The sequence below is a fragment of the Micromonospora sp. NPDC047756 genome (assembly GCF_055587245.1).
The window spans coordinates 188,066-299,747 of record NZ_JBVJGQ010000010.1 but is presented as its reverse complement, the minus strand read 5'-3'; the positions used below and the strand labels follow the sequence as shown (position 1 = coordinate 299,747).

Here is a 111,682-nt window from a genome sequence, read left to right as displayed (position 1 = left end):
CCCCGGCCTCCTGCAATGCGCCGAGGTCCCGTTCGATGGTCCGGCTGCTCACCTCGAAGCGCGCGGCCAGCCAGCGGGCGCTGCGCGGCCGTGGTGACACCGCCCGCAGCTCCTCGACCAGCGCGTAGAGGCGATCGGTGCGGTTCATGCCCGGCACGCTACGACCGAGGTACGACGCCCGCGGTGCCTGACCGCCGACGCGAGCGGCCCACCGGCCACAGATCTTGGACACTTTCCGTCACGAGATGACGGAAAGTGTCCAAGATCTGCACGCCCACCCACGGACGCCCACCCACGGACGCCCACCCACGGACGCCCGCCACGGACGCCCACCCACGGACGCTCCGCCACGGAGGACCGGCGGGTCACGCACGACCAGCCATGCACGGCGGAACGCGGGCGGACCGCCCGCGTGGTGACGCCGAGGGCGACTGTCAGGCGATGCAGGCGCAGACGATCAGCGCGGCCCCGAAGTGGGTGGCGGCGCTGACCCGGGCAGCCGGGTGCGGTTCGGGCGAGCAGATGACCTCGCCGAGCTTGCCGGGGGTGAGCAGGTCCAGCACCACGAAGGCCAGCGCCATGATCGCCAAACCGACCAGTCCGAAGACCACGGTGGAGGCGAGCCCCTTGCCGAAGTCGCTGTAGCTGGTCAGGATCGCGGTGAAGACGATTCCGGCGATGCCGAGCTGGTTGGCGGCGAGCAGCAACCCCGCGTTGGAGTTGCGCTCGACCCAGATCAGGTCTCGCAGCCGGCCCGGGGTGAGCAGGTCGACGAGCCCGAAGCCGGCGGCCATCAGGCCGACGCCGACGAGCCCGAACACGACGCTCTGCCAGGCACCGCTGAACAGATCCTCCAGCACCGACTTGCCTCCCGACTCTCCGCCCGGAGGGGTACCGGCGCGGTGATCGAGACGATAGCGGCAGCGCGCAACGGCGTCAGCCCCTGCGTCTACAGGGCCAGGTAGCGCTGCCGCTCGTACGGGGTGACCTCACGGCGGTACTGCTCCCACTCGGCCCGCTTGTTGCGCAGGAAGAAGTCGAAGACGTGCTCGCCGAGCACCTCGGCGACCAGCTCGGACTCCGCCATGACGTCGATCGCCTCGGCGAGGTTCTCCGGCAGCGCCTCGTAGCCCATGGCCCGCCGCTCGGCGCTGGTCAGCGACCAGACGTCGTCCTCGGCGCCCGGTGGCAGCTCGTACCCCTCTTCGATGCCCTTGAGGCCGGCGCCGAGCAGCACCGCGAAGGCGAGGTACGGGTTGGTCGCCGAGTCCAGCGAGCGGACCTCGACCCGGGCCGAGTTGGGCTTGCCGTACGCGGGAACCCGGACCAGCGCGGACCGGTTGAGGTGACCCCAGCAGACGTACGCCGGGCTCTCGGTGATCCGGTCGGGCAGGTGCTGCGGGAAGAGCCGCTTGTACGAGTTGACCCACTGGTTGGTGACAGCCGTGTACTCCCGGGCGTGCACCAGCAGGCCGGCGATGAACGACTTCGCCACCTTGGACAGCTTCATCGGGTCGCCGCTGTCGTGGAAGGCGTTGCGCTCCCCCTCGAACAGCGACAGGTGGGTGTGCATCCCGCTGCCCGGCTGGTCGGTGAACGGCTTCGGCATGAAGCTGGCCTGCACACCGGTGGAGAGCGCGACCTCCTTGACCACGTGCCGGAAGGTCATGATGTTGTCGGCGGTGGTGAGCGCGTCGGCGTAGCGCAGGTCGATCTCCTGCTGGCCGGGCGCGACCTCGTGGTGGCTGAACTCCACGGAGATGCCGATGCGTTCCAGCGCGAGTACGCCCTGGCGGCGGAAGTCCCGGGCCACGGCGTGAGTGGTGTGCTCGAAGTAGCCGCCGGTGTCGACCGGGGTGGGCACCGTGCCGTCCTGCGGGCCGTTTTCGAGCAGGAAGAACTCGATCTCGGGGTGGGTGTAGAAGGTGAAGCCCTTCTCGGCGGCCTTGGAGAGCGCGCGGCGCAGGACGTGCCGGGGGTCGGCCCAGGACGGCCCGCCGTCGGGCAGCAGGATGTCGCAGAACATCCGGGCGCTCTCGCCGCTGACCCCGCCTTCGAAGGGGAAGACCTGGAAGGTGGTCGGGTCGGGCATGGCAACCATGTCCGATTCGAAGACCCGGGCGAAGCCCTCGATCGCCGAGCCGTCGAAGCCGATGCCTTCCTCGAAGGCGGCCTCGAGCTCGGCGGGTGCCACCGAAACGCTCTTGAGCGTGCCCAGAACGTCGGTGAACCACAGCCGGACGAACCGGATGTCCCGCTCTTCCAGCGTGCGGAGGACGAACTCCTGCTGACGGTCCACTTCCCCAACCCCTCGCGACACTCTTTTGTCCGCCTTGGCCGGGCTGCACCCGACCTGATCGCCCAGTGTTCCCGGGCCTGGTTACGCAGACGTTACGCGAACTGCCGCCGGCCGTCCCCTCGTGTCCCGCCGGACGAGCGCGGGGCCCACCGCTGCCGCCACGACAACCGAACCACCACCGGCGGCCGAGCCGCCACCGACGGCCGGCACGACGGCCGAGCACCTGCCGCCGCGGCCTCGCGGGCGCCCGTCGCGGCGGGTGGCGGCCGTCTCGTCGGAGGGTACGGACTGACGCGACGAGGCTGGGGCAAGATGAAGGTATGCCCACCCTGCGTCTCGCCCTTTCCCAGGTCAATCCGAGCGTCGGCGACCTCGCCGGAAACGCCGAGCTGGTCCGCAGTTGGACTCGCCAGGCCGCCGACGCCGGTGCCCAGCTGGTGCTCTTCCCGGAGATGATGCTGACCGGGTACCCGGTGGAGGACCTGGTCTTCCGGCGTTCCTTCGTCGCCGCGTCCCGGGCCGCCGTGGAGCGGCTCGCCGCCGACCTGGCCGCCGACGGTCTCGGCGAGTTGCCGGTCGTGGTCGGCTACCTGGACGCCGACGGCCCGCCGCAGGTCAGCGGGGACGCCGAGCCGGGCCGGGGGGCCCGCAACGCCGCCGCGTTGCTGCACCGGGGCGTGGTGGCCGCCCGCTACTTCAAGCACCACCTGCCCAACTACGGGGTCTTCGACGAGGACCGGTACTTCGTCTCCGGTGACGCGCTGACAGTGGTGCGGCTCGGCGGCGTGGACGTCGCGCTGACCATCTGTGAGGACCTGTGGCAGGCCGGCGGTCCGTTCGCCGCCGCCCGGTGGGCCGGCGTCGGCCTGGTCGTCAACATCAACGGCTCGCCGTACGAGCTGAACAAGGACGACATCCGGCTGCCGCTGGTCCGCCGCCGGGCCGCCGAGGCGGGCGCCACTGTCGCGTACGTCAACATGATCGGCGGGCAGGACGAGCTGGTCTTCGAGGGCGACTCGATGATCGTGAGCGCCGACGGTGAGCTGCTCACCCGGGCACCGCAGTTCGTCGAACACCTGCTCGTGCACGACGTCGAGTTGCCGGCCGCCGCCACCCCGCCGCCCGCCGAGACGCTGGCCGACGGGATGCGGATCGTGCACAGCACACTGGACGGCATTCCGCCCACCCCGTCCGGCCCGGCCGCCACCGGCGGGCTGATCGAGCCGGTGGCCGACGAGGCCGAGGTGTGGCAGGCGCTGGTGCTGGGTCTGCGCGACTACGTCAACAAGAACCGGTTCCCGTCGGTGGTGCTCGGTCTGTCCGGGGGCATCGACTCGGCGGTGGTGGCCGCGCTCGCCGTCGACGCGCTCGGGCCGGACCGGGTGGTCGGGGTGTCGCTGCCCAGCCAGCACTCCTCCGAGCACTCCCGGGAGGACGCCGCCGACCTGGCCAAGCGCACCGGCCTGGACTACCGCGTCGAGCCGATCCAGCCGATGGTCGACGGCTTCCTGGCCAACCTGTCGCTGTCCGGTGTGGCAGTGGAGAACCTGCAGGCCCGGGTGCGTGGCGTGATCCTGATGGCGCTGTCGAACCAGGAGGGCCACCTGGTGCTGACCACCGGCAACAAGAGCGAGCTGGCGGTCGGCTACTCCACGCTGTACGGCGACTCGGTGGGCGGCTTCAACCCGGTGAAGGACGTCTGGAAGACGCTGATCTGGCGGCTCGCGAAGTGGCGCAACCGGGACGCGGCCCGGCGTGGTGAGACCGCACCGATCCCGGAGAACTCGATCGGCAAGCCGCCGAGCGCCGAGCTGAGCCCGGGCCAGCTCGACAGCGACAGCCTGCCCGAGTACGACGTCCTGGACCCGATCCTGATCGGCTACGTCGACGGTGACCTCGGCCGCGACGGGCTGATCGAGTCGGGTCACGACCCGGCCGTGGTGGACCGGGTGCTGCGGCTGGTGGATACCGCCGAGTACAAGCGACGGCAGTCCGCGCCGGGCACGAAGATCTCCATGAAGGCGTTCGGCCGGGACCGCCGTCTGCCGATCACCAACCGGTGGCGCGAGCACGGCTGAGCCGTACCCCCCGGGGGTGCCGGGTCGGTGGCGCGGCCCGGCGCCGCCGCGCGGGGCGGGCCCGGGTGGCCAGCTGGGGCGGCTTCGCGCTGGTGGAGTGACATCTTGCACTGGGCCCTGCCGTCAGCCCGTCTCGCGGTGCGACGATCGCGACGGAACCCGGGGACCGCGCAGGCGGCCTCGAGGAAGGGAGACAGAGATGGTGGAGTCCACTCCGAGCGAGGTGACCGCGTTGTACGGCGGCCCGGCCACCCGACGGGTCCGCACCCGCGACCTGATGGCCGCCAAGGAGCGCGGCGAGCGCTGGCCGATGCTCACCTCGTACGACCAGTACACGGCGTCGATCTTCGACCAGGCCGGTGTTCCGGTGCTGCTGGTCGGCGACTCGGCCGCGAACAACGTGTTCGGCTACGAGACCACCCTGCCGATCACCGCCGATGAGCTGCTTCCGCTGGTCCGGGCCGTGGTGCGGGCGACCCGGCAGGCGCTGGTCGTCGGTGACCTGCCGTTCGGCTCGTACGAGGAGGGCCCGGCCCAGGCGCTGCGCACCGCCGTCCGGTTCATGAAGGAGGGTGGCTGTCACGCGGTGAAGTTGGAGGGTGGCCGCCGCAACGCCGCGCAGATCGCCGCGATCGTCGGTGCCGGCATCCCGGTGATGGCGCACATCGGTTTCACCCCGCAGAGCGAGCACACCCTGGGTGGCTACCGTGTGCAGGGTCGCGGCGACGCCGCCGACGAGGTGCTGGCCGACGCACGGGCGGTGACTGAGGCGGGCGCGTTCGCCGTGGTGCTGGAGATGGTGCCCGGCGAGGTGGCCAAGCGGATCACCCACGAGCTGCCGATCCCCACCGTGGGCATCGGCGCGGGCCCGGACACCGACGCGCAGGTGCTGGTCTGGCAGGACATGGCCGGGCTGCGGACGGGCAGGGCGCCACGGTTCGTGAAGCGGTACGCGGACCTGGCCGGTGCTCTCACCGACGCCACCCGCCGTTTCGCCGACGAGGTCCGCGGCGGCGAGTTCCCCGCCACCGAGCACACCTTCTAGACCGGTCGACGGGCCGGCCGCCGGACGGCCGGCCCGTTCACCGTTCGTGGATCGCCGGCGATTACCAGCCCTTGTGGAACATCGTCCAGGCGACGCCCGCCGCGGTCATCAAACCGATGACCGCGGCGAAGGCGATGGACCCTGATCCGAAGTCGGAGGATCTGCCGATGCCGGATTGGTAGACGAGGGCGCCGAACGCCAGGCCGGTCACCAGACCGATCACGATGGCCAGGGCGGGCCGTCGCGCTCCCTGCGGTCGTGACGGTGTCCGTTGCGCGCTGCCTGACTCCCTGTCGATGGACATGGTCGGTCTGGTGCCCCGGTCGGTTCAACGGCAAACCGCGTGCCCGACGGGTTGGTCAGAGGTCGGTGACGCGGATTCCGGCGTGCGCCTTGTAGCGCTTGTTGATCGCGATCAGGTTGGCGGTGAACGCCTCGATCTGGTGGGCGTTGCGCAGCCGCCCGGCGTAGATGCCCCGCATGCCGGGGATCCGGGCGGCGAGCGCGCCGACGATGTCGACCAGCTCACGGTCCTCGGTGCAGATCAGCACGTCCAGGTCGATCCGGTCGACCTCGGGGTCGGCCAGCAGCGGAGCGCTGACGTGGTTGAACGCGGCGCAGACCCGGGAGTCGGGCAGCAGCGCGGCGGCCTGCTGCACGGCGCTGCCCTCCGCGACGGTCAGCGCGTACGGGCCCTGCTTGTCGAAGCCGAGCGGGTTGACGCAGTCGACGACGATCCGGCCGGCGAGCGGCTCGGCGAGGGAGGCGACGGTGGCGGCGTGCCCGTCCCACGGCACCGCGATGATCACCACGTCGCTGCGTCGGGCCACCTCGTCGTTGGCCGCGCCGGTGACGCTGCCGCCGGCCGGCACCCCGGGCAGGGCGGCGATCTCGGCCGCGGACTCGGCGGCCCGCTCGGCCGACCGGGATCCGATCAGCACCGTCTGGCCGGCCCGCGCGAACCGGTAGGCGAGGCCCCGCCCCTGGTCGCCGGTGCCGCCGATGATGCCGACCGTCAGCCCGGACACGTCGGGCAGCGTGCTCGCGTCGTATGCCATGGCCTCATCCTCGCAAACCGCCCGGCCCGTCAGCAGCGCCGAGCGCTGTGAGAATCCCCGCTGCCGCCGGCGACCGCGCCTACAGGCCGGCGACCCCGCGCTCACAGGCCGGCGACCGCGCCCCACGGGCGCGGACCAGGCCCGCGACGGCGGCCCGGTCAGGCCAGCTCGAACAGGACGGTACGAGCCGCCGGGTCGGCGGTGACCAGGCGGACCCGGACCCGTTCGCCGAGCGGCAGTTGGCCGAGGCAGCGGGCGCGGACCGGCGGGGCGTCCAGCGCGACGGTGCCACCGGGCGGTCGGGGCCGGGACTTGCCGTTGGGCGGGGCGTCGACGTCGAGGACGGCCGCGTCGAAGGTCTCGCCCACCCGGTGCTCCAGCACCGCCGCCTCGGCCAGGTCGACGGCGCCGCGCGCCGCCGCCGAGGCGACCCGGTCGGTGCTCGCCATCACCTCGGGCAGCCGGGGCAACGCGGCGCGGGCCCAGTCGGGCACCGCCTGGCCGGCGTGCAGGGCCAGGCAGACCTCGGTGGCGTACCGGTCGGCCAGCCGCCGCAACGGTGCCGTCACGTGGGCGTACGCGGCCGCCACGCCACCGTGCTCCGGATGCTCCGGCAGCTCCCCGTCGAAGGCGGTGTACGCGGCACCGCGCATCAGCTCGGCCGCCTGGTCGATGAACGCGGCGGCGCGCGGCTGGGCGGCGTCCAGACCGGCGATGACCTGACCCGGGCCCACGTCGTCCGGCCAGTGCACGCCCAGCGGAGCGGCGGCGGCCCGGAGCCGCTGCACCGCTTCCGGCTTGGGCGCCGGCATCGTCCGCAGCAGACCCACCCGACCGGCCAGCATGATGTCGGCGGCAGCCATCCCGGTCAGCAGGGAGATCTGCGCGTTGTGCTCTTCCATCGGCACCGGCGCGCGCAGCACCAGCCGCCAGCCCTCACCGTCGGGTTCCAGATCCTGCTCGGGCAGCGGCAGGTTGATGGCGCCCCGGCTCAGCCCACGGGCAGTCAGCCGGTCGCCGATCTCCGGCAGCAGCGCGATCGGGTCGGGTAGCCGCCCGGCCTCGGCTGCCGCCTGCACCCCGGTGTAGTCGAGTTTGGCGCGGCTGCGGACCAGGGCGCGTTCCAGCTCGACGGCGACGGTGCCGCCGTCGGCGTCCAGGTCGATGGTCCAGAGCACCGCGGCCCGGTCGTCGTCGGGCAGCAGGCTGGCCGCACCCTCGCTGAGGGTGCGCGGGTGCAGCGGCACGTTGCCGTCGGGCAGGTAGATGGTCTGCCCCCGCCGCCAGGTCTCCGCCTCCAACGCCCCACCCGGGGTGACGTGCGCGGCGACGTCGGCGATCGCGTACCGCACCCGGTAGCCCCCACCGGGGCGGCGGGCGAGGTGCATCGCCTGGTCCAGGTCCCGCGAGCTGGCGGGGTCGACGGTGACGAACGGTATGTCGGTGCGGTCGACGGGCGGCTGCGGCGGTGCCGCAGCCGCCTCGTCGGCTTCACGCTGGGCGTCGGCCGGGAACTCCTCAGGCAGGCCGAGCTCCCGGCGCAACGCGCCGAAGTCGATGCGGGGCGCGAGTACGCGTCGGATGACCACGGGTCAATCCTGACAGCGCCACGGGTGATCCGCTTCCGGTGACCGGCCGGAAATCCGACCGGTCAGGGGATGCTCCGCGCTCAGCCGGTCGCCTTGCGGGCGGCGCTGCGGGCCCCCTTGGGGGCGCTGGCTCGGGCGGCGACCGGGCGGGCCGGCGACTTGCGGGCGGTCACCTTGCGGGCCGGGGCCTTGGCCGTGACGGTCTTCTTCGCCGGGGCCTTCTTCGCCGCCGCCTTACGGGCGGTGGTCGACGAGGTACCCGACACCTTCGCGGCCGGGGCCTTCTTGGCCGGAGCCTTGCGCGCGCCGCCGCTGGGGCGGGTCGACGCGGTCTTCTTCGCCGCCGCCGTCTTCTTCGCCGCCGTCTTCTTGGCGGCGGACGCCGTGGTCGCCACCTTCCGCGCCGGGGCCTTCGCCGCGCTGGTGGTCTTGCGGGCCGGGGCCTTCGCCGCGGTGGTGGTCTTCCGCGCCGAGGCCTTCGCCGCGGTGGTGGTCTTCCGCGCCGAGGCCTTCGCCGCGGTGGTGGTCTTCCGCGCCGAGGCCTTCGCGGCAGTGGTGGTCTTCTTCGCCGCGCTCACCGTCTTCTTCGCCGTACCGGTGGTCTTCTTCGCGGCGGTGGTCGTCTTGCGCGCGGTGGACGCCGGGGCCCGCTTGGCGGCGGCGGTCGTCTTGCGGGTGGTGGTCGAGGCCTTCGCGGGGGCCTTCTTGGCCGCCGCCGTGGTCTTGGTGGCGGCCTTCTTCGCGGGGGCCTTCGTAGCCGCCGTGGTGGTCTTCCTGGCCGGGGCGCGGCCCGCCCCGCCGGCGGCCTTGCGGGCCGGTGCCTTCGTGGCAGCCGTGGTGGACTTGCGCACGGGGGTGGTCCGGCTCGCCGCGGTGTTCCGCTCCGCCGCGGCGGTCTTCTTCGCGGTGGTGCGTCGGGCGGCCGGGCGCTTGGTGGCCTGCTGTGCTTCGGCCATCGTGGTTCCCTCCTCGGGGGACGTGCTCTCGCGTGCGTCCTCGCGGAGCACGAAAACCTCGGCGCGAGCCGTCCCGCGCCGCCTATCTGTCGTCCCCGGCCCAACGAGCGTCCTCGGCATCCCACGCCTCGTTCCGCTCCTGCACTCGTTGCAGGGCGTTCTCCGCGTCGGCCGCCGAGTCGTACGGGCCGAGAACGTGCTTCGCCGGACACACGTTGGAGTCCGTCTCGACCCGGTGATGCCGGGTGCACCAGTAGAACTGCCCACCACGTCCGCTGTCGCTCATGGGAATCACTGTGCACCGCGAACCGGCCGGCCGCCACCGGATCGCACAAGTCGCCGACGATCTCCACAGTAGATATGCATGGCATTCGTCGGGCCGAAATGGCGAAACGCGTGGGACTGGAACACCAGAAGATGCGCAGGTGAGCCCCGCTGTGGGCACCTCTATGATCGCGGGATGGCGATACCGGACTACATCCTGGGGTTGCGTAAGCACGTCGGCCACGACCTGCTCTGGTTGCCGAGCGTCAGCGCGGTGGTCCGCAACGACGCCGGGGAGCTGCTGCTCGGTCAGCGCGCCGACGACGGGCGGTGGTCGGTGATCAGCGGTTTCGTCGAGCCGGGCGAGCAGCCGGCCACCGCGCTGGTCCGCGAGGTGCGCGAGGAGACGGGCGTGGACGTGGCGCCGGTGCGGATGTCCAGCGCCGTGTCGCACCCGCACACGTACCCGAACGGGGACCGCTGTGAATACCTGAACATGGGGTTCCTGTGCCGGGTGATCGGCGGCACCGCCCGGGTCAACGACGACGAGTCGTTGGCCGTGCGGTGGTTCCCGTTGGACCGGCTGCCCGAGCTGGACAAGCACGCCCTGCTGGTCATCGCGTACGCGTTGCGCGAGAAGCAGTTGGCCGGTTACCTGGAGCCGGGTACGACGTGGGACGACGTACCCGACTGAGGTTCACACCGGGGTCGGCGCGAGGGCGACCGGCTCGGCGGGGGCCGACCGGGCCGCCCGGATGGTGTACGCGAGCGCGTACGGCGTGCACGCCAGGTAGAGCATGGGTTCCGCCCGCACCTCGTTGATGACGATGTGGAAGATCTCCCACGAGATGGTGGGCCTGGGCAGGCTGATGTTCCATTCCGTCCAGGTGGCGAGGAGCCACAGCGGTGAGGAGATCCAGTCGACGCCGCCCAGTGGCGTCGGACTGCTGACGGGGCCGGCGCGACGGCCTGCCGCGATGACGTCGACGACGGCGAGAATCACCGCGAGGTCGGCGGCGGCGAGTGCGCCGAGGATGCCCACCCACCAGGCCACACGGAGGCGGTTGCGGGAGGCGAGGCTCGCCGCGGCCCAGAGGGCCAGCGTCAGGCCGGCCAACCAGAGCAGCAGCCCGGGTACGAAGGTGACCGGGTCGTCCGGGGAGATGGCAGCGAGGAACACGGCACCGACCGCGCCGATGGGAAGCACCACGCCGAGCGCGATGCGTAGCGGGCTGTCGAGTGCGGTGTGTCGGGCCCAGCGCGCGGCGAACACCGCCAGCAGCACTGCCAACCCGATGGTGAGTGCCGTCCAGATCGGCTTCTGCACCCGCTGGGACCAGTCCTGGGTCACCATCCGCTCGATCGGCATGAGGGCGAAGGCACTGGCGAGCACGATGCCGACGCAGGCGATCGGGGAGAGCAGCAACGCGGCGGCGGTGCGTCCGATCCGACCGCGTATCAGGCGGCGGTCGACGATCGGGGCGCCGGTCCGACTGACAGCCAGGCTCGCCGCGAAGCCCAGCATTCTCGTCCGGTGACCGCTCTCGGCCAGCACGTGCAGCTCGGCGGCCCACTCGCGGCGCAGGTCGTCGCGAACCTCGGCCGGCCAGCGGCGCGCGGCCAACTCCAACAGCAGTTCGGCGGCCCGGCGGGTCACCACGCCGGCGCTCCGGTGGGCTCGGTGCCGCCCCACGAGCGACGCCCGTCGGGGATCGCGGCCCGCAGGTCGGCGAGCGCCTGGCGGGCCTGTGTCATCCCGACGGCGGTCAGTCGGTAGTAGCGGCGGGCCGGCCGGCCGGCCGCGACGGGATCGATCGCCTCCCAGTCGGCGGCCAGCCAGCCGGCCCCCTGCAACCGGTGCAGCACCGGGTAGAGGGTGCCGCTGGGCAGGCCGGTCAATCGCATCAGGTCGAGCCCGTAGCGCTGCTCGTCGGGCTCGGCCAGCAGCGCCGCGAGCACCTTCGCGACCGGAATGGTCATCCGCATCCGACCACTGTATCGGAACTCTACATAGGGGTGGGTACCCGTTCGACGGGAATCCACAGCTCGGCGTCCGCCTGGGTCCCGTCCGCCGACACCCGGACCCGGGAGATCTCCGGTCCAGGTCGGCTGCGGTACGGGTTGGACGGAAACCACTGGGTGAACACGTCACGCCACAGGAACTGCACCGCCTGCGGAAACGCGCCGGAGGTGGTGAACACCGCCCACGACCCCGCCCGCACCGGCAGCGCGTCCAGGTCCTCCGGCGGCTCGGTGCCGGTCACCACCCCGTGCCAGTAGTCCAGCTCGGTGCCCTCCTGCCGACTGTCGGCGAGGTTGTCGCTGACGTTGACGATCCCCTTCGGTTCCTGATCGGAGAGCGCCTCGATCCGCTCGGTCGTCTCCTTGTCGATGCTCCTGATGAACGCGACGATCGCCGGGTTCATCCCCTCGTGCACCAGCGGGACGCGGGCCTTGCGCCCCACCAGCGCGAACGCGTCCTTGTCGACGATCCGGTACTCCATGCTGCCGCTCCCTTCGACGGTGAGTCGGAAGGACATCCGGGGCTGGGCGCGCAACGCTGCCCCCGTACGCCGAGCAACTCCGGGCCCCACGCCGTGCACGGCGTGGAACGCCCGGGCGAACGCCTCAGCCGAGCCGTAGCCGTAGTGCACGGCGACGTCGAGCAACGTCCGCTCCCCCGCCAGCACGTCCGCGCCGGCGACGGTGAGCCGACGCCGACGGATGTACTCCGACAGCGGCATTCCGGCCAGCGCGGAGAACAGCCGCCGGAAGTGGTACTCCGACGTCAGCGCGATCCTCGCCAGCTCCGCCACCTCGACCTTCCGGTCGAGGTGACGCTCGATGTACGCCATGGCCTCGTTGAGCCGATCCAGCACCCCGGCCTCCTTCCCTTTCGAACACCGACGTTAGGTCGCAGGGTCGGTCGCCCACCCGACATCCGATGCCCGCATCGGTCGGGTACGCCCAATGACCTGACGTCGCCGACGGCCACGCGCAGATCTTGGACAGTTTCCGTTCCGAGCTGACGGAAAGTGTCCAAGATCTGGCCGTAGACCAGACGTGTGAGCCTGCCAGTGACCATCCGGGTCAGTCTGATCAGCGCGGCGGTTGCTGCATCATGAGCCAGGTGGGTACGGGCTCCGGCAGGAAGTTCATCACCTCCCAGCCGGCCCGGCGGTACAGCTCGACGTTGCCCGGCTTGCTGGTCTCCAGGATCGCCGGCTGTCCGTCGGCGGCGGCGCGGTCCAGCCCGGCCCGCATGACGGCACGGCCCCAACCGCGTCCGGCGTTGTCCGGGTGGGTGCCCAGGACACCGAGGTACCAGAACGGGAAAGCCGGCAGGGCGTCGTGCACGATGTCGTCGTAGCGCTGCACCCGGGCCAGCACGTCGGCCGGGTACGCAGAGACCTCCGGCACCCCGTGCGCAGGGGCCGCGGCCGACTGCCCGGTCGGCGGGTCCCAGAGGGCGACCGCCGCACCCCCGCCGATCGTCCAGATCGACTTCTGGTGCACCCGCTTGTCGAAGAGGTGCCCGAAGAAGGCGGCGCAGTACCGGGGATAGGTCTCCTCGTCGGGGAACAGCCACCGCAGGATCGGATCCTTGACGAACGCGGCGACGAGCGTGTCGACAACTGTGGCGCGGTCGGCGGGCGTGGCGATGGTGATCTCGGGCGTCGTCACAGCAGCCGACACTAGCGCCTTGACCCTGACACGGTGGCGGACCGGAGACTGCCCCCATGGACCTTGATGACTTTCGGAAACACTCCCCGTACAGCGACCCGGGTCGGTACGGCGAGCTCCTCGACGACGTGGCGACCGACTTTCCCGCCGTGGCGGCGACCGCCCGCAACGTGATCGTCCACTACCGGGCCGGCGGCGTCGAGTTGCCCGACGACCGGCTCGACGAGGTGAACCGCCGTTGGGTGGACCGCATCCTCGACACTGACCAGTCCCGCTTTCCGCTGCCCCTCGCGGCGCAGCGTCCGGCCGTCGACCGGGTGGCAGGCTGCTGTCGGGACCACACGCTGCTCTCGGTAGCGGTGCTGCGTCAGCACGGCGTTCCCAGCCGCAGCCGGGTCGGTTTCGCCTCCTACTTCGCGCCCGACTGGCACCACGACCACGTGCTGGTGGAGTACTGGAACGGCGACCGGTGGGTCTGGGCCGATCCGGAGCTCGACCCCGCCGGCGACTGGGGGTTCGACGGCTACGACATCGACCCGAAGGCAGGGCTCTTCGACTCGGCGGCGCGGGTGTGGTCGGCGTACCGGGCCGGGACGATCGACCCCGAGCGCTACGGCGTCAGCCCGGAGCTGCCGGTCCGGGGCGACTGGTTCATCCACGACTACGTCCTGATCGAGCTGGCCCACCGGCAGAAGGACGAGCTGCTGCTCTGGGACCGCTTCGGCGCGATGACCGAGGACATCGCCAGCGCCGACCTCACGCTCGTGGACGAGATCGCCGCGTTGTTGCTCGCCGCCGACGACGGTGACGAGACGGCGGAGAAGACCCTCGCCGACCGGTACGCCGGCGACGCCCGACTCCGCCCCGGCCCGCAGGTGCGCAGCATCTCGCCGGTCTCCGGCACCGTCAGCATCGTCGACCTGCGCCGCTGAGCGACCCGGGCGTGTGTGTCGACGTCCCCCGGATCCGACACACACACCCTACCCGAAGGTGAAGGCGTACGCCTCGGCGCCAGGCTCGCCGAACGTGATCTCCAGGGTCCGCTCCCGGACCGCGCCGTCCTGGCGGACGAGCTGGTGGAGCCGGCCGTCCTGGAGTACGCCGTTGCCGTCGGCGTCGACGTCGACGCCGTGGGACGGGCCGGGCGCCTCGCCGTCGAGCAGCACGCGGAACGGGATCGGCCCTCCCGCCCCGGGGGCCAGCACGAGATGCGCGTCGCGGGCGTGGAATCGGAAGGCGATGCCGCCGCCGGCCTGGTCCAGTACGACGTTCTCCGACCCGATCGTCCACTCTCCTGCCAGCGCCCACTGGTTGAGGCCGAGGCTCTCCGGCACCTGGTAGGCGCGACGTTCGTCGAGCGCCGGGCCGTTCGGCGACGCGAAGTGTTCACCGCGACCGAAACCGAGGTACGTCTCGGGCGTGCGCAGGTTGGTCCAGTCGGCCTCCGCCTCCGGTCCGAGCCCGTTGACGGGTACGGGTTCGCGCTCGATGCCGAGCAGTTGTTGGAGCACCCGCTCGGACTGCTCGTAGCGTCCCTCGCCGAAGTGCTCGTCGCGGATGACGCCGTCGGTGTCGACGAAGTAGAGCGCGGGCCAGTAGTGGTTGTCGAAGGCGCTCCAGATGGCGTAGTCGTTGTCGAGCGCCACCGGGTAGTCGATCGATCGGGCCGCCACCGCCCGCCGCACCCAGTCGGTCTTGTGCTCGAACCCGAACTCCGGGGTGTGCACCCCGACGACGACCAGCCCGTCATCGCGGTACGCCTGCGACCAGGCCCGCACGTACGGCTCCTGGCGCAGCCAGTTGATGCAGGTCAGCGTCCAGAAGTTGACCAGGACGACGCGTCCGCCCAGGTCGGCGGGGCCGAGTGGCTCGGAGTTGAGCCACTCGGCCGCCCCGCTGAGCGGGGGCAGGTGCACGGCCATCTAGCGCAGCGACCGGAAAGCGGTGCGAAGCTCTTCGGAGAAGATCTTCGGCTGTTCCCAGGCGGCGAAGTGCCCGCCCACGTCGAGCTTGTTGTAGTAGATGAGGTTGGAGTATGCCTGCTCGGCCCAACTCTGTGGCGCCTCGTACAGCTCGTCGGGGAAGACGCTCACGGCGACCGGCACCTTCACGCCCTTGGCGGCGAAGAACGAGAGTTTGTTCTCCGCGTACAGGCGGGACGCGGAGACCGCGGTGTTCGTCAACCAGTAGAGCGAGATGTTGTCCAGGATGTCGTCGCGGGTGAGGCCCGCCTTGGCCCCGTCGAACACCTGCGAGATCAGGGCCAGACTCTTCGAGTCGTGGTCGAGCAGGAAGGACGCCAGGCCGACCGGAGAATCCGCCAGCCCGGTCAGCGTCTGCGGACGTGTCGCCATCATGAGGGCGTAGGCGACGTGTTTCCACACGTAGTTGGCTTCCGTGGCGGCCCGCATCTCGTCGTCGGAGAGACCGGAGGGCAGCGAGCCCATGGCGTTGTTCGCACCGGTGGTGTCGCCCTGGAACAACAGGTCGATCTCGGTGGGGATCGCACCGGGCATGTTGGTGTGGATGCCGAGCAGTTCCGGAGGCGCCTGGAGGCCCATCTGGTCGACGATGACCGCACCCCAGTCGCCGCCCTGCGCGACGAACCGGTTGTAGCCGAGCCGCTTCATCAGCTCCGTCCAGGCGGTTGCGATCTTCTGCGGGTTCCATCCCGGCTCGGTCGGCTTGCCGGAGAAGCCGTGGCCGGGCAGTGACGGAATCACCAGGTGGAAGGCGTCGGATGCGCTCGCGCCGTGCTTGGTGGGGTCGGTGAGCGGCTCAATGATCTTCATCTGCTCGATGACCGAGCCCGGCCACCCGTGGGTGACGATGAGCGGCATCGCGTCCTCGTGTTTCGAGCGCACGTGGATGAAGTGGATGTCCACCCCGTCGATGGTGGTCATGAACTGCGGTACGGCGTTCAGCCGCGCCTCGACCTTGCGCCAGTCGTACTCCTTCTCCCAATAGCGGGCGACGGCCTGAATCGTCGCGAGTGGCACGCCCTGCGACTGGTCGTCCACCGTTTCCTTGTCCGGCCAGCGGGTGGCCTTGACGCGCCGCTTCAGGTCATCGAGGTCGGCCTGGGGAATGTCGACCGAGAACGGTCGAATCTCCGTGGTGCCCGGACGAGTCTTGGTTTTGACAGCCATGCCTGTTTCCTCTCCGTCTAGGTTTGCGCCTCGCGAGGAGAAATCATGGGGTGAAGGCTCTGCCCGGACTTGTGTGCCAAAGGAATTGGGCACGCCGCCGCCATATCTCGGAGCCTAGAACGCCGGGCCTGCCGCCCGTGGCGATACGAGCAGCCCTCTCATTGGTGGGGTCCGGGGGCCGCGACGGCCTTTTCGGCGGCTCGGCTGACCTGCTCCCAGCTCGCCCAGGTGTCCATCCGCCGGCGGGAGAGGTCGAACGCCAGGTCGTACACCATGCTGCCGAGCAGGAGCCGCAGCGGCGGGTCGTCGCTGTCGACAAGTCGCAGCAGCGCCTCGGCGGCCAGCCGGGGTTCGCTGTCGATCGAGCCGTCCGCCCACTGGCGCTCCAGCTCGGCGCGTAGTGGCGCGTAGGCGTCCATCGGGGTGGTGGCGCTCAGGCTGGTGTAGAGGTCGGTCCAGTAGCCGCCCGGCTGCACGATGCTGACGGTGATGCCGAAGGCCGCCGCCTCCATCGCCAGCGCCTCGCTCATGCCTTCCAGGGCGAACTTGCTGGCGCTGTAGAGGCCGGTGCTCGGAAAGCCGCCGAGCGCCGCGATGCTGGAGACCTGCACGATGTGGCCGGACCGCTGGGCGCGCAGGTGTGGCAGCACGGCCTGACTGACCCAGAGCGCGCCGAAGAGGTTGACCTCGAACTGGGCGCGCGCCTCGGCCTCGGTGAACTCCTCGATCATGCCCATGGACAGGGTGCCGGCGTTGTTGACGACGATGTCGAGCCGGCCGACGTGTTCGACGGCGGTGTCCACGGCGGCGGCGACCGCCGCGCGGTCGGTCACGTCGAGGGTCAGGGCCAGCAGTCGGTCGGCGTACTTCGGGTCGAAGTCGGCCTGGTCGATGGTCCGGGCGGCGGCGACCACCCGGTCGCCCCGGTCGAGTGCGGCGTCGGCGAAGGCGCGGCCCAGGCCGCGGCTGGCACCGGTGATGAACCAGGTACGCATGCGCTTCTCCTCATTCCAAGACGAGACGGTCCGTCTCGTGATGGACCGAGGCTAGGGTGCGACACCTCCGCCGTCAAGACGAGACGGTTCGTCTCGTGAACTGATATCGTTCGGCCCATGACCCCCAATACGGCCCGGCGCCGGGAGACCTCCCGCCGCGCCATCCTCACCGCGGCCTTCGACCTGCTCCAGGAGACGGGGTACGCGAAGCTCAGCATCGAGGGCATCGCCGCGCGGGCCGGCGTCGGCAAACAGACCATCTACCGCTGGTGGCCGTCGAAGGGCGCTGTCATCTTCGACGCCTTCCTCATGCTCAGCGAGGCCACCGAGGGTGGGCCGCCGACGCTGCCGGACACCGGCGATCTGGCGGCGGACCTGACCCTGGTGCTGCGCGCCACGGTCGAGGAGATGAACGACCCCCGGTACGAGCAACCGATGCGCGCGCTGGCCACCGAGATCGCGCTCGACCCCGAGCTGGCCGCGGCGTACGCGCAACGGTTGGACGGGCCGCTGAAGGAGGCCAAACGGCAACGCCTGCGCAGCGCCCAACAGGCCGGGCAGATCGCCGACGACGTCGACCTCGACGTGGCGGTGGACATCATCTGGGGGCCCGTGCTCAACCGCTGGCTGCACCGCAGCGGACCGCTCACCGCCGAGTACGCCGATCTCGTCGTCAGCACCGCCCTCAACGGACTGCGCCCACGCCGAGCCGGCGAGTGACGATCGGTGGGACGGCTTTGCGCTGCCACAGCGGGGTGCGGCAACATCAGGCGCCGTGACGGCACCAGGCGCGGCCCCCGACCACGATCTCCCGGCCAGCGACACCGGCGGGCCCCGGTCGAGTCGGCGGGTCAGACACTGGTTGGCCGGTGCCGGGGTCACCGCTCTGGCCGCCGTCCTGGGCATCACCCTCGCCGTGCGCGGCGGCGCCACCCCGGCCTGCGCCGCACCACCGACGGGCAACACCGTCCACAAGGGAAAGGCCAGCTTCTACGACGCCGGCCGCTCGGGCGGCAACTGCTCCTTCCCCGGTCCGCCGGCGGACCGCCTCTACGTGGCCCTCGGCGCATCCCAGTACTCCGGATCGGCGGCCTGTGGCAGTTACCTGGAGGTGAGCGGCCCGAAGGGCAAGGTCCGGGTGATGGTCATGGACCAGTGCGGCGGCTGCGGACCCAGCAAGATCGACCTGTCCACCGAGGCGTTCACCAGGATCGCGGACCGGTCTCAGGGCATCGCGCCCGTGACGTACCGGGCGGTGGTGAACCCACCGCTCGACGGAGGGCTCACCTTCCGGATCAAGGGCGGTGCCTCGACTTACTGGTTCGCCGTGCAGGTCGGCAACCACGGCAACCCGCTGCGCTCGGTCGAGGCGAAGGGGCCGGGCGGCGGCTTCCGCAAGGCCGCCCGGCAGAGCGACAACCACTGGGCCATCGACGGCGGGATCGGCCCCGGGCCGTACCGCATCAGGGTCACCGACGTGTACGGACGCCAGGCGACCGCCACCGGCATCCGCCTGGTCACCAGGCAGGTGCAACGCAGCGCGGCCACCCTCGCCAGCGCCTCCCCCACGCCCAGCACCTCACCATCGGCCCCGCCGAGCCCCACCATCGCGCCGTCGCCGACGGAGTCCACCGCGCCGACGGCGACGGTCGAAGCGCTCGCGGGTGCCGCCGCTCCGCTCGACCGCCCCCACTGCTGACCGGGCCGGCGGCCGCAAGCAGCCTCAGCGAAACACCCGCCCGACAATCGTCAGTAGCGCCCTGAGCAGCACGTATACGCGGTACACCGCGTATGCCAGCCACACCAGGAACAGGACGAAGGCGGTGACGATGAGAGCGGGTCCCACGATGGTCGTCTCCTCGACCACCCAGCCGCCCGCGATCATCACGGTGACCACGACACCGAGCAGCACGACCGCACGTGCCACCCCCTTCGACGCGTCCCACAAGGCTGTCGCGGACACGCGAGCCGACCGAGCTTCCGCTGCGGGCATGGTGGGCGACGCGACCGCTGCCGGCGCGTGCGACGCCAGGTCGTCGAGGTGCCGACCTGCGGCGCGATCCCGTTCGTCGGCCGAGCGCCGCAGGACAGCCTCCAGTGCCCGCAGGTCGTCCCGACCACGAGGCAGGCCGGTACGTGGGTCGGTGAGGAGCAGCAGGGGAACGGGAGGTTTCTCGTCTGCCGTGCGGGCCAGCACCCACGCATCGCCGAAGCCCCTCAGTCGGCCCGGTCGCAGCACCGTGACGATCCCCGACAGCAGGCTGGTCCGGGGCGACTCCGCATCAGCACCGGTGACGAGGTCGCTGTCGTCGATCATCGCTCCGTCGTCGAGCAGGCCCCGGCACGTCTCGGTGAATCGCCGAACGACTGTGGTGACGATGCCGACCACCGACAGGGCCACGAACAGCACGATGACGCCGAGCAGCTCGTTGTGTTGTGTCGCGACGATGGTGAGCGACAGCGACGGGATGAGGACGAGCAGGTACCAGCCGACGAAGAGCACTGCCCTGCGCCGGTCCAGCCACCGCGTGAGCCGGGCCTGGTCGGGCTGGTCCGGAAAATCCCGCAGGGGAACGCCGCTGACCGGCTCGATCGGTTGCCGGCTCAGCTGGTGGAAACGTTCACCCGCCAGCAGCGCCAGGTCCCTCGCGAACTGCTCCTCGTCGTAGGCCACCTCGCCGAGCTCGAACAGTTCGACGGCCGGCTGGCCGTCCACCGGGCTCTTCTCGGGCAGCGGGACGCCCAGACTCACCCCGGCCGCAGGCACCAGGAGCAGACGTGGACCCCGCAGCGTGCGTTGGACAATTGTCCCGGGAACGTCGGCGAGCACCACCGCGGCGACCTCGTCCCATCGCAGGTGGCGTTTGAGCTTCGGAATCCGCACCGACAAGCCGTGCGAGTCGACATCGACGCGGAACGGCATCACCGCGTCGCGCACCAGCCGGCCACCGGAAGCCAGGCCCAACGCCACGGCCGCCGCGCTCAGGAACAGGCCGATCCAGGCGATGTCCATCACCACGTACGCGATCGCGAGAGCACCGGTGAGCAGCAGGCTCCCGAACGCCAGGAGAACGAGGCGATCGACGTACGGTTGCCGTACCTGCATCAGCTCATCGTCTGGCACGAGGTCAAGCCGCAGACGGATCGACGATCCGAGGTGGTGTGAATCTGAGTTGCCTCGGAGCAGGTGGGGACCGAACATCGCGGTATGGATGCCGTGGTGCAGTGGGTCCGTACGTCATGGACCAGGAGTTCACGCGGCGGAGCCGAGGCAACGCGGCGTAACGCCGTGCCCGTGTCGTTCGTCCTGCCGGAACGGGCGGTGCCGTTCGTTCAAGAGATCAAGATATCGGAGGCCGTGGGGTTCGAGCCTCGCGAGGAACTGACACACCCGCCGTACCGCAGCGACGTGCGCCTCCGAATGGTGGCTGGTCACCTCCAGGTTGAGTTGCTCGCGCCGCGCAGGGGCGTGCCGCGCCGTCACCGCCGGCCGCCCACGGTGCGACTCGCCCGGGGCGAATGGCTGCGCTGGCACATCAACTACCGTTTCGCCGGGCTGAACGGCGGTGCCACGACGTACCGTCTGGACACCCTCAACCTGGCCCATGGCGCGGTTCCGGCCGACACTTTCCTCGGCGAACCGACCCGTTTCATCGACGAACGCGCGCACATCTGGTAGCTGCCACCGCCCCCGCCTCAGCCCTCGTACCCGTCGGGTCTCCGACCCGACGTTCCCGCGCGGTATCTGCCGCTGTCGACGACAAACGCGCGAACCACGGTTGTCGATGAACGGATATCGCACCTGTCACCGTTTGATCAGTTCGATCGGAACAGCCCGACAGCGGGCTACGGCCGGAGGATTGCCGCAGGCATTGCTGAAGCCGACCGAGCCGCGCAATAAGAAGAGAATTCACCTCGGCCTCCCCAAGCGACTGACGCAGTAGTGATGCCCCTGTCCGGGTACCGACTCAATCTCTCCATATCAGCGCGCGCCGTGAAACCATCCGCGGTGCAAGGTGGAGAGTGGCGTCAATCGAGGGGGCGTTTCCGTGTTGCTCGAAGTGCCTCTTGACGATGGTACATCGATCTTGGTGGAGATCGATCGGCCCGACGACGGGCCGGTCAAGGTGGGGCGGGAAAAGATTGTCTCCCGTGCGACGCAGACCTTCCAGGATGCGCTCGATCCAATTATCAGAATGGCCACCGGTGTCAGCGACAAACTGCGTGAGTCCAATCCCGGGGAGATCAGCGTGGCGTTCGGTGTCAAGTTCACCGCCGAGTCCGGGATAATTCTCAGCAAGATAGCCAGCGAGGCCAATCTGACAGTGACCGTGCAGTGGGACACAGCCAGACCCCCCGCCGCCCAATGACCACAGCGCCGCCAGGCCGACCCGCCTTCGACGTACGTCCCGGGGTGGTCCAGGTGATCGACGCTGCCGGCGCCGTCGTCGGGGCCGGGTGGGTGGCGCGGCCCGGCTTGATTGTGACCTGCGCCCACGTGGTGGCACAGGCCGGTGGCGGCCCGGGCCAGGACATCCTCCTACGCGCTTATCCACACGCCGCTGATCCGGGCACATCGGTGTTGGCAGGTGTCGTGGACCCGACGTCGTGGCGCGGGCCAGAGGACGAGGACGTCGCGTTCGTCACCGTCGCCGAGGCGCACACCAGCATGCTGCCGTTGCTGCTCGATCACGGACGGCCGGCCGATGGCCGGAGCGTGGTTCTCTTCGGCTTCCCGGCGCAGGCGCTCGACCGCGGTCACCACGGCTTTGGCACGGTCGGCGGCGACGTCACGGGAAACGCGGGTCAGCGACTGCTTCAACTCACCGGCTGCCATGAGGTCACCAGCGGGTTCAGCGGCGGTCCCGTGGTCGATGGCATCACCGGCCGAGTCATCGGGATGGTCGACAGCGTACCGGGGAGCGATCCGCTGGGCCGGGGAAGGACCACGGCGTACGTCACGCCCGTACAGACCCTGCTGGAGCTGTGGCCTGGCCTGCTGGTCCCGGAGACGCACTCTCCGTTCAACGGTCTCGACGCGTTCACCGAGGATCGCGCGGCCTGGTTCGTCGGCCGCGACAAAGCGGTGTCCGATGTCCTGACGGCGCTCGGGCAGAGTCGCCAACTCCTTGCGCTGCTCGGGCCGTCCGGCAGCGGTAAATCATCGCTGGCGCTCGCTGGCGTCTGCCACGCTCTGGCCGAAAACGGTCTACCCGGCAGTTCAAGCTGGGGTCGAATCGTCGTCCGGACCTCCGACGATCCGTATGCCCGACTCGCAGAGGCTGGGCTGGACGATCCGGCTGGGCAGGGCCTCGCCGCCGCCGCGCGGGCCTGGCTCGCGGCGCATCCCTGGCACGACCGGATGGTGATCGTGCTCGACCAGTTCGAGGAACTCTTGGCACAGCCGGTCGACGGTGATGCCGCGCGGTTCCTCGCCGAACTGTCCGACCTCGCCGATCAGGCGCCGACAGTGACGAGCCTGCTCGTCGTCCGGGACGATTTCTATGCGCAGTTGACCGCGGCAGCGCCGGTGTTGACGCGGGCCAAGGTCGATGTCGCGGCCGCGCTGACCCGGTCCGAGCTGACTGCCATCGTCGGTGGCCGTGACGGCGTCGCCGAGCTTGTCGAGCCAGGCGTCGTCGAGCGGATCGTCGGCGATGCCATCGCAGCCTGCCCAGCGTCTGGTGTCAGCGGGGTCGCCGCGGTGACGGTCCTGCCCCTGCTTGAGTTCACGTTGACCACGATGTGGCACGAGCGGTACAACCGCAGTCGGCACGGCCTGCTCACCCACGACGGCTATGAGGCACTCGGTGGCGTAACCGGGTGTCTGGCCCGCTGGTGCGACGACACGATGGCAGAAATCGCTGAGATGCAGGGCGACACGGTCACGGCTGCCGCCCGGATGCTGACTGCGCTGGTGCGCTCCCCTGACCGCTTGACCGGCGCGCCCATGGTGCGTCGGCCGCGGCCGATGACCGAACTGCAGGAAATCGGCGCCGGGGACTCACATCGGGTGCGTACCTGGCGGCCGTGGCGGCGTGAACGAGCCGCTTCGCCTTCGATCGACGCGGCTCGAATTCTCGACCTTCTGACCCACAGGAGGATCGTCGTCACCGGCCGTAATGCGGCCGGCGACGCGGTAGTGGATCTGGTCCACGACTCGCTCATCACCAACTGGCAGCAGCTTCGGGGATGGCTGACCGATCAGCAGCGATTCCTGGAGTGGCAGGACAGCGTGGAGCCCGCGCTCGCCGACTGGCTCGCTTACACGCACGCCCAGCCCGGGTCGACATTCCGCCGCTGGCGAGTCCGCGATCTCCTGCTGACGGGTCGGCGCCTGACCGAGGCTGAGCAGTGGCGCGATCACGGCGACCTGCGGCCCGGTCTGGCGGACCTGGTCTACCAGAGCCGCCGCCACCGCCGGCGCCGCCGGCGCCGTGTGGCCACAGCCGCGGTCGCTGTCGTCACGCTGGGCATCGCCGCGACCGGAATCATCACGGCACAGAAGGCTGAACAACAACGCACCGAGCTGGTCAGGGCCGCCGGCGACCTGCTGCTCGAGGGAGCGGACGCACGCCGGTTGGACCAGCCCGGCGAGGCCGTCCGGTGGGGGCTGACCGCATATTGGGCCTACAGCGCTGGGCAGCGGGAGAAGCTCGACCTGGCCCGCCGCGAACTCGTCTCGTCACTCGCCGCGTCGAGCTACCGCGGCCAGGTACCCGGTGCCGAACGGCACGCGATGGTGGGCGCAGGGGGCCAGAACTGGTTACTCGTGCTCGAGACCGATGACACCGTGGCCCTGCGAGACGAGGAGGACGGTGGACGCCGGTTCGATCTCGGGGTTGACCTGAAGGACTTTGCCGTCGCGACATTTGTTACATCCCGCAAGCTGCTCGCGCTGGTGTCGACGACCGGAACCCTGCGGCTGTGGAACCTGGCCGACCGGGCACAGCCCAGCCTGGTCAGTACCCGGGCAACCGACGACGGGATCACCGCGATCGCCGCCGCTCCAGACGGAAACCGGCTCTTCCTCGGCGATGAGCACGGCGCGGTGTCGGCGTGGACGATCGAGCGTGAGGCAGCGCCTGAACGCCTGTCCGGCAGCCGTGCCGACCCCGCGGTCCGGGTTCGAACCCACGCGGAAATGGACGGCGGTTCCATGAGCGTCAGCAGCACCAACGACACACCCGCCGTGACTGACATGACCGTTCGCCCCGATGGCCGGACCCTGGTCACCGTGACCACTGGTAACAGGGCCAACCGGCGCGACGGCGGGCAGGTCCCATCCGTCATATCCGGGTCTGCCACCACGTGGTCGGTGTCTGCCGGCGGCCGGATCAGGCCGAGCGGGACGCGCTTCCTGCCGCCACTGTCGGCGGCCGAGAGGTCCAGCACCGACAGTGCGGGCGAGCCCGCCGTCAAGGCGATGCGGCTGGCACCGGATGGCAGGAGCGTGGCCATCGGCGGAAACACCGCTGCCATGCTCGTCGCTGCCACCAGCAAGGAGGCCCTGCACAAGCCGACCAACGTGCTGGGTCTGTTCGGGGAGTACAACCCCGACGTGCAGGCACTGTCGTTCAGCGACGACAGCCGCTTCCTTGCTATGACCGGCGCCGACCAGACAATCAGCGTCTGGGAGGTAGCGGAACCGGCGCAGCCCATGCGTGTGAACACGCTGGCGAACGCCGGCCTGGACACTGCGGCGGTGCCGTCGTTCAGTGCCGACGGGCGCACGCTGTACGTCCGGCAGCCCGACGGCGCGATCGCCCGCTACCGGACGGAGGGCATCGCTACCCGGATGACGACGCTCCTGCTTCCAGAAGGCGCTCGCCTGGCCTGGATGCCGGCCAATCCCACTCGACACAGCTTGCCGAAGTACTACTCCAAAGGGGGGCCACCGACAGTGGCGACCGAAGCGCCGCAGAGGCGGCTCGCGGTCATCGGCAACACCGGGCTGAGTGTGTGGAGCACCGATCCGGGCAACCGGCCGCTGGCAGAGTTGAAGGACCAGGGCGAGGTCACCTCGCTCGACCTCACCACCGACGGCACGCTACTCGCCGTCGGCACGAGAACCGGCGGGGCATCGCTGATCGACCTCACTGATCCTCGGCGGCCCCAGCAACTCGGAGGGGTCAACCCGTTCCTCGGCGTCGTCTTCAATTCCGGCCAGACCACGCTGCCGTCGTGGGTCTTGGAGCAGGTTTCCCTCAGCCATGATCGGCAGATGCTCGCCGTCGGCACAGGAAATTTCGGGATCTTCGTGTACGACATCACCGACGTACGCAAGCCGAGACTGCGTGCCCGCCTGGCCGGGCCGGGCGGAACCGTCCGGGCGCTTCGCTTCAGTCCGGACGACAGCGCCCTTCTGGCCGGCAGCAGCAACGGCCCGCTGTGGATCTACCGCAGTCGGGACATACCCGCTGCACCTTCGCCCAGTCCGCCGACTGCGACCAGCGCGCCGAGCCCGTCGCAGGCCTCTTCCGCCGCAACGCCGACCGCGACAGCTCGCTCCGAACCCACGTCACTGCCGCCCGCCGAGATAGCGCCGATCGTCGTACCGCTTGACAGCGCCAACCGCGACATCCGAGCCGCCGCGTACAGCGCCGCCACGCCCCTGCTCGCCACCGCCGACAGCGGCGGCGCGATCAGCCTGTGGGACTCCTCAAATATCATGGAGCCTCGCCTGCTGGGAACACTGCACGGGCCGCTGGACGGTGTGGCGTCGGTAGCGTTCAATCAAACCGGGCTGCTGCTCACCGCTACGGACGGCAATCGCCGGGCGGCCACATGGTCCGTCCGTGAGCTCGCCGAGATGGTCGTCGAGGCACCCGACTACGCCTGTCGACTCGTCGGGGGTGGCCTCCGCGAGCAGGAATGGCGGCAACGGCTGCCATCCGCCTACCCCTACCGGGAGCTCTGCGGGCAATGACATGGCTGCACGACCCGCCGTACCATCCAGCGGTGATCTCGGGAAGCTTCGATGCGCGCGGCGGTCTCACCTACGTTGAGCGCCTCGACTTCACCCGGGGCGACACGCTCAGGGCGGTCCGACGAATGGTCTGGCCGACGGTGCGGCTGCACGCCGACGACAGCACGGTGACCTTCACGTCGCGTACCGGGTCGGAGACCCTGGAGCACTTCTCCGTCGCCGCAGTGGCGCACCATCCGTTTCACCGGCGGTTCCCGCTGCCGGCGACCGCCGTTGCCTTCGAGGTGGAGGAGCGCGACCAGGTCCTGCTCTTCTGGACCCCCCGCGTCGGCGCGGTGCTACGGGCACTCGAGAAGCTGGGCTGGGACGCCGAACAGCCCGAGCCCTGGACTCCGTACGCCTGACCTGGTGGTCGCGCGGGTCTTCGTCACCGTGCGCAGCGGTCGCCTGCCGGATGAGTACGGCTGGTGACGAAAGAGAGAAGGTTCACCCGCCGAGCCCCGTTGACATGCGTTTCGAGCGACTGACAGCGTTGTCATCGACTCATTTCCTCCATATGAGACGAGGAGCGCATCTTGCTCTATCGGAACTCACACCGTCGCCGCGCGACAGCAGCCGCCGCGGCCGGAATCCTCATCACGGGGCTGGCGCTCGCCCCGTCCGCGCCGGCCCAGGCGAGCCACCACCGGGCGCAGGACGACGCCGTACGCTCGGGTGACGCACGCTTCGAGGTGCTGTCACCGACGCTGATCCGCACCGAGTACCAGAAGGACGGCAGGTTCACCGACGCCGCCACCTTCAACGCGGTCGGGCGCGACGACTTCCCCCGGACGCGTTTCACGAAGCGCGTCGACCACGGCTGGCTCACCATCGACACCGGCGCGATGACGGTGCGGTACCGGGTCGGCTCGGGCGCGTTCACCGCCGACAACCTCACCGTGCAGCTCAAGGCCGGCAAGCAGACCGTGCAGGGCCAGCCGTGGGCCGGCCACACCGCCCCGGCCTGCGCGTTCGGCGCGCTCTGCGAGGCCGAGTCGCTCCAGCTCAACGGCCCCGGCGTGGCCACCGACCACCAGGGGTTCACCGGGCGTGGTTTCGCGGCCGGTTTCGCCGCGGCCGGCGACTCGGTGACCTTCGCGCTCGACGCCCCGGCGGCCGGCACGAAGCAGCTCACCGTCCGCTACGCCAACAGCACCGGCGGCGACGGCCAGAACGTGGACCGCACCCTGACTGTTCGGGTCGACGGCGACGCCGGCCACCCGCTGACGCTGCCGCCCACCACCAACTGGGACACCTGGGGTCTGGCCACCGTGCCGGTCGACCTCACCGCCGGCCGGCACGAGATCAGCATTGTGCGGGGTCCCGACGACTCCGGCAACGTGAACGTCGACAGCCTCGCGGTGGTCGACCCGGGTGATCCGTTCCCGGTGCCGACCCCGCCACAGCCGCAGCCCCTGCGGTTCGGCACGTTGGGAGAGGCCGAGACCGGCGCGCTGACCGGCGGCGCGAGGCCCGCGAACGACCACAACGGCGCATCCGGTACGGGATTCCTGGCCGGCCTGGAGAGCACCACCTCCGCCGTCGCGTTCACCGTCACGGATGTTCCGTCCGCCGGTGACTACCAGATGCAGATCCGCTACGCCAACGGTCAGGCCGGTGCCCAGCCGAGCCAGACACGCACCATGTCGGTCACCGCGGGAACGGCGACGCCGGTCACGGCGACCCTTCCGCCGACCAGCGGGTGGGACTACTGGAACACCGTCTCCGTGCCGGTCCACCTCGACCGGGGCACCAACACCGTGACCCTGGGCTGCCCCACGGACGCCAGCTGCAACGTCAACGTCGACACGGTCGCCGTCACCAGCAAGGGCTCCCCGCTGCTCGCCCCGCACGCGCCGCTCGGCGGCTACCGCCGGGGCCTGGACGGCGTGACCGGTTCCGCGCTCACCGCCCCGGGCCTGCTCTACCAGGACGGTTGGTACCTGCTCGACGACTCGGCCTCGGCCCTGAGCACCACCAAGCCCCGGCCGGCACCCGAGCAGGACGGCTACGTCTTCGCGTACGGGCAGGACTTCACCCGTGGCCTGAAGGACCTGTCGACCCTGACCGGCCCCACGAAGCTGCTGCCCAAGTGGGCGTACGGGGTGTGGTACTCCGAGTACTACGACCGCACCGCCACCGAATTCCAGGAGCTGGTGGCCCGCGCGAAGGCCGAAGACGTACCCCTGGATGTTCTTGTTTTGGACACCGACGTCAAGGCGCCGGACAAGTGGAACGGCTGGAGCATCGACCCCACCCGGATCCCCGACCCGAAGGCGTTCTTCGACTGGGCCAAGAAGCAGGGCCTGCACACCGGCATCAACATCCACCCGAGCATCCTCGGCTCGGACCCGAAGTTCGCCCAGGCGCAGGCCACCGCGAAGGGCAAGCTCCAGCGCGTCGGCTGCAACGGCGGCCCCGACTGCTACACGTTCGACTTCGGCGACCCGGACCAGCTCAAGGCATACCTGCAGCTGCACGACGGGATGATCCCGAAGGGCAGCAAGGGCCCGGACCTGTGGTGGCTGGACTGGTGCTGCGACAACACCACGTCGTCGCTGGCCGGCGTGACCGGTGACGCGTGGATCAACCAGCAGTACGCCGACAAGACCGGCTTCGCCTTCTCCCGGGCGTACGGCTCGTTGCAGGCCGGCGGCTACAGCAGCCCGACCCCGGTGTCGACCGGCCCGTGGGCCGACAAGCGCACCACCCTGCACTTCACCGGCGACACCACCTCCGACTGGTCGACCCTCCAGATGGAGGTCGGCTACACGCCGGGCGAGTCGGCCGCGACCGGGCTCGCCGCGGTCAGCCACGACATCGGCGGGCACACCGGCGGCCTCCAGGAACCGGGCACCGAACCGGGCAGCACCAAGCTCCCCGACGACCTCTACGCCCGGTGGGTCCAGTTCGGCACGTTCCAGCCCATCGACCGGCTGCACTCCAACCACAGCGACCGGCTGCCCTGGCAGTACGGCCCGGAGGCCAACACGTCGGCCAAGAAGTTCCTCAACCTGCGCAAGGAACTCCAGCCGTACACCTACGCCGCCGCGAAGGAGGCCACCCGCACGGGTACGCCCATCGTCCGCTCGATGTACCTCGCGTACCCGAACGAACAGGCCGCGTACGCCACCGCCGGGTCCCAGTACCTCTACGGCCCGGACTACCTGGTGGCACCAGTGACGACGCCCGGCACCACCGCCACCACGTCGGTGTGGTTCCCGCCGGGCGACAACTGGACGGACATCTTCACCGGGAAGACGTACCGGGGCGGCACCACGCAGAACATCACCACCACGCTGGACACCATGCCGGTGTTCAAGAAGCACTGACGTTTCAGGGATCCGAACGCCGGCCGGGTGGGGGCAACCCACCCGGCCGGTTCTTTTCCTGGCTAGCGGTGTGGCCGGCGGGCCAGCGACAGCCAGCCGAGAAACCTGGCGTGCATCGCGGCCGGGTTCGGGCGCAGCCCCAGGCCGTACACGTCGTCGATCGCCTCCTGCATCGACGCCGCCAGGTAGAACGCCAGCGCGACCGAATGACCGTAGAACTCGGTCACGAGGGCGAGTCGGGCCGGGCCACACGGCCAGGGCGCGGCGCAGTTGCGGCACAGCCACGCCGGACGCATCGGCAGGTGCGGGATCATCCGACCCGCACCGCACGTCGCGGGCGTCTGGCCGGCGGGGCCTGCATCCGCACGCCCGCCCGCATCACGTACAACTCGCGGTGCGCGACCGCATCGCCCGCCGCGTTCAGCTGGTAACCCTCAATCCAGACCCAACCGTGGTACGTGTGCCGCTCGGGCAACTCGCGAATGACGCGTACGAAGATCGGGCGCAGGAACTGCACGCTCGCCGCCGTGGTCAGGTGGATGACGTCGCCGGCTTTCATCTTCTCGGGCTTGTCGTCGGGCACGGTCTTCCCCTTGGTGCCGTTGGGAAGGGGCCGCTCCCGTGAGTGCTCGCCCGTCGGGAGCGGCCCCGCTGCGAACGCGACCACCGGATCTCGTGGGCCTGCCAGCCGCGCCGCCTGGTGACACTCTGCTGTGGAGACCACTACGCTCGGAAGGTGCTTGCGGCGTCCGGGGTGACCTGGCCCAACAGGGCCCCGGCGTGTGGCACCTCGGGTAGTCGATCTTCGAGTTGAGGGGGGTTGAATGGCTGACGTACCAGGTCCGTTATCAGCGTTCATCGTTGGCGAGATCCGCCGGGCCCGAGGGGCTTCCGGCATGACGCAAGAGTCGTTTGGCCGCGCTGCGGGCTTCAGCGCTTCACACGTCAGCGCCGTGGAGAGCGGCACGAGAGCGCTGACAATCGATTTCATCAAGGGTGCCGACCGGGCGCTGAACAACGGCGGGCTCTTCGAGCGCCTGGCGACGAAGTTCGGCGCGCCGTCGTGGTTCCTGCCCTGGCTGGATGCTGAGCGCGAAGCGACACAGCTCCGCTACTTCGAGCCCAACCTCATCCCCGGACTACTCCAGGTGGAGCACTACGCCCGCACCGTCCTGCGAACAGTCGAAAGCCTCAGCGACGACGAGGTTGAACAGCGGGTGCAGGCGCGCATGAACCGGCAGGCGATCTTCACCGGCGAGCGGCGGCCACAGTTCGTCGCCGTACTGGACGAAGCCGCTATCCGACGTACGGGCGATGGGCTGGGCGGGATCATGGCCCAGCAGGTGGCGCACCTGGTCGCAATGGCCGAGCTTCCGCACGTTCACGTCCACGTCATCCCGATCGGCAGCGGCCTGCACATCGGACTGTCCGGACCGTTCGCGCTGGCTCGATCCAGCGAGGGCGTGTGGGTTGGGCACCTCGAAAACCAGCTTGGCGGGGACGTCATCGACAAGGACGATGAGGTAGCTACGCTTCAGGCAAGGTGGGAGAGCGTCCGGAACGAGGCTCTACCGCGCCGGCAGTCCATCGACCTGCTGAAGGAAGTTGAGAGCCATCATGGACCTCAGTAACGCCCGGTGGCGCAAGTCCACCCGCAGCGGCGCAAGCGGTGGGAACTGCGTAGAGGTGGCAAGCAACCTGCCCGGTGTCGTGGCCGTACGGGATTCCAAGGACGTCACCGGACGGGCCTTGACCTTCACTCCAACGGCCTGGGCCGCGTTCGTCGCGCAGCTCACCCAGCAGCCGTAACCGAGTTGAGAGAGCGCATCGAGAGCGGCGTCATCCCGCCCAGAGCCCTCTTGCCGACCGAGAGCGCGCTCACCACCGAATTTCAGGCGGCACGCGGCACGGTTCGTCAGGCTATAGGCGCGTTACGCGAGGCAGGCTTGGTGGCTACCGAACACGGCTGCGGCACCTACGCAACCCCCCGCCAGCACGAGCACGGGCTGGATGAGGGCTCCAAGACAGAAACTCAACAGCGCCGAGTCGCCATTGACCCGGAGTTAGCGGCCCTTTTCGCTGTCAAGGTAGGGACGACTCTGATGGAACAGCAGAGTCTTACTCGAACAAACGGAGCAGTCCGAACAGTCGTCAGAACCTATCGGCTGCTTCCGGCAGAGAGCTGGAGCATTTCACACCTTCGATACATCCTCAAGGCGGCCCGCAACGGGCCGCACGCGCCGCCGCCTGGCGCGCGCCGGCCGCTTAGCTGCCGCACGCGGCCGACACGCCTACGCCCGGCGGCTGGCGCGGAAGCGGGAAGCCCAAGGTGCCGCCGCAGCACGACAGACCGTTGACCGAGTGAGGGTTGGGCCGGCAGCCGACCGGGAGCGCGGCCACGAGCCCGCGCGGCGTAGGGAAGCGCACGCCGGCCGCGTCGGCGAGCTGGCGGCGGGTGGCGGGGTTGCGGTTACTGCGCCTCTGGCGGGGGCGCTCGGGCTCCGAGATGGTTGCAACCCCGTCGGCGGGTTGCGGTCCGCGGGTGGTTGCGGGGCCATCCCGCCTGCCGGCGACCCGGGCGAGCCGAGCAGACCGCCGCCCGAACCGCCAGCGTCTGTCCGTGCGTCAAGGCCGTCTTGACGTGGCGGGCAGGGCGGCGGCCCGCTCCCCAGAGGGGCGGGTCGACGGCAGACGGGATGGCGTGGCTTGCGCGGAGAGTTGCGGAGGCTATGTACCCTGCCCGTCGTGAAGTGGGACGCGTTCGGACAGATTCTGGTGGCCGTGCTCACGGTGGGTGCTGCCTACCTACAGATTCAACGGCAAGGAACAACGCCGCGCCAGAGTGTCATGCATGATTTGGACATACTCGACCGGCTCCCCGAGGATAGCAAAGCTCGCAGCCAACTGGCTGAATACATTGATCGTGCAGTTCTAAAGTCAATCGAGCGTGAGACAGAGTTGCGTCGCGACCCAAGCGGTCTCACTATTGCAGCAATCATCTTGGTCGGTAGCGTCGCCGCCTTTTATTACGGTTGGTCGGCCATCCTGATATTGAAGATCCTGCTCTGGGCGCTCGCTGCGTTCTTGCTAGCTCTTGGCGCGGTTGGGTTGGCGCAGACTCTGCCGAAGCGTAAGAGAGATGCGAAGGGTAACGAAATAAAGGATGAGGTGACGGTGAATTCATGAAAGGACTCTGGGGCCAATTAGGAGCTCGCTCAGCCCTGCCGCTGACCCAGCCCGGCAGATAGTGGCGGGTCGGCACTAGACGAGGTGGCGGGATTGCCGCCAGGTGTCGTCCGGGTATTCATAGCACGGAACCCATATAGTTAGGGCCTGTTGCTGAGCCTATTGCCAATTTCGTAGAGGTAGTACATCTCCTTGCGGCGAACCTCTCGCTTTCCAGCAAGGGTGTTACGGGTGCCCGAGATGATTGCTTGCGCCGCAGGGGCGGCAAGGGCGGCAGTTGCAGAGACCCAGTTGTTGAGGGTAATCAGACTCTCGAATCCGATGTAGAGAGCAGCACCTTGCGGAACCAAGGTTTTAACGTCTTGGCCTACCGATCTGCCGATCTCGCGGACCAGTCCGTGTTCCGCTAGGCCCTCCTCAATGTCGGCCAATGCCGGGCTGACATCAGTAATCCACAAATCATCAATCTCGGCGGATATGTCGGGGTCGAAGCCTCTTACGGTAAGCTTGGTAGCCAAGCTTGAGACGGCGGCCCGATATCTGGCCAGCGGCACGTTGAGGTCCGATCTCAGATCGAGCAGCTCATCCAGGGGCGCCTGCGGAAATGCGGGCAGCCTTGCTATTAGCCCGCTTCCGACTGCTGCCTCCCCCGCGTGCTTAAGCGTGAGAGGTCCGGCTTGCATTTCTCCTTGATCTACTAGTCGGGTTGCAATCTCTCCTGCTACATCATCGAAGAGAAGGCGCTTTTTCGAGTCCTCTAACAGCCATCTGACGAGCTCCGTCCATTTCACCAGGAACTCCACCATCTCACCCTCGTCACGCCCTCTTGTGTTCTGACGCGTGAGAAAGTTGGCGATAGCACTGTCGGGGGCCGCCGGGACGAGCTTCACAATGCCTGACTTTAATGCCGGTGCGAGTTCTTCGACTTCAGATTCCTGGACAAGTTTGTCGACCTCTACTTTTACACTCTCACTCAGTTCGGCTACAAGTCGATCCAACTCCGCGACGCGCGGATCAAACTTCTGCCCCGTAAGGTATGGAAGCAGCTTCTTCCATTCCGCAGGAAATGAGCCACGTGTGAAGGCTTGGAAGTTTTCATCAGTTAATGAAGACAGGAACCCCCAAAGGTTCTTCCTGTCGGGCAATCCCAGGCGCATTAGGACATCAAGCATTGAGGCGCTGAGGCTAATCAGCTCTACTTCGTCGGCATAAAGAATTGATGCGCGAACAAGAGAGAGGTCTCGCTTCAATGAGAGCCCGTCGGGTGCCGTAACTACGGCCAGGCTGACGCCAGGCCCGGCAGCAGCCCGTCCCTTCTTGCGATCGCGCCTTGCCTGCCGTGGCGTCAACTTGTCCAATTCGACCACCTGAGGCTTCTAGTTTCGATCTCGCAGCGTTACCCGGTCCACCAGGGTAATACAAGCAAGCTTTGGGAGCGGTTCCCCGCGCCTCTCCGCAGGAGCATCATCCGGCGCTGGCGCAGGACCCGCCGAAAGATCATCGGGCACAGATTAGACCCAACTAACAGCGGAAACCCATGCGAAACGTCGAGAGGTAGCGAGGGTCGCGAGCCAGGTCGTCGGGGATTGGCCGGCTTTGGTTGATCCTCTTGCGTCTCGCGGGTTAGGGGTTCAAGCCCTCCTGCATGTCCTGGCGCTCGCGCTGGGGTAGCTGCTCTACTGAGCCTCCCAAGCTGCCGACCCCAGGCCAAGGGCGATTCGATTGACGTAACAGGCGGTCATCCTTTGCCTAGGTCTCGGCGCTTTGTGACGTACGCCTCCCATGCCCGGCATAGGGCGAAAAGGTACGTTTGGCCGGCGCAGTTCGGCAAGCGTCTCTTACTCGACCGTTTCGACGTCGGTCGGACCCTGGACCTTGCCGGGTCCGACACTGTCGCGGGCATCCTCCTATCCCGACTCGTCGGCCGCGAACCTGCGCTGTCCCAAGGTGCCTGATGCGCATAGGATGCGGGATCTAGGCTTCAGGCAACCACTGCACGACAGTATGGGAGTGCAATGCCGGACGGTAGAATCGAGAGGGATCTCCAGCTCAGTGGAGAGACAATCGCTATTCCTCCTAGTGGTATCCCTGAACGTGTCGGAATAGTGGTGATGACCCGCGCAAACTTGGATGGCGCGTATGAGCCGGCGCAATTGGCGTTTGCCAGAGCGGTCCAGGGTTACGCCGACAAGTTGGCAATCGAAAGTGCGAATCAAGAAGCTTCGGAAAGAGCCCCTGGCGTCAGCGGCAAAGAAGTTACGGAGTCTGCAGTAATCCGAGCAAGGGAAGCGCTGGATAAGAAGGTGGCGTTGCAGGTTCGAAGGCGAAGCCCTCTAGACCCCTATGCACTAGCTGGCAGTCCGATCTTTGCTGGTGCAACTGGCGTTATGGGCAGCTACCTCCATAGCCTTGAACAAGTAATTGCATTCAGCGTGCTGACCGTTCTGGCCATTGCTTGCATCCTGCACCTCGCTATCAGGAGGGCGCAGTGAAAAGAACTGTGGGCTTGGCGTTGGGTGCGGGTCTTGTCGTCACGATTACCGGGCTTGGCGTCCTGGCCAATTACGCTACTGGCTCTGATCTTGAGCAATGGGATAAAGTTGGTAGTTGGGTTAGTGCTGCGACCGCAGCCGTCGGCGTCGTCGTGGCTGCCATCTCGACTTTCTTTGCTCAACGGGCTTTGAGCACCCAAGAGAAGTCTGAGCAGTTGCGGGAAAGGCTTGCATTCAGGTTGATTCGCACATTCGCCGCACTTGAGGTTGAAGCATTGGAATATGAGCAGCCGGTGGACGAGAATGTCCCCCGTCGGCCTCTTTCCCTGCGCGAGGTTAGGGCTGTGATGGTCGCGGGCAAGGTCTGGGATAGCCAAGACCAGATCGGCTTTGACCTTGCCACGCGTGCCAGAAACGCCATTGTTCATGGTGATCTGAAGCAGCTAGACCTACTTGATTTACGATACGCAAACGAGAAGGCCGATCAGCTACTGAAAAAACTGCGCACTGCCTCGAGAACTGAGGGCTAGTCCCGCTCTGGCAACTGGCCACGGCCGACAGTCACGCCGACGACGCAGACCGGACGGGTCACCCGCAACAGAGCGGAGCAAGACGGACGAGCTGCGGCCGTGCCCGTTACCTGCCCGATCTCGCGGGCACCGACGGGCAACTACGGTCACGGTCTGACGACAGGTGGCGTGCCTGGCCAGCGATGTTGGCAGGCAGCGAGGCTCCTCGGCGCACCGCGCCGAGAATTCCTAAACTGTGGGCTGAGGCGCTGATATGACGACGAGAACTAGGGCGTTGCCCCAACCCATCGAAACGTGCTCCCCGCTTGACGCTTGATAAGACAAGTGCCAGGTACGGTGACCGGGTGCCCACCCCGCACTACGGCCAGCCCCGTTACCGCGTAATCGCAGACCAGCTCAAAGAACGCATCGAGAGTGGCAGCATCCCGCCGGGCGCGCTTCTGCCGACGGAGAGCGCCCTTACCGCTGAGTTCCGGGCGAGTCGCGGCACGCTTCGCCAAGCCATCGCCGTGCTACGCGAGGAGGGCTTAGTCACCACCGAGCACGGACGCGGCACTTCCGCGAGGCCGGCTGCCGATGTGCGAGGCTTGGAACGGCTTGCCGAATCGGAAACCGAGGAACGCCAAATCGCTGCAGACCAAGAGCTCGCAGCACTCTTTGGTGTTGAGATAGGTCCAGCCCTGATCGGACTTCAGCGCGTCAACCGACACAACGGAGTTGTCGAATCAGTCGTTAGAAGCTATCGACTGCCCTCGCCAGGGCAGTAAATTAGGCCGTTGAATGCTGCTTAGGGCGACTTGCGCCGGGCCGGGCGCTTTTTGGGCAAGCTGCAGAATCGCAGGCAGCTTCACTAGCACTCCCGTTCTGACCACGAACAATGCTGCGCCTGACGCAGATAGCGGGCATCGCAGGCGACATTCGTTGCGGAATAGACAGAGAGCGTTCGGACGCGCAGGTCTTGCGCGACGCTGTCGGATTTACGACAGGCTCGACCTGGTTTGTGGGGAACCCTCACTAGGTTGGCGTAATGAACAGCAACCCGCTAGACCACCCCGACCTTCGACTACTGCTCGATCTACTCGCGATGACTCCGCCGACCCTCCACGCCTGCCCAGCCGGCGATGGCTTCGTTCGATCAGCGAACGCCGCGTGACTGCTTTACGTGGCGGCCGAGGCTCAACGCCGATGCGCGGCGACTGACAAACGGGGTCACGACCGCTGGGAACGACGGCAGGCGTTCACGGTCTATGGCAAGCTAGCCACCCTAAAGATACACCAGACAGTTACGTAATCCGATCTACTGCTATTCAAGGCGGTGTGATGACCGACGTGCACAAGAGGGCGTATGGGGCGCGGGCACGAGGATGGGCCCATGGAATCGCACGTGAAATCGTCGAAGTTTCCCGTCCCGATTCGCACAGCACCCTATCGCGCATCCTACCAGCTGCAGCCGGGGCCGCAATTTTCCTGGTACTTGCTCTCATCTTCTTGCTTTGGATCGTAGTTGCTGTTCTCTCTGGCTTCAAAGCTCCGGATCCACAGGCGGTCTCCCGCCTGCTAACTGCAGCCATCAGCATGACCGCACTAATCGGCGCGTCGCTCGGAGCCGTATATGCATTCCGCAAGCAGCTTCTTGCTGAGCGGGAAAGCATTCGAGCTGAACAACAAGTTTATTCAGAAAGATTCGTAAAGGCCGCTGAACTGCTCGCGCACGAGAGGCCATCGGCGCGGCTTGCCGGTCTGCACTCGCTAACGAGCCTGGCTGACGACTGGCCTCAGGGACGGCAATCATGTGCCTCAGCGGTAGCCTCCTACCTTCGCCTACCGCCACCCGACGATGCAGGCGAACGGGAAGTTCAGCGCACTGCCTGGAAATCTGTCCATGATCGGCTAATGGATCCCGCCGCATCTAATTCGTGGCATCGAGAGGAGTTGGACTTTTCTGGCGGATCGTACCAGTCCATAGATTTGGACGGCGCAATACTGCATAAGGCAAGAATTCTTTTTAGGGATTGCACATTTCAGGGTGGCGAGCTGCGACTCAGAGGGGTGAGCTTAGAGGACGGTGAAATCGACTTCACCGGATCGTCATTCCAGAACATGAGAGTACTCATGGGTGGCATGAAGCTTGAAGGGCGCTCGAAGCTATTCTTGGACGAAACTAAAATTACCGACTCGAACTTCTATCCAGTTGCCGTATACATTTCAAGCAGATCGTCATTCAATGTGAGAGAGTCCGAAATTCAAAGCTCAAATTTCAAGTTCGACGCCGACGACCTGATCTCTTACATGTTCCAAGGAAGTGACTCGATCATCGCTGGCGAAGTGGACTTCACGGAGTCTACTCTCACCAATGTCGAGATACCCATGCATGCTTACAAGCTGATGGAAGGGCGACTAGTCTTTGCGGATGCAGTGACTAACAACTTCGAGTTGTCGACGCCTGGCGAAATGAAGGGGCACGTATATGTCAACCTAGACGTCACCACAGCGGGGCCAACCCGGTTTCGGATTGGCCCGGGAGAGATCGACGGGGGAGACATCCGCATACGCCCTAATGCAGGAGCATCAGCAACGCTCGATGTTGATTTTATCAACTACCGAGTACTGGGTGGTGAGGTTATGGTTCAGGCAATTCAGAATGTCTGGAAAAGCTTTCGATTCGATCATATCGGCGAAATAAAAGGCAGGCTGAATTTCAACCTTCCATTCCCTGAAGGCACAGCAGTTGACATAGATGTGGACCCGGAAGACATATACAACGTAAGGCAGATACTCCGACGTCGGCATGCACAGCCTAGAACAGATCCGTCGGTAAGTGACGACGGCACATAGGTCCCACTTTGCAGGAGACACTTGGTTCGGCAGAGCTGAGGAGTTCAATCACAACGCTTCGGCTTCAGGCGTTCGTCTTGCCATCCGTCATTGCTGCCGAAATCCTCTTTTCTGGATCAAGGCACCGCGCTCCGCGCGGTGCGGGGCGGCAAGCCCGGCCGGCGGCAAGCCGCCCCGGTCGCCTTCGGCACCGGGGCGGTGAGCCACCGACAGCCGCCGGGACACCGCCCCACGGACCGGAGGGGACGGGTTCCAACGAGGCCGTGACGGAAGCCGACGGGTCAGCCTGATCGCATGGACGAGGCTTCCGGCTGCCGCGCCAGTCCAACCCCGGGACTGGCTTGCCACCGCGTCTCCGAGCCTCGCCAGGAACACCACCGCCAGGACGTGCCCGGCATTCACCACAGCCGGCAGCAGCGCACGGAAGCCCCGCCAAGCCACCGAACGGCCGTCAGAACGAGGCGATGCGCCATGCCGATCTGAAGGACTACTGACCCAGGCCTCAGGGCGTCATCAGGGCGTCGGGGCGTCCTCAGGGCGTCAAACGCCGCCCAATGATGACCATGAACGACCATCGACGCCCGAACATAGAACCAGCTCAGAGCCCTGATCAGGTCTCTGGCCTGGTGGGCGACGGACGAGTCGACCTGTACGCCGGATTCTGTGCGCGGCGCGTACCCCGAAGGGTTTGCGCCGGCGGCGGCCATCCATCTCGGCCTGCCGTTGCCGGCAGGCTCCAGCGGCCTACCCGCAGACATCGGGCGGGCAGCCCTCAAGCGTCTGCGCCGGGCGTCATCTTGCGGTGACGGCCCTTGCTTGGCCTTGCTCCGGGTGGGGTTTACCGAGCCACCCCGGTCACCCGGGGTGCTGGTGGGCTCTTACCCCACCGTTTCACCCTTACCGTCCCCGTTGGGGTCGGCGGTCTGTTTTCTGTGGCACTGTCCCGCGGGTCGCCCCGGGTTGCCGTTAACAACCACCCTGCCCTGTGGAGTCCGGACGTTCCTCGGCGGCGGGCCGAAGCCCGCCGACGCGGCCGCCCGGTCGACTCGTCCGTCGCGCTCTCATCCTAACGACGCCGCTCGCGCGCCTATTGCCGCCCCGCACGCGGGTGCCAGAGCAGACCTGCCCCGCAGGCGGGTGCCCGCGCAGACCTGCCCCGCAGTCGGGCCTTCGACAGACCCGGCCCGCAGGGCAGCGCGCCGTGGAGACGGCCATTGGGCAGCGAGCGGTCAGTTCACGCTGATCGTTACGACACCGGTTCCGGCGTACGCCTTCGGCATCTCGGTGAGGACCGGACGCCCGGTGGGCCACTCGGCGTCGGGGCGTCCCAGCGCGGCGGCATGGGCTAGCTGCCAGTCCACACCTTGACGTAACAGACGCCCCACCAGCAGGGCGGTCGCGTAGCCCAGCTCGACGACCTCCAGTGCTGGTAGGGCACCGATGTGCTCTCCCAGGGCCGGGCGGGCGGAGGTGGCCGCGGCAAGGCAGAGTGCCGGCACCCACCTGGACGTGTCGCCCCGCACCCCTGTGTGCGGTGACCACGAGCCCGGAGAGCGCCGGGTTGCCGGCACCGAGCGCGAGCAGCGCCGTGTGGTCGGGGATGACCGCGGCCTCGTTCACGCCGCCGGCTGGCCACCGTCGGCTAGAGATTCCGGGACGTTGCCAGCCTCGACGGCCGCCCAGACGTCCTCGCCCCGGGTGAGGTCGTCGGCGCTGAGGTCGGAAGCGATCTTCAGCCGGACGTACTGCTCTGCGCGCGCCGCGCGGTCGCGCATTTCGTCGGCGGTGAGTGCCGCCTGGGTGAGCTGGGCGACGAGGTCCCGCATCGTCGTTCCGCGTTCGTTCGCCAGGAGCGCCAAGCGGTCGCGTACCTCGGTGTCGACTTTGATCGTGGTATCCACGCCCGGAGTATGCGACCGGTATACCGCTGCCCTGTTCCGCCTCGCCGGCCAGCTCACGATGGGTTCGGCGCGCGTACTAGCCTCGTGGGGCTATGGATCTCTCCCACGCCGCGCTGCTGCTCGCCGCCGGTCTCGCCGCTGGCACTGTCAACGCGGTGGCCGGTGGCGGATCGTTGATCACCTTTCCGGCGATGATCGCGATCGGGTTACCCCCGGTGCCGGCGAACGTCAGCAACTCCGTCGCGGTCTTCCCCGGCTATCTGGCCAGTGTGGCGGGCAGCCGGCAGGATCTGCCGCGCCCCCGTGCGCTGGCCACGCTCGTTCCTACCACCATCGTGGGCACGATCGTCGGGGCGTTGCTGCTGTTGGCCACTCCGGCCCGCGCGTTCGAGCTGGTCGTACCCTTCCTGGTTCTCGGCGCGACAGCGGTCCTGGCCTTCCAGGACCCGCTGCGCCGGCTGGTCGGTCACCCCCGGGACCTGTCGCCACGCCGACGGACGGTCGCGGTGCAGACGATGGTCGCGCTCGGCGCGGTGTACGGCGGGTACTTCGGTGCGGCGCTCGGGGTGATGCTGGTGGCCGGGCTGGCCCTGGTGCTGGACGCGACCCTGGCCCGGGTGAGCGCCATCAAGAATCTGCTCTCCGCGGTGGTGGGGTTGACGACGCTCGTGGTGTTCGCCCTGTTCGGCCCCTTGAACTGGGCGGCGGTCGCGGTGGTCGCGCCCGCCACCCTCATTGGGGGGTACGCGGGCGCCCGGCTCGTCCGCCGGCTGCCGCCGGTGGTGCTCAAGACGGTGATCGTGGTGTTCGGTACGACGATCGGCCTCTACCTGCTCTGGCGCGCCCTGCACTGAGCGGCGTCACCGCCAGGATCCGCGCAACTTCGGGGATGTTGCTGCTTCAGCGAGCGCCGGAGGCAGCAATTTTCCTGAACCTGAGCGGATCGTGGCCGGCTCGCCCGCGGAAGCGGCAGGGGGCACGAGGGGGCGGGGCGAGCCGGTCAGTAGGTCTCGCCGACGGGCTCGTGTTCGGTGTCGGCGGCGGCGCGGTTCCAGCGGGACCAGAGCACCCGCTCGCCGTAGCCGGCAGCCATCACGTGCGCGAAGGCCAGGTAGACGAGCACGCCGACGGCGAGCACCCCGAAGCCGACCCAGAACGGCAGCGCCAGCGACTGCTCGGCGAGCTTGCCCGAGATGATCGGGGCCGGCGCGGCGGCCCCCCAGCGGACCAGGTTGAACGCGCCGGTGGCGACGCGCCGGTCGCTGGAGCCGAGGCCGAGCGCCAGGTCGGTGAGGTTGGCGTTGGCCAGGCCCATGCAGAGTCCGGCGAGCACCAGCACCACGAGCGCCTCGGCGGTGCTGGTGGAGGTGGCGAAGAGGACCATGCAGACCAGCAGCCCGGCGATGGCCACGCCGACGGTCTGTACCGCGCCGATGCGGTGGGCCAGCCGGTGACCGATCACCATGATGCCGGCGGCCAGGCCGAGACCCCAGCCGGTGAAGGCGAGCCCCAGCGGGATGACGTCCAGGCCGAGGAAGAGCGGCGTGTAGCCGAGCACCACGAAGAACACGAAGTTGTACGCGGCGGTGACCACGCACAGGGCGATGAACGCCGGGCGGCGGTAGGTGGCGAAGATCTGGCCGACGCGTACCGGGGCCTGCCGGTTGGTGGGCTCGCGGAGTTTGCGGGAGGCCACGCCGAGGGCGAGGACCATGAAGACGCCGCAGACGAAGAACGGCAGCCGCCAGCTCACCTCGCCGAGCAGGCCGCCGATCAGTGGTCCGACGGCGAAGCCGAGGCCGAGGGCGGTCTCGAAGAGGCCCACCACCCATTCCCGGTCGACGGCCAGGTTGACGAGCACCACCATGGCGGTGGCGAAGAACATCGCGTTGCCCAGCCCCCAGACGCCGCGCAGCACGGAGAGCTGGACGATGTTGTCGCTGAACGAGGCGAGGATCGCGGCGAGGCCGACCACGGAGACGCCGGTGATGAGCACCGGCTTGAAGCCGAACCGGCCGCTGGCCAGCGTCGCCGGGATCATGCCAAGAGCCATGACCGCGATGTACGCGGTGAACAGCAGCTCGACCTGCCAGGCGGTGACGCCGATCGCCTCGCCGATGGCGGGCAGGATCGGGTCGACGACGGCGATGCCGGCGATGGCGAGGAAGGCCACCAGCGTGGTGGCGTAGATGGCACTGCGGTTCGGTTCGGAACGCCGATCCACTCCAACTCCTCAGATAGCTGTATCGTACAGGTACTTATTCTGTATGATACAGCTATGAGTGACGACCCTGACGAGAGCACCCTCGGCCAGATCGAGACCGAGGTGGCCCTGCTGATGCGCTTCGGCGAGGCCACCCGACGGGCCACCGGCACCGCCGAGCACCGGGTGCTGGACCGCGCGGCGTACGTCATCCTGCGCCACCTGGCCGACGCCGGCCCGCAGAACGTCTCGGCGCTCGCCGCCCGGCTCAACCTGGACGGCTCGACAGTCACCCGGCAGGTGTCCGCGCTTCAGCGCGACGGCCTGATCACCCGTACCCCGGACCCGTCCGACGGCCGCGGCACCGTCATCTCCCCCACCTCGACCGGTCTGCAACGGATGGCCGCCGTCCAGGCCGCCCGCACCCGGCTCTACGGGGACATGCTCGCCGACTGGACCGCCGATGACCGGGAGACCCTGGCCCGGCTGCTGAGCCGCCTCAACCAGGCCCTGGTAGACCGCAACCGCCGCCGCTGACACGCGTGGCGGATCGTGGCCTGGCTCACCGCGCCATCCGGCCGCGCGAAAGCTCTTCCCACCGCCAAGATCGCGCACGATCCTGGTTGTAGTGGCCTCCCGCACGACCCGACACCACTACAACAATGATCGAGCACGATCTCCGCGGTGCGCCGCGCCGGCCCGGCGGCGTAGGACGCAGAAGCACCACCGCCCCTGGCGGACCGACGCGGAAGCTCCTTCCACCGCCAAGGTCGCGCATGATCCTTGTTGTAGTGGCCTCCCGCATGGCCCGACGCCACTACAACAAGGATCGAGCACGATCTTGGAGTCGAAGCGCGCCAGGCCGTCGGCCCGGCCCGGCAGCCGTCGCTGCCTTACGCCAACCCTCGCTGACACCGCCAGCCCTCGCCGACCGCGCCAGCCCTCGCCGAACCCGCCAGCCCTCCCTGACCCGCGCCAACCCTCGCCGACCCCGCCAGCCCTCCCTGACGGCGCCAGCCCTCGCCGAACCCGCCAGCCCTCCCTGACGGCGCCAGCCCTCGCCGAACCCGCCAGCCCTCGCTGACCCGCCGGCCCTCGCTGACCCGCCGGCCCTCGCTGACCCGCCGGCCCTCGCTGACCCCGCCGGCCCTGGCTGCCTCTATCGGAGGGCGCATGATTCGTTTGCGGCATCAGCTCGATAGCGTCCGAAACCACGTCACCACCCCGCGACGACGCCCCGCGCGATGACCACCCCACGACGATGACCAACCCACGACGCCGACCACCCCGCCCGACGACCACCCCGCCGACGACAGGCCCCAGTCGACCGGACGCAGACCACCGGACACAGACCACTGGACCTCAGACCACTGGGCCACAGATACGCCCGGGCACCGACCGGCGTCGGCACCCGGGCGTACCTTCGGTCAGGCGACTGGTTCGCGGGTTGGGTCGGCGTCGCGTTCGGTGCCGGGGGTGACGCGGGCGTCGCCCTCGTCGGCGAAGTAGTCGTCCGGCTCGGTGCCGTCGACTCCGTCGTCCGCCTTCGCGGCCCGCAGCGCCAGCGTCACCAGCGCCGCCACGGCCAGGTTGACGGCCACCGCCACGATGCCGACGTAGATCGTCTTGGTGGTGTCGAACCCGAACTCCGACAGCGGGAACGCCGAGCCGCCGAAGTGCTTCCGGGTCGGGCTGGCCACCTGGTAGAGCATCCACATGCCCAGCCCCATGCCGGCCACCCAGCCGACGATCAGGCCGGTGCGGTGGAACCAGCGGGTGTAGAGGCCCAGCGCCACCGCCGGCAGCGTCTGCAGGATGATCACGCCACCGATCAGTTGGAGGTCGATGGAGAACTGCGGGTCGAGGAAGACGATGCAGGCCACCGCGCCGACCTTGACCACCAGCGAGGTGATCTTCGAGACGTTCGCCTCCTGGGCCGGGGAGGCGTCGCGCTTCAGGTACTCCTTGTAGATGTTGCGGGTGAACAGGTTCGCCGCCGCGATCGACATGATCGCCGCGGGCACCAGCGCGCCGATGCCGATCGCCGCGTACGCGACACCGGCGAACCAGTCCGGGAACTGCTGGTCGAACAGGAGCGGGACGATCGTGTTGTTGTCCACCGAGCCGGCCGAACTGCCGGGCAACGGCTTCACGCCGGCCGCGATGGCCATGTAGCCGAGCAGCGCGATCAACCCGAGCAGCAGGCTGTACGCGGGCAGCGCCGACATGTTCCGCTTGATCACGTCACGGTTCCGGCTGGCCAGCACACCGGTGATGCTGTGCGGGTAGAGGAAGAGCGCCAACGCCGAGCCGAACGCCAGCGTCACGTACTGGAGCTGGTTGTTGCCGTTGAGCAGGATGCCGTCGTTCGGGTTGGGCGAGGCGTCGAACTTCGCGTCCGCGGCGGCGAAGATGTCACCCCAACCACCCAGCTTGTACGGCAGGTAGATGACCGCCACCAGGATCACGATGTAGATCAGGCTGTCCTTGACGAACGCGATCAGCGCGGGCGCGCGCAACCCGGACTGGTACGTGTAGGCGGCCAGGATGGCGAACGCGATGATGATCGGCAGGTGCCGGGCCAGCGCGTTGTCGCCGGTGACCCCCATCGTCTTGAGCACCGCCTCGATGCCGACCAGCTGCAACGCGATGTACGGCATGGTGGCCACGATGCCGGTGATGGCGATCAGCAGGGCCAGCACCGGCGAGTCGAAGCGCTTTCGGACGAAGTCGGCCGGCGTGACGAACCCGTGCCGGTGCGACACCGACCAGAGCCGGACCAGCACCAGGAACACCAACGGATAGATCACGATGGTGTACGGCACGGCGAAGAACCCGGCCGCGCCGGCACCGAACATCAACGCCGGCACCGCCACGAAGGTGTACGCGGTGTAGAGGTCACCACCGACCAGGAACCAGGTGATCCAGCCGCCGAAGCTGCGCCCGCCCAGCCCCCACTCGTCCAGGTGCGCCATGTCCTTCGGTGCCCGCCAGCGGGCCGCCACGAAGCCCATCACGCTGACCAGGAGGAACAGCAGGGAGAAGACGATGATCTCGGTGAGATGGTCGCGCCACATCAGGAGCCACCCCGCTTCTTCGTCATCTGGTAGACCAACGTGGTGGTGCCGACGCCGAGCAGGATGAAGGCCAGTTGCAGCCAGTAGAAGCGCGGGAAGCCGAAGACCCGGGGCGAGTCGCCATTGAAGAACGCCGGGATCAGCGGCACCACGATGGGGATGAAGAGCAACCAGTTCCAGGGGCTGTGGTCCTTTGCCCTGGTCGGCGCCGTGGGCGGCGCCTCCGGTTCGGGTGCAGCCATCTGACACACCTCCGGGGAGTCGTGGCTTTCGATGCAACGGCCGGAGGCTACGACTCTGTGATGGGCGTCACGTGACCCGTTCGGAAGGTGCTGCGCCGAACGGCTGGTGGCCTGCGCCGAACGGCGCAGGCCACCAGCCGAAGGGTGAACGGCTCAGAGGGCCGCGAGGTGGGCGGTGTCGTTGACCGTGCGCACCGCCACGCCGCCGTCCGGCCACATGTCGAACACCGAGATGCCGGCCGCGTCCAGGAAGAGCCGGTGCAGGAAGCCGTCGCCGGCCGCGAGGGCGTCGCGCAGCGCCAGCTTGATCGGGGAGACGTGCGAGACGACCACCACCGTCTCACCGGGGTACGCGGTCAGCAGCCCGCTGATGACGCGGTGCGCGCGTTCGGCGACCTGGGTGAACGACTCACCGCCCGGCGGCGCGATCCGGGGTGAGGCGAGCCAGGCGTCCATCTCCCCCGGCCACTGCTGGCGCACCTCGGCGAAGGTACGTCCCTCCCACTGGCCGAAGTCGCACTCGATCAGGTCGTCGTCGGTGCGGACCGGCACGTCACCGAGCGCCCCGGCGATCGACGCCGCGGTGGCCGTACACCGGGACAACGGTGAGCTGAGCACGGCCGCGACGGACGGGGCCAGCTCGGCCACCCGGGCGCCGGTGGCCTGCGCCTGGGCGCGGCCGCGCTCGGACAGCGGCACGTCGCCGCGCCCGGAGTAGCGCCCCTGCTCGGTGTACGGAGTCTCGCCGTGCCGAACCAGGATGAGCCGGGTGGCGGTGAAGCTCGGCCGGGGCTCCCAGGACGCCGGCGCGGTCGCCGGGTCGCTGCCGACGATCGGGGCGGCCGGCGTGGTCGAGGGCTGGTCGGTGGCCGCGGTCGTCGCCGGACGGGCGGGGGCCGCGGTCGCCGGCGGACGGCCCGCGGCGGCGTCCATGGCGGCGTTGGCGAGGGCGTCGGCGTGCCGGTTCTGCTCGCGCGGAATCCAGCTGAACCGGACCGCGGTGAACCGGCCGACCAGCGCGGCGGCCTGGGCGGCGAGGGGCCGCAGGCCGGGGTGCTTGATCTGCCACCGGCCGCACATCTGCTCGACCACCAGCTTGGAGTCCATCCGGACGTCCACCTCGGCGGCGCCCAGCTCGGCGGCGGCGGTCAACCCGGCGATCAGGCCCTGGTACTCGGCGACGTTGTTGGTGGTCGTGCCGAGCGACTCGGACCGCTCGGCGAGCACCTCGCCGGTCTCCGGGTCGCGGACCACCGCGCCGTAGCCGGCGGGGCCGGGGTTGCCCCGGGACCCACCGTCGGCCTCGATGGAGACGACGCGCGGCGCCACGACCTACAGGCCCGACTCGTTGGTGCGGACCATGATCCGTCGGCAGTCCTCGCAGCGGACCACGTCGTCGGGGGCGGCCTTGCGGATGCGGGCCAGGTCGGCGCCGGACAGCTCCAGGCGGCACCCGCCGCAGCGGCCAGCGGTGAGCAGCGCGGCACCCAACCCGGTGTCCTCGCGGATCTTGTCGTAGAGGTTGACCAGCTCGCTCGGGAGATCGGCGGCGAGCGGCTGACGGGCCCCCCGCTTGAACTCCTCCTCCTTGGCGATCTCGGCCAGCGCCTCGTCGCGGCGCTGCTCGGTCGCGGCCCGCTTGTCCCGGGTCTCGGCCAGCCGCTGCTCCACGCCGTCCAGTACGCCCTGCGCGGTCTCCCGCTGCTCCATCAGCTCCAGCTCGGCGTCCTCCAGGTCGCCCTGGCGGCGCTTGAGCGAGACCAGCTCGTGCTGGAGCGCTTCCAGCTCGCGGGCCGGGCCGGTGCCGGCGGCCAGCCGGTTCTCGTCCTTCTCCTTGCGGGCCCGGACCTGCTCGACGTCCTTCTCCAACCGGGCGATGTCCCGGTCCAGGTCGTCCACCGCCACCTGGGCGCGAACCCGCTCGTCCTCCATCGACGACAACTCCCGGGCCAGCGACTCCAGCTCGGCCCGCTCGGCAAGCGAACGCCGGCGGTGGGCGAGCTGGGCGAGGTTGGTGTCGATCGCCTGGAGGTCGAGCAGGCGGCGCTGCACCTGAGGGTCAGCCTTCACGGTCGGGCTCCTTGTCGTCCACAACGGGTGCGGCGGCGTGCACGGTCCACGGGTCGGTGTCCAGGTCGGACACCAGCGTCTCGACGCCCAGCGCCTCCTGGAGGAAGGCGGCCAGGTCGTCCAGCCACGGTCGTTCGGTCGCCCAGTGGGCGGCGTCGATCAGGGCGGGACCATCGGCGGCGAGGTGCTCGCCGGCCGGGTGGTGCCGCAGGTCGGCGGTGAGGAACGCGTCCACCCCGGCGGCGGTCGCGGCGCCGAGGAAGCTGTCCCCCGACCCGCCGCTGACGGCGAGGGTACGAACCATACGCCCGGGATCCCCCGCCGCGCGAACTCCCCAGGACGTGACGGGGAGCACCGCCGCCGCGTGCCGGGTCAGTTCGGCGAGGGTCATCGGCTCGGGCAGTTCGCCGATCCGGCCGAAACCCCTGTCGTCGCCGTGGGCGGGCGAGCCGGGCGCGGGTCGTTGGAGGGGGCGCAGACCGGTGAGCCCGAAGCGGGCGGCGAGGGCGTCGGAGACGCCCGGGGAGGCCACGTCGGCGTTGGTGTGCGCCGCGTACAGCGCCGTCCCGGCCCGGATCAACCGGTGGATGATCCGCCCCTTGAAGGTCGTCGCGGCGACCGACGACACCCCGCGCAGCAGCAGCGGGTGATGCGAGACGATCATGTCCGCCTCGGCGGCGAGGGCTTCGTCGACGGTTTCGGGCACCACGTCGACCACACAGAGCACCCGTCGGACCGGAGCGGCCGGCTCACCGAGCACCAGGCCCACCCGGTCCCACTCCTCCGCCCAGACCGGCGGAAAACGCCGTTCCAGCGCGGCCACCACGTCGCTGACTGTGGGGGCGGATCCGCTTGTGCTCACGGCGGGCCAGCTTACCGGCGTCCGGGCCGCCGGGCGGTGACACCCGGCCCGGCCGCGTCGGGTGGAAGATCTGCCGGACCCGCTACGCGGCGCTCCAGGAGACGGTCTGCAACGCGGCCAGCGGCATCGCCCAGGGGAAGGCGTGCAGGTGCTGCTCCCCCGTTCCGGGCGGGTGCAGGGCGATCACGTCGTCACCGAAGAGCACCGTGACGCCCCACTCGGCCAACCGGGCCACCCCGGCCCGAAACGCCGGGTGGCAGGCCATCGCCGCGTTGGTGTAGGGCACCGCCACGATGGGGACGCCCTTGCCCTGCGCCTCGACCAACAGCCCGAGCGCCAGCGTGTCGGTAATCCCGGCGGCCCACTTGTTGACCGTGTTGACGGTGGCCGGGCAGACGATCATGGCATCGGCGGGCGGCAGCACGTCCGGGTCACCGGGGTTCTTGTAGTGCGTCCGCACCGGGTGGCCGGTCTGCCGGATCAGGGCCGACTGGTCGACGAACTTCGCGCCGTCCGGCGTGGTGACCACGCAGACGTCCCAACCGTCCTGTTGGGCGAGGTCGACCAGACGACCGACGTGTCGGGCCAGCGGCGAGCCGCAGGCGATGACGTACAGCACCTCACGGTGCCCGCTGTTGTGCGCTGCACCGGCCATCAGACCGGCTCCGCGCTCATACCCCTACTCCCATGTGCTCAGCCAACTCCGCTACCGGAGAAGGCGGCGCACCACGTGTGCGACGGAGGATGTCGGACATCACCTCGTGCGCGATCGGTCGGCAGCGGATCTCCGACGGGGCGAGCCGATCACCGAGCAACAGCATCTCGCCGGCGTTCGCCACGTCACCGATCTGGGCGTAGCCGCGGGCGATGTCGAGCAGGTGGTGGGCGCGGCGCTCGGGCAGCAGCGCGTTGAAGGAGGGCTCCGCGATGCGCAACTGGTGCACCTCCACGGCCCGCCCCCCGTCGCCCAGCTCCACGGCGGCGGCGGCCCGGTGCAGTTCGACATTGGTCGGGCCGAACGACGTCCAGTAGTGGTTGTGGTCGCCGCCGAGCAGGGTGGCGGCCTCCTGCGCGCAGTTGATCAGGTCGTCGACGCTGGCCGAGTCACCGATGCGCGACGCGGCCATCGCGCCCTGCAGCAGCAGCATCCCGTAGACGGAGAGGCGGGCCGGGGAGACGGCGTTGCTTCCACCCGGTGCCAGCCGGTTGGCGATCTGGACGTTCAGCTCCAGCGCGGGACGGGCCCGCCCCATCGCGACCAGGGCGTTGCACACCCGGGTGGTGGCGATCCCGGCGAGCAGCGGGTCGTCGGCCCGTTGGGCCACCGCCATCGACCGGTCGGCGGCCAACCAGGCCAGCTCGCACTCGCCCAGCTTGCGCAGCACCGAGGAGGCGATCTGGTAGACCTGCCCGAGCAGGTGGGCCGCCTCGGCGGCCTGCTCACCGCCGTACGCGGCGTCAGCCGCCTGGGCGTCGCGCAGCAGCTTCGGCAGCGCCCGGGTGAGCATCCCGTAGCGGCCGTACTGATAGGTGAGCCAGGCGTGGTTGACGGCCTTGCGCATGTCGTCCATCGGCGGCGGGTACGGCGCCGCGTCGAAGTACGCGCTCATCGAGTCGTAGCGTTCCAGCGCCGCCCGGATCTCCTGCACCTCGACCTGGTCGATGCAGTTGAGGGCGTCGGCGCGCCGCTCCGGGTCCTTGCCCATCAACAGCTGCACGTCCATCTGGAGGATGTCGGCGATCTCGTAGAGGACGGAGAACTTGTCCAACCGGCGGACGCCGCGTTCGACCTTGTCCACCCAGCTCTTGGACTTGCCCAGCCGGTCCGCGAAGACCTGCTGCGACATCTTGCGCCGCCCCCGCCAGTAGGCCACTCGCCGTCCTATGGGTAGCTCGTCCATCTCCCCATCCTCCCCTGCCACCGACGACCAATCGAGTCGGGGCGATGTCCGCGGGTGCGGCGACTGCCGTTCATGTTCAGGTTTTGGCTGGTCGCACAGGATGTACGTCAGCCGGACAGGTACCCCTCGTACTTTTCGTGCAAGTTGCACGAGCCGTTCGTCAACCTCAACGAGCGTGGGTTACGGCAGTGACGGTGCTCGACATGCGACCTGGTGAAAGCCGGGCCCGACGAGAGGAGATGGCACACATGTGGGGAAATGTCGTACCGCGCGTTGCCGAACTGTCGCCGCTGGAACGGGTCCGGCTGCGCCGGGTCGCCATCCGGTACGCGGTACACGGCTGGGAGGTCACCCCGGGGGCCTGTCTGGCCCGCAGCCGGTTCGTCTGCGGCCGAGCCGGTTGCCCCACAGTGGGCTGCCACCCCGCCCTGGAGAACTGGGAGCTGGCCGCCAGCACCGACCCGGCCCGGGTGGCGACCTGGTGGCGGAGCCGACCGCACGGGGTGCTGCTGCCCACCGGCCGCGCCTTCGACGTGCTGGAGGTGCCCGCCCACCTCGGCCGGCACGTGCTCGACGCCGTCCAGATCCACCCGGCCGGCACCGGCGTACGCGGACCGGTGCTGGTCACGCCCACCGGGCGGTGGATGTTCCTGGTTCGCCCCGGCGACCCGCTCAGGCCGGAGCTGGAGCACTGCTTCCACGTGGTGCGGCACGGGCCGGGCTCGTGGATCCCCGCGCCGCCCACCCGGCTGCCGGAGGGCACGGTCCGCTGGGCGGTCGCCCCGGAGCAGGCCCGCTGGCAGCTTCCGGATTCGTACCTCGTGCAGAACACGTTGATCGGGGCGCTGCGCGCCGCCGGGGTAACGCTCGCCCCTGACCTGCTCCCCGGTCATCTGCCGCTGCCTCGGCGAGGTATGTGAGACCGGCCCGGTCGAGATTCGATCCGGTGCCCGACAGCGTCGCCGAGGCGTCGGTCCTCGTTGACAGGGGGACGGTGCGAACGCGCGCCACGAACGGGGGAACGATGTCCACAAACGACAGAGCGCCTCACCCTGGCGGCACCGAGCCGCCCCGGCGCAGCCACCCGGGGCGCCGCTGGGCCGGCACCCGCCCGTCCGGGTCCCGCCCCGGCCGCCCACGCCCCACCGGCTCCCGCCCAGCCAGCACCCACCGCCCCCTCCGCTAACCACCCCCCTCCCCCTCCCCCTCCCCCTCCCCCTCCCCAGCCCCGCCCGCGCCGCCCTACCCCGCCCCGACTTTCCGCGATCTTGCACTTTCTGTCCCGACAATCTCCACGCACAGGGACAGAACGCCAACCGCAAGTGCAAGATCGCGGGGGTGGGACGGGGCGTGGAGGGGGTGGGAGGGCGGGCGGGCTAGTTGGTTAGGGGGAGGTTGGACGAGTGGTATTCGCGGGCGTTGTCGGTGATCGCCGCGTGGGTGTGGTCGTCCAGGCGGGCCAGCCAGTTGAGGCCGGGAGTGCCCATGGCCAGGGCGGCGGTGGCGTACGCGTCGGCCACCCCGAGGTCGGTGCCGACCACCGTCACCGAGCGCAGCCCACTGGCCGGCGCGCCCCGGCGCGGGTCCAAAACGTGCCGGCCGCGTTCGTACACGCCGGACGTGGCCACCGCCAGGTCGGTCCCGCTGAGCACCAGGCAGGCCGCCATCGCGTCCCACGGATGCCGGATACCGATGCGCCACGGCTCCCCGGACGGCGACAGACCCCGCACCCGTACGTCGCCGCCGGCATTCACGCAGTGGTTGACCGCACCGGCGGCGACGAGGCGGTCCGAGGCGACCTGGGCGGCCCAGCCCTTGACGAAGCCGGACGGGTCGAGCCGACCGGTGGCGTACGCGTCGAAGAACCCGTCGGTGGCGCCCCACAGGTCGGCGCAGGTCTCCAGCACGTACCGCAGGTCAGCGGACGCCTCGGAGAGCAGCACCTCACCACGGTCGAAGCGGCACACCTCGCTGTCCGGCTGGTAGGTGCTGAACCGCGCGTCCACCTCGTGCATCCAGGCGAAGACCTCGTCGGCCAGCTCGCGCAGCGTCGCCGGGGGCAGGTCGTCGGCGAGGTCCAGGGTGATCGCCGTACCCATGATCTGCTCGACGCGGCACAGCCCGGGTCGCGTCAGCGTGGCCCGCACGTCAGAAGGCCTGCTCGATGGCGGACCGCAGCGACTGCTTGTAGGAGTTGCTGGTCTCGGTGGCACCGGAGACGGTGTTGAGGTTCGCGTTCTGTTTCTGCACCACCTCGCCGCCCCTGCCGTCGTAACGGTTGCGGACGTCGCCGCTGTGGATGTCGGATTCACCCCCGCTGGGCAGCGACAGGGCGACGGCCTCGACGATCCGGCTACCCGAGACGACGATCTGGACCTGCACGTACCCGTACTCGTTGTCGAAGCCGTTGCCGGTGACCCGGCGGGTGGTCGACTGGGGTGCCTTGGTGGTGGTCCGGGGTGCGGCCTTCGTGGTGGTGCGGGTGCCGGACGGACGGCCGGTGCTCTTCGTGGGTTTGGGCGACGGCGGCGCGTCGGCGGTCTCCGACGGCTTCGGCGCTCCGCCCGACGGGTCGGCGCTCGGCTCGACCTCCTGCGGGGTGGGGTTGACCGGCTGGGCGGTCGGCAGGTTCTGGGCGACCTGGCTGGTGCCGGGCGAGCCCTTGAACACCACAAGCGCGGTGGTGCTGGCGGCCAGGCCGGTGATCGCGAGGAGCGCGCGACGCATGGGGATGCCCTTCCTACAGCTCGAACGTGGCCAGGTGGATCTGCCGTCTTGGCACGCCGGCCCGCCGCAGTGCCCGCACCGACTGTTCCACCAAACCGGGCGGCCCGCAGAGGTAGACGTCGCGCCGGGCCACGTCGGGCACCAGTTGCCGCAGCCCGTCCGGGCTCATCAGCTGGCGGGGGCCGGGGTCGTCGCGGGAGCCGATGACGTACCAGACGGAGGTGTCGCGTTCCTGGGCCAGCCAGTCCAATTCGCGGTTGAGCAGCACGTCGGCGGGTGTGCGGGCCCGGTAGATGAGCGCGGCGCCCGGCGGCAGCTCCTCCAGCATGGCCCGGATCGGCGTGATGCCGCTGCCACCGGCGATCAGCAGCGCCCGCTCCCGGAGCCGGTGCGCTGCGGTGAAGGTTCCGGACGGGCCTTCGGCCCAGACCCGGGTGCCCGGCTCCAGGTCGCGCAGGTCAGCGGTGTGGGTGCCGACCACCTTGACGGTGACCCGCAGCCAGCGGCCGTTGGCGGCGGCGGAGACGGAGAACGGGTGCGACTGCCACCAGCAGCCCCGGGTGAGGAACCGCCAGCGGAAGTGTTGGCCGCCGAGCATCGACAGCCGGCCCAGCCGCTCCCCGGTGAGGTAGATGGAGATGGTGTCGGGGCTCTCGGCGACCACGTCGGCGACCCGCAGCTTGTAGCGCAGGTTGAACGCCAGCGGTGCGATCACGCGCCCCCAGAGCAGGGCGGCGACCACCAGCAGGTAGAGCGCGATCCAGCCGGTGCGTACCGGGCCGGGCTTGTAGAGCTGCGCGCCGTGGGTGAACTGGTGGCCGAAGCCGAGCAACAGGATCAGGTAGCTGGACAGGTGCAGCAGGTGCCACAGCTCGTAGGGCAGCGCCCGCCGGATCGCCCGGATGCTGCTGAACCCGACGAGCACCATGATGCCGGTGGCGACGAACGCCGAGACCATGTCCTCGTAGTCGCCGAGCAACGTGCCGACCTCGGCGAGGATCGACTGGTTACGCAGGTCGGCGTAGCCGACCAGGATCAGCGACATGTGCGCCAGCACGGTGACCAGCAGGGTGGCGCCGATGTCCCGGTGCCAGCGGGCCATGTGCTCGCCGCCGATCCAGCGTTCCAGCACCGGCAGTCGGCTCATCATCAGCACCTGCACCAACAGCAGGTAGCCGGCGACCAGGCCGGTGATCCGGCCGGCGGCGGTGACGGTGGCCGCGGTGGTCCGCAGCGATCCGGCCGGGGTGCCCAGCCACCAGGGCACCACGCTGGCGAGCAGGCCGACCAGGAGCAGCACGCCCAGCAGCCGTCGGCCGCCGGGCCCGCGCCGGGCCGGGATCTGCGGGGGTACGGGTACCGCCGACCGGCCGCCGCGCCGGGACGAGGTCCCGGTACGACGGCCGGCGGCGTGGGTGTGCGAATACGTCACGCGTACAGCTTCATCGGGGCGTACTTCTGGCGGGGGAAGACCTTGTCGACCTCCGCGTTGGTGAGCCCGAACCGGCCCTGCGCCACCGCGCCGTAGACGTTGAACATGTTGTTGTACTCCGGCACGTCACCGGAGTCCAGCTTGTCCAGACCGTTCCAGGTGCCGAGCAGCGAGCCGGCCAGCTTCTTGCCGGACAGCAGGGTGACCACACCGCCGTGCCCGTGGTCGGTGCCGTTGTTGTTGGAGCCGACCCGACGGCCGAACTCGCTGGACACCATGATCGTCACGTCGGCGGCCTTCGGGCCGAGGTCGGTGAAGAAGGCGGCCATCGCGTTGGCCAGCTCGTTGAGCCGGCGGTACAGCTGGCCGCCCTCGCGGGTGCCCTGGTTCTCGTGGGTGTCGTAGCCACCCATGCCGACGGTGGCGACCCGGACGTTGGCACCGCCCTTGATCAGTTGGGCGAGTTGCTGGAACGCGTTGCCGACGCCCTCGTACTTGACGCCCTCGGCGGGCTGGTACGGCTTGGCGGCGAGCTTCTGGGCGGTGGCCAGCGCGCCCATGCCCTCCTGGACGGCGTCCTCGACCGGGTGGTTGATCCCGGTGAAGAGCCCCTTGATGGCCTTCTCAGTGGCGGCCCGGAACTTGTCGTCACCGTTGAGCCGCAGGGAGCCGACGTTGTTCAGCGAGAGCGCGCCGTTGTTGCCGACCAGCGAGCGGGGCAGCGTGCTGCCGATGCCGACGCTGCGGAACGCGGTGCCCTTGCCCAGGTTGTCGACCAGACCGTCGAGCCAACCCCGACCGCCGGTCTCGTTGGGCAGCCCGCCCAGGTTGCAGGCGTCGGCGGCCTGGAAGTGGCTGCGGGACAGCCGTTCGTCGGAGACCGCCGGGATGAAGCCCAGCTGACCGGCCGTGAGCCACTTCTCCAGCGGCTTGAACGCGCCGGTCAGCTTGAAGCCGCGGCCCAGGGCCAGCGAGTCGTTGCCGAGCAGCAGGTCGGGCCGGGCCTTGTTGAGCACCGCGTCGTTGTCCGGCGCGATCAGGCTCAGGCCGTCCAGCCCGCCGTAGAGGAAGACGTGGATCAGGGTGCCGGTCTTGGTCGCCGCGAACGACGCCGAGGTGGTGACGAACTGGGCGGTGGCCAACGCGGTGGCGGTGGCCGCGGCACCGGCGACGAAGGTCCGCCGGGTCACGCCGCGACCGTCCTGCTGGGCCTCCTCCAGGTTCTCCAGGGTGCGGTACCTGTCGAACTCGGCGGCGTTCTCGGCGGCGACGATGTCCGCCTCGGCGCGCAGCAGAGCCTCGGCCGGGTTGTCGGCCAGCCGGCGCACGTCGGGGCATTCGGGGTGCAGGGGGAAAGAGTTGTACACAGTCTTCTCCATCGGGTGCCTCACCGGAGGTGGTGCTGGGGGGAAGCGAGGATCGCCCGCGCGACGGCGGTGATGGCCCCGTTGAACGTGGCGTCGACCTTGGTGGTCGCCGCCACACCGGCCACGCCGAGGATGAGGTTCTTCTCCCGCGTGCTCAACTTCTGGCCTACCAGCCGCTGGGAGAGCGCGTCCACGTACGCCCCGGCGGTCGCCGGTGGCTTGGCCACCAGCTTCTCCGGCGCCGTGTACGTGAAGGTGGTGCGGTAGCCGGCGAGGATCTCGCCCGCCTCGTTCCAGCCGTTGACCATCGTGCCGGCCGAGGTCCAGGCGACGTAGACGTCCGGGTAGCCGTCCGGGGTCGGGTGACCCATCGGGGACTGGCCCAGCTCGCGCATCTTGTCGTGGATCTGGCGCAGCCCCCGGGCGTACGCGGTGCGCTTGCTGTCGCCGTTGTTGTGCTTCGGCGACGCGTCCGGCGAGACGCCCAGGGTGCGGTACGTGGCGACCAGGTACTCCATCGGCCGGCGCACCTTCTGGCCCACCCCGGCCCAGAACTCCGAGGAGCAGAAGAGCGTCATCAGGACCGGCTTGATCATGCCCTTGTTCGTGGTGTACGTCTTGGCCAGCCGGTCCACCAGGGACTTCGGCGGGGTGTCCGAGACGAACCGGGTGGCCAGGCTCTGCGCCACGTACTTCGCCGTCGACGGGTGCGTCGCGATGTAGGTGATGTACGCGTCGATCGCCGCTTCGGCCTTCTTCGGGTCGGCCGAGTTGTTCGCGTGGGTGAAACCGAGGATCTTCACCTTGCCGACGTAGTGCTGCTCGGGGCGGAAGACGTACTTGCCCTTGTCGTCCACGCCGCGGCCGGTCTGCAACATGGCGGCCTGCCGGACGTCGGGCTCCTTGTAGCCGCCGTCGACGCCGACCGAGTAGAGCTCGAGGTTCTCCCGGGCGAGGTTCTCGTTGATCGCGTCCTTGCGGGAGTCCTTCTGGTTCAGGTAGATCAGCAGCGCCGGGTGCTTGTTCGCGGCGACCAGCATCTCCGGGTAGCTGCCCAGCGCGTGCTTGCGAATGACGTCCTGGTCGAACGAGTTGCGGTACACCTCGCCGCCGTCGAAGTCGGCGGCGACGTGCAGGAAGTCGTTCCAGAAGTCGACCATCACCTCGAACAGCTGGCGCTTGGACCAGATCTGCCGGGCGATGGTGGCGTCGACCATCTCCCGCTCCGGGTGGGCGTCCTGCTCGTTGAGCTTGTCCCGCTGGTCGCGCAGCTGCTGCACGGAGAGCTTCTGGGTCGGCAGCTCGGCGAGCTTCAGCTCACCCTTGCTCGGCTCCAACTTCCCCGGGTCCAGCTGGGCGCGGATCCAGGCGTCCATGCCCTCGCGCTTGATGTCGGCGACCACCGCGGGCGTCACGCCGAAGGTGGTGCGCCGGGCCAGGTGCAGGATCGGGTCCTTGGCCAGCACCGTCTTCACTGTCACAGTGGTCGCCGCCGCGGCGGCGGCCGGGCCGGAGAAGGTCCGCCCACCGGCCGGCGCGTTCTTCTTCAGCGCCTCACCGGCGCGAGAGCCCATGTAGCTCTCGTTCTGCTCGGTGTAGGTACGCACCGTGCTGGGCTGCTGGCCGCTGGGCCGCGCCGCGGTGCCGTCGGTGACCGTGCTGCCGGTCGCGTCGCCGGCCGCCGCCTCGTCGCCGAAGAGGCCGCGGATCTGCGGAGTCATGGCGAGCGCCGCGCCACCGGCGACGACGGCGGCGGTGCCGCCGAGGGCCACCATCGCCTTACGTCGGCCGACCTTGCGATCCGGCTCGTTGTCATCGTCGAGGGTGGGCAGTCCGGTGCCGGCCGGTCGCGCCGGGGCCGGACGGCCAAGGCCCTCCGGGCCGACCCACTGCGGACCACGCGGAGCGGGCGCGGGCTGCCCGGCGTACTGCTCACGCGGGTCGGCCTGCGCGGCGTAGCCGCCCTGGTAGGGGTGGGGCGAGTCGTAGCCGTAGGGCGCTGGCGGGTGGGGGTCGCCGTAGCCGTCAGCGCTGGGGTGCTGATGTCCGTCCCAACCGCGGTCGTCCCGCGGTCGACGTGGTGGCACATTCTGGTCGGCCATGTACCAATCCCGATTTCTGATGAGCGCCGGAAGCTGCTACCGGGCAGGTGCGGCAGGTGCGGCGACTGTTGCCTGAGGGGGTTGCTACGGCAAGGTAACCAAGGCCCCAGGGCCCTTCAAGGTGGCCGGAACCCACTCGGGAGGGCACTTAAGACACGCCTCAGCGCGACCGCGACGGTGGGCGGTGGGACGGACCTGCCCGCAGACCTTCCCAGCAGGGAGGACGCGCGCCAGCCGAGTACGGATCGGACCTCGCCGCCGTACGCGACAGTTTCGGCGCCGTTCACCACCAAAGGCAAACTTAAGGTTCAGGTAAGCCGGACGTGAAGCGCGCTCGCGTGGAGGAAAAGTAGCAGCAGCGGGCGAGCGTGAGCCACCACCGCAGCGGGTATGCCGCCGAACCGCTGAACGCGTGAGGGGAAGGCAGCGCCATGCTCAGCAAAGAGGATCAGCGCAGATTCGACCAGATCACCCGTCAGCTCCGGGAAAGTGACCCGGCCTTCTTCAAGCGGCTGGACCACCGGGTCCGAGCCCGCAGGGGCCGCTACCTGATGTTGTTGACCATCGTGTTGTGGGCGTCGCTGCCGGCGATAGCCGTGTTCGCCGGTCGACTCACCGGCGCGATCTGCGCGGTGGTGCTGGTGGTCAACGCCGCCATCATGTGGCGGTTCCGCCGCCGCTGGACCTGACTGGTGAACCGCTCGACGGGACGCCTGCACCGGTGGACGTGACAGCTCACCTGTCAGCCGGGCCGAAGGCCCGGTACGCGCGGCGCAACCGTTCGAGCAGTCCCGGCCCACCGATGGCCGGGGCCGGCGCTCCGAGCTGTCGCAGCAGCAGGTCGGTGCCGGTCACCAGTCGGGGCGGCCGATCCGGCAGCGGCACCGGCGCTGACCAGAACCGGTCCGCCGTATCCGCCAGCGGCGTCGCCGACAGCCCGGCGAGCGCCCGGGCGGCGCCGACCGGCGCCACGACGTCCACAGTCGACTCGATACCGTCCGGTCCGGACGGTGGGTCGATCGGTGGGGTGGCACCGGTGGTCGCGGCCCGCCGGGCCCGGAGCTCGTCGAGCAACTCCGCCCGGGACCGACCGCGCCAGTGCAGCAGCTCGAACGGGTCCGCGTCGAACGCCTCGGCCAGCAGGTAGAACGTGGCCGCGAGGTGCTTGCACGGCACCGCGAAGTCGGGGCAGTTGCAACGCTGGGTCAGCTCGTCCACCCCGGCCGGGAAGAGCGGCGCGCCGGCGGCGGCGAACAGCTCCTCCAACTCGTCGGGGAGGTCCCCGGCGAGCAGCCGGGCGCTGAAGAACGCCTGCCCGGCCAGCTCGTCCTCGATGCGGGACCAGAGCGCCGCCGGGAACGGCTCCAGCGCGATCGACACCTGGTACGGCTTCGGCCGGGAGCCCTGCACCACCGCGCTGACCCGCCCGGGTGCGATGTCGAGGGTGAGCACCTGACCGGCCCGCGCGTAGGACCGGCCCCGGGTCAACCGGGTGCCGAGCGCGAACGACTCCAGCACCTCCAGGAACCGCCGCGACCACCAGGACCGGCCGATCGCGCCCCGGGCACTGCGCGCCCGCAGGCCCCCGTCGACCCGACGCGGACGCCCGTAATCGGCGAAGTCGCTCACGTCGGCACTCCGCTGCGCTCGCTCACTCCACCACCGCGCCGGATTCCAGGGCGAACAGGTCCCGCAACTGGCCGGTGGACAGCTCGGTGATCCACTGCTCGCCGGTGCCGACCACCCGTTGGGCGAGGCTGCGCTTGTCGGCGATCATCGCGGCCACCTTCTCCTCGACGGTGCCGGCGCACACGAACTTGCGCACCTGCACCCGTCGGCGCTGCCCGATCCGGAACGCCCGGTCGGTGGCCTGGTCCTCGACCGCCGGATTCCACCACCGGTCCACGTGCACCACGTGGTTCGCGGCGGTCAGGGTCAGCCCGGTGCCGCCGGCCTTGAGGGAGAGGACGAACAGCGGCGGACCCTCCGCGGACTGGAAACGCTGCACCAGGGCATCCCGCTCGGCCTTGCCGACGCCACCGTGCAGGAACAGCACCTCCCGGCCGAACCGCGCCGACAGGTGACCACGCAACATCGCGCCGAACTCGGCGTACTGGGTGAACAGCAGTGCCCGCTCCCCCGCCGCCAGCACCTCCTCCAGGATCTCGGTGAGCCGAGCCAGCTTGCCGGAGCGGCCCTCCAGCGCCGAACCGTCGCGCAGCAGTTGGGCGGGGTGGTTGCAGACCTGCTTGAGGCGGGTCATGGTGGCCAGCACCAGACCACGTCGCTCGATGCCGTCACTGGTCTCGATCCGGGCGAGCATGTCGTCGACCACCACCCGGTACAACGCGGCCTGCTCCGCGGTGAGGTTGCACAGCACCTCCATCTCCAGCTTCTCCGGCAGGTCGGAGATGATGGACGAGTCGGTCTTGAGCCGGCGCAACACAAACGGGCCGGTGATCCGGCGGAGCCGCTCGGCGGCCTCGGCGTCGCCGTGCCGCTCGATCGGCTCGGCGAACCGTTTGCGGAACGTCGCGGCCGGCCCGAGCAGACCCGGGTTGGCGAACTGCATGATCGACCAGAGGTCGGCGAGGCGGTTCTCCACCGGCGTACCGGTCACCGCCACCCGCTGCCGGGCGGGCAGCGCGCGAACCGCCTCGGCCTGCCGGGTCGACGCGTTCTTGATCGCCTGCGCCTCGTCCACCACCACCCGGTGCCAGTCGATGCCGGCCAGGTCGGCGGCGTCGCGGGCGGCCACCGAGTAGGTGGTGAGGACCAGGTCCGCGCCGTGCGCGGCCGCCGTGAACTCCGCCCCCCGCGCCCGCTCGGCACCATGGTGTACGTGCACCCGCAGCTCGGGGGTGAACCGGGCCGCCTCCCGCTGCCAGTTGCCGACCAGCGACATCGGACAGACCAACAGGGTCGGCCCGGCCTCCGGTGGGTCCCCGGCCAGCAACGCGAGCAGTTGCACCGTCTTGCCCAGCCCCATGTCATCGGCGAGCACACCGCCCAGACCGAGTGAGCGCAGGAAGGCGAGCCAGGCCAACCCCCGCTGCTGGTACGGCCGCAGCGTCCCCCGGAAGCCCGGCGGCGGGTCCAGCGGGGTGAGCCGCCGCTCGACAGCGCCGGCCAGCAGGTCGCCCAGCGCTCCGTCGGCGGTCACCTCCAGCACCGGCAGCTCGCCGGTGGCCTCGCCGTCGGCCAGCCCGAGGCGGAGCAGGTCGGCGACGGTCAGCTCGCCCGCGGAGCGGAGCAGACGCAGCCCCGCCGCGAGCCGCCCCGGGTCCAGCTCCACCCACCGGCCGCGCAGCCGTACCAACGGGGTCTTCGTCTCGGCCAGCGCCGCCAACTCCTCGGCGGAGAGCGGCTGGTCACCGAGCGCGATCTCCCAGCGGTAGTCGACCAGGGCGTCCAGACCGACACCGGCATCGGCGCCACCCACGGTGCCCGGAGCGGTGCGGCTACGCGCGCGCAACCGGGCACCCAGTCGCGCCGACGGACGCTGCCACCAGGACGGCAGCAGCACCCCGAAACCGGCCGCGTGCAGCACCGGGGCACCCGCACTGAGGAACCGGTGCGCCCACTCGACGTCGAGGTCCATCGCCTCCGGGGCGGCGGTACGCAGCGCGGCGTCCAGATCCGGCCAGAGCCGACTGGCCCGGCCCAGCTCGGCCAGGAGCGTCTCCTGCGGACTGGTCGTCCGGCCAACCAGGCCGCCGAGGGTCTGCGGCGCTCGCCAGATGTCCCCGGCGTCGACGTGCAGGCCGGGCTCGTCCGCGGCCTGCAACCCGAACTCCAACCGCCAGCGCCCGGCACCGACCGAGACAGGCGCGCTGTCGGCGGGCACGGGCGCGGGCGCGGGCGCGGGCGCGCGTATGCCGCCGGCGGGCACGGGCACGCCGCCGGCGGCGGGTGCCGGCACGCTGTCGGCGGGTGCGGGCACGCTGTCGGCGGGTGCCGGCACGCTGTCGGCGGGTGCGGGCAGGCCGCCGGCGGGCACCGCCCGGGTGGCCAGGATCGGCTCGGTGATCTCGTCGGGGGCCGGTTCGACAAGGCGGAAGCTGGCCCGCACCGGACCACCGGCGGCGTCGCGCTGCCAGGCGTCCAGTTCGGCGGAGAGGGTGGCCAGCCCGGCGGGGTCGATGGTGAAGTCCCGCTGCGGGCCGGCGAGCGCGGCCAGCCAGGCCGGTGCCGGACCTCCTGGACGCAGCCCCCGAGCCAGCGTGGTGGTCGCCAGCGCAGCCCGCGCGGCGGCGTCGGTCAGCGCGTCCAGCGCATCCGCGACCAGGTCGGCGGCGGTCAGCTCGGAGGCGGGCGGCTCGACAGTGGTCAGCCCGGAGGCGGTCAGCTTGGCGGCGGACAGGTCGGAGGCGGGCGGCTCGGCGGCGCGCGGCCCGGAGGCGCGCGGCCCGGAGGCGCGCGGCTCGGCGGCGCGCGGCTCGGCGGCGGGCGGCTCGGCGGCGGGCGGCAGGACGGTGGCTCGGGCGGCGGGTGGCAGGGCCAGCGCCAGCGAACGCGCCCAGGCGGCGTCGGTGCCGGTCAGCAGCGGACGCCACACCGCCTGCGCGGCAGCGCCGGACGCCACCGACACGTCAGCGGCGGGCGCACTCTGGCGGCTGCTCGCCGTCGCGGGCCGCCGGTCGGCCGTCGTCGTACGCACGCCGGGGAGGACGCGGCCACGGGTCACCAGGTCGGCGGCGAAGTCGGCCAGCTCGGCGAGGTGTCGCAGCGTGGCCCCGGCCACCGCCGGGATGTCGTCCAGGGCTTGCAGCAGCGACAGCGCGTCGTCCGGGGCGTACACCAGGGTGGGGACCCGCCACCCGGCGAGTGTGAGCCGACCGCGGGCCGCAGGTGCGACGGTGGTCCGGATCAGTTCGGGTGAGTCGGTCGGCGCGCCCGCCAGGGTGGGCAGGGTGAGCAGCGCGGTGTCCGGCCGGCTCGGCTCGGCGGCGTCGGCGAGGACGGCGGCCAGGTCGGTGTGCCCGGCGGCGAAGGGATGCGGGCGTTCCCGGGCCGGCCGGCCCGAACGCGGAGCGGGGATCGGTGCGGCGCTGTCCTCGGCCCAGACGGCGAGGCCGCCGGTCGAACTGCCGCCGGGCAGCCACAGCCCGTGGATGACCAGCACCTGCTCCCCCTACTCGCCGCCCGCCCCCAGGATAGGCGGCCCACCCGCCGGCGATCCGCTCCCATCGCCGCACTCGCGCGATCTTGCACTTTCTGTCGACGTTCTGCGAGCAATGAACCTTTTGTCACCGCAGAAAGTGCAAGATCGCGGAGAGGCGTGGGGCGTGGGCGTGGGGGGCGGGGGCGAGGGCGGGCGTGGGGGGCGGCGTGGGTGTCAGAGGGCGCCGGCCTCGCCGTCGGTCAGCTCGCGCAGGATGTCGGCGTGGCCGACGTGCCGGGCCGTCTCCTCGATCATGTGCACCAGAATCCAGCGCAGTGACACTTCACCGAGTTGCGGGTGCGGCACCACATGGTCGAGGTCGATGCTCGCCGCGACGGCCCGGGAGCGGGCGCAGGCCCGTTCGTACGCCTCGGTGAGACCGACGACGGTCTCCTGCTCGCTCAGCGTGAAGCTGGCGACCGCGTCCTCCTCGGAGGTCAGGTAGACGTCGCCGGGCTCGGGGGCCAGCAGGGTCGGGAACCAGTTCCGCTCGACCAGGGTCAGGTGCTTGACCAGCCCGACGAGCGTGGTCGCCGACGGCACCAGCCGGCGTCGGACGTCGGCATCGGAGAGACCGCGCAGTTTGCGCAGCAGCACGGCCCGATGGAAGTCGAGGAACGAGGTCAGGACGGCACGTTCGTCGCCGGTGCGGGCGAGCACCGGACCGAGCGAGGGATCGATCGTCTGCTCCATCCGCCGACCCTAGCCACCGGCCGGACCCCCCGCTGCCCCGCTATCCGCTGCGGGCCGGCGCTCGGCCGGGCAGGATGGGCGCATGGCTTCATCCGTGCAGATCCTTCTCGTCGGCGGCACTGCGGACGGGCAGACCATCACCGTCGAACTGGACAGCAACGGCCGTCCGCCGCTGACCCACCATCACCTCGGCTCCGGTGGGCTGGCCGACGCGCAGATCTACGAGTTGGAGACCGCCCGCGAAGAGGCCCGCGAGTGGCGCTACCGGTGGACCGGCCCGGCGGTGTGACAGCCGGTTCAGACCCGGGTGAGGGTCTGGCTGCGCAGGCTCTCCAGCACACCCCGGGTGACCTCCGAGGTGCCCCGGGCCTGATCGCACACCTCCGCCACCCGTCGTGCGGTGGCCTCGGCGCGTTGCTCCCGCTCGTCCCAGAGCCGGTCGACCTCGGCCAGCAACGGGCCCTCGACCTCCCGCTCCACGCCGCGTAGCGCCGGCACGCCGAGTCGTTGGGCCAGGTCGAATACCTTGCCGGCGTACGGCAGGGGCAGGAACGGCGTACCGACCATCGCCGCGAAGATCAGGAAGTGCAGGCGCATGCCGACGGCCAGGTCGAAGTGGCGCATCAACCCCAGCACCTGCTGCGGTGAGTAGGTGCCGTGCAGGATCCGCCCCCGATCGGCGGCGACCATGTGCGACAGCACGCCGTGGGAGTGCCGGATGTCGTCGCGCTCCATCGGCACGAACAGCACGTACGCGTCGATCCGGTGCACCAGGAAGTCACCGATCTGGGCCAGCAGCCGGTGGTAGCCGTCCACGTCGAGGCGTTCGGCGGCCCGGCCCGGCTCCCGCACGCTGATCCCGACGAGGCGCTTGCCGACCGGCACCCCCTCCTCGGCCAACAGGTGGGTCGGGAACTCCTCCGGTTGCAGGAGGAACGCCGGGTCCGCGGTGACCGTGATCGGGTTGAGCAGGCCGGCCTCCTCCAGCACCATCCGGGACTCCTGATCCCGGACGGTCACCTGGGTGGCGCTGGAGAGCGTCTCCCGGACCATGCCGGTGTCCACCCCCTCGCTGAGCGGCCCGACCCCCACCGCGTACGTGATCAGCGGCAGGCCGCGTTCCTGGGCCACCCGGACCACCCGCAGGTAGCGGCGGGCCTCCCGGTCGTACAGGATGCCGCCGCCGCCCAGGATGAGCAGGTCGAGCTGGGCCAGGACCAGAGCGGAGTCGGTGCGGCTCACGCCCTCCCAGGGCACCGCCTCGACATCGGGGTGGGCGGCCCGGGTGTGCGCCGGGTTCCGCGAGAAGACGATGATCCGGGCGTTCGGTTCCTGCGTACGCAGATCGGTGAGCAGGCCGGTGAGGATCGCCTCGTCGCCGAGGTTTCGCCCACCGTACGAGCCGAGCACACCGATGGTCAGTCCGGCGCCGTGCGTCATCCGTCGCTCCTCCCCAGGTGCGGTCCGCGCCGGTTTCCCGCTGGGCGGGTGAACAGTCCTGCCGAAGGGACCCGTCCCCCGGGGTCGCCGGCTCAGGTCCCCGGGGTGAGGCGTTTCGCCATCTGCTGCGAGGTGACCTCGAAGCCCAGGCTGCGGTAGAGGCCGATCGCCACGGAGTTCGTACCGAAGACGTTCAGACCCAGCTCGGGCACACCGTGTTGGGTGAGTTCGGCCTCGATGAGCTGGATCATCCGGCGCGCGTACCCGCGTCCCCGGTGTTCCTCGTGCACCTCGATGTTGTGGATCCAGGCCTGGTCCGGGGCGGCTGCCGTCGGCAGGGTCACCCAGATCCAGCCGACCTCGGTGTCGCCGACCCGGCCCACCCGCAGCAGGGCCCCCTCGGTGGCCGCGCCCGCCGGCAGCGACTCCCGGATCTGGCTGACCGACCGGTCGAGGGCCGCCTGCGGGGTCATCCCCCGGTGCGCCACCAGGTCGTCGGCGTACCCCTGTTGCAGTGCTCCGAGCAGCCGGTCCAACTCCTGTGCCGTCATCGGCGTCAACGTCAACTCCACCGCGTCTCCCCTTCGTCGTCGCGAGCCGGTAGTGCAGCAGAACCGGCCCGGCCACGCCAACTGTTTCGCCGCCCGGCGCGGACGGCACGGCCGGGGGGTGCGCGGGCCGGCGACGATGGCAGCGTGCGGATCGCCCACGTCAGCGACAGCCACCTCACCAACCCGGAGGGGGTGGCCACCTCGGTCGGCACCACTGTCGCGCTGCTGCGCGCCGCCGGGCACCGGGTCGCGTTGCACTGCCCCGGCCCACTGTGGCGGTGGCGCCGCCGACCCGGCGAGGTGCCCTCGCTGTCGGTGCCGACCCGGCCGTACCGGTTGGCGCTGCCCCGGCCGCCCAGCGCACCGGTCGACGTGCTGCACGTGCACACCACCGGCCCGCTCGGCGTCGCCGGCCTGCGGTGGGCCGCCACCCGTCGGGTGCCGACCGTGCTGACCTGGCACACCGACCTCGTCGCGTACGCCGCGCACTACCCGGAGGTCCCGATCGGGGCCGCCTACGCCGGCCTGCGGCTGGGCCTGCGCTGGCGGGCGGGCGATCTGTGGGCGCTCGCCCGTCCCGGACCGGGTCGACAGGCCCGACTGGCGGCGCTCGGGCGAACCCTGCTGGCCCACAGCACCGTCCTGATCGCCCCTTCGACGAAGACCGCGGCGACTATGCGAGCGATGGCGGGGCGTACCCCGATCCTGGTCCTGCCGACCCCGGCCGCCGCGCCGCACGCCGACGCCGACGACCGGCGGCGGCTGCGGGCCCGACTGGGCATCCCGGCGGATGCGCCGGTGCTGCTCGCTGTCGGACGGGCCACGCCGGAGAAGAACCCTGAGCTGCTGCTGGCCGCGTTCGCCCGGGTCCGCCGCGAGCTGCCGGCCGCCCGGCTGGTGCTGCTCGGGGCCCGCCGGCACCGGCTCGCGGTCCGCCGGATGGCCCGCCGGTACGGCGTCACCGGCTCGCTGCATCTGCTCCGTCCGGTGCCACGGCACCGGGTCGGCGCCTACTACCGGGCGGCGGACGTGCTCGCGTTCGCCTCCACCACCGACACGCAGGGCCTGGTGCTCGCCGAGGCCGAGGCGTACGGACTACCGGTGGCCATCGTGGACGCTCAGCTCGCCGAGCGGCCGGGCACCGGCACCGCCCGACCGGTCGCCGAGCCCAGTCCGGCGGCGTTCGGGGCGTTGCTCACCCGGCTGCTGACCGAGCGGGAGGTGCGCGAGGCCGTGATCCGGAACGGCCGGGCGGCGGCGACGGACTGGTCCGCGGAGCGCTATCTGGCCGAGCTCGTCACGCTGTACGCGTCGCTGACACCCGGCGGCCCGGCGGAAGGCGCTGCCACCCCCGAGGCGCGACGAGGTGACACGGGGTCGCCGCGACCAGCCGACCCGGCCCCGCAGACCAGGCGCGACCGCTCGTCGTGGCGTTCATCGATGCGGCGGTGGTAGCGTCCGCCGGTGGCCGACCGGGTCCTGCGGGTGAGCACCGCGCTGGTGCTCGCCGTCGGGCTGACCCTCGCCGGAATCGCCGCCCGCGAGAAGCCCGTCGAGCTGCTCTTCTACTTCACGGTGCAGGTCGACCTCGCCTACCTGGTGGTGTTGCTGGCGGGGTGCGGCGACCGGGTGCGTACCGCGCTCACCGTCTACCTCGTCGGCACCGCGGTGGTCTTCGTCCTCGTCCTGGCCAACCCGTGGAGCGGCTACGCGATGGTGGCGAACCCCGAGGCGCGGGGACTGGTCTCCGACGCCGGCAACCTGCTGCTGCACGCCGTGGTGCCGCCGCTGGCCGCCGCGCAGTGGCTCAACCACCGACCCCGGGCCGCGCTGCGTCCGGCGTACGCGGTCAGCCTGCTCGGCTACCCGCTGCTGTGGCTGACGGTGATCCTGGTCCGGGGCGCCTTGCACGGGGCCGAGGGCCGCTACCTCTACCCGTTCCTCGACGTACCCCGACTCGGGTACCCCACCGTGGCCCTCAACGCCCTGCTCTTCGGCGTCACCCTGCTGTTGATCGCCCTGACCGCGGTCCGCCTGACGCGACGGCGCGTTGGTTGACAGTGGTCAGGGCGTCGAATCCAGGTGGTGCGCCAGTTGGGCCAGGTCGCGCAGACGCAGGTCGCCGTCGAGGCCCTTCAGCGCGGCGGTCATCGCCCCGGCAGCCCGACCGGCCCGCAGGCCGACCTCGGCGTCCTCGACGACCAGGCACCGCCTTACGGGTACGCCCAGCAGCGCCGCGCCCCGCAGGTAGCCCTCCGGGTCCGGCTTGCCGACGCTGACGTCCTCCACCGTGACGAGCACCGGCGCCTTGATGCCGGCGGCACCGAGCCGGGCCTCGGCGAGCCGCGCGTCGGCGCTGGTCACCACCGCCCAGGGCAACCCCAGCCGGGCCAGCGCGTTCAAGAGCTCGTGCGCCCCGGGGGTGGCCGTCACGTCGGACAGGTCGTCGTACTGCAACGCGAGCTGTCGTGCCGCGGCGGCGGCGACCGCGCTGTCGTCGAGCGTGGGCAGCAGCCGGCGGACGGTCCGGTCGGCCGGGCTGCCGTGCGCGATCGCCAGCGCCGTGGCCGGGTCGACGGCGTACTCGGCCGCCCACCGCTCCCAGGCCCGCTCAACGGCGGCGTCCGAGTCGACCAGGGTGCCGTCCATGTCGAACAGCACCGCGCCAATGCCCGCCAGTTCCACCGCCACGCTCCCCGATCGCTAGCCCCACCCTCCCCCACCTCGCAAGATCCGCGCAACTTCGGTGATCCTGCTGCCTCGTCGCCTGGTGAGGCAGCAGCATCCGTGAAGGTGCGCGGATCATGGTGACCCACCGGGTTGGCAGGCCGTCGAGGATCGCGGGTATCGGACCTGGCGTTCGGAGCGAGACGTCCGATGCCCGCCAGACGCACGGTCGGCGCGGCCAGATGATCGTGTGCATGACGACGACACTCAACGACAGGGTCGCCCTGGTGACCGGCGGCTCCCGAGGCATCGGAGCCGGCATCGCACTGCGCCTGGCACAGGACGGGGCCGACGTGGCGCTCACCTACCGGCAGGACGCCGTGCGGGCCGCCATCGTGGTGAAGCAGATCGAGGCGCTGGGCCGCAGAGCGCTGGCGATCCAGGCGGACGGCGCCGACCCGGCTGCCGTACGGAGCGCCGTCGACCGGGCGGCCGGCGAACTGGGCCGGTTGGACATCCTGGTGAACAACGCCGCGGTGTTCCAGGTCGGCGCCCTGGACGAGCTCGGCTCGGCAGAGGTGGAGCAGACCATCGCGGTCAACATCAGGGCACCGTACGTCGCCGCGCGGGCGGCCCTGCGGCACCTGGGTGACGGCGGACGGATCATCAGCATCGGCAGCAACGTCGGTGAGCGGGCCGTCTTTCCCGGGCTGACGCTCTACGCGATGAGCAAGACCGCCCTGGTCGGGCTGACCCGCGGCCTGGCCCGTGAACTGGGCCCACGGGCCATCACCGTCAACCTGGTCAACCCCGGGCCGACGGACACCGACGCCAACCCGGCGGACGGACCGAACGCGGCGGCTATCAGCGGCTTCACCGCCGTCGGCCGGTACGCACGCCCCGCCGACATCGCGGCCACCGTCGCGCACCTGGCCAGCCCCGAGGCCAGTTACGTGACAGGTGCCGTGGTCAACGTGGACGGCGGCTTCACCAGCTGAGACATCCGGGCGGCGTGGCAAGGCTCCTAGTTCGGCGGGGACAGCGCGTCTCCAGATGCCTGGTCGGACTGCTCCTGGCGGGCCTGCGCCTCGCGCGCTTCGCGCTCTGCCATGTCCGCTGCCGTGACGGGGCTGAGAAAGATGAGGACGACAGCCGCGATCGATGCGACCCGGCCTCCGACGCTCATCAGGTCCCAGAACGCGATCTCGTATGCGATGCCAGCCGTGACCATCCACAGCGCGGCCGGCTCAGGTCGGCCGGTGCGGTGAAACAGCAGGTACGCGATTCCGATGAGCGCCAGGAAGGCGAAGTACAGCCAGAGCGCCTCCAGGTTGACGCCCGACTCGGCGGTCTCAGCTCCGGCACCCTGCGCGGAGTCGGAGCCTGGTGGTGCCGGCGTTCGCGGGAACAGCCAGGCTCCGACGGCGATCCCGGCGGACAAGGCGGTGAAGACTGCCCCGGCGATTCCCGCCCAGTCACCCACCGGCCGACGTTCACGTGTTGGCATGCGGCGATGATAAGCATCAAGCGCCACCGATGCCGTACGGCCCGACCGGCCGCCTCGGGTGAGGACCGACCCGCCAGGCGTCGTGACGCCGTGGACAGGTTCCGGTGATCAGCGCGGCGGGTCCTCGCCGGTAAGCCCGTCCACCGACTGGAGTTCGAGGTTAACGAGTCACGGCGCCCCGAGGGGATGTGTTGCACGGCCGCGACGCGGCGCGTCAGCCTTCAGGCGTCAGGGCAGTTCGTAGCCCGCCTCCTCGACCGCGGCCCGCACGTCGACGATGTCGAGGACGCGGGCACTGTTCACCGTGACGGTGTCGTTTTCGACATCCACCACCACGGCGGTCACGCCGGGGATTCGCTCGATCTCGTCGGTGACGAAGCCTGCGCAGTGCCCGCAGGCCATGCCGACGACGCGATAGGTCTGGACGCTCACATCGCCACCCGCCCGTGGCTGCCGGCCTCGACGGGAACCGAACGGGTGAGCATGTGCGCCCGACGCATTCGCCCGTCGACTGCGAACTGCCCGAAGAAGTAAACCTCCACACTGCCTGCCCGCTTCGAGGTCTGGAAGTGCAGCGTGTAGCGGGCGGCGATCCGATTGCCATCTGCTATCGCCTCATGTACCTCCCACCGGGCGTCGGTCTGATGCTTCCGCGCCGGGCGGCTGTGCGCGATGAGCTTGGTGCGGTCCATCAGGTTGCCGTCGGCGAACTGCACAATGTCGGGCGTGTGGTAACGGTCGACGACCATCGCCGGATCCTCGTCGCCGCGAACCAGGTCGTCCATGAAAGAGGTGAAGAAGTTTTCGATGAACTCTTTCGGATTGACGCCCTCAAGACCGTTCATGCCACCCACCGATCAGCCCGCGAGGTATGAATCTTTACAGCTTGTAAATTATCGCCCGCCAACAACTTTGACAAGGCGTAAGAGATGACCGGCTCAGCAGACCGCCACCGACGTGCCGACGCGCGCCGCAACAGCAGCGCGATCCTCGACGCGGCAGTCCGACTACTCGACGCGCAGCCCGACGCGAGCCTCGACGCCATCGCCAGCGCCGCTGGCGTGACCCGGCAAACCGTCTACGCCCACTTCCCGTCCCGTGAGCAGCTGATGGCGGCCGTCGTACGACGGATCACCGACGAGGCCGTCGCCGCGATGGACGCCGCCGACCCCGACAACGGATCCGCCACGGAGGCGCTGATCCGCGTCCTCGAAGCCGGCGCCCAGACCGCCGGACGCTATCCGGCGCTCATCCAGCAGATCGCGTCACTTCCGGTGAGCCCGAACGTCGACGAAGAACGCCACGCACCGGTCGCCGAACGGATCAATCGCGTGATTCGGCGCGGTCAGACGAGCGGCGAGTTCGACAAGGAACTGCCAGCCGGCTGGTTGGCTACGATCACCATCAAACTCGGCCATGCCGCGGGCGAGGAGGTCGACGCCGGCCGCATGTCTCCGGCCGAGGCCACCGAGGCGCTGCGTACCGCCCTGATCAGGATGCTGCGTCCCGGCGCATGACCAGGTGCGAGCACCACCGGCAGGTCGGGCCTCTTCCTGCCGTCCCACTAGACGCAGCAGTGCGACATCTTCGCCGTTGAAGGCGAGCCGGCGCTGCTTCGACGCGGCTGGCTTTCGGCAGATGGTGAAGGGTGGGCGCGGCAGGTTTCGAACCTGCGACCCCCCGCTTGTAAGGCGGGTGCTCTCCCACTGAGCTACGCGCCCGGATCGCCCGTGTGGCGGGCCGGTGGCTGGCAAGCTTACCTGCCCGCCACCGACCCGGGCGCACGGCGTACCCCGGTCAGGTGGTCGTCTCGGCGATGGCCTTGCGCCAGCCCTGCTGGTCGCGGGCCTCGCCCGGGCCGTTCATCTCGGCGAAGCGGACCACTCCGGTCTTGTCGATGACGAAGGTGCCCCGGTTGGCGAAGCCGGCCACGTCGTTGAAGACCCCGTACGCCTGAGCGACGGCGCCGTGCGGCCAGAAGTCGGCCAACATCGGGAACTGGTAGCCCTCACGGTCGGCCCAGATCTTGTGACTGTAGGCCGAGTCGACGCTGACGGTCAGTACCTGGACGTCGTCGTTCACGTACTCGCCGAGGTTGTCGCGCACCTCGCTCAACTCGCCCTGACAGGTGCCGGTGAAGGCGAGCGGGTAGAACACCAGCAGCACGACGCGCCTGCCCCGGAAGTCCGAGAGGCGGACCTCCTGGTTGTTCTGGTCCTTGAGCACGAAGTCGGGTGCTTCGGCACCAACCTCGATGGGCATACGAACTCTCCTCGCTGCTCGGCCACGCCAGCGACGGCGTCGGGGCGGGGGACGGCACCAGCCGGCCACCCGACGGTGGGCGGACCGTCGGGCGAGCGGAGCGGCGCTGGCTACTTCTTGGCCTTGGCACCTCGACGCAGCACCAGACGCGCGCCGCTCCAGTCCCGGCCGGCGTTGACGGTCGAGGTCTGCTGGAGGCCGGCGGTGGGCGCGGACTCCGCGACCTCGCTCGGCTCGACGTGCCCCTCACGCCCCGCCTTCGGGGTGAGCAGCCACACGACGCCGTTGTCGGCCAGCGGGCCGAGGGCATCGACGAGCAGCTCGAAAAGGTCACCGTCGCCGTCCCGGTACCAGACCAGCACCGCGTCGACCACCTCGTCGGTGTCCTCGTCGACCAGATCTCCACAGCGGTCGGTCAGGGCGTCTCGGAGATCCTGGTCGACGTCGTCGTCGTACCCCATCTCCATGACGACCATCCCCGGTTCGATCCCGAACCGGTCCGCCAGGCTGCGTACCCCGTCGGCGGCCTGACCAGCGGTCGCGCTCACTGTCGCGTGCCTCCTCATCTCGTCCCTGCTCGCGGCGTCGGTGCGACGCCGTCAGGCAAAGTCCACACAGTTGTTGGGCTGCGCGCAAGTGGCGCACCGGGTGGAACGGAATTTACCGTGCCAGCAGCGTACGGGCACCGTCGGTAATGGCGTCAGCGGAGACCAGTACGTGACGTGCTGCCGGACCTAATGGTACAAACGAGTCAACTCCCGCCACTCGACGCGCGGCTCCGACATATCCGGCGTCGACCAGCGCGGCGATCACGCCCTCGCCGACCCCGCCGGAGCGGCGCGTCTCGTCCACCACCAGCACCCGGCCGGTCGCCGAGGACTCCCGGATGATGTCGGCCACCGGCAGCGGAGCCAGCCAGCGCAGATCCACCACCCGGGTGCCCACCCCCTCCTCGGCGAGGACGGCCGCGGCCCGCAGCGACATCCGCACCCCGTTACCGAAGGTGATGATGGTGAGGTCGTCGGCCGAGCCGACCTGATAGACCCGGGCCCGCCCGATCGGCACGTGCCCGGCCACCCATTCGCCCGGCTCCGGATAGCCGGCCAACCACTCACCATCACCTTCCGCGTACAGATCGCGGGTGTGGTAGAGCGCGATCGGCTCCAGGAATACGCAGACGCTGCCGTCCACCGCCGCGCTCGCCAGGCAGGTCCGCAGCATGGGCGCGGCATCGTCCGGCCGCGCCGGCACCGCGACCACCAGACCGGGCACATCCCGGAGTACGGCCACCGAGTTGTCGTTGTGGAAGTGCCCGCCGAACCCCTCCTGGTACGCCAGACCCGCCACCCGCACCACCATCGGGTTACGGAACGCCCCCTGCGAGAAGAACCGCATGGTGGCCGCCTCACCGCGCAGCTGGTCCTCGGCGTTGTGCAGGTACGCCAGGTACTGGATCTCCGGCACCGGCAGCATCCCGGCCAGCCCGGCACCGAGGCCCAGCCCGAGCACCGACGTCTCGTCGAGCAGGGTGTCGAAGACCCGGGCCGCCCCGAACCGGTCGCGCAGCCCCTTCGTCACCCCGTACACGCCGCCCTTGGCGGCCACGTCCTCACCGAAGATCGCCATCTGCGGGTGGTCGAGCATCCCGTCGGCGAGCGCGGCGTTGATGCTCTGCGCCAGGGTCATCGGTCCGGCCAGCTCCGGCGGCTTGCCGCCGAACGCCTCCGCGCGAGCGCCCGCCTGCGGCCCACTGGCGCGCGCCGCAGCGTCGGCCACCGCCCGCGCCACCCGCACCGGACGACGTGGGGCCAGCGCCGACACCACGTCGGCCGCGGAGGCCAGCTTCGGCTCGCCCAGCACCTCCTCAGCCAGCCGGCGTACCTGCCAGCCGGTCTCGTCGTACCGGGCCAGCAGCTCCTCGCCGGTCGCCACGCCGGCGTCGACCAGCAGCCGCGCGGTGGCGGCCACCGGATCCCGGTCCAGGTCCGCGGCCAGCTCGGCCGGGCCCCGGTACGCCGACTCCGCGTCCGCCCCGGCGTGCCCCATCAGCCGGACGGTGCGCAGGTGCAGCACGGCCGGCCGCCGGTTGCGGCGTACCCAGGCCGCGGCCTCCGCCGCCACCTCGTACGTCCGCACCGGGTCGGCTCCGTCCGCGCTGAAGTAGCGGATGCCCGGCTTGGCCCGCAGGGTCGCCTCGACCCAGCCCTCCGGCGAGCGGACGCTGATGCCCAGCCCGTTGTCCTCGCAGACGAAGAGCACCGGAATCCGCAGCCCCGCGTGGTCGTACCACCCGGCGGTGTTGAAGGCGGCGGTGGCGCTGGCGTGGTTGACCGAGGCGTCGCCGAAGGAGCAGACCACGATGGCGTCCGGTGGCCAGGGGGCGTGCGTGGCGCCCGCGCCGCTGCCGACCCGCATCCCGGCACCGGTACGCCGCCCGGCGCTGTCGAGCCGGCGCAGCCGCTCCACTGCCAGTCCCATCCCGACCGCGCGGGGCAGGTGCGAGGCGATGGTCGAGGTGGTCGGCACGACGGCCAGGTCGGCTCGCCCGAACACCTTGTGCCGTCCCCCGGCGACCGGTTCGAGGCTGGACGCGACCATTCCGCGCAGCACGTCCCGGGCCGCGTCGGCGTACGCCGCGAACCCGTTGGCGGCCGGGGCCTGTCCGGTCCCGGCCGGCTCCGATCCGGACAGCCGCGGCTCGGCGTCGGGATCACGGGTCGGTGCGTCGTCGACGGTCGGCTGAGTGCCGGTTGACGGTCTGGAGTCGACAGTTTCCGCCGGGGCGGACCGCTCGGAGTCGACAGTTCGGCCCCGGCCGGCGGCCGAGGCCTGGTCGGAGTCGACGGTTCGGCCCAGGCCAACGGCCGACGCCTGGTCGGAGTCGACGGTTCGGCCCAGGCCAGCGGCCGACGCCTGGTCAGCGGCGGCCCGGGAGGGGTCCGCAGTGGCCCCGGAGGGGTCCACGGTGGCCCGGGTGGGGTCCGCCGGAGCCAGGGCCGGGTCGGCAGCGGCCTGGGCGGCCCGGAGGCAGTAGAAGGCACCCGAGCGGTAGTGCAGCAGCGCCGGATCGGTGGGACGCAGCGCGGCGGCGACCGCGGCGTTGCCCTCGTGCCCGGCGGAGCCGAGCGTGTAGAAACCCTCCCCGAAGCTGCGCAACCAGCGGCCGGCCAGGTCGAGCTGCCGGCTGGTCACCTGCGCGTCGAACAGGTCCAACACCTGCCCGCCGGTCAGCGGGGCGTCGTCGGTGACCGGGTCGGCGGGGTCACGCCGCCGCTCGGCGGCCGGCAGCGCCGCCAGCGTCTCCCGGAACCGGTCGTCGAGATCTTGCGGGGTGGTCACGTCGGACAGCATTACCGACGGAAGCTCCGCTCGCCCAGTGGGACACGGCCGGAAGGGTCACGCTCACTGTGGCCCGCAGGGCTCCGCGAAGCCGCCGTCGGACACCTTCCAGACCAGGTCACGAAGGGTACGCAGCTCCCCGTCGCTCAGCCCGGACAGGAGTCGGGAGTCGGACATCACCTCGATCACCCGGGCCCGCACGACGCGGCCCTCCTCGGTCACCAGCAGCGTCTTCTGCCGCCGATCCGCCGGGTCGGTGCGGCGCTCGACCAGCCCGGCCTGCTCCAGCTTGTCGACCAGCACCGTCACGTTCGACCGGTCACAACCCAACTGACCGGCGAGATCCCGGGCCGGCAGTGGATGATCAGGGTCCAGCTCCCGCAGCGCGCGGGCCGCCGCCGGTGTGAGCCCCACCTCGGCGAACGCGCTGCCCTGCCGGTGTCGTAGTGCGTCGCTGACGTGGGCCATCCGGCGCAGCACGTCACCGGCGAGACCAGCCCGATCCGCCCGCCCGCCCACCACGGACCCGCCCTGCCCCGTCACGACCACATAGTACAAAGCACCCCCGCCAACCCACCCCCGCGCGCCCCTCCCCGCGCGCCCACCCTGCGCCCCTCCCCGCGCGCCCGCGCCCCCTCCGCGCCGATCTTGCAGTTTCGGTTGCCTCTACGAGTGGGATGCACCTTATGTCGGGACAGAAAGTGCAAGATCGACGAGATTCGGCGTGGGGGCGGGGCGTGGGGGTGGGGCGTGGGGCGTGGGGGTGGGGCGTGGGGGTGGGGCGTGGGGGTGGGTTAGGCGGGGAGGAAGGAGAAGCGGACTTGGCGGGTTGGGTTGTCGCCGTTGGTGTCGACGAGGCAGATCGACTGCCAGGTGCCGAGCGCCAGGCGACCGCCGAGCACGGGCAGCGTGGCGTACGGCGGGACGAACGCCGGCAGCACGTGGTCGCGGCCGTGGCCGGGTGAGCCGTGTCGATGCCGCCAGCGGTCCTCGGTGGGGAGCAGGTCGTCCAGGGCGCTGAGCAGGTCGTCGTCGGACCCGGACCCGGTCTCGATGATCGCCAGGCCGGCGGTGGCGTGCGGCACGAAGACGTGCAGCAGGCCGTCGCCCTCGCCCGAGACGAACTGCTGGGCCTCCGCGGTGATGTCCCGCACGGTCGGCCGGGACCCGGTCTGGACGGTGATCACGTCGCTGCGCATGCGTCGCATTCTGCCGCAGGGTGAGCTCAGGAGTTGCCGCCACCGCCGCCGGAGTCGCCGCCACCGGACCAGCCACCGCCGGAGTCACTGCCGGACCAGCCGCCGCCGGAGTCACCGCTGGACCAGCCCCAGCCGGACCAGCCTCCCCCGGAGTCGCCGCTGTCGGCCGACTCCGTACCGTCGGAGTTGTCGTGGTCGCCGTCGCGCTGGCGGCCGACGTGTCCGCTCCCGGCGTCCCCGGCGGGCATCGGGTGGTAGCCGTACCCACCGCCACCCGGGTCCGGACGACGGCGACGGCCGCTGGCCTGGCCGCTCGGACGGGCCGCTCGGCTCGCGTCGCGCAGCAGGCCCGCGCCGAGCACGGCCACCAGGGCGCCGAGGGCCACCAGTCCGACCATCGGCAGGTTGCCGGAGGCGAGGGCGACCGCGCCGATGACCAGGCCAACCACCCCGACAACGATCATGCTCGCGGCGACCGCGACACGGCGTCCGTTCATGGCGGCAACGGTAGGACGGGCGGTCAAACCGCTCAGGTTTCGCCGCGTCGTCGCGCTAAGTTACCGGCGGGTACCTGTGTTCAGCATCGCGTCCGGGGCACCTAGACGTGACGAGGGGTGCCACCAGGGGGCAGGATGGCGCTAGAGACCTATCCCACACACAACCGAGGGAACGCCTGTGGCTACGGAACGCAAGCGCCCGGTGATCAGCGACGGCCTACCGAGCCAGCTTCCGGACATCGACCCTGAAGAGACAAGCGAATGGGTCGAGTCGCTTGACGGTGTCATCGACGAACGCGGCGCCAAACGCGCCCGCTACGTCATGCTGCGCCTGCTGGAGCGGGCCCGTGAGCGCCAGGTCGGGGTTCCGCCCCTGACCACCACCGATTACATCAACACCATCCCGTCGGAGCGCGAGCCCTGGTTCCCGGGTGACGAGCACGTCGAGCGGAGGATCCGGGCCTACGTCCGGTGGAACGCCGCCATGCTGGTGCACCGGGCTCAGCGCCCGGAGATCGGCGTCGGCGGGCACATCTCCACCTTCGCCAGCTCGGCGTCGCTCTACGAGGTGGGCTTCAACCACTTCTTCCGGGGCAAGAACCATCCGGGCGGCGGCGACCAGATCTTCTACCAGGGCCACGCCTCCCCCGGCATGTACGCGCGGGCGTTCCTGGAGGGGCGGCTCAGCGAGCACCAGCTCGACGGGTTCCGCCAGGAGCTGTCGCACCCCGGTGGTGGGCTGCCCTCGTACCCGCACCCCCGGCTGATGCAGGACTTCTGGGAGTTCCCCACCGTCTCGATGGGTCTCGGCGGTCTGAACGCGATCTACCAGGCCCGGTTCAACCGGTACCTGCAGCACCGCGGCATCAAGGACACCTCCCAGCAGCATGTCTGGGCGTTCCTCGGCGACGGCGAGATGGACGAGCCGGAGACGCTCGGCGCCATCGGCGTCGCCGCCCGCGAGGAGCTGGACAACCTCACCTTCGTGATCAACTGCAACCTGCAGCGGCTGGACGGCCCGGTCCGGGGCAACGGCAAGGTCATGCAGGAGCTGGAGGCGTTCTTCCGGGGTGCCGGCTGGAACGTGATCAAGGTCGTCTGGGGTCGTGAGTGGGACCCGCTGCTGGCCGCGGACACCGACGGCGCGTTGGTCAACCTGATGAACACCACGACCGACGGCGACTACCAGACCTACAAGGCGGAGTCCGGCGCGTACGTGCGGGAGCACTTCTTCGGCCGTGACGCACGGACCCGCAAGATGGTCGAGCCGCTCAGCGACGACGAGATCTGGAACCTCAAGCGGGGCGGGCACGACTACCGCAAGCTCTACGCGGCCTACAAGGCGGCCACCGAGCACACCGGTCAGCCCACCGTCATCCTGGCGAAGACGATCAAGGGCTGGACCCTCGGCTCGCACTTCGAGGGCCGCAACGCGACCCACCAGATGAAGAAGCTGACGCTGGAGGACTTGAAGACCTTCCGCGACCGGCTCTACCTGGACATCCCGGACTCGGCGCTGGAGGACAACCCCTACCTGCCGCCGTACTTCCACCCGGGCGAGAAGTCCGACGAGATGGCGTACCTGAAGGAGCGGCGCGAGCAGCTCGGCGGGTACCTGCCGTCCCGGCGGACCAGCACGAAGCGGCTGGCCATCCCGGGCCCGGAGCGGTTCGCCGACATCAAGCGCGGCTCGGGCAAGCAGAAGGTGGCCACCACGCAGGCCTTCGTCCGTCTGCTCAAGGACGTGATGAAGGACAAGGAGTTCGGCAAGCGTTGGGTGCCGATCATCCCGGACGAGGCCCGCACCTTCGGTCTCGACTCGATCTTCCCGACCGCGAAGATCTACTCGCCGCACGGCCAGCGCTACACCTCGGTCGACCGCGAGCTGTTCCTGTCGTACAAGGAGTCGACCTCCGGGCAGATCCTGCACGAGGGGATCAACGAGGCCGGTTCGGTGGCCTCGTTCACCGCGGCCGGCTCGGCGTACGCCACGCACGACGAGCCGATGATCCCGATGTACATCTTCTACTCGATGTTCGGGTTCCAGCGGACCGCCGACGGGCTGTGGGCAGCGGCCGACCAGATGGCGCGGGGCTTCCTGCTCGGTGCCACGGCGGGTCGGACCACGCTCAACGGTGAGGGCCTTCAGCACGAGGACGGGCACTCGCTGCTGATCGCCGCCACCAACCCGGCGGTGGTGGCGTACGACCCGGCGTTCGCGTACGAGATCGCGCACATCCTGGAGCAGGGTCTGCACCGGATGTACGGGGAGGCCCAGGAGAACGTCTTCTACTACCTGACGGTCTACAACGAGCCGACGCTGCAGCCGGCTGAGCCGGCCGACGTGGACGTGGAGGGCCTGCTCAAGGGCATCTACCGCTACGCGCCGGCACCTCAGGTCGACGGCCCGAAGGCCAACCTGCTGGCGTCGGGCACCGGGATGCAGTGGGCGCTCAAGGCCCAGCAGCTGCTCGCCCAGGACTGGGGGGTGGGTGCCGACGTCTGGTCGGTGACCTCGTGGACCGAGCTGCGCCGCGACGCGGTGGAGACCGAGGAGTACAACCTGCTCAACCCGGGCGCCGAGGCGAAGGTTCCGTACATCCAGCAGAAGCTGGCCGAGGCGGACGGGCCGAAGGTCGCGGTCAGCGACTTCATGCGTGCGGTACCGGATCTGATCGCCCGCTGGGTACCCGGCGACTACACGTCGCTCGGCACCGACGGGTTCGGCATGTCGGACACCCGGCACGCGCTGCGCCGGCACTTCCACGTCGACGCGGAGTCGATCGTGGTGGCCACGCTGCGGCAGCTCGCCCGCAGCGGCGCGGTGCCGGCCACGGTGCCGGCCGAGGCCGCCAAGAAGTACGCGATCGACGACGTCAACGCCGCCCCGGTCGGCGAGACCGGCGGCGACAGCTAAGAACCAGCAGAACCGCAGAGGGGCCCGGCGCATCCGCGCCGGGCCCCTCTGCGGTTCCGACCCACCCCCCGACCTGGTCGATCATGCAGTTGTGGTGGGGGACGAACCGGCCACTTCCCCTCGAACCAGGCACCACAAGTCCATGATCGACGGAGCGCGGGCGGGGCGGCGGTGGTCCGGGGGCCCTGGTGGGAATCCGGACCACCGCCGTCGCGGGTGACGCCGGGAGGATGGGCGCTCGTCAGCCGACGGCGGCCAGGTCGGTGAGCCGGGCCAGCGAGTCCTCCAGGTCGGCGCCGACCCGACGCAGTCCGAGGCGGAGCATGGCCGCCTTGACCGGGCCGGCCGGCCAGCGGACCACGATGAGGCGCACGATGGTCCCGCCCTCCTCCTCGTCTCCGGTGAGCTGGACGTAGATCTCGGTGCGCGCCTCCGCCCGAGATCCAGCACCCTTGGCCCGCTCCCGCCAGCCGATCAGCGTCGGCTCCTGATAGGCGATCACCTCGGCCTCATGCGCCGAGCCGCGCCCCGCCTGGACGAGCTGTCGCCGCCCGAAGCCCTCTCCCGAGAGCACTTCGGCCGCTCGGACCCCGGCCAGCCAGGCCGGCAACTGCTCGGCCCGCTGCACGACATCCCAGACCACTTCAATTGGCGCCGCCACGTGCGCACTGCGTTCCACGAGGATCATTTCCGTCTTTCCTCCGGTGAGGACATCCCACGATATCGGCACTCTATGCGCTAAATCGGACTTACCCGGACGGGTTCGGAAAAAGACACGCCGATCAACCATTGCGGATTACGCCAGGGCGGCCTATGGCGCATTCATCGAGAGCGCTTTAAAGTCCCGAACACGTTTCACGTTGACCGGGAGGGCGCATGTCGACCGCACCGATGCCCCAGTTCCCCACCGGCTTCCGCTGGGGCGTCTCCACATCGGCCCACCAGATCGAGGGGGCCACCACCGCCGACGGACGGGGTCCGTCCATCTGGGACACCTTCGCGCGCTCCACCGGGCGGATCAGCGACGGCAGCAGCGGCGAGGTGGCCTGCGACCACTACCACCGACACACCGAGGACGTGGCGCTGCTGGCGGGGCTGGGCGTCTCCGCGTACCGGTTCTCCATCGCCTGGCCCCGGATCCAGCCCACCGGCGGCGGCCCGGCCAACCCGGTCGGCCTGGACTTCTACGACCGTCTGGTGGACGAGTTGCTGGCCGCCGGCGTCGACCCGGTGGCCACCCTCTACCACTGGGACCTGCCGCAGCCCCTCGAAGACGCCGGCGGCTGGATGCACCGGGACACCGCCGCCCGGTTCGCCGAGTACGCCGACAAGACCGCCGCCCGCCTCGGCGACCGGGTCCGGCTCTGGATCACCCTCAACGAGCCGTTCATCCACATGAGCCTCGGCTACGGCATGGGTGTGCACGCGCCCGGCCGGATGCTGCTGTTCGACGCCTTTCCGGTCGCCCACCACCAACTGCTCGGGCACGGGCTCGCGGTCGCCGCGCTGCGGTCCCACAGCGCCAGCCCGGTGGCGATCGCCAACAACTACTCGCCGGTGCGGGTGCTCGGCGACCGCGACGCCGACCGGGCCGCCGGGGCCGCGTACGAGGCGCTGCACAACCGGCTCTTCACCGACCCGCTGCTCGGCCTTGGCTACCCGGAGCTGCCCGGCTTCGACCCGAGCGTCATCCACCCCGGCGACCTCGACACGATCGCGACGCCGATCGACGTGCTCGGGGTCAACTACTACAACCCCACCGGGGTACGGGCGGCCGAGGAGGGTTCACCCCTGCCGTTCGACCTCGTGCCGCTGGACGGCTACCCCCGTACCGCCTTCGACTGGCCGGTCGACCCCGACGGGCTGCGCGAACTGCTCGGCTGGCTCCGCCACACCTACGGCGACGCGCTGCCGCCCATCGAGATCACCGAGAGCGGCTGCGCGTACGACGACGAGCCCGACGCCGACGGGCAGGTGGCCGACCCGGAGCGGATCGCGTACCTCGACGGGCACCTGCGGGCGGTCCGGGCCGCCATCGACGACGGGGTGGACGTCCGCGGGTACTTCGTCTGGTCGCTGCTGGACAACTGGGAGTGGGCCGAGGGGTTCACCAAGCGCTTCGGGCTGGTGCACGTCGACTACCCCACCCAGACCCGTACGCCGAAGTCGTCGTACACCTGGTTGCGGGACGTCATCGCGGCCAGCCGGCCGGGGTCCGCGCGGTGACCACCCTCGACCCGACGCCGGCGTCGCTGCCGGCGGCGCTGGCCGAGCCGACGGTGCCGGTGCGGCGGAGCTGGATCGGCTTGATCTTCGCGGCCAACCTCGGCGTCTGGATGGCGTTCTTCACGCCCATCCAGGTGCTGCTACCGCAGCAGATCGAGCAGATCGCGCCCGGCGAGAAGGAGAACATGCTGGCCGTGGTCACCGGCCTCGGCGCGCTGGCCGCGGTGCTGGCCAACCCTCTCGCGGGCGCGTTCTCCGACCGGACCTGCCTGCGCATCGCCGGCCGCGAACTCGGCCGTCGGCACGTCTGGACGGCGGGCGGGGCCGTGCTCGGCGCGGCCGCGCTGGTGCTGCTGGCCCAGCAACGGACCATCCTCGGCGTCGCCCTCGGCTGGGTGGCCGCGCAGGTCTGCTTCAACGCGATGCTGGCCAGCCTCACCGCCGCCATCCCCGACCGGGTCCCGGTGCGCCAGCGCGGCGGCGTCTCGGGGTGGGTCGGCATCCCGCAGGCGCTCGGTTTGGTGCTCGGCGCGGTGCTGGTCACCGCCGTGGTCACCGGCAACGCCGCCGGCTACCTGGCCATCGCCGTGGCCGTCCTGCTGCTGTCGCTGCCGTTCGCGCTGCTCACGCCCGACGAACCGCTGCCGCGTACCCATCGGCCGGCGATCCGGACGCGGGCGCTGCTGGCCTCGATGTGGATCAGCCCCCGCCGGCACCCGGATTTCGCCTGGGCCTGGATCACCCGGTTCCTGGTCCAGTTGGGCAACGCCCTGGGCACCCTCTACCTGCTGTACTTCCTCAGTGACGGGGTGCGCCACCCCGACCCCGAGGGCGGCCTGCTGGTGCTGATCCTGCTCTACACGCTCGGGATGATGCTGACCGCCGTGGTCGCCGGCCGGCTGTCCGACCGTTCCGGCCGCCGCAAGATCTACGTGATCGTCTCCGGGCTGATCATGGCGGTGGCGGCGCTGCTGCTCGCGGTCGCGCCGGTGTGGCCGATGGCGATCGTCGCGGCGCTGCTGCTCGGCGCCGGCTACGGGGTCTACCTCTCGGTGGACGCCGCGTTGATCACCCAGGTGCTGCCCCGGGCCACCGACCGGGCCAAGGACCTGGGTGTCATCAACATCGCCAACTCGGCGCCGCAGGTGCTCGGCCCGGCGCTCTCCGCCCCGCTCGTGGTGTACCTGGGCGGCTATCCCACGCTCTACGCGGTCACCGCCGTGGTCACCCTGCTCGGCAGCGCGTTGGTCGTCAAGATCCGCTCGGTCCCCTGAGCCCGCCTGGGGGGCGGTGGCGGAATGCAGTCGCGGGCCGCCGTAGGCTGGGGGACGTGACAGTACGTGTGCGCTTCGCCCCCTCCCCGACCGGTATGTTCCACGTCGGCGGCGCCCGCTCGGCGCTGCAGAACTGGATCTACGCCAAGCAGCAGGGCGGCGTGTTCGTGCTGCGTATCGAGGACACCGACGCGGCGCGCAACAAGCCCGAGTGGACCGAGGGCATCCTCTCCGCGCTGGACTGGATCGGGATCTCCCGGGGCAGCTACGAGGGCCCGTACTTCCAGTCCGCGAACGCGGGCGAGCACCGGGCCGCCGCCGAGCGCCTGTACGAGTCGGGCCGCGCGTACTACTGCGACTGCACCCGCGAGGACGTGCAGGCCCGCACCGGCTCGCAGTACCAGGGCTACGACGGCTACCACCGCGACCGTAACCTCGGCCCCGGCCCCGGGCACGCCCTGCGCTTCCGTACGCCCGACGAGGGCGCGACAGTGGTGGTCGACCTGATCCGGGGTGAGCCCACGTTCGAGAACAAGCTCATCGAGGACTTCGTCATCGCCCGGGGCGACGGCTCGCCGGTCTTCCTGCTGGCCAACGTCGTCGACGACATGACGATGGGGATCACCCACGTGATCCGGGCCGAGGAGCACCTGCCCAACACCCCGAAGCAGCAGTTGCTCTGGGAAGCCCTCGGGGTCAAGCCGCCGATCTGGGCACACGTGCCGGTGGTGGTCAACGAGAAGCGGCAGAAGCTCTCCAAGCGCCGGGACAAGGTCGCCCTGGAGGCGTACCGCGACGAGGGTTACCTGGCCGGCGCGATGCGCAACTACCTGATGCTGCTCGGCTGGGCCCCCTCCGGCGACCGGGAGATCGTTCCCTGGTCGGTCATCGAGGACGAGTTCCGGCTGGACGAGGTCAACCTCTCCTCGGCGTTCTTCGACGAGAAGAAGCTGCGCGCGTTCAACGGCGAGTACATTCGCGCGCTGCCGGTGACCGAGTTCATCGACGCCTGCCAGCCCTGGCTGACCGGCACCGGCACCATCGCCCCGCCGCCGTGGCAGCCGGAGGAGTTCGACGCCGACGCGTTCGCCGCCGTGGCGCCGCTGGCCCAGACGCGGATCGCGGTGCTCAGCGAGATCGTGCCGAACGTCGACTTCCTCTTCCTGGCCTCACCGCTGATCGACGAGGCCGCCTGGACCAAGACGATGAAGGACGGCTCGGCCGAGCTGCTCGACGACGCAGTCGCGGCGTTCGAGGCGCTGGAGTCCTGGGACGCCGAGTCGTTGAAGTCGACGCTGGAGGCGGTCGGCGCCGAGCGGGGTCTCAAGCTCGGCAAGACGCAGGCGCCGGTACGGGTCGCCGTCACCGGCCGCACCGTGGGTCTGCCGCTCTTCGAGTCGCTGGAGGTGCTCGGCCGCGAGCGCACCCTGACCAGAATCCGAGCCGCCCGCCTACGCCTGCCCTAACCCCCACCCCGCCCCGCCCCCACCCCGCCCCGCCCCCGCTTCCCCCGCGTCGATCTTGCAGTTTCGGTTGTCGACATAGGCGGGATGTCCCTTGTGTCGGGACAGAAAGTGCAAGATCGCGGAGTAGGGCCGGGTCGGCGGCGGCGGGGGGTGGTGGCGGGGGGGGGTGGTGATGCCCGGTTGGGTTGGGACGGACCGGGCAATCAGGTGATCGACTAGGGGGTGGCTCGGCGGCGGCGGCGGAGGAACAGGCCGGCCGCTAGTGCGGCGAGCAGCAGCAGGCCGCCGAGGGCCCAGATCCACCAGCGACCGCCGGAGTCGGACTGCTCCGAGGCGGCCGGCACCGGTGAGGCCGTCGAGCTGCCGGGCGCCGCCGACGGCGAGGCTGCGGAGGGTACGCCGACAGCCGACGCTCCGGCCGAGGGCGAGCTCGCCGGGTTGGTTCCGGCGCTGGCCGACGGCGAGGCAGTGGGGTCGGCTGCGGTGCCGGTGGTGAGGGTGAACCGCACCTCGCCCTTCACCGGGTGCCCATCGGACGACGCGAGCTGGTAGCCGACGATGTAGAGCCCGGCCGCGGCCGGCTTGAACGGCACCCGCACCCGACTGCCGTCGAAGGCGGGAGTCCCGCCAGCGACCACATTGTCCGGTCCGGTTATTGTGATCTTCGTCGTAGTCGGCGACGGCTTGGCGAGGAACCGCAGCTCGACCCGGGCGGGTGCCGACGCCACGCGGGCGCCGTCGCGCGGGTTGCTGCCGGTCAGCTGGTTGTGGGCGGCGGCCGGAGTCGCCGGCACCAGAAACGACACACCGAACGCCACGCCGAGCACCACTGGCACGACCCGCACCGTACGTGTAACCCTGCCCCCCATGAACCCCTCCGTAAGGGTACGATCCGCCCGCTGATCAAACGGCTCCTCATTAGTCGAGCAGAGATCGCAGATAGTTCCAATTACTGTTCCAAAAGCTGCAACTCATCGACGTTCTACGGAGTCTGTAGGAGTGGACGCGACCATCCCGGTCGATGCCGCGCCGGCAGATCGGTCCGGACGTCACCACGAAGCCATCCATCGAACGGGGCGAGGAGGCGGGATGCTCCGACACATGAGGCGGTTGGCCGCCGTGTTGGCGGGCACGCTGGCGGTGGCACTGCTGTCGCTCGGCACCGCCGGCTCGGCCACTGCTGCGCCGAAGCCAGCACCCGCCGGAGTGGACATCACCGGCACGGGGCTGTCCGCACCGCTGCGGTTGCGCGCGGAGAACGATCCCGCCCTCGTGGGCGCGGTCATCGACCAGGTCAACTTCCTCGCGCGCACCGGCATGCCGACCGGTCCGAAGGCAGCCAACCTCGGTCCGAAATACACCGTCGTGGTGCTCGCCGGCGAGACGCCGAAGCAGACCTATGACCTCTATCCCAAGGCGATCGGCGGCCCTCGCGTCTTCCGGCCGGCGAAGCAGCCGGACGGCCGTAAGACCAGCGCCGGCTGGTTCCTGGGTCGGCTCAGCATGTCCGAGACCCTGCGCACCGCCGGTGTTCCGCTGGAGCGGCAGTTCGACACGGTCAGTGGCGGCGCGGGCGGCGGCGAGCGTGTCCTCCCGGAGGACACGCTCGACCCGGCGAAGGACCTCGACGAGGCGCTCGGCGACCTGCAGCGCCTGCTGCTGCTCAACGTCGGCGTGATGCTGACCATCACCGTCGGCCTCGCCGGGATCGCCCTGCTGATCCGCAGGCGCACCCGCTGAGCAGGCGCACGCACTGAGCCTGATCGGGCAGGCCGAGCAGCCCGGCCTCACGCCCCTGGCCCCAACCCGCGACGGTCCGACGCACTCGCTGGTCAGTGGGTGCGTCGGCCGACCGGGCACCCGAACGCGGTGTTCAGCACCAGCGGCGCGGTGGGCGCTCCCGGCGGGTGGCTCGTGGACGCGGCCGGACCGCTCCGTGCCGGTGTGCCCCGGCCCAGCCGGAAAGTTCACTGAGGCAACCAGCGGGAACGTCCGAGTCGGGCTCGGCTGAACGCTGGCGCGGCAGCACGGGCTCGTCGTCGATGCGCCCCGGCAGCGGCTCCACCGGGTACGATGGCGCACCGCCGACCGGCCGGCGGGGCTTGCCAGCCGCCTGCGGGTCGTGGTGCCCCGGCCGGCAGGGCTCACCCTGGGCGCAGCCGTGCTCGGCCTCCCCGTGCGCCATCCCCGGTCTCCTCACGCTCGCCTCACCCTCGAATGCTCCCCGAGGTGCCCTGTCACCGTACTGGCCGGGACCGACGGGCCGCGCGCAGCGTACCCGGGGTCCTGACCCGGCCGGTCCCCGCCGACGCCGCTGAGCGCGGGAGCCGGTTACGCAGTTCACAGCTTCTTTTCGTGTCGTTCACCGCGGGGTTCGGCGCCGCGGCGGACCGGCGGTCGGCGGGCGCGGTGAGCCTCCAGGTCGGCGCGGGCGAAGAGCGCCCGCAGTGTCACGCCGTGATGAACGAGCGCCTGCGCCCCGCCCTCGGCCCGGTCGATGACGCAGAGGGCGCGGCGAGGCGCGGCCCGCGTACCCCTTTCGGCGCATGTCGCAGGCGGCGGTCTCCTCCCCCGGTCGGACTCCGACCCGGTGCGGCTGTGGTGGGATCGGGGGATGCGTCCGCCACCGTGGCTCGGCTCCGGCACCCGCGGCCGGGACCTGGCGCTGGCCGGGGCGTCGCTGGCCGGTGGGCTGGTGCTGTGGACCCTGGGTTGGCAACCGCAGATCCGTCCCCACCCGGACGTGCCCGCGGTCCTGTTCCTGCCATCGCTGCTGGCGATGTGCGTCGCGGTGGGCCTGCGCCTCGTCGCCCCGCGTGCCAGCCTCGCCGTCGGCACCATGGCAGTGGTGGTGGACATCGCGCTCGGGGGCTCGCTGGGCGCGATCCTGATCTACACGCAGGTCCTCTACGACGCCTGTGTCTACGGCCCGCCACGGCTGTGGCGGTGGCTGCTGCGGGCGACCATCGGGCTGAGCGTGGTCGGTGCGGTCGTCGGCGTGATCCTCACCGACGAGTGGAGCGGGGTTGCGATCGGCGTGCTGGTGGTGCTCGTCGGCCTGCTGCCGGTCCTGACCGGCATCAGCGTGCGGCAGTACCGCGATCAGGCCGCCGCCGAGCGGGCGCGGGCCGAGCAGACCGCCCGGCTGGTCGAGTTGGACCGCCGGCAGGCGGTCAGCGCGGAACGGGCCCGGATGGCCCGGGAGCTGCACGACGTGGTCGCGAACCATCTCAGCGCGGTGGCCATCCACGCCACCGCGGTGCTCTCCGTCCCCGGGTTGGATCGCGGTCAGGTGGAGTCGGCCCTGCGGGTGATCCGGGAGAGCAGCGTGCAGGGCCTCGCCGAGATGCGTCAGATGATCGAGGTGCTGCGCGAGCCCGGGACCAGCGCCGACCCGGCCGCGCCGGAGGTGGTCACCGCGCGGCTGGCCGAGGCGGACGAGCTGGTCGAGCGGGTCCGGGCTGCCGGCCTCGCGGTGCGGGTCCGGACCGACGGCACGCCGGGCGCGTTGCCGGTGGGGGTGGACCTGGCCGCGTACCGGATCGTGCAGGAGTCGCTGACGAACGCGCTCAAGCACGGTACGGGTGAGGCGGAGCTGACGATCGCGTACCGGCCGGCCGAGGTGGTGCTGACTGTGGAGAACCCGGTGCGTCGGGGCGGGGCCGGGCTGCCGGGCGCCGGGGCCGGGCTGATCGGCATGCGGGAGCGGGCCACGTTGCTGGCCGGCCGGTTCACCGCCGGGCCGCACGACGGCCGTTGGCAGGTGCGGGCGGCCCTGCCCACCGGGGAGGGCGGGTGACCGGGCCGGCGCGGCCGTCGGACGACACGGGCCCGGCGACGGTACGGGTGGTGCTCGCCGACGACCAGCCGGCGGTACGGGCCGGACTGGCCCTGATTCTGAACAGCTCAGCGGGGCTCGAGGTGGTCGGCGAGGCGGCCGACGGCAACGCCGCGGTGAGCCTGTGCCGGGAGTTGCGCCCCGACGTGGCGGTGCTGGACGTGCGGATGCCGCACCGGGACGGGATCTCCGCGACCCGGGCGATCGTCAGCGACGGGCTGGCCGACGTGCTGGTGCTCACCACCTTCGACCTGGACGAGTACGTCTTCGGGGCGTTGCGGGCCGGGGCGGCCGGGTTCCTGCTCAAGGACACCGACGCCGCCGGCCTGGTGAGCGCGGTGCGGACGGTGGCCCGGGGCGACGGCTTCATCGCGCCCACTGTGACCCGTCGGTTGATCACCGCCTTCGCGGCCACCGCGCCGGGTGCGTCGGCGGACGCGCGGGCCGCGCTGGCCACCCTCACCCCGCGTGAGCGTGACGTGCTGGCCTGCCTCGGGTTGGGCCTGTCCAACCAGCAGATCGCCGATCGACTGGTGCTGGCGGAGAGCACCACGAAGACCCATGTGAGCCGCATCCTGGCGAAGCTGGACCTCCGCAGCCGCGTGCAGGCCGCCATCCTGGCCCAGGAGGTGGGCCTGCCCGCTCCCCCGCGGTCGTGAGACGGGCCCGCTGGGCACGTGGCGGACCGGTGCCGGCGTGGTTGGCCTGCTCACGACGTGTCAGGCTAGGGCGGTGAGCACGCCGGGCGGTGGGGAACTGTCGGCCACGCTGCGCCGGATCGAACGATCGGCGGGGGCGTTGGCCACCTCCAGCGTGGCCCGGATGGATGAGACGCTGCCCTGGTTCCGGGCGCTGCCGGCCGACCAGCGTTCCTGGGTGATGCTGGTGGCGCAGGCGGGCGCGAGGTCGCTGGTGCAGTGGCTGCGCGAGGGTGGCGGCACGGCGGACAGCACCCAGGAGGTCTCGGACGAGGTCTTCGCCGCCGCCCCGCAGGCGCTGGCCCGCTCGATCACCCTCCAACAGACCGTGGCGTTGATCAAGGTGACGATCGACGTGGTCGAGGAGCAGGTGTCGCACCTGGCCGCCGAGGGTGAGGAGCAGCAGCTACGCGAGGCGGTGCTGCGTTTCTCCCGGGAGATCGCGTTCTCCGCCGCCCGGGTGTACGCGCGGGCCGCCGAGTCGCGCGGCGCCTGGGACGCCCGGTTGCAGGCGCTGCTGGTCGACGCGCTGTTGCGCGGTGACTCGCCGGACGTCCTGGCCAGCCGGGCCGCCGCGCTCGGCTGGGCGGACGCGCCGCCGGTGGCGGTGGCGGTCGGTCGGTCGCCCGGGGGCGAGGTCTCCGCGGTGCTGCACGTGGTCTACCGGCAGGCCCGCCGGATCGGCGTGGAGGTGATCGGCGGCGTCCACGGCGACCGGCTGGTGATCGTGCTGGGCGGCGCACCCGACCCGCTGACCGCCACCGCGAAGCTGCTGAGCGCGTTCGGGGACGGCCCGGTGGTGGTCGGTCCCGCCGTGCCGAGCCTGGACGAGGCGACCGAGTCGGCACGGGCCGCGCTGTCCGGCTTTCGGGCCGCACCGGCCTGGCCGAGCGCGCCCCGGCCGGTGCCGGCCGCGGACCTGCTGCCGGAGCGGGCCCTCGCCGGCGACACCGAGGCCCGTCGGCGGCTGCGTCACGATGTGTACGCGACGCTGGTGCGCGCCGGTGGGGAGCTGCTGGCCACCCTGGACGCCTTCCTGGCCGCCGGTGGCACCTTGGAGAGCGCGGCCCGGGCACTGTTCGTGCACCCGAACACGGTGCGTTACCGGTTGCGCCGGATCGCCGAGGTGACCGGGTTCTCGCCACTGTCGCCGCGCGACGCGTTCGCCCTTCAGGTGGCGCTGACCGTGGGTCGGTTGGACCCGGTCGCCCCGCTGGTCTCGGCGGTCCCGACTCAGACAATGACCCCGGCTACCCGGAAATCGTCCCAAACCGAGGATGATCCCCGCCGATCTTTGTAGGAAACCACTAAAGGTCCTAGTGTGGTTTGGTGGAAGGCGGCACCGCGTTACCCGCCATTATCCGGGAGAGTCATAGACGTGCTCGCCGTACTTAGTCCCGGCCAGGGTTCTCAGAAACCCGGCTTCCTGACCCCCTGGCTCGACCTGACCGGCACTGAGGCGCGACTGCGCGACTGGTCGGCGTTGGCCGGGGTGGACCTGCTGCACCTGGGCACCAACGCCGACGCCGACGAGATCAAGGACACCGCCCGCACCCAGCCGTTGCTGGTCGCCGCGGCGTTGCTGGCGGCCGAGCACCTGCCGCTGGACGGCGTCGCCGTCACCGCCGGCCACAGTGTCGGCGAGCTGGGTGCCGCCGCCCTGGCCGGTGTGCTGTCGGCCGATGCCGCGATCACCCTGGCCGGCGTTCGCGGCCGGGAGATGGCCGCCGCGTGTGCGCTGGAGCCGACCGGAATGGCCGCGGTGCTCGGTGGTGATCCCGACGAGGTGATCGCCGCGATCGAGGCGAACGGGCTCTACCCGGCCAACCGCAACGGCGCCGGGCAGATCGTCGCCGCTGGCGCCCTGGACGGGCTCGACAAACTCGCCGCCGCGCCGCCCGCCCGGACCCGGATCATCCGACTCCAGGTGGCCGGCGCCTTCCACACCCCGTACATGGCTCCGGCGGAGACCGCGCTCGCCGCGGAGGCCGCCGGAATCATCCCTGCCGACCCGGCCCGCACCCTGCTGTCGAACCTCGACGGCACCGCTGTCGACAACGGCGCGGCCATGGTGCAGCGCCTCGTCCGTCAGGTCACCGCACCGGTGCGCTGGGACCTGTGCATGCGCACGCTGGCCGACCTCGGGGTCACCGGCGTGATCGAACTACCCCCGGCCGGCACCCTCGCCGGCCTGGTCAAGCGGGAACTCAAGGGCGACGCCGCCCCGGAGATCGTCACCCTCAACACCCCGGACGACCTGCCGGCCGCACGGGACCTGATCGCCCGTATCGGAGGCCGTTCATGACTGGCAGTCGCATCGTCTCGATGGGGCACTACCAGCCCTCCCGGGTCGTGACCAACGACGACATCGCCCAGCTCGTCGACACCAACGACGAGTGGATCCGCGACCGGGTCGGCATCGTCAGCCGGCGCATCGCCGACAGTGAGACGGTCGCCGACATGGCTGCTGCGGCTGCCGGCAAGGCACTGGCCAACTCGGGCCTGAGCGCCGCCGACATCGACCTGGTCGTGGTCGCCACCTGCTCCTCCATCGACCGCAGCCCCAACGTGGCCTGCCGGGTCGCCGGCAAGCTGGGCATCACCGCGCCGGGCGCATTCGACCTCAACACCGCCTGCTCGGGCTTCGCGTACGCGCTGGGCACCGTCGACCACGCCATCCGGGCCGGGGCGTCGCGCAACGCGATCGTCATCGGCGCGGAGAAGCTGTCCGACTTCACCGACTGGACCGACCGCTCCACCTGCATCATCTTCGCCGACGGGGCCGGTGCCGCGGTGGTCTCGGCCACCGCCGACGACGAGCCGACCGGGATCGGCCCGGTCGTCTGGGGTTCGGTGCCGGACAAGAGCGACGCCGTCCGCATCGAGGGCTGGCGCCCGTACATCCAGCAGGAGGGGCAGGCGGTGTTCCGCTGGGCCACCACCGCCATCGCGCCGCTCGCGCTACAGGCCTGCGAGCGGGCCGGGGTCGACCCGTCGGAGCTGGCCGCGTTCGTGCCGCACCAGGCCAACGCCCGGATCATCGACGGCATCGCCAAGCGGCTCAACATCCCCGACGCGATCATCGCCAAGGACATCGTCGAGTCCGGCAACACCTCTGCGGCGAGCGTGCCGCTGGCGCTGTCCAAGCTGGTCGAGCGCCGGGAGGTGCCCTCGGGCGCACCGGTGCTGCTGTTCGGCTTCGGCGGTGGCCTGACCTACGCCGGTCAGGTCGTCCGCTGCCCCTGATGACCCCCTCGGGCGCGTACGCGTCCAGGATTGGCGGTCGGCGACGCCGGCCGCCGAAGAACCCCGATGAAAGGAACCAACCGCAATGACCCGTGACGAGATCACCACCGGCCTCGCCGAGATCCTCGAAGAGGTTGCCGGGGTGAACCCGGACGACGTGGCCGAGGGGAAGTCCTTCACCGACGACCTCGACGTCGACTCGCTCTCCATGGTTGAGGTCGTGGTCGCGGCCGAGGAGAAGTTCGGCGTCAAGATCCCGGACAACGAGGTGCAGAACCTCAAGACCGTCGGCGACGCCGTCAGCTACATCGCGGCGCAGTCCTGATCATGAGTCGTCCAGACGTCGTCGTCACCGGGCTCGGCGCGACGACCCCGCTTGGCGGGGACGTCGCGTCGACCTGGGACGCAATGCTCGCCGGCCGCTCCGGGGTGAGTGCCCTCACCCAGGAGTGGGCCGAGCAACTGCCGGTCCGGATCGCCGCCCAGCTGGCCGTGGAGCCGTCCGAGGTGCTGGACCGGGTCCGCCTGCGCCGCCTGGACCGTTCCGAGGCGATCGCGATCATCGCGGCGCAACAGGCCTGGGCGGACGCCGGCCTCGCCGGCTCCGACCTCGACGGGGAGCGGCTGGCCGTCAGCGTCGGCTCCGGCATCGGCGGTGCCACCACGCTGCTCGCCCAGGACGACATCCTGGAGGCATCCGGGCCACGGCGGGTCTCCCCGCACACCATCCCGATGCTGATGCCGAACGGTCCGGCCGCCTGGGTCGGGCTGGAGCTGGGCGCGAAGGCCGGCGTGCACTCGGTGGCCAGCGCGTGCGCCACCGGCGCCGAGGCGATCGCCCTCGGTCTGGACATCATCCGCGCCGGCCGGGCCGACGTGGTGGTGGCTGGCGGCACCGAGGCGGTCATCCACCCCCTGCCCATCGCCGGGTTCAGCTCGATGCGGGCCATGTCGACCCGCAACGACGACCCGGAGCGGGCCTCCCGCCCGTGGGACCGGGGCCGGGACGGCTTCGTCCTCGGCGAGGGCGCCGGCATCGTGGTGCTGGAGCGGGCCGAGCACGCCGCGGCGCGGGGCGCCCGGGTGTACGCCCGCCTCGCCGGCGCCGGCATCACCTCCGACGCGTACGACATCGTGCAGCCGCACGCCGAGGGCGAGGGCGCGATCCGGGCCATCGCCAAGGCGATCGCCGACGCGGACGTGGCGAAGCGGGACATCGTGCACGTCAACGCGCACGCGACCTCGACCCCGGTCGGGGACATGTTGGAGATCGGGGGGTTGCACAAGGCGCTCGGCGACCACCCGGTGCTGTCCGCGACGAAGTCGATGACCGGTCACCTGCTCGGTGCGGCCGGCGCGCTGGAGTCGATCGCCACCATCCTGGCGATCCGCGACAGCGTCGTCCCTCCGACGATCAACCTCGACGACCCGGAGCCAGGCCTCACCCTGGACGTCGCCGCGCACAAGGCCCGCCACATGGAGATCCCGGCCGCGTTGAACAACGCGTTCGGCTTCGGCGGCCACAACGTCGCTCTGGTCTTCGCCCGCCCCTGAGAACCCGCGACAGGGCCCCTCCTCGTCGAGAGGAGGGGCCCTGTCGTCGTTTCAGCCCCGGTTGCGGGGGTGCTGTTTCGCGGCGCGCTCGTTGCCGTGGCGGTAGTTGCCGGTCCAGCGGGCCATCACCAGCTGCGGGTCGTCGTCGACCTCGGCCAGGAACTCGGCGGCCCGAGCACCGCGCAGCGTGCCGGCGACCCGGCCGTGGTGAGTGATCACCACAGTGCCGTCCGCCCGTCGCACATGACGGAATCCTGCTGCCGCTCCCATGGGGTGAGGCTGTCAGATCGACCGGCGGGGAGGCGACCAAATTTCGTCGCGGGCACTCGATCCCCGATTGACGTCGAGGGACCGCGCGGCTTAGATGGGCCGACTGAAGATCGACTGACGGGGATCACCACCATGGACGCTCGTACTCGCCTAGCCGTGTCGGCGGCGCTCATCCTCGGCCTGCTGGCCGGCTGCGGCGACGACGCCGCCGGGCCTGCGGCCGGCGATCCGGCCCCACCGGCCACGGGCGAGCCCTGGTACGACGAGACGACCCCGGCGACGTCCGGCGGCACGACCGGTGGCACGGGCTCCCCCTGCCCGGTACCGGTGACGTTTCCGCTGGCCGACGGGTGGACGGCGAAGGCTGTCGAACCGCCCAAGGGTGAGCTGGCCGAGCTGGTCGGCGAGGCGCTCACCAAACGCGGCGGCACCACCGTGCGGTGCGAGGTGGACGGCCGGCCAGCCGGCGGCGGGTTCCTGCGCATCTGGGCGACGGACACGCCGACCGCCGCCCCGCGCGCCGCGCTGGAGAGCTTCGCCACCGGAGCCGGCGAGACGGTCACCGGCCAGCAGTTCCGCGACCTCCGCGCCGGCGGCCTGGACGCCACCGAGATGACCTGGGTCGCCACCAACCCGCTGGTCGAGGAGGAGGCGCGGAACTGGGCGCTGGCCGTTCAGTCGGCGGGGCAGACGCTGGTCTTCGCGGTCAACGAGGGCCTGATCACCGAACGGACCGACGTGCTGCCGGCGTACCGGCTCGCGGTTGGCGGGCTCGCGGCCGCCGGCTGAGGCCAGCCCGGCGCGGTCAGCTCTTGGCGCAGGTCGTGGCGGGCAGGCCGGGTACCGCGACCGGGGACTGGCCGCCCGGCCGGGCCTTGCCGGCGAGCACGGCGGCCAGGGCGGTCATCGATGCCCGGCTGGAGGAGTACGTCGCCAGCAGCGTCGGCGACTTCGCGTCGGCCAGCACGTACGGGGTGTCCATGGCGACCGTGACGGCCGCGTCGGGGCGCAGGTCGCTCTTGCCGTCGCCGTAGCCCACCAGGTGCACGACAGTGCCGCCGCTGGGCTTGACCTGCACACCGGCGGCGGTCAACGCGGCGGTGAGGGTGGCCCGGGTGCCGTCCCGACCGCCGGACGAGGTGACGGTGACCGGCCCGCGTACCGCTCCGCCGCAGGCGCCACGCAGCACGGTGACGGCGGCAGCGGCCAGCGCGTCGGCCGCCGCCCGGTGTGCCGGGGTGTTGAGCGTGGACATCTGCGCCGCCGGCAGCTCGGCGAGCTGGAACTTCATCGTCAGCACCCGGGTGACCGCCTCGACCAGCCGGGTCCGGGGCAGCGACCCCCCGCGCAGCGCGGCGAGCAGCCCGTCGTACGCCTGGCCGACGTTCGGGGTCATCAGGATGAGGTCGTTACCGGCGTTGAGCGCCCGGACCGCCGCCTCGCCGGGAGCCCAGCGCATCGCGGGCGGCATGTTCATCCCGTCGGTGATCACCACGCCCTTGAAGCCGAGTTGGCCGCGCAGGACGTCGGTGAGCAGCTTGTGCGAGAACGTCGCCGGGGTTCCCGGGTCGATCGCGCGCGCGTCCAGGTGACCGGACATCACGGCCATCGCGCCCGCGTCCATCCCGGCGATGAACGGCGGCCACGCGCCGCTCTGCAACGCCGCGGCGGACTGGGTCAGCACCGGAAGGTCCTTGTGCGAGTCGTCGGCGCTGTGGCCGTGCCCGGGGAAGTGCTTCAGGGTGGCCGCGACCCCGACAGCCTGGAGGCCGCGGACCGCGCCGCCCACCTGCGCGGCGGTCCGCTTCGGGTCGGAGCCGTAGGACCGGGAGCCGATCACGGTGCTGCGGGTGGCCAGCACGTCGGCCACCGGCGCGAAGTCGATGTTGATGCCCATCGCGGCCAACTCGGCGCCGGCGGCCCGCCAGGCGGCCTCGGTGAGCTTCGGGTCACCGGCCGCGCCGGCCGCGAGGGCGCTGGGCAGCACCGTGACGCCGTCGGTCACGCGGGTGACGACCCCGTACTCCTGGTCGGTGCCGACGAGCAGCGGCGCCGAACCGGCGGCGAGCCGACCGGCGGCGGTACGCAGCCCGGTGGTGAGCTCGTGCACCTGATCGGGGTTGTCGACGTTCGTGGTCTCCTGGTTGCCCTTGGTCGGGTCGTCGGCGCTGAAGCCGACCAGGATCAGGCCACCCAGCCGGTACTTGGCGATCATCTCGGCGGGGGTGTCCACCCCGGCGAGGGCCTGGTTACCGGCCGCCGATCCGGCGGAGACCTTCGTCGCCGAGTCGCCGTAGGCGTACGGCATCAGTACCTGGCCGACCAGGTCCTCGTCGGACAGCGTCGCCACCAGCGCGGCGGCGCGGCCGGCGGGGTCGCTGGCCGGCGGCGCGGGCGGAACGCTCGGAGCCGCGGACGTCCCGATCGGGCTGGGCGTCGGCGTGGGGCGCTCCGAGTCACCTGAGCAGCCGGAGACGAGCAGGGCGGTCAGGGCGGCGACAGCGACACTGGCGCGCCACGGGCGATTCGACACGCCGCCCATCCCACCAGCTTCTCCCTTATCGGGGCAACTTGACCTTACCGGTCGTCACCGGCGCGACAGCGTACGGCCAGCGGCCCGCCGGCCAGGTCAGCCGACCCGAGTGAGCAAGGTCACCGGAGCACCGTCGCCGGCGTACCGGTAGGGCTCCAGGTCAGCGTCCCATGCCGTGCCGAGCGCCTTGTCGAGGGCGTGCGCCAGGGCCTCGGGGGCCCGGGAGGCCGCCATCAGCGTCCGGAGCCGGTCCTCGCCGAGTTGGATGTCGCCGGCCACGCCCACCGTCGCCCGGAACAGGCCACGGGCTGGCACGTACATGAAGCGCTCACCGTCGACGCCGGGACTCGGCTCCTCGGTGACCTCGAAACGGATCATGGGCCACTGCCGTAGGGCAGCGGCCAGCTCGGCGCCCGTCCCCGGACGACCGGTCCACCCGCACTCGGCCCGGCGTGCGCCGGGGTCGACGGGCTGAGCCGTCCACTGCAGGTTGACCGGCGCGGCTAGGACGCGCGCGATCGCCCACTCGACGTGTGAGCACACGGCGAGCGGGGTCGAGTGGACGTATACGACGCCACGCGTTGGCACGGTGACCTCCCGGAGAGCGAGGTGCGTCTTCCCCTACGACCTCGTCCACCCAGGTGGCTGCTGCAACACATGATGACTCCTGTGACGCGTGGTGCGCCAGGGAATCGGAAAAAACGCCGGGTGGAATAGCCGGACGGGTGGCCGCCGTTGCCTCTCAGGACACCGCGACGACCAGCATGATGTCGTGGTCCTGTACAGTTCCACCGGCGGCTTATGCCGCGTTACACCTTCGCGGGTCGAGTCACGTACGACCCGCACACAGCCCCCGGACGTCTAGTCCTCCCGTACGTCTTGCAAGGAGTACCTCCGTGGCGAGCAACACCTCTAAGACCGCGCGCGCGTCAGTCCGGGCCGGCCAGGCTGGCCAGGGTGGCGCCCTCAGCGTGCTGGGCGAGTTCAAGTACCTCATCCCGCTCAACGGCGGCAAGCACGCCTACGTGCGGAACCTGACCAACGGCAAGACCGCGCACCTGCGCACGGACTCCGACGCCTTCGTCGAGGAGATCCGCGTTCTGGCCGCCGCCGGCCACGCCGCCAAGATCCGGGCGGAGATCAACAACCTGGCTGCCACCCACCCGGGTGACGGCTGGGAGGCCACCGAGAAGCGCCTGGTCGCGGCCGGCGTCTTCGAGGGCTGAGCCCTCCCCCACGCACCACCGAAACCGCCCGCCGGGAGTTCCCGGCGGGCGGTTTCGCGTGCGCGAGGACCAACTTGGTCGATCATGGAGTTGTGGTGCCCGGATTGACGTCATTCAGGCTGGTCTGTCACCCACCACAACTCCATGATCGACGCGAGCGGCGGCGGGACGATCCTCGGGCCGGGGCAGGTCAGCCTGGGTCGAGGAGGGCGACCTCGCCGGTGGCCAGGTCGTAGAGGCCGCCGACCACAGCCACCCGGCCGGCGGAAACCGGCCCGGTCAGCAAGTCGTCCCGGCGCAGGGTGTGCACCGTGCGCCGGACGTGCCGGCGGATCGCCAGCGGCAGCACCGCCGGGTCGTCGATCCCCGCCTCGGTCACCGCCGGCGCGATCTCGTCCACCAGGTGCGCCAGCGACCCGCCGGGACGCCGGCCGATGCGCAGCGCCTCCACCGTGGCCTGCACCGCGCCACACCGCTCGTGGCCGAGGACCATCACCAGCGGTACGCCGAGCTGGCCGACCACGTACTCGATGGAACCGCAGACCGCGCGATCGAGCACATGCCCCCCGGTACGGATCACGCAGATCGCGCCGAAGGTCTGGTCGAAGATCGCCTCCAGCGGCACCCGGGAGTCGATGCAGCCCAGCACCACCGCGTACGGCTGCTGGTCGCCGGAGGCCGCGGCGGCGGCCGTGACGTCGTGTCCGTGCACCGGCTGACCGCTGACGAACCGCCGATTGCCGGCCAGCAGGTCGGCAAGGGCGGCGCGGGGCGTACCGCCGGCCTGCCACCCCTGCCCCGACGTCGCTCCCATGGGCGCTCCCGACGACCCCATGCCGTCCAGCTTGGCCCGCCGCCGTCCGGTACGGGCGAGGTCGGGAATGTTCGCCACTGCGCGATTGGCGTGGTGTCATGGCGGGTAGCCGGTGTTACCGCCGGGTATCGGAGGTGCTGGTGGTACTGGGCGGCCCTGGGGAGGTGGCGATGCCGGAGCGGTTCGAGGTCGGCCTGCCGGACGACGTACGGCTCAACGTCGAGGCGACGGGTCCGACGGACGCCCAGGTCACCGTCATCCTGCTGCACGGTTGGACGCTGGACGGGCGCGCCTGGCACCGACAGGTCGAGGCGCTCACCGCGCCGCAGTTCGGCGGTGCGGTGCGGGTGGTCGCCTACGACGCGCGGGGACACGGCCGGTCCAGTTGCATGGCGCTGCCCACGGCCACCCTGGCCCAGTTGGGTGACGACCTGGCCGCGGTCATCGACGCGGTCGCGCCGACCGGCCCGGTGGTGCTGGTCGGGCACTCGATGGGCGGCATGACGATCATGGAGTACGCCCACCGCCACCCCGCGCACTTCGCCGCCCGTACCGCCGGCCTGGTCTTCGTCTCGACCACCGCCGAGGGGCACACGCACACCGTCTACGGGCTCTCGCCGCGGATCGCCCGGTTGATCCGGCTGGCCGAGACGACCGGTGCCGGTGTGCTGGCCCGGTGTGGCTCGTGGCGTGCCCCCCGGGCACTGTTGAACGCGCTGCAACCGAGCATCCGGTGGATGCTCTTCGGTGACCGCTGCGAGCCGGCCGACATCCGTCTGGTGACGTCGGCGGTGGCCCGGGCCTCGCTGCGTTCGATCGGCGGGTTCCGCGCCTCCATCGGCACCCAGCACCGCCTGGACACCCTCGCCGCGCTGGCCCACCTGCCGGCCGCCGCCCTGGTCGGCGACCGGGACCGGCTGACCCCACCGCCGTGCGCCGAGTCGATCGCGGCGGCTCTGCCGGCCACCGAGCTGACCGTCTGCCCAGGTGCCGGGCACATGCTGATGATGGAACGCCCGGACGAGGTGAACGCCGCGCTCACCGGCGTCGTACGACGGGCGATCGCCGAATCGCCGCCGGCACACCGTGGCGCGTCGCCGCCGGCACACCGTGGCGCGTCGCCGCCGGCACACCTCGGCGCGGCCCCCGCCGGGACGGGTGCCTGAGCACGTTCGCGCACCTCGGGCGCGGCGGGTCGGGTCCGGGGCCGTACCCTTCTGCGGTTGGCCCGCGCGGTTTCCGCCGCCTGCCGGCGATCTCTGAAGGAGCGTGCGTTGACCGACCAGACCGGCCTGAAGCAGGAGATCGCCGTCGAGCAACGACACCTGGACCGGGTGTACGCCCGACTGGCCGAGCTGCGGCAGTCGGCCGTCCGCGCCGAGCGCGACGGCTACCGGATGGCCCGGGTGGGCACGCACGGCGCCCTGGTCGAGCGCGACGCCATGGTCTTCCACGCCGCGCAGCGGCGGCACACCCTGGACGCCGAGCACGAGGGGCTGGTCTTCGGTCGACTGGACCTGCGCGACCGTCAGGTGCTGCACGTCGGGCGACTGGGGATCCGCGACGAGAACGCCGTCACGCTCGTCGTCGACTGGCGCGCACCGGCCGCCGCCGCCTTCTACCAGGCCACCCCGGCGCAGCCGCTGGATGTGGTGCGGCGGCGCACCATCCAGTCCCGCGCCGAGCGGGTCACCCGGATCGAGGACGACCTGCTGGACCCGACGGCCGCCCCGGAGGGGATGACCGTCGTCGGTGACGGCGCGTTGCTGGCCACCCTGTCCAAGGCCACCGGCCGGGGCATGCGCGACATCGTGGCGACCATCCAGCGGGAGCAGGACGAGGCGATCCGCTCGCCCGGTTCCGGGGTGACGATCGTCGCGGGCGGCCCCGGCACCGGGAAGACCGCTGTGGCCCTGCACCGGGCCGCGTTCCTGCTCTACTCCGACCGCAGCCGCTACGCCGGCGGCGGCATCCTGGTGGTCGGGCCGTCGTCGGTCTTCGTCGAGTACATCGGCTCCGTGCTGCCGTCGCTCGGTGAGGACACCGCGACCCTGCACTCGCTGGGCACCCTCTTCCCGGGGATGACAGCCACCCGCCCCGACCCGCCCGAGGTGGCGGCGGTGAAGGGCTCGCTGCGGATGCGCCGGGTGCTGGAGCGGGCGGCTCGCGACGCGGTGCCGGGCGGCCCGGGTGAGCTGCGACTGCTCTACCGGGGCACGCTGCTGCGGTTGGACCGGGTCGCGTTGGACCGGATCCGGGAGCGCGCGCTGCACCGCGGCGCACGGCGCAACGAGGTGCGCCGGGCCGGTTTCGACGGGGTGTTCGCCGCGCTCTGGGCGCAGGCCCGTGAGCTGAGCAGCGGTCGGCTGCCGGAGCAACCGGCCTTCGAGGCGGAGATCGCCGAGCGGTCGGAGTTCCGGGAGTTCCTCAAGGCGTGGTGGCCTCGACTGCACCCCCGGCACGTGCTCGGCTGGCTGGCGCAGCCGGACCGGCTGCGCCGGTACGCCGGGGGGATTCTCTCCTCGGCGGAGATCCGGCTGCTCAACGCCGCGTACCGGGACCTGGACTCGGCCGGGCTGACCATGGCCGACGTCGCGCTGCTGGACGAGTTGGACGCGCTGCTCGGCAAGCCCGCGCAGCCGGCCCGCGCGCGACGCGACCCGTTTCAGCTCGCCGGCGGCGTCCGTGAGCTGAGCACCCTCGGTGAACGACAACGGGCCGCCCGCGCGGCGGCCCGGGAACGCCCGGCGGACTACCGGGACTACGCGCACGTGGTGGTGGACGAGGCGCAGGACGTCTCGCCGATGCAGTGGCGGATGATCGGTCGGCGGGGCCGACTGGCCTCCTGGACCGTGGTGGGCGACCCCGCGCAGACCGCGTGGACCGGCGATCCGGAGGAGCTGACCCGGGCCCGCGACCAGGCGCTGGGCCGGCGTAAGCGACACGACTTCACGCTCACCACCAACTACCGCAACTCGGCGGAGATCTTCGCGGTGGCGGCGGCGGAGATCCGGCGGCTCTACCCGGACCTGCCGCTGCCGACCGCCGTCCGCTCCACCGGGGTCGAGCCGGTGGAGCTGGTGGTGCCCGCGACGGGGTTGGAGACCGCGACAGTGGAGGCCGCCGCCGGCCTGCTGGCCGAGGTGGAGGGCACGGTCGGTGTGATCACGCCGGTCCCCCGCCGGGACGAGGTGGCCGGTTGGCTGGGCGCGCTCGGCGCGCCCAGGTTGCAGGTGGTCACCAGCCTGGAAGCCAAGGGCATGGAGTACGACGGGGTCGTGCTGGTCGCCCCGAGCGAGATCCGGGCCGATCCGGGCGCCGGGGTACGCACCCTGTACGTGGCGCTCTCCCGGGCCACCCAGCGGCTCACCACCATCGACCCGACCGGCTGACGTGTGCGGACTGCCACCGCCGGGACGCTCTACCCGTACACTTGCACACATAGCGATGTGAGCATACATTTGACCGGGTCCCGACCAGCGGCGGAAGGTGGTTCTCGTGGGCGCAGGGCATGACCACCACCATGGGTCCGTCGCCAATGCCGCACACCAGCACCGGGGTCGCCTCTGGGCGGCGTTCGGGTTGCTGGCCACCCTGATGGTGGTCGAAGCGGTGGTCGCACTCCACACCGGCTCGCTCGCCCTGCTCTCCGACGCCGGGCACATGTTCACCGACGTGCTCGGCATCGGGATGGCGCTCGCCGCCATCACGGCGACCCGACGAGCCACCGGTGACCCGCAGCGCACCTTCGGGCTCTACCGGCTCGAGGTGCTCGCCGCGCTGGCCAACGCCGTCCTGCTCTCCGGCGTCGCGATCTACGTGGTGATCGAGGCGATCCGCCGCTTCGGTGACCCGCACCAGGTCATCGCCGGCCCGATGCTCGCGGTTGCCGTACTCGGCCTGCTGGCGAACATCGCCGCCTTCGCGCTGCTGCGCGCCGGGGCCCGGGAGAGCATCAACCTCCAGGGCGCCTACCTGGAAGTGCTCGGTGACCTGCTCGGCTCGGTCGGCGTCATCGGCGCGGCGCTGCTGATCACCGTCACCGACTGGTGGTGGGCCGACCCCCTGGTCGCGGTCGCCATCGGCGTGTTCATCCTGCCGCGCACCTGGCGGCTGGCCCGCGCCGCCATCCGCATCCTGGTGCAGGCCGCCCCGGAGCACCTCCAGGTGACCGCCGTGCACGACCGGCTCGCCGCCGTCCCCGGGGTCGTCGAGGTGCACGACCTGCACGTCTGGACGCTCACCTCGGGCATGGAGGTGGCCTCCGCCCACCTGACCATGGCACCGGGCGCGGAGGTCGGCGCGGTGCTCACCGCGGCACGCACGGCCCTGCACGACGACTTCCGCATCGAGCACGCGACGTTGCAGATCGAGCCCGGCGCCGCCTCCGGGGCCTGCGGCTCCATCGAATGGTGACCGGTTCGCAGTTTTCCGTGGTGACGCACGCACCGTCCGTCACATTGGCTGCAGCGGTCCCACCCGCACCGGTAGGCTCGGTCCCGGCCACCACCAGAAGGCGCCTCCCGGCGCCGGTGGCGGTCGCCGCCTAATCGCCCAACCGGGCGAACCGGGGAACCACGTTCCTGGGGTGCATCCGCGTCAGCGGTAGGGATCTTCCGTCCCGAACCCGTCAGCTAACCCGGTCGGCGGCTGACGGAAGGACATGCGCAGTGGCACCAGCACGACCACCCGCCGCCCGACTGGCGGCCCTGATCGTCGCGATGTTCGCCCTCGGCGTCGCGCTCCCGGCCGGCACCGCCTCGGCCGCTCCCCCGACCGGCCTGCGGGCCGCCGCACCCGACTCCGACGAGGAGGGCGGCACCCCGGCGTTGCGGGCCCAGCTTGAAGCGGCCAGCAAGGGCTACCTGGACGCGAAGCGCGCCCTGGACACCTCGGTGCAGCGGCAGAAGCAGCTCGGCACCCAGTTGAAGACCATCGAGGTCGAGATCGACCAGCGCAACGGCAAGGTCGGCGAGATCGCCGAGGTCGCCTACCGCACCGGCCGGCTCGGTGCGATGTCGGCGCTGCTCAACAGCAGCACCCCCGAAGGCTTCATGGACCGGGCAGCCGCGCTGGACGCGGTGGCGGCCAACGAGGACCGGGTGCTACGCGACCTGCTCGACAGCAAGGACAAGGCCAACCGCACCCGGATCGCCCTGGACGGCGAGATCAACGAACAACGCAAGCAGGTCGCGGTGATGGCCAAGCGCAAGGATCAGGCCGAACGGGCCCTGACCGTGGCCACCACACCCAAGCCGCAGACCACCGCGGACGGCGGCTCCAACCGGGGCACCTCCAACGCCAACGCGAAGGCCGCACCGCGCAACTCCGACGGCTCCTGGCCCTCCGAGTCGTGCAGCGTCAACGACCCCACTCCCGCCAACGGCTGCATCACCCCGCGCACCCTGCACGCGCTCAACCAGGCCAAGGCCGCAGGATTCACCCGGTACGTCTCGTGCCACCGCCCCAGCGGCTCGGGTGAACACCCGAAGGGCCGGGCCTGCGACTTCGCGGCGCAGAAGAACGGGTTCGGCGGCAACGCCACCGGCGGCGACAAGACGTACGGCAACAACCTGGCCGCGTACTTCATCCGCAACGCGGACCGGCTCGCCGTGCTCTACGTGATCTGGTACAGGCAGATCTGGCTGCCCAGCAGCGGGTGGAAGTCGTACAGCGGGGCGCACGGCACCCCGTCGACCGACCACACCAACCACGTACACCTGTCGGTCTACTGACCCGCGCGTCGCGATGCCTGTGAGCCACCGGCTGGCTCACAGGCATCGCGTGTGTCCGGGCCGGGCTACGTCAGCGGGCGTACCCCTGATGTCGTCGCTCGTCGGACGACCCGGCGGTGGCCGGCGAGCAGCATCGCGGTATGCCTCGGATCCGACCCACCACCCGCAAGGCGCTGCTCACCCTGCACCTCGTCACGTCGCTCGGCTGGCTCGGCGCCGACCTGGTGCTGCTCACCCTCGGCGTCGCCGTGCAGCGGGGCGCCGACCCGGCAGTGGTCTACCCGGTCACTGCCCTCGTCGGCACGGTGCTGTTCGCGCCGCTGAGCGTCCTGGTCTGGCTGATCGGAGTCGCCAGCTCGCTGCTCACCCCATGGGGTCTGCTGCGCCACCGCTGGGTGCTGGTCAAGCTCGTGCTCACCACGGTGATGGTCGGGCTGGTGCTGTTCCTGCTCACCCCGAACCTGCGTCACGCCGGGGCGGTCGGCGCCGCCCTACCCGCCCGCGATCGCGCCGACCTGGTCATCGCGCCGGCGGTGTCGACCAGCCTGATGATCATTGCGACAGTGCTGTCCACCTACAAGCCGTGGGGCCGACGCCCCACCACCCGCCCGACCCGCACCAGCGCCCCAACCAGCATCTAAGACACCCAAGGCCCCGCATGCCCCGAGCGTCCCGCACACCCGCACGCCCCCGCGCCCCCGCACCACCGCGCGCTCCGCGCGCCCCGCGCGCTCCGCACCACCGCGCGCCCCGCACGTCCGCGCCCCCGCACCTCCGCACCTCCGCACCTCCGCACCTCCGCCCGTCCCGCACGCAGCGCCCCGCGCCCCCGCGCGCCCCGCGCCCCGCCAGCGCTCAGCGCCCCCCGCGATCTTGCACTTCCTGCACCGACATAAGGGCCCATCCCCACTGATATCGACAGCCGAAACTGCAAGATCGACGCGGCAGGGGCGTCGACGGGCACGCCGGGCACCAGGGGCGCCGCGCACCCGGGCGCGCCGGGCACCAGGGGCGGCAGCGGGGGCGCCGCCTGCGTGCCGGGGCGCTGATCGGCGCGCCAGGGGCGTCGACGGGCGCGCCGGGCACCAGGGGCGCCGGGTGCCCGGGGGCGTCGCCGGCGCGCCGGGGGTGCCAGGGGCGTGTCGGGGGCGGTAGCGGGGTGGGTCAGGGGGGTGGGGCGTTGTTGGTGCGGTCCAGGGCGGCGCCCAGCCGGGTGGCGAGGGCGAGGTGCGCGGCCTGGGCCTGGCGGAACGCGTAACGGAACAGGGGCGTCGGCGCGGTCAGAGTGATCTCGACGTCGATGCGGGTCAGACCGTCCGGCTCGGCGCGTAGTCGGGTGTGGTTTCGCACCGTGGTGGCCGGCCACTGGCGGGCCACCATGACGATCTCGTCGGCCTCATTGATCAGTACGTCGGCGTGGTAGGTGGTCCGGAAGCGCAGCGGCCCGGCCGCCAACCGGTCGTTGATCGTGTAGCTGGCCTGGGCGCCGGGCCGCGGCGGCACCCGGCGGACCCGGACGATCAGCGGGTGCAGCTCGCCCTGTCGGGTCAGGTCGCTGAGCAAGGCTGCCGCCTCGGCGGGTGAGCACCGGGCCTGGACGGTGTAGCTGAAGGTATCGCTGCTGCGCACACCGTCTCCCGCCGTCGTTGGTCGCCCGATCGTCCCGTACCGATGTCTTGCTGGCAACGCCCCACGAACCCGCAGCGCCGCGCCGGACCGAGCCGATGCGACAACCTGCCACTACCTACGCCATTAAGGTCGGTTAGTGCGAAATCTCCCGAAGGTGCCGGAAGGCGACCAGCGTGAACGGCGACGACCGATGAGTGGGCACGTGATGGTCTTCGCGCCCACCCCACAGCTGACGGTGATGGTGGACCAGCCGAACGACCATCCCGAGCTGCACCTGCACCCGGGTGGGCAGGGCGTGTGGCAGGCGCGGATGGTGCTCTCCCTCGGAGTCGACGTGGTGCTCTGCGCCGCCCTCGGCGGTGAGATCGGCCAGGTGCTGGAGCCGCTGCTGGTCAGCGAGGGCGTGGACCTCAAGGTGGTGGTCCGTGACTCCGGCAGCGGCGGGTACGTGCACGATCGCCGCGACGGCTCCCGGCGGGAGATCGCCGACGTGCCCGGGCAGCCGCTAAGCCGGCACGAGATCGACGAGCTGTACAACCTCGCCCTCGGCGAGGGCCTGCGGGCCTCGGTGAGCATCCTCAGTGGGCCGAACGAGCCGTGGCTCGTGCCAGCCGATCTGTACCGACGCTTCGCCGCCGACCTCGGCGCGAACGGTTCTCGGGTGGTGGTCGATCTCTCCGGCGATCACCTCGCTTCGGTGCTGGAGAGCGGGGTGTTCTTCCTCAAGGTCAGTCACGAGGAGTTGATCCGCGACGGCCGCGCCCGCAGTGACGACACCGACGAGCTGACCCGGACCATGTACGAGTTGCACGCGGGCGGCGCCGAGACGGTGGTGGTGAGTCGCGCCGACCAGCCGGCGTTGGCGCTCATCGACGGGGAGCTGTTCCAGGTCGAGATGCCCCGGCTGGAGGCCGCCGACCCACGCGGCGCGGGCGACTCGATGACGGCCGGAGTGGCCGCCGTGGTGGCCCAAGGCGGAGACATTCGAACCGCCATCCGCACCGGTGCCGCCGCTGGCGCGCTGAACGTGACCCGGCACGGCCTGGGCACCGGGCGGCTGGACTCGATCACCGGCCTGGTGGACCGCGTCCGGCTGGTGCCGGCGGACAGCCGGCAACAGGAGCGGACCACCCCGGACGAGTTGGCCGGCCGGGTGGTCGAACGATGACCCTGCGGGTGCTGATCACCAACGACGACGGGGTCGCCGCGCCGGGCATCCAGGCGCTGGCCTGGGCAGCCCGGCAGCGGGGCCTGGACGTGGTCGTGGCCGCGCCGATGGAGGAGGCGAGCGGCACCAGCGCCGCGATGAGCGCCATGGAGCGCGACGGGCGGGTGGTCGTGAACGACCACCCGCTGCCGGACCTGGCGGGGGTGCCGGCGTACGGGGTCGCCGGGTCCCCGGGTTTCATCACGCTGATCGCCCTGCACGGGGCGTTCGGGCCACCGCCGTCGGTGGTGCTCTCCGGCGTCAACCGGGGCGCCAACGCCGGTCGGGCGGTGCTGCACTCCGGGACCGTGGGTGCGGCGTTCACCGCCGCCAGCAACGGCTGCCGGGCGATGGCGGTCTCCCTGGACGTGCTCTCCGCAGGCGAGGCGACGGCCGCGAGCGGCGGCGCCGCGGTGGACGCCGCAGCGCGGGTACGCGACGCCGAGCGGCACTGGGGCACCGCCGCGCGGGTCGCCCTGGACCTGCTCCCCCGCCTGACCTCCGCGCCCCTGGAGAGCGTGCTCAACGTGAACACCCCCGACCTGCCGCACGGGCAGCTGCGTGGGGTGCGGCGCGCCACCCTGGCCAGCTTCGGTCAGGTGCAGATGACGGTGGCCGAATCCGGGCACGGGTTCGTCCGTACCTCGCTGGAGGAGCCGGGCCAGGCCGCACAGCCGGGCACGGACGTGGCGTTGCTGGCCGCCGGGTACGCGTCGGTGACGGCCATCCGAGCGGTCATCGAGGCGACCGACATCGACCTGACCGGCCTGGACGAGCAGCCCTGACGGGGGGACCCGACGCGCTCAGGCGCCGGGCAGCACCTCGGGGGTGGCAGCGCCGGCGAAGTAGGGCTCCGGGGCACCGAAGAGGCCGAGCAGGCCGGTCACCCAGAGCTGCCGGTGCACGAACCGGCTGGGCTGGGTCACCACCAGCTTGACGTCGCTGACCTCGGCTGTCTGGAAGCCGGCAACCATGGCGCTGATGCCGACCGAGTCGATGAAGGTGACCAACCTCATGTTGAGTTCGATGCGCAGCGGGCGGCTCTTGGCCAGCACCTCCGCGATCGCTTCGCGCACCTCGTACGCTGTGTCGACGTCGATCTCACCCCGTGGGGCGATCTCCACGACACCACCGGACAGAACCGACTGCACGATCGACAGGCTCACGCGAGCACCTCCACCCGCCCGTCCCCCGGGCGCCTCATCAGTACGCGGGCCGCGACCGAGAGTATTCCTCCGACGGCCTCGGTCGCCACCCCTCGGGATGAGCAATTCGCGGATCCGGGCCCACAAAGCCGCCCATATCCGTACTTTTCAGTATCTGATTACTCAAGACTTTTCGTTATCTGACCATCGGCGAGCAGTCGTGACCGGCCCGCCGCCGAACCAGGGTAGCGGTCCGGGGCCGGCGCGCCCGACAACCGGCCCGTGACGTACGCCCGCCCGTGTGCCGTCGGCGTGTCGCCCACCATCGACCGGCGCGACCCGCGCCGCCGGTTGCCGGCGCGCCCTAGCATCAGCCGGGAGACCATCGCGACGGAGAGGATCTTCGATGATCAAGCGACTTGCCGGGCTCGCCGGCCTCGGTGTTCTGCTCGCCCTCGTCCTGGCCTGCGGTTTCGGCGGCGGCGGCGACGATGACGACGATGACGACGACTTCGCCCGAGGTACCGCCGTGTCAGCGGTGCGCTGATCCGGTGACGTGCCACGTCGCGGCGCTCCGAGCCACCGGTTGCGCGCACGGCTCGGGGTTTGCGTTCGGCTGACGCGGGGCACTGCGGGGTAGGCGACACCGTGACGCGCTGGAAAGACGCCGAAGTCCGAAGTGGCCGGCGGCTTCGGCACCTGAGGAGGTAACCACGATGTTCGGAACCAACCTGCTGGACCGCCGCAGCAAGCCGGAGCGGATCGCGGACCAGGCATGGGAGCACCTGCTCTCGGCGGTCAGCTATGCCGGTGACAGTGTGCGGGACACCGCCCGATCGGCCCGCCAGAACAGCAGCGACCTCGCCGACGGGGCGGGCGACCTGGTGGGCTCCGCCGCCGAGGAGGCGCGACGCCGCGCCTCGCTGGCCTTCGACGCGCTCGCCGGCCGACAGCCGGCACTGCCCTGGACGCTCCTGATCGGCGCCGCGCTCGTCGGCGCGGCGGTCGGCTGGGCCGTCGGCTCCGCCGCGCGCGCCGCTGGCAGCCGGGACGACACGGTCGACGACGTGGAGTTCGTCGACGTCGACCGCCCCAACTCCCCCGCCATCTGATCGACAGCAGCACCATCGGCCCCGCTCGACCCCGGTCGGGCGGGGCCTGCCGTCATCTGCCCGCTCCGGGTGGGACCGGTCCGCCGGGTGCCGGACCCCTCAGGCGGCCCGGCGGACCGGTGCATGGTTGGCGATCCGGGTCCCGTCCGGATCACCTGCTCAGTGGCTCGCGCCCATGGCGACTGCGGTTCTGGGTGGTTGTCGGCGCGGTGTTCGCACGCTGTCGGTGAGTGGCAGGACAAAGTGGACGTCGGCGCCGGTGGCAAACGCCGAAGTGATCTACGCAAGGGCGGTTCCTCTCGGGATCGGGCCCCGGGGGACGGGGTCGATCACCTGGCTGCCGCCGTGGCCCGGGGGACGAGCACGACGACGGGACGGGTAGAGCTGCCCTGGCTCCACCACCCGACGCGACGGCTCCCGCAATCGAGGAACGCGACTAACCGTAACCGAAAGCGGCTCGCTTTGGAAGCGCTCCCACCATCGATGTTTGCCCCCTCTTCCCCACCCGCGTCGCCCAGGTCGGGCCCCTTCGTCACCCGGTCCGGGCGAGGGCGGCTCACCCGGGGCGGCGGCAGGATCGCAGCACGGCGGACCTCCGACCGCGGCCAGCACCCGGTCCGCCATCGCGACAGCGGAGGAGGGACAGATGGCCATCGCGGAGATCAACCGCACCGACCAGGACATCCAGTCCGCCGTGCTCGACGAGCTGACCTGGGAACCACGGGTGCAGCCGCACGAGATCGGGGTCACCGTCGCCGAGGGCGTCGTCACCCTGACCGGCCGGGTGGACAGCTACGCCAAGAAGTGGGCCGCCGAACGAGCCACCCACCGGGTCGCCTCGGTCCGGGCGGTCGCGAACGACGTGGCCGTGCAGCTCACCAACGGCACCGAGCGCTCCGACAGCGACCTGGCTGCCGCGGCCAGCCGCGGGCTGGAGTGGGACGCGTTCGTACCAATCGAGAAGCTCCAGGTCACCGTCTCCGCCGGCTGGGTGACGCTGCACGGCGACGTCGAGTGGGAGTACCAACGCCGGGCGGCCGAACGCGCGGTGGCCCGGCTGACCGGCGTACGCGGGGTGAGCAACGGCATCACGGTCCGACCGGCCAGCGCGCCGGACGCCGGCAACCTG

Annotated in this window: 107 protein-coding genes, 1 tRNA gene, 1 other RNA gene, 4 pseudogenes and 1 riboswitch (2 of these 114 cut by a window edge); of the genes and pseudogenes, 52 read left to right on the top strand and 61 right to left on the bottom strand. The window is 70.7% G+C overall.

The features are described 5' to 3' along the window. From ACZ6NZ_RS30805 to glnA, 3 genes are all read right to left on the bottom strand, one after another. A protein-coding gene (locus ACZ6NZ_RS30805; protein ID WP_465861337.1) for a helix-turn-helix transcriptional regulator crosses the window boundary here: on the bottom strand, positions 1–148 show its beginning. It extends 545 nt beyond the left edge of the window; the window shows 148 of its 693 coding nt (coding positions 1–148); it begins with the start codon at positions 146–148; its stop codon lies beyond the left edge, outside the window. Positions 149–434: 286 nt separating this feature from the next. Next, on the bottom strand, positions 435–860 hold the full coding sequence (locus ACZ6NZ_RS30800; RefSeq protein ID WP_366608887.1) for a DUF350 domain-containing protein: 426 nt from the start codon (positions 858–860) through the stop codon (positions 435–437). An 89-nt stretch (positions 861–949) separates the two neighbouring features. Then, a complete protein-coding gene (gene glnA / locus ACZ6NZ_RS30795; protein ID WP_355008887.1) occupies positions 950–2,299 on the bottom strand; it encodes a type I glutamate--ammonia ligase in 1,350 nt (449 codons plus the stop codon). A 320-nt stretch (positions 2,300–2,619) separates the two neighbouring features. Here glnA and ACZ6NZ_RS30790 point away from each other — a divergent pair, with 320 nt between their 5' ends. After that, a complete protein-coding gene (locus tag ACZ6NZ_RS30790; protein WP_465861336.1) occupies positions 2,620–4,377 on the top strand; it encodes an NAD+ synthase in 1,758 nt (585 codons plus the stop codon). 199 nt (positions 4,378–4,576) lie between these two features. Next, the gene (gene panB, locus ACZ6NZ_RS30785) at positions 4,577–5,422 is read left to right on the top strand and encodes a 3-methyl-2-oxobutanoate hydroxymethyltransferase (RefSeq protein ID WP_465861335.1); all 846 of its coding nucleotides are present in this window, start codon (positions 4,577–4,579) and stop codon (positions 5,420–5,422) included. Between the two features lie 61 nt (positions 5,423–5,483). On the opposite strand, the gene ACZ6NZ_RS30780 is transcribed toward panB, so the two are convergent. The 5 genes from ACZ6NZ_RS30780 to ACZ6NZ_RS30760 form a co-directional block, all read right to left on the bottom strand. Continuing rightward, positions 5,484–5,726, bottom strand: coding sequence for a hypothetical protein (locus ACZ6NZ_RS30780; protein ID WP_465861334.1), 243 nt, complete (start codon positions 5,724–5,726; stop codon positions 5,484–5,486). 55 nt (positions 5,727–5,781) lie between these two features. Next, on the bottom strand, positions 5,782–6,480 hold the full coding sequence (npdG, locus tag ACZ6NZ_RS30775; RefSeq protein ID WP_465861333.1) for an NADPH-dependent F420 reductase: 699 nt from the start codon (positions 6,478–6,480) through the stop codon (positions 5,782–5,784). 158 nt (positions 6,481–6,638) lie between these two features. Beyond that, positions 6,639–8,069 carry an RNB domain-containing ribonuclease gene (locus ACZ6NZ_RS30770; protein WP_465861332.1) on the bottom strand — a complete coding sequence of 477 codons (1,431 nt, stop codon included), beginning with the start codon at positions 8,067–8,069 and terminating at the stop codon, positions 6,639–6,641. An 80-nt stretch (positions 8,070–8,149) separates the two neighbouring features. Then, positions 8,150–9,025: a histone gene (locus ACZ6NZ_RS30765; protein ID WP_465861331.1), complete on the bottom strand. Its 876-nt coding sequence runs from the start codon at positions 9,023–9,025 to the stop codon at positions 8,150–8,152. An 82-nt stretch (positions 9,026–9,107) separates the two neighbouring features. Further along, a complete protein-coding gene (locus ACZ6NZ_RS30760; RefSeq protein ID WP_091409533.1) occupies positions 9,108–9,311 on the bottom strand; it encodes a hypothetical protein in 204 nt (67 codons plus the stop codon). A 174-nt stretch (positions 9,312–9,485) separates the two neighbouring features. Between ACZ6NZ_RS30760 and ACZ6NZ_RS30755 the strand changes: the two genes are divergently transcribed. Further along, on the top strand, positions 9,486–9,983 hold the full coding sequence (locus ACZ6NZ_RS30755; RefSeq protein WP_465861330.1) for an NUDIX hydrolase: 498 nt from the start codon (positions 9,486–9,488) through the stop codon (positions 9,981–9,983). Between the two features lie 3 nt (positions 9,984–9,986). Here ACZ6NZ_RS30755 and ACZ6NZ_RS30750 read toward each other — a convergent pair whose 3' ends face one another. The 4 genes from ACZ6NZ_RS30750 to ACZ6NZ_RS30735 all read right to left on the bottom strand — a co-directional run bounded on the left by ACZ6NZ_RS30750 (position 9,987) and on the right by ACZ6NZ_RS30735 (position 12,973). Continuing rightward, a complete protein-coding gene (locus tag ACZ6NZ_RS30750; protein ID WP_465861329.1) occupies positions 9,987–10,949 on the bottom strand; it encodes a hypothetical protein in 963 nt (320 codons plus the stop codon). Beyond that, positions 10,943–11,275, bottom strand: a complete 333-nt coding sequence (locus ACZ6NZ_RS30745; RefSeq protein ID WP_465861328.1) for a PadR family transcriptional regulator — start codon at positions 11,273–11,275, stop codon at positions 10,943–10,945. The genes ACZ6NZ_RS30750 and ACZ6NZ_RS30745 overlap by 7 nt, the downstream gene beginning before the upstream one ends. Before the next feature lie 20 nt (positions 11,276–11,295). Continuing rightward, positions 11,296–12,168, bottom strand: a complete 873-nt coding sequence (locus ACZ6NZ_RS30740) for a GyrI-like domain-containing protein (RefSeq protein ID WP_465861327.1) — start codon at positions 12,166–12,168, stop codon at positions 11,296–11,298. A gap of 220 nt (positions 12,169–12,388) precedes the next feature. After that, positions 12,389–12,973 carry a GNAT family N-acetyltransferase gene (locus ACZ6NZ_RS30735; RefSeq protein WP_465861326.1) on the bottom strand — a complete coding sequence of 195 codons (585 nt, stop codon included), beginning with the start codon at positions 12,971–12,973 and terminating at the stop codon, positions 12,389–12,391. A 56-nt stretch (positions 12,974–13,029) separates the two neighbouring features. On the opposite strand from ACZ6NZ_RS30735, the gene ACZ6NZ_RS30730 reads away from it, so the two are divergent. Beyond that, the gene (locus tag ACZ6NZ_RS30730; protein ID WP_465861325.1) at positions 13,030–13,905 is read left to right on the top strand and encodes a transglutaminase domain-containing protein; all 876 of its coding nucleotides are present in this window, start codon (positions 13,030–13,032) and stop codon (positions 13,903–13,905) included. Positions 13,906–13,953: 48 nt separating this feature from the next. Here ACZ6NZ_RS30730 and ACZ6NZ_RS30725 read toward each other — a convergent pair whose 3' ends face one another. The 3 genes from ACZ6NZ_RS30725 to ACZ6NZ_RS30715 form a co-directional block, all read right to left on the bottom strand. Beyond that, positions 13,954–14,895, bottom strand: coding sequence for a redoxin family protein (locus ACZ6NZ_RS30725; protein WP_465861324.1), 942 nt, complete (start codon positions 14,893–14,895; stop codon positions 13,954–13,956). Continuing rightward, positions 14,896–16,122, bottom strand: coding sequence for an epoxide hydrolase family protein (locus tag ACZ6NZ_RS30720; RefSeq protein WP_465861323.1), 1,227 nt, complete (start codon positions 16,120–16,122; stop codon positions 14,896–14,898). 158 nt (positions 16,123–16,280) lie between these two features. Continuing rightward, positions 16,281–17,117, bottom strand: coding sequence for an SDR family NAD(P)-dependent oxidoreductase (locus ACZ6NZ_RS30715; protein ID WP_465861322.1), 837 nt, complete (start codon positions 17,115–17,117; stop codon positions 16,281–16,283). Positions 17,118–17,234: 117 nt separating this feature from the next. Here ACZ6NZ_RS30715 and ACZ6NZ_RS30710 point away from each other — a divergent pair, with 117 nt between their 5' ends. Together ACZ6NZ_RS30710 and ACZ6NZ_RS30705 are read left to right on the top strand one after the other, a co-directional pair. Then, positions 17,235–17,837, top strand: a complete 603-nt coding sequence (locus ACZ6NZ_RS30710) for a TetR/AcrR family transcriptional regulator (protein ID WP_465861321.1) — start codon at positions 17,235–17,237, stop codon at positions 17,835–17,837. 55 nt (positions 17,838–17,892) lie between these two features. Continuing rightward, positions 17,893–18,816 carry an expansin EXLX1 family cellulose-binding protein gene (locus tag ACZ6NZ_RS30705; protein WP_465861320.1) on the top strand — a complete coding sequence of 308 codons (924 nt, stop codon included), beginning with the start codon at positions 17,893–17,895 and terminating at the stop codon, positions 18,814–18,816. Between the two features lie 24 nt (positions 18,817–18,840). Here the strand turns inward: ACZ6NZ_RS30705 and ACZ6NZ_RS30700 are convergent, their stop codons facing one another. Then, complete coding sequence (locus ACZ6NZ_RS30700; protein WP_465861319.1) at positions 18,841–20,223, bottom strand: hypothetical protein; 1,383 nt, start codon at positions 20,221–20,223, stop codon at positions 18,841–18,843. A gap of 189 nt (positions 20,224–20,412) precedes the next feature. On the opposite strand from ACZ6NZ_RS30700, the gene ACZ6NZ_RS30695 reads away from it, so the two are divergent. From ACZ6NZ_RS30695 to ACZ6NZ_RS30675, 5 genes are all read left to right on the top strand, one after another. Next, positions 20,413–20,796, top strand: coding sequence for a hypothetical protein (locus tag ACZ6NZ_RS30695; protein ID WP_465861318.1), 384 nt, complete (start codon positions 20,413–20,415; stop codon positions 20,794–20,796). Between the two features lie 370 nt (positions 20,797–21,166). Further along, positions 21,167–21,487 (top strand): CU044_2847 family protein, encoded by a 321-nt coding sequence (locus ACZ6NZ_RS30690; protein ID WP_465861317.1) that lies wholly within the window; start codon positions 21,167–21,169, stop codon positions 21,485–21,487. A gap of 53 nt (positions 21,488–21,540) precedes the next feature. Further along, positions 21,541–26,046 (top strand): nSTAND1 domain-containing NTPase, encoded by a 4,506-nt coding sequence (locus tag ACZ6NZ_RS30685; protein WP_465861316.1) that lies wholly within the window; start codon positions 21,541–21,543, stop codon positions 26,044–26,046. Positions 26,047–26,078: 32 nt separating this feature from the next. Continuing rightward, positions 26,079–26,450: a hypothetical protein gene (locus ACZ6NZ_RS30680; RefSeq protein ID WP_465861315.1), complete on the top strand. Its 372-nt coding sequence runs from the start codon at positions 26,079–26,081 to the stop codon at positions 26,448–26,450. Between the two features lie 171 nt (positions 26,451–26,621). Further along, entirely contained in the window at positions 26,622–29,417 is a 2,796-nt protein-coding gene (locus ACZ6NZ_RS30675; protein ID WP_465861314.1) for a TIM-barrel domain-containing protein, read from the top strand. 62 nt (positions 29,418–29,479) lie between these two features. On the opposite strand, the gene ACZ6NZ_RS30670 is transcribed toward ACZ6NZ_RS30675, so the two are convergent. Together ACZ6NZ_RS30670 and ACZ6NZ_RS30665 are read right to left on the bottom strand one after the other, a co-directional pair. Next, a complete protein-coding gene (locus ACZ6NZ_RS30670; RefSeq protein ID WP_465861313.1) occupies positions 29,480–29,731 on the bottom strand; it encodes a hypothetical protein in 252 nt (83 codons plus the stop codon). After that, the gene (locus ACZ6NZ_RS30665) at positions 29,728–30,000 is read right to left on the bottom strand and encodes a hypothetical protein (RefSeq protein WP_465861312.1); all 273 of its coding nucleotides are present in this window, start codon (positions 29,998–30,000) and stop codon (positions 29,728–29,730) included. The genes ACZ6NZ_RS30670 and ACZ6NZ_RS30665 overlap by 4 nt, the downstream gene beginning before the upstream one ends. A gap of 241 nt (positions 30,001–30,241) precedes the next feature. Here ACZ6NZ_RS30665 and ACZ6NZ_RS30660 point away from each other — a divergent pair, with 241 nt between their 5' ends. The 4 genes from ACZ6NZ_RS30660 (at position 30,242) to ACZ6NZ_RS30645 (ending at position 32,603) form a co-directional block, all read left to right on the top strand. Then, complete coding sequence (locus tag ACZ6NZ_RS30660) at positions 30,242–31,048, top strand: helix-turn-helix domain-containing protein (RefSeq protein WP_465861311.1); 807 nt, start codon at positions 30,242–30,244, stop codon at positions 31,046–31,048. Next, complete coding sequence (locus ACZ6NZ_RS30655; RefSeq protein WP_465861310.1) at positions 31,035–31,226, top strand: DUF397 domain-containing protein; 192 nt, start codon at positions 31,035–31,037, stop codon at positions 31,224–31,226. Before ACZ6NZ_RS30660 ends, ACZ6NZ_RS30655 begins: the two co-directional genes overlap by 14 nt. Before the next feature lie 5 nt (positions 31,227–31,231). Beyond that, positions 31,232–31,774: a GntR family transcriptional regulator gene (locus tag ACZ6NZ_RS30650; protein ID WP_465861309.1), complete on the top strand. Its 543-nt coding sequence runs from the start codon at positions 31,232–31,234 to the stop codon at positions 31,772–31,774. Between the two features lie 388 nt (positions 31,775–32,162). After that, positions 32,163–32,603, top strand: coding sequence for a hypothetical protein (locus ACZ6NZ_RS30645; protein ID WP_465861308.1), 441 nt, complete (start codon positions 32,163–32,165; stop codon positions 32,601–32,603). Positions 32,604–32,743: 140 nt separating this feature from the next. Here the strand turns inward: ACZ6NZ_RS30645 and ACZ6NZ_RS30640 are convergent, their stop codons facing one another. Continuing rightward, positions 32,744–33,970, bottom strand: coding sequence for a hypothetical protein (locus tag ACZ6NZ_RS30640; RefSeq protein ID WP_465861307.1), 1,227 nt, complete (start codon positions 33,968–33,970; stop codon positions 32,744–32,746). A 738-nt stretch (positions 33,971–34,708) separates the two neighbouring features. On the opposite strand from ACZ6NZ_RS30640, the gene ACZ6NZ_RS30635 reads away from it, so the two are divergent. From ACZ6NZ_RS30635 to ACZ6NZ_RS30620, 4 genes are all read left to right on the top strand, one after another. Next, positions 34,709–35,095, top strand: a complete 387-nt coding sequence (locus ACZ6NZ_RS30635; protein WP_357996431.1) for a hypothetical protein — start codon at positions 34,709–34,711, stop codon at positions 35,093–35,095. After that, entirely contained in the window at positions 35,092–35,625 is a 534-nt protein-coding gene (locus ACZ6NZ_RS30630; RefSeq protein ID WP_465861306.1) for a hypothetical protein, read from the top strand. The genes ACZ6NZ_RS30635 and ACZ6NZ_RS30630 overlap by 4 nt, the downstream gene beginning before the upstream one ends. Before the next feature lie 344 nt (positions 35,626–35,969). Further along, positions 35,970–36,392, top strand: coding sequence for a GntR family transcriptional regulator (locus tag ACZ6NZ_RS30625; protein WP_465861305.1), 423 nt, complete (start codon positions 35,970–35,972; stop codon positions 36,390–36,392). 553 nt (positions 36,393–36,945) lie between these two features. Beyond that, a complete protein-coding gene (locus ACZ6NZ_RS30620) occupies positions 36,946–38,460 on the top strand; it encodes a hypothetical protein (protein ID WP_465861304.1) in 1,515 nt (504 codons plus the stop codon). Positions 38,461–39,094: 634 nt separating this feature from the next. On the opposite strand, the gene rnpB is transcribed toward ACZ6NZ_RS30620, so the two are convergent. The 3 genes from rnpB to ACZ6NZ_RS30605 all read right to left on the bottom strand — a co-directional run bounded on the left by rnpB (position 39,095) and on the right by ACZ6NZ_RS30605 (position 40,361). Further along, positions 39,095–39,509, bottom strand: an RNA gene (rnpB, locus tag ACZ6NZ_RS30615) — RNase P RNA component class A. A 180-nt stretch (positions 39,510–39,689) separates the two neighbouring features. Then, on the bottom strand, positions 39,690–39,959 hold the full coding sequence (locus ACZ6NZ_RS30610; protein WP_465861303.1) for a PIN domain-containing protein: 270 nt from the start codon (positions 39,957–39,959) through the stop codon (positions 39,690–39,692). Positions 39,960–40,076: 117 nt separating this feature from the next. Then, positions 40,077–40,361: a hypothetical protein gene (locus ACZ6NZ_RS30605; protein WP_465861302.1), complete on the bottom strand. Its 285-nt coding sequence runs from the start codon at positions 40,359–40,361 to the stop codon at positions 40,077–40,079. A gap of 92 nt (positions 40,362–40,453) precedes the next feature. On the opposite strand from ACZ6NZ_RS30605, the gene ACZ6NZ_RS30600 reads away from it, so the two are divergent. Beyond that, positions 40,454–41,215, top strand: a complete 762-nt coding sequence (locus ACZ6NZ_RS30600) for a sulfite exporter TauE/SafE family protein (protein WP_357222179.1) — start codon at positions 40,454–40,456, stop codon at positions 41,213–41,215. A gap of 146 nt (positions 41,216–41,361) precedes the next feature. Here ACZ6NZ_RS30600 and ACZ6NZ_RS30595 read toward each other — a convergent pair whose 3' ends face one another. After that, positions 41,362–42,585 carry an MFS transporter gene (locus tag ACZ6NZ_RS30595; RefSeq protein ID WP_396794082.1) on the bottom strand — a complete coding sequence of 408 codons (1,224 nt, stop codon included), beginning with the start codon at positions 42,583–42,585 and terminating at the stop codon, positions 41,362–41,364. A gap of 54 nt (positions 42,586–42,639) precedes the next feature. Between ACZ6NZ_RS30595 and ACZ6NZ_RS30590 the strand changes: the two genes are divergently transcribed. Then, positions 42,640–43,101 (top strand): MarR family winged helix-turn-helix transcriptional regulator, encoded by a 462-nt coding sequence (locus ACZ6NZ_RS30590; protein ID WP_465861301.1) that lies wholly within the window; start codon positions 42,640–42,642, stop codon positions 43,099–43,101. A gap of 890 nt (positions 43,102–43,991) precedes the next feature. Here the strand turns inward: ACZ6NZ_RS30590 and mctP are convergent. The 7 genes from mctP to ACZ6NZ_RS30555 form a co-directional block, all read right to left on the bottom strand. Next, positions 43,992–45,641, bottom strand: a complete 1,650-nt coding sequence (mctP, locus tag ACZ6NZ_RS30585; protein ID WP_465861300.1) for a monocarboxylate uptake permease MctP — start codon at positions 45,639–45,641, stop codon at positions 43,992–43,994. Further along, positions 45,641–45,883, bottom strand: coding sequence for a DUF3311 domain-containing protein (locus ACZ6NZ_RS30580; RefSeq protein ID WP_238680505.1), 243 nt, complete (start codon positions 45,881–45,883; stop codon positions 45,641–45,643). The genes mctP and ACZ6NZ_RS30580 overlap by 1 nt, the downstream gene beginning before the upstream one ends. 153 nt (positions 45,884–46,036) lie before the next feature. Further along, entirely contained in the window at positions 46,037–47,212 is a 1,176-nt protein-coding gene (locus tag ACZ6NZ_RS30575; protein WP_465861299.1) for a bifunctional RNase H/acid phosphatase, read from the bottom strand. Positions 47,213–47,215: 3 nt separating this feature from the next. After that, the gene (locus tag ACZ6NZ_RS30570; RefSeq protein ID WP_465861298.1) at positions 47,216–47,953 is read right to left on the bottom strand and encodes a zinc ribbon domain-containing protein; all 738 of its coding nucleotides are present in this window, start codon (positions 47,951–47,953) and stop codon (positions 47,216–47,218) included. Beyond that, on the bottom strand, positions 47,943–48,779 hold the full coding sequence (locus ACZ6NZ_RS30565; RefSeq protein ID WP_465861365.1) for a Nif3-like dinuclear metal center hexameric protein: 837 nt from the start codon (positions 48,777–48,779) through the stop codon (positions 47,943–47,945). Before ACZ6NZ_RS30565 ends, ACZ6NZ_RS30570 begins: the two co-directional genes overlap by 11 nt. Positions 48,780–48,897: 118 nt before the next feature. After that, entirely contained in the window at positions 48,898–49,470 is a 573-nt protein-coding gene (locus ACZ6NZ_RS30560; RefSeq protein ID WP_238690551.1) for a flavoprotein, read from the bottom strand. Positions 49,471–49,486: 16 nt separating this feature from the next. Next, a complete protein-coding gene (locus tag ACZ6NZ_RS30555; RefSeq protein WP_366608926.1) occupies positions 49,487–50,716 on the bottom strand; it encodes a helix-turn-helix domain-containing protein in 1,230 nt (409 codons plus the stop codon). A gap of 248 nt (positions 50,717–50,964) precedes the next feature. Between ACZ6NZ_RS30555 and ACZ6NZ_RS30550 the strand changes: the two genes are divergently transcribed. After that, positions 50,965–51,636 carry a bifunctional DNA primase/polymerase gene (locus ACZ6NZ_RS30550; protein WP_366608927.1) on the top strand — a complete coding sequence of 224 codons (672 nt, stop codon included), beginning with the start codon at positions 50,965–50,967 and terminating at the stop codon, positions 51,634–51,636. Positions 51,637–52,092: 456 nt separating this feature from the next. Here ACZ6NZ_RS30550 and ACZ6NZ_RS30545 read toward each other — a convergent pair whose 3' ends face one another. The 5 genes from ACZ6NZ_RS30545 to ACZ6NZ_RS30525 are packed head-to-tail and all read right to left on the bottom strand — an operon-like array spanning position 52,093 to position 58,344. Then, the gene (locus tag ACZ6NZ_RS30545; protein ID WP_465861363.1) at positions 52,093–52,815 is read right to left on the bottom strand and encodes an FAD:protein FMN transferase; all 723 of its coding nucleotides are present in this window, start codon (positions 52,813–52,815) and stop codon (positions 52,093–52,095) included. A 49-nt stretch (positions 52,816–52,864) separates the two neighbouring features. After that, entirely contained in the window at positions 52,865–53,443 is a 579-nt protein-coding gene (locus tag ACZ6NZ_RS30540) for an FMN-binding protein (protein WP_465861297.1), read from the bottom strand. A gap of 13 nt (positions 53,444–53,456) precedes the next feature. Continuing rightward, positions 53,457–54,875 (bottom strand): ferredoxin reductase family protein, encoded by a 1,419-nt coding sequence (locus ACZ6NZ_RS30535; protein ID WP_465861296.1) that lies wholly within the window; start codon positions 54,873–54,875, stop codon positions 53,457–53,459. After that, complete coding sequence (locus ACZ6NZ_RS30530; protein WP_366608930.1) at positions 54,872–56,254, bottom strand: DUF1501 domain-containing protein; 1,383 nt, start codon at positions 56,252–56,254, stop codon at positions 54,872–54,874. The genes ACZ6NZ_RS30535 and ACZ6NZ_RS30530 overlap by 4 nt, the downstream gene beginning before the upstream one ends. 8 nt (positions 56,255–56,262) lie before the next feature. Next, positions 56,263–58,344: a DUF1800 domain-containing protein gene (locus ACZ6NZ_RS30525; RefSeq protein ID WP_366608931.1), complete on the bottom strand. Its 2,082-nt coding sequence runs from the start codon at positions 58,342–58,344 to the stop codon at positions 56,263–56,265. Positions 58,345–58,775: 431 nt separating this feature from the next. On the opposite strand from ACZ6NZ_RS30525, the gene ACZ6NZ_RS30520 reads away from it, so the two are divergent. Beyond that, positions 58,776–59,033 carry a DUF3040 domain-containing protein gene (locus tag ACZ6NZ_RS30520; protein WP_355023388.1) on the top strand — a complete coding sequence of 86 codons (258 nt, stop codon included), beginning with the start codon at positions 58,776–58,778 and terminating at the stop codon, positions 59,031–59,033. A gap of 46 nt (positions 59,034–59,079) precedes the next feature. Here the strand turns inward: ACZ6NZ_RS30520 and ACZ6NZ_RS30515 are convergent, their stop codons facing one another. The 3 genes and pseudogenes from ACZ6NZ_RS30515 to ACZ6NZ_RS30505 form a co-directional block, all read right to left on the bottom strand. Further along, positions 59,080–59,973, bottom strand: a complete 894-nt coding sequence (locus ACZ6NZ_RS30515; RefSeq protein ID WP_465861295.1) for an SWIM zinc finger family protein — start codon at positions 59,971–59,973, stop codon at positions 59,080–59,082. Positions 59,974–59,995: 22 nt separating this feature from the next. Then, positions 59,996–62,620: pseudogene (locus ACZ6NZ_RS30510) on the bottom strand (DEAD/DEAH box helicase); the annotation flags it as partial. A 1,062-nt stretch (positions 62,621–63,682) separates the two neighbouring features. Next, a complete protein-coding gene (locus ACZ6NZ_RS30505; RefSeq protein WP_465861294.1) occupies positions 63,683–64,201 on the bottom strand; it encodes a DinB family protein in 519 nt (172 codons plus the stop codon). An 82-nt stretch (positions 64,202–64,283) separates the two neighbouring features. Here ACZ6NZ_RS30505 and ACZ6NZ_RS30500 point away from each other — a divergent pair, with 82 nt between their 5' ends. Next, positions 64,284–64,490, top strand: a complete 207-nt coding sequence (locus ACZ6NZ_RS30500; protein WP_030488784.1) for a hypothetical protein — start codon at positions 64,284–64,286, stop codon at positions 64,488–64,490. An 8-nt stretch (positions 64,491–64,498) separates the two neighbouring features. On the opposite strand, the gene ACZ6NZ_RS30495 is transcribed toward ACZ6NZ_RS30500, so the two are convergent. Continuing rightward, entirely contained in the window at positions 64,499–65,641 is a 1,143-nt protein-coding gene (locus tag ACZ6NZ_RS30495; protein WP_366608934.1) for a polysaccharide pyruvyl transferase family protein, read from the bottom strand. 92 nt (positions 65,642–65,733) lie between these two features. Then, positions 65,734–66,213, bottom strand: coding sequence for a GNAT family N-acetyltransferase (locus ACZ6NZ_RS30490; protein WP_465861293.1), 480 nt, complete (start codon positions 66,211–66,213; stop codon positions 65,734–65,736). 123 nt (positions 66,214–66,336) lie between these two features. Between ACZ6NZ_RS30490 and ACZ6NZ_RS30485 the strand changes: the two genes are divergently transcribed. Both ACZ6NZ_RS30485 and ACZ6NZ_RS30480 read left to right on the top strand, forming a co-directional pair. Continuing rightward, entirely contained in the window at positions 66,337–67,647 is a 1,311-nt protein-coding gene (locus tag ACZ6NZ_RS30485; RefSeq protein WP_465861292.1) for a glycosyltransferase, read from the top strand. 9 nt (positions 67,648–67,656) lie between these two features. Then, positions 67,657–68,250, top strand: coding sequence for a Pr6Pr family membrane protein (locus ACZ6NZ_RS30480; RefSeq protein WP_465861291.1), 594 nt, complete (start codon positions 67,657–67,659; stop codon positions 68,248–68,250). A 6-nt stretch (positions 68,251–68,256) separates the two neighbouring features. Here the strand turns inward: ACZ6NZ_RS30480 and ACZ6NZ_RS30475 are convergent, their stop codons facing one another. Then, on the bottom strand, positions 68,257–68,877 hold the full coding sequence (locus ACZ6NZ_RS30475) for an HAD-IA family hydrolase (RefSeq protein ID WP_465861290.1): 621 nt from the start codon (positions 68,875–68,877) through the stop codon (positions 68,257–68,259). Positions 68,878–69,113: 236 nt separating this feature from the next. Here ACZ6NZ_RS30475 and ACZ6NZ_RS30470 point away from each other — a divergent pair, with 236 nt between their 5' ends. After that, on the top strand, positions 69,114–69,857 hold the full coding sequence (locus ACZ6NZ_RS30470) for an SDR family NAD(P)-dependent oxidoreductase (RefSeq protein ID WP_465861289.1): 744 nt from the start codon (positions 69,114–69,116) through the stop codon (positions 69,855–69,857). A gap of 26 nt (positions 69,858–69,883) precedes the next feature. Here ACZ6NZ_RS30470 and ACZ6NZ_RS30465 read toward each other — a convergent pair whose 3' ends face one another. From ACZ6NZ_RS30465 to ACZ6NZ_RS30455, 3 genes are all read right to left on the bottom strand, one after another. Further along, positions 69,884–70,366, bottom strand: coding sequence for a hypothetical protein (locus tag ACZ6NZ_RS30465; protein WP_465861288.1), 483 nt, complete (start codon positions 70,364–70,366; stop codon positions 69,884–69,886). Positions 70,367–70,594: 228 nt separating this feature from the next. Next, positions 70,595–70,798, bottom strand: a complete 204-nt coding sequence (locus ACZ6NZ_RS30460) for a heavy-metal-associated domain-containing protein (RefSeq protein ID WP_465861287.1) — start codon at positions 70,796–70,798, stop codon at positions 70,595–70,597. Continuing rightward, on the bottom strand, positions 70,795–71,211 hold the full coding sequence (locus tag ACZ6NZ_RS30455; RefSeq protein WP_465861286.1) for a nuclear transport factor 2 family protein: 417 nt from the start codon (positions 71,209–71,211) through the stop codon (positions 70,795–70,797). The genes ACZ6NZ_RS30460 and ACZ6NZ_RS30455 overlap by 4 nt, the downstream gene beginning before the upstream one ends. An 84-nt stretch (positions 71,212–71,295) precedes the next feature. Between ACZ6NZ_RS30455 and ACZ6NZ_RS30450 the strand changes: the two genes are divergently transcribed. Further along, complete coding sequence (locus tag ACZ6NZ_RS30450) at positions 71,296–71,883, top strand: TetR/AcrR family transcriptional regulator (protein ID WP_465861285.1); 588 nt, start codon at positions 71,296–71,298, stop codon at positions 71,881–71,883. A gap of 132 nt (positions 71,884–72,015) precedes the next feature. Here ACZ6NZ_RS30450 and ACZ6NZ_RS30445 read toward each other — a convergent pair. The 8 genes and pseudogenes from ACZ6NZ_RS30445 to ACZ6NZ_RS30410 all read right to left on the bottom strand — a co-directional run bounded on the left by ACZ6NZ_RS30445 (position 72,016) and on the right by ACZ6NZ_RS30410 (position 77,663). After that, a tRNA-Val gene (locus ACZ6NZ_RS30445) sits at positions 72,016–72,087 on the bottom strand. Positions 72,088–72,163: 76 nt separating this feature from the next. Next, positions 72,164–72,628, bottom strand: a complete 465-nt coding sequence (locus ACZ6NZ_RS30440) for a peroxiredoxin (RefSeq protein ID WP_465861284.1) — start codon at positions 72,626–72,628, stop codon at positions 72,164–72,166. A gap of 110 nt (positions 72,629–72,738) precedes the next feature. Beyond that, positions 72,739–73,176, bottom strand: a complete 438-nt coding sequence (locus tag ACZ6NZ_RS30435; protein ID WP_030330240.1) for a DUF3052 domain-containing protein — start codon at positions 73,174–73,176, stop codon at positions 72,739–72,741. A 112-nt stretch (positions 73,177–73,288) separates the two neighbouring features. Continuing rightward, a pseudogene (locus tag ACZ6NZ_RS30430) lies at positions 73,289–75,259 on the bottom strand (thiamine pyrophosphate-dependent enzyme); the annotation flags it as partial. Between the two features lie 372 nt (positions 75,260–75,631). After that, positions 75,632–75,979, bottom strand: a pseudogene (locus ACZ6NZ_RS30425) (transketolase); the annotation flags it as partial. 51 nt (positions 75,980–76,030) lie between these two features. Continuing rightward, the gene (locus tag ACZ6NZ_RS30420; protein ID WP_366609041.1) at positions 76,031–76,435 is read right to left on the bottom strand and encodes a MarR family winged helix-turn-helix transcriptional regulator; all 405 of its coding nucleotides are present in this window, start codon (positions 76,433–76,435) and stop codon (positions 76,031–76,033) included. Between the two features lie 326 nt (positions 76,436–76,761). Then, entirely contained in the window at positions 76,762–77,166 is a 405-nt protein-coding gene (locus tag ACZ6NZ_RS30415; RefSeq protein ID WP_465861283.1) for a YjbQ family protein, read from the bottom strand. A 26-nt stretch (positions 77,167–77,192) separates the two neighbouring features. Continuing rightward, entirely contained in the window at positions 77,193–77,663 is a 471-nt protein-coding gene (locus ACZ6NZ_RS30410; RefSeq protein WP_465861282.1) for a hypothetical protein, read from the bottom strand. Between the two features lie 178 nt (positions 77,664–77,841). Between ACZ6NZ_RS30410 and aceE the strand changes: the two genes are divergently transcribed. Next, positions 77,842–80,580 carry a pyruvate dehydrogenase (acetyl-transferring), homodimeric type gene (gene aceE / locus ACZ6NZ_RS30405; RefSeq protein ID WP_465861281.1) on the top strand — a complete coding sequence of 913 codons (2,739 nt, stop codon included), beginning with the start codon at positions 77,842–77,844 and terminating at the stop codon, positions 80,578–80,580. Between the two features lie 241 nt (positions 80,581–80,821). Here the strand turns inward: aceE and ACZ6NZ_RS30400 are convergent, their stop codons facing one another. After that, positions 80,822–81,268 (bottom strand): SRPBCC family protein, encoded by a 447-nt coding sequence (locus ACZ6NZ_RS30400; RefSeq protein WP_210783445.1) that lies wholly within the window; start codon positions 81,266–81,268, stop codon positions 80,822–80,824. A 188-nt stretch (positions 81,269–81,456) separates the two neighbouring features. Here ACZ6NZ_RS30400 and ACZ6NZ_RS30395 point away from each other — a divergent pair, with 188 nt between their 5' ends. Genes ACZ6NZ_RS30395 through gltX form a run of 3 tightly spaced genes read left to right on the top strand, consistent with a single transcriptional unit; the run spans position 81,457 to position 85,546 of the window. After that, entirely contained in the window at positions 81,457–82,806 is a 1,350-nt protein-coding gene (locus tag ACZ6NZ_RS30395) for a GH1 family beta-glucosidase (RefSeq protein ID WP_465861280.1), read from the top strand. Then, complete coding sequence (locus ACZ6NZ_RS30390) at positions 82,803–84,080, top strand: MFS transporter (protein ID WP_465861279.1); 1,278 nt, start codon at positions 82,803–82,805, stop codon at positions 84,078–84,080. The genes ACZ6NZ_RS30395 and ACZ6NZ_RS30390 overlap by 4 nt, the downstream gene beginning before the upstream one ends. Positions 84,081–84,136: 56 nt before the next feature. Beyond that, positions 84,137–85,546 carry a glutamate--tRNA ligase gene (gltX, locus tag ACZ6NZ_RS30385; protein WP_465861278.1) on the top strand — a complete coding sequence of 470 codons (1,410 nt, stop codon included), beginning with the start codon at positions 84,137–84,139 and terminating at the stop codon, positions 85,544–85,546. 215 nt (positions 85,547–85,761) lie between these two features. Here the strand turns inward: gltX and ACZ6NZ_RS30380 are convergent, their stop codons facing one another. Then, positions 85,762–86,382 (bottom strand): copper resistance CopC family protein, encoded by a 621-nt coding sequence (locus ACZ6NZ_RS30380; protein ID WP_465861277.1) that lies wholly within the window; start codon positions 86,380–86,382, stop codon positions 85,762–85,764. A 253-nt stretch (positions 86,383–86,635) separates the two neighbouring features. Here ACZ6NZ_RS30380 and ACZ6NZ_RS30375 point away from each other — a divergent pair, with 253 nt between their 5' ends. Continuing rightward, positions 86,636–87,286 (top strand): hypothetical protein, encoded by a 651-nt coding sequence (locus tag ACZ6NZ_RS30375; RefSeq protein WP_366608953.1) that lies wholly within the window; start codon positions 86,636–86,638, stop codon positions 87,284–87,286. A 133-nt stretch (positions 87,287–87,419) separates the two neighbouring features. Here ACZ6NZ_RS30375 and ACZ6NZ_RS30370 read toward each other — a convergent pair whose 3' ends face one another. Next, positions 87,420–87,731, bottom strand: a complete 312-nt coding sequence (locus tag ACZ6NZ_RS30370) for a hypothetical protein (protein WP_465861276.1) — start codon at positions 87,729–87,731, stop codon at positions 87,420–87,422. Between the two features lie 429 nt (positions 87,732–88,160). Here ACZ6NZ_RS30370 and ACZ6NZ_RS30365 point away from each other — a divergent pair, with 429 nt between their 5' ends. The 7 genes and pseudogenes from ACZ6NZ_RS30365 to fabF all read left to right on the top strand — a co-directional run bounded on the left by ACZ6NZ_RS30365 (position 88,161) and on the right by fabF (position 94,882). Next, positions 88,161–89,345, top strand: a complete 1,185-nt coding sequence (locus ACZ6NZ_RS30365) for a sensor histidine kinase (RefSeq protein WP_465861275.1) — start codon at positions 88,161–88,163, stop codon at positions 89,343–89,345. Continuing rightward, entirely contained in the window at positions 89,342–90,043 is a 702-nt protein-coding gene (locus tag ACZ6NZ_RS30360; protein WP_465861274.1) for a response regulator, read from the top strand. Before ACZ6NZ_RS30365 ends, ACZ6NZ_RS30360 begins: the two co-directional genes overlap by 4 nt. Before the next feature lie 10 nt (positions 90,044–90,053). After that, positions 90,054–91,382 carry a PucR family transcriptional regulator gene (locus ACZ6NZ_RS30355; RefSeq protein ID WP_465861362.1) on the top strand — a complete coding sequence of 443 codons (1,329 nt, stop codon included), beginning with the start codon at positions 90,054–90,056 and terminating at the stop codon, positions 91,380–91,382. Positions 91,383–91,460: 78 nt separating this feature from the next. Continuing rightward, a pseudogene (locus ACZ6NZ_RS30350) lies at positions 91,461–92,378 on the top strand (ACP S-malonyltransferase); the annotation flags it as partial. A 5-nt stretch (positions 92,379–92,383) separates the two neighbouring features. Next, on the top strand, positions 92,384–93,328 hold the full coding sequence (locus ACZ6NZ_RS30345) for a beta-ketoacyl-ACP synthase III (protein ID WP_465861273.1): 945 nt from the start codon (positions 92,384–92,386) through the stop codon (positions 93,326–93,328). Positions 93,329–93,413: 85 nt separating this feature from the next. Next, positions 93,414–93,653, top strand: coding sequence for an acyl carrier protein (locus tag ACZ6NZ_RS30340; RefSeq protein ID WP_030330276.1), 240 nt, complete (start codon positions 93,414–93,416; stop codon positions 93,651–93,653). Between the two features lie 2 nt (positions 93,654–93,655). Beyond that, positions 93,656–94,882: a beta-ketoacyl-ACP synthase II gene (gene fabF / locus ACZ6NZ_RS30335; RefSeq protein WP_366608959.1), complete on the top strand. Its 1,227-nt coding sequence runs from the start codon at positions 93,656–93,658 to the stop codon at positions 94,880–94,882. A gap of 51 nt (positions 94,883–94,933) precedes the next feature. Here the strand turns inward: fabF and ACZ6NZ_RS30330 are convergent, their stop codons facing one another. Then, entirely contained in the window at positions 94,934–95,125 is a 192-nt protein-coding gene (locus ACZ6NZ_RS30330) for a hypothetical protein (protein WP_366608960.1), read from the bottom strand. A gap of 159 nt (positions 95,126–95,284) precedes the next feature. Here ACZ6NZ_RS30330 and ACZ6NZ_RS30325 point away from each other — a divergent pair, with 159 nt between their 5' ends. Continuing rightward, entirely contained in the window at positions 95,285–95,941 is a 657-nt protein-coding gene (locus ACZ6NZ_RS30325) for a lipoprotein (RefSeq protein ID WP_465861272.1), read from the top strand. 16 nt (positions 95,942–95,957) lie between these two features. Here the strand turns inward: ACZ6NZ_RS30325 and ACZ6NZ_RS30320 are convergent, their stop codons facing one another. Next, complete coding sequence (locus ACZ6NZ_RS30320; protein WP_465861271.1) at positions 95,958–97,694, bottom strand: glycoside hydrolase family 3 protein; 1,737 nt, start codon at positions 97,692–97,694, stop codon at positions 95,958–95,960. 87 nt (positions 97,695–97,781) lie between these two features. Beyond that, positions 97,782–98,273 carry a DUF3145 domain-containing protein gene (locus ACZ6NZ_RS30315; protein WP_366608963.1) on the bottom strand — a complete coding sequence of 164 codons (492 nt, stop codon included), beginning with the start codon at positions 98,271–98,273 and terminating at the stop codon, positions 97,782–97,784. Between the two features lie 308 nt (positions 98,274–98,581). Between ACZ6NZ_RS30315 and ACZ6NZ_RS30310 the strand changes: the two genes are divergently transcribed. Continuing rightward, positions 98,582–98,911 (top strand): hypothetical protein, encoded by a 330-nt coding sequence (locus ACZ6NZ_RS30310; protein WP_030330285.1) that lies wholly within the window; start codon positions 98,582–98,584, stop codon positions 98,909–98,911. A gap of 190 nt (positions 98,912–99,101) precedes the next feature. Here the strand turns inward: ACZ6NZ_RS30310 and ACZ6NZ_RS30305 are convergent, their stop codons facing one another. Further along, entirely contained in the window at positions 99,102–99,725 is a 624-nt protein-coding gene (locus tag ACZ6NZ_RS30305; protein ID WP_465861361.1) for a carbonic anhydrase, read from the bottom strand. Positions 99,726–99,895: 170 nt separating this feature from the next. On the opposite strand from ACZ6NZ_RS30305, the gene ACZ6NZ_RS30300 reads away from it, so the two are divergent. The 5 genes from ACZ6NZ_RS30300 to ACZ6NZ_RS30280 all read left to right on the top strand — a co-directional run bounded on the left by ACZ6NZ_RS30300 (position 99,896) and on the right by ACZ6NZ_RS30280 (position 106,101). Continuing rightward, positions 99,896–100,891 carry an alpha/beta fold hydrolase gene (locus tag ACZ6NZ_RS30300; RefSeq protein ID WP_465861270.1) on the top strand — a complete coding sequence of 332 codons (996 nt, stop codon included), beginning with the start codon at positions 99,896–99,898 and terminating at the stop codon, positions 100,889–100,891. A gap of 108 nt (positions 100,892–100,999) precedes the next feature. Further along, complete coding sequence (locus ACZ6NZ_RS30295; protein WP_465861269.1) at positions 101,000–103,117, top strand: HelD family protein; 2,118 nt, start codon at positions 101,000–101,002, stop codon at positions 103,115–103,117. A gap of 106 nt (positions 103,118–103,223) precedes the next feature. Continuing rightward, positions 103,224–104,141 (top strand): cation diffusion facilitator family transporter, encoded by a 918-nt coding sequence (locus ACZ6NZ_RS30290; protein ID WP_366608966.1) that lies wholly within the window; start codon positions 103,224–103,226, stop codon positions 104,139–104,141. Between the two features lie 117 nt (positions 104,142–104,258). Beyond that, positions 104,259–104,390: riboswitch (cyclic di-AMP (ydaO/yuaA leader) on the top strand. A 5-nt stretch (positions 104,391–104,395) separates the two neighbouring features. After that, entirely contained in the window at positions 104,396–105,460 is a 1,065-nt protein-coding gene (locus ACZ6NZ_RS30285) for a coiled-coil domain-containing protein (RefSeq protein WP_465861268.1), read from the top strand. A 140-nt stretch (positions 105,461–105,600) separates the two neighbouring features. Then, a complete protein-coding gene (locus tag ACZ6NZ_RS30280) occupies positions 105,601–106,101 on the top strand; it encodes a hypothetical protein (RefSeq protein ID WP_465861267.1) in 501 nt (166 codons plus the stop codon). Between the two features lie 523 nt (positions 106,102–106,624). Here the strand turns inward: ACZ6NZ_RS30280 and ACZ6NZ_RS30275 are convergent. Beyond that, positions 106,625–107,089 (bottom strand): SRPBCC family protein, encoded by a 465-nt coding sequence (locus ACZ6NZ_RS30275; protein ID WP_366608968.1) that lies wholly within the window; start codon positions 107,087–107,089, stop codon positions 106,625–106,627. 190 nt (positions 107,090–107,279) lie between these two features. Here ACZ6NZ_RS30275 and ACZ6NZ_RS30270 point away from each other — a divergent pair, with 190 nt between their 5' ends. Further along, positions 107,280–108,257 carry a 1-phosphofructokinase family hexose kinase gene (locus ACZ6NZ_RS30270; RefSeq protein ID WP_465861360.1) on the top strand — a complete coding sequence of 326 codons (978 nt, stop codon included), beginning with the start codon at positions 107,280–107,282 and terminating at the stop codon, positions 108,255–108,257. After that, positions 108,254–109,081 (top strand): 5'/3'-nucleotidase SurE, encoded by an 828-nt coding sequence (gene surE / locus ACZ6NZ_RS30265; RefSeq protein ID WP_465861266.1) that lies wholly within the window; start codon positions 108,254–108,256, stop codon positions 109,079–109,081. Before ACZ6NZ_RS30270 ends, surE begins: the two co-directional genes overlap by 4 nt. 18 nt (positions 109,082–109,099) lie before the next feature. Here the strand turns inward: surE and ACZ6NZ_RS30260 are convergent, their stop codons facing one another. Continuing rightward, on the bottom strand, positions 109,100–109,462 hold the full coding sequence (locus ACZ6NZ_RS30260; RefSeq protein ID WP_366608971.1) for an STAS domain-containing protein: 363 nt from the start codon (positions 109,460–109,462) through the stop codon (positions 109,100–109,102). Positions 109,463–109,847: 385 nt separating this feature from the next. Between ACZ6NZ_RS30260 and ACZ6NZ_RS30255 the strand changes: the two genes are divergently transcribed. The 3 genes from ACZ6NZ_RS30255 to ACZ6NZ_RS30245 all read left to right on the top strand — a co-directional run. Continuing rightward, on the top strand, positions 109,848–109,988 hold the full coding sequence (locus tag ACZ6NZ_RS30255) for a hypothetical protein (RefSeq protein WP_465861265.1): 141 nt from the start codon (positions 109,848–109,850) through the stop codon (positions 109,986–109,988). Between the two features lie 169 nt (positions 109,989–110,157). Continuing rightward, the gene (locus ACZ6NZ_RS30250) at positions 110,158–110,553 is read left to right on the top strand and encodes a hypothetical protein (RefSeq protein WP_366608973.1); all 396 of its coding nucleotides are present in this window, start codon (positions 110,158–110,160) and stop codon (positions 110,551–110,553) included. 646 nt (positions 110,554–111,199) lie between these two features. Then, on the top strand, positions 111,200–111,682 hold the 5' portion of the coding sequence (locus ACZ6NZ_RS30245) for a BON domain-containing protein (protein ID WP_465861264.1). Its footprint extends 204 nt past the window's final position; 483 of the gene's 687 nt are visible here — the first part of the coding sequence; the start codon lies at positions 111,200–111,202; its stop codon lies off the right edge, out of view.

What these genes read in the sequence shown, in the direction of transcription:
- ACZ6NZ_RS30455 (WP_465861286.1), bottom strand. Translation starts at nt 71,211, where the DNA reads ATGAACGGTCTTGAGGGCGTCAATCCGAAAGAGTTCATCGAAAACTTC.
- ACZ6NZ_RS30715 (WP_465861322.1), bottom strand. Translation starts at nt 17,117, where the DNA reads ATGCGTACCTGGTTCATCACCGGTGCCAGCCGCGGCCTGGGCCGCGCC.
- ACZ6NZ_RS30765 (WP_465861331.1), bottom strand. Translation starts at nt 9,025, where the DNA reads ATGGCCGAAGCACAGCAGGCCACCAAGCGCCCGGCCGCCCGACGCACC.
- ACZ6NZ_RS30440 (WP_465861284.1), bottom strand. Translation starts at nt 72,628, where the DNA reads ATGCCCATCGAGGTTGGTGCCGAAGCACCCGACTTCGTGCTCAAGGAC.
- ACZ6NZ_RS30450 (WP_465861285.1), top strand. Translation starts at nt 71,296, where the DNA reads ATGACCGGCTCAGCAGACCGCCACCGACGTGCCGACGCGCGCCGCAAC.
- panB (WP_465861335.1), top strand. Translation starts at nt 4,577, where the DNA reads ATGGTGGAGTCCACTCCGAGCGAGGTGACCGCGTTGTACGGCGGCCCG.
- ACZ6NZ_RS30320 (WP_465861271.1), bottom strand. Translation starts at nt 97,694, where the DNA reads ATGGGCGGCGTGTCGAATCGCCCGTGGCGCGCCAGTGTCGCTGTCGCC.
- ACZ6NZ_RS30280 (WP_465861267.1), top strand. Translation starts at nt 105,601, where the DNA reads ATGCCTCGGATCCGACCCACCACCCGCAAGGCGCTGCTCACCCTGCAC.
- ACZ6NZ_RS30670 (WP_465861313.1), bottom strand. Translation starts at nt 29,731, where the DNA reads ATGATCCCGCACCTGCCGATGCGTCCGGCGTGGCTGTGCCGCAACTGC.
- ACZ6NZ_RS30505 (WP_465861294.1), bottom strand. Translation starts at nt 64,201, where the DNA reads ATGGAGCAGACGATCGATCCCTCGCTCGGTCCGGTGCTCGCCCGCACC.
- ACZ6NZ_RS30250 (WP_366608973.1), top strand. Translation starts at nt 110,158, where the DNA reads ATGTTCGGAACCAACCTGCTGGACCGCCGCAGCAAGCCGGAGCGGATC.
- ACZ6NZ_RS30365 (WP_465861275.1), top strand. Translation starts at nt 88,161, where the DNA reads ATGCGTCCGCCACCGTGGCTCGGCTCCGGCACCCGCGGCCGGGACCTG.
- ACZ6NZ_RS30655 (WP_465861310.1), top strand. Translation starts at nt 31,035, where the DNA reads ATGGACCTCAGTAACGCCCGGTGGCGCAAGTCCACCCGCAGCGGCGCA.
- ACZ6NZ_RS30755 (WP_465861330.1), top strand. Translation starts at nt 9,486, where the DNA reads ATGGCGATACCGGACTACATCCTGGGGTTGCGTAAGCACGTCGGCCAC.
- ACZ6NZ_RS30325 (WP_465861272.1), top strand. Translation starts at nt 95,285, where the DNA reads ATGGACGCTCGTACTCGCCTAGCCGTGTCGGCGGCGCTCATCCTCGGC.
- ACZ6NZ_RS30420 (WP_366609041.1), bottom strand. Translation starts at nt 76,435, where the DNA reads ATGGCCCACGTCAGCGACGCACTACGACACCGGCAGGGCAGCGCGTTC.
- ACZ6NZ_RS30760 (WP_091409533.1), bottom strand. Translation starts at nt 9,311, where the DNA reads ATGAGCGACAGCGGACGTGGTGGGCAGTTCTACTGGTGCACCCGGCAT.
- ACZ6NZ_RS30600 (WP_357222179.1), top strand. Translation starts at nt 40,454, where the DNA reads ATGGATCTCTCCCACGCCGCGCTGCTGCTCGCCGCCGGTCTCGCCGCT.
- ACZ6NZ_RS30590 (WP_465861301.1), top strand. Translation starts at nt 42,640, where the DNA reads ATGAGTGACGACCCTGACGAGAGCACCCTCGGCCAGATCGAGACCGAG.
- ACZ6NZ_RS30555 (WP_366608926.1), bottom strand. Translation starts at nt 50,716, where the DNA reads ATGGACGAGCTACCCATAGGACGGCGAGTGGCCTACTGGCGGGGGCGG.
- ACZ6NZ_RS30495 (WP_366608934.1), bottom strand. Translation starts at nt 65,641, where the DNA reads ATGACGCACGGCGCCGGACTGACCATCGGTGTGCTCGGCTCGTACGGT.
- ACZ6NZ_RS30370 (WP_465861276.1), bottom strand. Translation starts at nt 87,731, where the DNA reads ATGGCGCACGGGGAGGCCGAGCACGGCTGCGCCCAGGGTGAGCCCTGC.
- ACZ6NZ_RS30500 (WP_030488784.1), top strand. Translation starts at nt 64,284, where the DNA reads ATGGCTTCATCCGTGCAGATCCTTCTCGTCGGCGGCACTGCGGACGGG.
- ACZ6NZ_RS30340 (WP_030330276.1), top strand. Translation starts at nt 93,414, where the DNA reads ATGACCCGTGACGAGATCACCACCGGCCTCGCCGAGATCCTCGAAGAG.
- ACZ6NZ_RS30790 (WP_465861336.1), top strand. Translation starts at nt 2,620, where the DNA reads ATGCCCACCCTGCGTCTCGCCCTTTCCCAGGTCAATCCGAGCGTCGGC.
- ACZ6NZ_RS30620 (WP_465861304.1), top strand. Translation starts at nt 36,946, where the DNA reads ATGACCGACGTGCACAAGAGGGCGTATGGGGCGCGGGCACGAGGATGG.
- ACZ6NZ_RS30660 (WP_465861311.1), top strand. Translation starts at nt 30,242, where the DNA reads ATGGCTGACGTACCAGGTCCGTTATCAGCGTTCATCGTTGGCGAGATC.
- ACZ6NZ_RS30550 (WP_366608927.1), top strand. Translation starts at nt 50,965, where the DNA reads ATGTGGGGAAATGTCGTACCGCGCGTTGCCGAACTGTCGCCGCTGGAA.
- ACZ6NZ_RS30780 (WP_465861334.1), bottom strand. Translation starts at nt 5,726, where the DNA reads ATGTCCATCGACAGGGAGTCAGGCAGCGCGCAACGGACACCGTCACGA.
- npdG (WP_465861333.1), bottom strand. Translation starts at nt 6,480, where the DNA reads ATGGCATACGACGCGAGCACGCTGCCCGACGTGTCCGGGCTGACGGTC.
- fabF (WP_366608959.1), top strand. Translation starts at nt 93,656, where the DNA reads ATGAGTCGTCCAGACGTCGTCGTCACCGGGCTCGGCGCGACGACCCCG.
- ACZ6NZ_RS30730 (WP_465861325.1), top strand. Translation starts at nt 13,030, where the DNA reads ATGGACCTTGATGACTTTCGGAAACACTCCCCGTACAGCGACCCGGGT.
- ACZ6NZ_RS30375 (WP_366608953.1), top strand. Translation starts at nt 86,636, where the DNA reads ATGCTCCGACACATGAGGCGGTTGGCCGCCGTGTTGGCGGGCACGCTG.
- surE (WP_465861266.1), top strand. Translation starts at nt 108,254, where the DNA reads ATGACCCTGCGGGTGCTGATCACCAACGACGACGGGGTCGCCGCGCCG.
- ACZ6NZ_RS30700 (WP_465861319.1), bottom strand. Translation starts at nt 20,223, where the DNA reads ATGCAGGTACGGCAACCGTACGTCGATCGCCTCGTTCTCCTGGCGTTC.
- ACZ6NZ_RS30560 (WP_238690551.1), bottom strand. Translation starts at nt 49,470, where the DNA reads ATGGCCGGTGCAGCGCACAACAGCGGGCACCGTGAGGTGCTGTACGTC.
- ACZ6NZ_RS30255 (WP_465861265.1), top strand. Translation starts at nt 109,848, where the DNA reads ATGATCAAGCGACTTGCCGGGCTCGCCGGCCTCGGTGTTCTGCTCGCC.
- ACZ6NZ_RS30415 (WP_465861283.1), bottom strand. Translation starts at nt 77,166, where the DNA reads ATGCGCAGCGACGTGATCACCGTCCAGACCGGGTCCCGGCCGACCGTG.
- ACZ6NZ_RS30400 (WP_210783445.1), bottom strand. Translation starts at nt 81,268, where the DNA reads ATGATCCTCGTGGAACGCAGTGCGCACGTGGCGGCGCCAATTGAAGTG.
- ACZ6NZ_RS30530 (WP_366608930.1), bottom strand. Translation starts at nt 56,254, where the DNA reads ATGGAGAAGACTGTGTACAACTCTTTCCCCCTGCACCCCGAATGCCCC.
- ACZ6NZ_RS30305 (WP_465861361.1), bottom strand. Translation starts at nt 99,725, where the DNA reads ATGGGAGCGACGTCGGGGCAGGGGTGGCAGGCCGGCGGTACGCCCCGC.
- ACZ6NZ_RS30395 (WP_465861280.1), top strand. Translation starts at nt 81,457, where the DNA reads ATGTCGACCGCACCGATGCCCCAGTTCCCCACCGGCTTCCGCTGGGGC.
- ACZ6NZ_RS30300 (WP_465861270.1), top strand. Translation starts at nt 99,896, where the DNA reads ATGCCGGAGCGGTTCGAGGTCGGCCTGCCGGACGACGTACGGCTCAAC.
- ACZ6NZ_RS30725 (WP_465861324.1), bottom strand. Translation starts at nt 14,895, where the DNA reads ATGGCCGTGCACCTGCCCCCGCTCAGCGGGGCGGCCGAGTGGCTCAAC.
- ACZ6NZ_RS30345 (WP_465861273.1), top strand. Translation starts at nt 92,384, where the DNA reads ATGACTGGCAGTCGCATCGTCTCGATGGGGCACTACCAGCCCTCCCGG.
- ACZ6NZ_RS30540 (WP_465861297.1), bottom strand. Translation starts at nt 53,443, where the DNA reads ATGCGTCGCGCGCTCCTCGCGATCACCGGCCTGGCCGCCAGCACCACC.
- ACZ6NZ_RS30580 (WP_238680505.1), bottom strand. Translation starts at nt 45,883, where the DNA reads ATGGCTGCACCCGAACCGGAGGCGCCGCCCACGGCGCCGACCAGGGCA.
- ACZ6NZ_RS30270 (WP_465861360.1), top strand. Translation starts at nt 107,280, where the DNA reads ATGAGTGGGCACGTGATGGTCTTCGCGCCCACCCCACAGCTGACGGTG.
- ACZ6NZ_RS30520 (WP_355023388.1), top strand. Translation starts at nt 58,776, where the DNA reads ATGCTCAGCAAAGAGGATCAGCGCAGATTCGACCAGATCACCCGTCAG.
- ACZ6NZ_RS30720 (WP_465861323.1), bottom strand. Translation starts at nt 16,122, where the DNA reads ATGGCTGTCAAAACCAAGACTCGTCCGGGCACCACGGAGATTCGACCG.
- ACZ6NZ_RS30710 (WP_465861321.1), top strand. Translation starts at nt 17,235, where the DNA reads ATGACCCCCAATACGGCCCGGCGCCGGGAGACCTCCCGCCGCGCCATC.
- ACZ6NZ_RS30545 (WP_465861363.1), bottom strand. Translation starts at nt 52,815, where the DNA reads ATGGGTACGGCGATCACCCTGGACCTCGCCGACGACCTGCCCCCGGCG.
- ACZ6NZ_RS30525 (WP_366608931.1), bottom strand. Translation starts at nt 58,344, where the DNA reads ATGGCCGACCAGAATGTGCCACCACGTCGACCGCGGGACGACCGCGGT.
- ACZ6NZ_RS30410 (WP_465861282.1), bottom strand. Translation starts at nt 77,663, where the DNA reads ATGAACGGACGCCGTGTCGCGGTCGCCGCGAGCATGATCGTTGTCGGG.
- ACZ6NZ_RS30465 (WP_465861288.1), bottom strand. Translation starts at nt 70,366, where the DNA reads ATGCCAACACGTGAACGTCGGCCGGTGGGTGACTGGGCGGGAATCGCC.
- ACZ6NZ_RS30745 (WP_465861328.1), bottom strand. Translation starts at nt 11,275, where the DNA reads ATGCGGATGACCATTCCGGTCGCGAAGGTGCTCGCGGCGCTGCTGGCC.
- ACZ6NZ_RS30470 (WP_465861289.1), top strand. Translation starts at nt 69,114, where the DNA reads ATGACGACGACACTCAACGACAGGGTCGCCCTGGTGACCGGCGGCTCC.
- mctP (WP_465861300.1), bottom strand. Translation starts at nt 45,641, where the DNA reads ATGTGGCGCGACCATCTCACCGAGATCATCGTCTTCTCCCTGCTGTTC.